Below are 112,342 nucleotides of genomic sequence, written 5' to 3'. Positions count from 1 at the left end.
TCTCTCCGGCCGCGCGCAGCAGCACATGGGCGACCGAGGGATCGACGGCCCATTGGTCGAGCTGTGCGCGCATGGCCCGCACCATGGCGTGGTCGATGGCGTTCAGAGCCTTCGGCCGGTCCAGCGTGATAATGCCGAGGGCCCCGGACTGCTCGAATCGGATGCCGATGGAATGGGTCACGGGCCTTGTCCTCGCCGGGTGGAAATGTCGCTCTGGGATAAGCCGTTGCGTCACAGCGTCAACATGACCCGCCGCGATTTCGTGCGAATACGCATTCGCCCGCTCGGCAACTCGCGCTGTGTGGAATATGACGTTATAAGCATTTCAAACTGCGGTTGAGCGTGAGCATGCCCATGGCCATTCCCTTCGCCCGCCCCCGGCCCGCCTTCCCCGAACCGGGTCGGCCGGACCTGTCGTCGCGGCTCGATCTTGCCCAGCGCCCCCGGCGCAACCGCAAGTCGGAATGGGCGCGCTCGCTCATGCGCGAGAACACGCTGACCGTCGCGGATCTGATCTGGCCGATCTTCGTGATGGAGGGTGCCGGCACCCGCACCCCGGTCGGCTCCATGCCCGGCGTCGAGCGCCTGACCGTCGACGAGGCGGTGCGCGACGCCGAGCGCGCGGCCAAGCTCGGCATTCCCGCGCTGGCGCTGTTTCCCTACACCGACCCCTCTCTGCGCACCGCCGACGGGCGCGAGGCGCTGAACCGCGACAACCTCGTGTGCCAGACCCTGCGCGCCATCAAGGCCGAGGTGCCGCATATCGGCCTCATCACCGATGTCGCGCTCGACCCCTATACCAGCCACGGCCATGACGGCCTGCTGGACGGCGACGGGCGCATCCTCAACGACGAAACCGTCTCGGTGCTGGTGGAGCAGGCGCTGGTGCAGGCCGATGCCGGCGCTGATGTCATCGCCCCGTCCGACATGATGGACGGGCGCGTGGGCGCGATCCGCCGTTCGCTCGATGCCGCCGGCTTCCTCGACGCACAGATCCTCGCCTACAGCGCCAAATATGCCTCGGCCTATTACGGCCCGTTCCGCGACGCGGTCGGCTCCTCCGGCTGCCTCACCGGCGACAAGCGCACCTACCAGATGGACCCGGCCAACGGGATGGAAGCCCTGCGCGAGGCCGCGCTCGACATCGAGGAAGGCGCGGACATGCTGATGGTGAAGCCCGGCCTGCCGTATCTCGACATCGTGTACCGGCTGAAGGACGCCTTCGGCCTGCCGACTTTCGCCTATCAGGTCTCCGGCGAGTACGCGATGATCGAGGCCGCCGCGCGCAATGGCTGGCTCGACGGCGAGAAGGCGATGATGGAGAGCCTGATGGCCTTCAAGCGCGCCGGCGCCGACGGCGTGCTCACCTATTTCGCCCCGCGCGTCGCCGAGAAGCTGGCGCGCGAAGCCTGACCGGGGGCACAGCCGGCGGGCGTGCCGCAGATATGAGGCCGGATGCGCGCTCTCGCCGCCCTGGTGCTGGCCCTCACCGCCTTCTGCCTCGCCGGCTGCGGCTCGGTGGTCGACGCTGACCAGGCGCGCCTCTGCCGCGCCGTCGCGCCGGCCCTGCACGACGAGACCACCGAGCTTCAGGAAACCCTGCTCGCGCCGATTCCCGGCGCTCCCAACGCCCTTAAGCTGAGCTATCGCGCGCGCTCGGCCAGCGGTAGCTCGCGCCCGCACTGGGTGATCTGCTCCTTCGCCGGCCAGACCGGCCAGCCGCGCTTCGACCTGACGGCCGTCGACACCGACCGCGGGCCGCTGAGCGACATCAAGCTGTTCATTCTCAAGCGGTGGTGGCTGGACAGCGAGACGCCGGACCTGGCCGGCGCAGCGCCGCTGCTGAACCTTCCCGCCGGCTCCGCCTATTGGCTGCAGCAGGGGCTCAACGGCGTGGTGCGCGCCGGCATTTACGGCCTCATTGCCACCAGCTTCGCGCTGGTCTTCGGGTTGATCGGGCGTATCAACCTCGCCTTCGGCGAAATGTCGGTGGCCGGCGGCGTCTACATGCTGATCGTCGCCAATGTCGCCGCGCAGTTCTTGCGGCTCGACGGGCTGGTGCTGGTCGCGGCGCTGCTCGCGGGGCTCATCGGGGCCAGCGTGCTGAGCTGGATCACCGGCCGGCTGGTCGTGCTGCCGGTGACGCGCGGCAGCGCCGCCCCGCAGCCCGTTCTGATCGCGACGCTGGCGCTTGCGATCGTGCTGTCCGAAGCGCTGCGCATCACCGCGCCGACGCGGGAGAACTGGCTGCCGCCTCTGCTCAACCGTGCCGTGCTGCTGGCCGATGACGGGCAGTTCCTCGCCACCACCACCCCGGCGCAGATGCTGGCGGCCGGGCTGTGCTTCACCGCCGTCTCCGCCTTGCTCGGCCTCATGGCCTTCACCCGCTTCGGCCGGGCGTGGCGCGCCTATGCGCAGGACCCGCTGATGGCGGCCCTGCTCGGCGTGCGGGTGCCGGCGCTGCGGGCCTTCACCTTCGCGCTCTCCGGCGCCTGCGCCGGGCTTGCGGGAACGGTAATGGTGATCGCCTATGGCACGGCGAATCCCGGCGAAGGGCTGTCGATCACGCTCAAAGCCTTGATTTCGGCGGTGATCGGCGGCATTGGCTCCGTGCCGGGCGCTTTTATAGGCGCGGCCCTCGTCGCCGGCATCGAAGCGCTCTGGTCGGGCGCCTTCGATATCGTGTATCGCGACGTGGTGATCTATTCCCTCCTGGCGGCATTCCTCGTGCTGCGGCCGGGCGGGCTCCTCCAGCGCGCGGCGCCCTCGCCGCGAGAATTCTGAGCATTCCGATGTCCCTGCCCGTTACCCCCGCCGATGTCGCCAAAGCCCGTCATGTGCTGACCGGCGCGGTGCTGCGCACGCCCACGCTGCCGGCGCCGCGCCTTTCGGCGATTACGGGCGCGCACATCTTCGTGAAATACGAGAACCTCCAGGTCACCGCGAGCTTCAAGGAGCGCGGCGCGCTGGTGAAGCTCGCCAGCCTGTCGCCGGAAGAGCGGGCGCGCGGCGTGGTCGCGATGTCCGCCGGCAACCATGCGCAGGCCGTGGCCTATCACGCCGCCCGGCTCGGCATCCGCGCCACCATCGTGATGCCCAAGCACACGCCCATCGTGAAGGTCGCCGCCACCGAGGCGCATGGCGCGCGCGTGGTGCTGTTCGGCGAATCCGTGGGCGACGCCTCGGACGAAGCCGACCGCATCGCCCAGCAAGAGGGCCTCGTCTGGGTTCACCCCTATGACGACGCCCATGTCATCGCCGGCCAGGGCTCGATCGGCTTCGAGATGCTGGAGGATGCGCCGGACCTCGACGTGCTGGTGATCCCGGTCGGCGGCGGCGGCCTCATCTCCGGCATCGCCACCGCGGCCCGCCACATCCGCCCCGATATCGAGATCGTCGGCGTTGAAACCACGCTCTATCCCTCGATGTGGAACGCGCTGCATCAGGAGAACCGTCCCTGCGAGGGCGCGACGCTGGCGGAAGGCATCGCGGTGAAGAATGTCGGCGCGCTGACGCGGGAGATCGTCTCCGCCCTGGTCTCCGATGTCGTGCTGATCGACGAGCCGACGTTCGAGCGCGCGGTTAACCTGTTCCTGACCCAGCAGAAGACGCTGGCGGAGGGCGCGGGCGCCGGCGGGCTTGCCGCCGTGCTGGCCGACCCGGACCGCTATCGCGGCCGCAATGTCGGCCTCGTGGTGTCCGGCGGCAATATCGACCCGCGCATTGTCGCTTCGATCATGCTGCGCGAGCTGGAGCGCGAGGAGCGCATCGTCTCGTTCCGCTTCTCCATGCTCGACCGCCCCGGCGAGCTCGGCATCATCTCCAGCCTGCTGGGCTCGCTCGGCGCCAACATTCTGGAAGTGGAGCACAAGCGCCATTTCCTCGACGTGCACGCCAAGGGCGCGCGGCTCGACGTCACGGTCGAGACCCGCGACCGTGCCCATGCCGATCAGGTCCACAAGGCCCTGATCGAGGACGGCATGGACGTGGTGCGCATCGACTGGAATTCGACCGGCGCCTGAGGCCCTTCAGCGCCACCCTTGCGACAATCGGCTTCCGCCCCCAGATTGGTGCGGGAGCCGAGGAGCCCCTTCACCCATGTCCAATCCCCATCATTTCGACGATCTGGACGGTCCGCGCGTCTACGCGTTCGATCCGGTCGCCGAACCGGAATGTTTCCGCGGCGTGCTGTGGCGGCGCTTCTGTGCCTTCATTGTCGATGCGGTGATCATCTGCGTCCCGGTGGGGCTGGCCGCCTTGTTCATCCTGGTGTTCGGCCTCGTCACCTTCGGCTTCGGCTGGCTGCTGTTCGGCCTGCTGAGCCCGGCCTTCGTGATCTGGGCCGTGGCCTATAGCGGCCTGACGCTCGGCGGCCCGCATTCGGCAACCATCGGCATGCGCATGATGGAGATCGAGATGCGCCAATGGGACGGACCGCCGATGAACGCGCTGCTCGCCGTGCTGAGCGTGGTGCTGTTCTGGGTGTTCATGAGCGTGCTGACGCCGCTGGTGCTGCTGGTCGGTCTGTTCAACGGCCGCAAGCGGCTGCTCCACGACCTGATCATCGGCACCGTGGTCACCAATACCGAGGCCCGCGCCGCGGCGCTGCGGCGCTATCGCTGAACCGCGCCGGCGCGACGGCAGATTTTTGCCGGGGCGGCCGTCAAGAATCTTTGACGCGGAGGCCGGCGCGCGCAATCCTGAGGCCAGTCAACACTCACGGACGGCCGTGACCGAACATCCGCGCGACACACCGCAATTCTACCTGACGGCGCCCTCCCCCTGCCCCTATCTGCCGGGCCGGGAGGAGCGGAAGGTGTTCACCCATCTGGTCGGTGAGCGCGCGACGCAGCTCAACGACGTGCTGACCCATGGCGGCTTCCGCCGCAGCCAGTCCATTGCCTATCGCCCGGCCTGCGAACAGTGCCGCGCCTGCGTTTCGGTGCGCATCTGCGTCAATGATTTCCGCGAGACCCGTGGGTTCCGCCGGGTACGCAAGGCCAATGTCGATCTGATCGGCGACATGCGCGCCGCCGTGCCGACCGCCGAGCAATATTCGCTGTTCCGCGGCTATCTCGACAGCCGCCACAGCGACGGCGGCATGGCCGACATGAGCGTGCTCGACTATGCGATGATGGTGGAAGACAGCCATGTGCGCACGCGGCTGATCGAATACCGCCCGCGCGGCCCCGATACCGGAATCACCGGGCGCGGCCAGGGCGCGCTGCACGCGGTCGCGCTCACCGACATCCTCGCGGACGGGCTGTCCATGGTCTATTCGTTCTACGAGCCCGAAGAGACCGGGCGCTCGCTCGGCACCTTCATGATCCTCGACCACATCGCCAAGGCGCGCCAGCTCGGCCTGCCCTATGTCTATCTCGGCTACTGGGTCGATGGCTCCGACAAGATGGCCTACAAGGCCCGCTTCCTGCCCCAGGAACGCCTCTCCCCGCCCGGATGGGAGCGGGTGGAGGGGTGAGCGTCAGCCGAACCTGTTGTTCCTCGGGAAGCCCTTGGGCGGGAGGCGACCGGCGGTGGCACGCTCGCCGCGCCATTCGGTGAGGTCGTTCACCGTCCAGGTGCGCTTCGAGGTGTCGGTCCAGGTCAGGCCCTCGGCGGCGGTGAAGACCTTTACGTCCGACATCAGGCCGTCCTTGTAGCGCTGGAGCCGCACGCCACGCCCGCGCAGCATTTCCGGCACCTGCACCAGCGGGAACACCAGAAGCTTGCGGTTCTCGCCGATCACCGCCACCGTATCGCCGACCGCCGGCACCACGCGGTAGGCGTCCTGCGCGTCGACGCCGAGCACCTGCTTGCCCTTGCGGGTATTGGCGAGGCACTCGTCTTCCGAGACGAGGAAGCCGCGCCCCTCCTTCGCCGCCACCAGCAGCTTCCGCCCGCCCTGATAAGGCAGCACGTCGACGATATCGGCCTCCTGTTCGAGGTCGATCGACAGGCGCAGCGGCTCGCCATGGCCGCGCCCGCCCGGCAGCTTCGAGGCTTCCAGCGTGTAGAAGCGGCCATTGGTGGCAAACACCAGCAGCTTGGAGGTGGTCTCGGCGAAGAAGCTGAGCTTGAGCTGGTCGTCGCCCTTGAAGGCGAGGTTGGACAGATCCGCGACATGGCCCTTGAGCGCGCGGATCCAGCCCTTCTCGGACATCACCACGGTGATCGGCTCGCGCTCCACAAGAGCCTCGGTCACCGCGAGCGGATCATGGTTGCCGGCCTCGCCGAAGCTGGTGCGGCGCTTGCCGATCGCGGTGTCGGGGCCAAACACCTTGCGCATCTCGGCAAGCTGCCAGCCCACGGTCTTCCACTGCTTCGCCTCTGATCCCAGCAGCGCCTCGATCTCGCTCTTCTCGGCGGAGAGGGCGTCGTGCTCCTTGCGGATCTCGAATTCCTCAAGCCGGCGCAGCGAGCGCAGGCGCATGTTGAGGATCGCCTCGGCCTGCACGTCGGTGAGCTCGAACCGCGCCATCAGCACGGGCTTGGGCTCATCCTCCTCGCGGATGATGCGGATCACCTCGTCGAGGTTGAGATAGGCGATCAGATAGCCGCCCAGCACTTCGAGCCGGTGCTCGATCTGGCCCAGGCGGAAGCGCGAGCGGCGCAGCAACACGTCGCGGCGATGGTTCAGCCATTCGCGCAGCGCCTCGCCAAGGCTCACCACCTTGGGCACCTGCCCGCCGACCAGCACGTTCATGTTGAGCGGAAAGCGGATTTCAAGCTCGGTGAGCTTGAACAGGCTCTCCATCATCAGCTCGGCATCGACGTTCCGCGCGCGCGGTTCGAGGATGAGGCGCACGTCCTCGGCCGACTCGTCGCGGACGTCGCCGAGAAGCGGCAGCTTCTTCTCGTTGAGCAGGTCGGCGATCTTCTCAATCAGCCGCGACTTGGCGACCGTGTAGGGAATCTCCGTCACGACGACGACATAGGTGCCGCGCCCGGTCTCCTCCTTGTGCCAGCGCGCGCGCAGGCGGAAGCCGCCGCGGCCGGTGGCATAGGCGTCGGCCATCGAGGCCGGGCTCTCGATGCACACCCCGCCGGTCGGGAAATCCGGACCCTGCACGAATTTGAGGAGATCGTCGGTGGTGGCCTCGGGATGGTCGATCAGGTGCAGGCTGGCGTCGATCAGCTCGGCCGCGTTGTGCGGGGGGATCGAGGTCGCCATGCCGACGGCGATGCCGGTCGAGCCGTTGGCCAGAAGATTGGGGAAGGCGCCGGGCAGCACGCCGGGCTCCTCGCTCTGCCCGTCATAATTCGGGCGGAACGTCACCGCGTCCTCGTCGATGCCGTCCAGCATCAGCCGGGCGACCTCGGTCATGCGCGCTTCGGTGTAGCGCTCTGCGGCGGCGTTATCGCCGTCGATATTGCCGAAATTGCCCTGCCCGTCGACCAGCGGATAGCGCTGGGAGAAATCCTGCGCGAGGCGCACCATCGCGTCATAGATCGCGGCATTGCCGTGAGGATGGAACGAGCCCATCACGTCGCCGACGATCTTGGCCGACTTGCGGAAGCCGCCACCGGGATCGAGCCGCAGCAGGCGCATGCTGTAGAGGATGCGCCGGTGCACGGGCTTGAGGCCATCGCGCGCGTCGGGGAGCGCGCGGTGCATGATGGTCGACAGCGCATAGGCGAGGTAGCGCTCCTCAAGCGCCGCCTTCAGCTCCACCGGCTCGATCGAACCCTCGTCCATCGGAATCGGTCCTTCCTCCATTCTCCTTCGCTACATGGAAGCCGAGACCGGAACAAGACGCGAACGCAACATCGCCGGCGTCATGCCGATGGCTTTTTAGGCAGGGTCGAACTCCGCATGCGACATTGTGACACATAAAAGGCACACAGGCGCCGAGCGGAGAACGAAACGCCGCAATGACTATTTTCGAAGTATTTTCAATGCAATATCATGGCAGTTTCGTATGGTCGCGTCGCGCGGGTTTCATTTCGGTCGATGTGAAGAAAAATCGAAAGGTCAAGAAACTGTCATTTCTTAACGGATTTTGCCTAAATCCGGGTCAGAAAAACCGTAAAGGAGGTACGCCAATGCGACGCATCGTGATGCTGCCTGCGGCCCTGTCGACATTCGCGCTGGCGGGCACGGCGCTCGCGGCCTCGCCGGAGACGGATGCCGGTGCCGGGATCGACGCGCCGGTCGTCAACGCCACCTGGATGAATGTGTGCCGCGAAAAGAGCGCGCTGCGTCGCGACGCACGCGGCCGGCTGGTCGTGGTGCAGGTGCCCCGCTGCAACATGGTGTGGGTCGGCAAGCGCTATTTCTTCAACGGCAATTATTACGCCGATCCCAACTTCGTGCTGCCGCTCTGACGCAGCGCTTCACCGGGTCTCGCGCAACAGCACGGCGAGCAGTGCGGCGCGGGAATCCGGCAGTGCCAGCCCGCGCGGCTCGAAGATGCGCCGCGCCAGGAAATGTCCGGTCATGTCGAAGGCCGCGCGGATGTCATCGATCCGCGGAGGCTCCGCCACTTCGGCGATCAGGAAGTAAGGCAGGTTCAGCAACTGCCCGCGCCATGGCTCGCCAGCATCACGGCTGACCGCGCGACCGGACTTTGGCGAGACATAAAGCAGATCGTTGCGCCCGCCCGTGGCCGCGCAGCTCTCAAGATCCAGCCCGAAGCCGAGTTCGGACAGCATCATCAGCTCGAACCGCGCCACCACCATGCCGGCAAGGCGCGGCTGGTCGAGCTGATCCACCACCAGCTCCAGCACCTCGTGCAACGCGGGATGCGGGTCGCGCTCGGGCAGCATGCGCAGCAGCGATCCGAGATGGGCGAAGGCGAAGGCGGCGTGGGCCTGCTCCATCAGCCGGCCCGCGCGCGGCGCAGTGACTTCGAGGGTGTAGGCGCCCAGATGCTCGTCGAGCCGCGCCCGCCACAGCGCCTGCACGCCGTTGCCGGGCTGGAGCGTGCTCGCCTGCCGGCGCGAGCCGCCCCCGCGCACAAGCCCGAGATGGCGGCCATGGGCGCGGGTCAGAAGTTCGACGATGGCATTGGCCTCGCCGTGCCGCCGCACGCCGAGGATGATGCCGTCATCGCTCCATTCCATGGTGGGAGGACCCTAGTCCGCGCTGGGAAATTCCAGCCCCATCTCGCGGTAACGCTCGGGATCGTCGGCCCAGTTCTCACGCACCTTCACGAACAGGAACAGGTGCACGGTCTGTTCGAGGATCTCCGCCAGCTCCTTGCGGGCGCTGGAGGAAATCGCCTTGATGGTCTCGCCGCCCTTGCCGAGCACGATCTTCCGCTGGCTCTCGCGCTCGACGAAAATCGTCTGCTCGATGCGCACCGAGCCGTCCTTGCGCTCCTGCCAGCTGTCGGTCTCCACGGTGGAGCGGTAGGGCAGCTCCTCGTGCAGCCGGTGGAACAGCTTCTCGCGGGTGATCTCGGCGGCCAGCATGCGCATCGGCGCATCGGAAATCTGGTCTTCCGGGTAGAGCCAGGGGCCCAGCGGCAGGGTCTGCGCCAGCCACTCGCGCAGCTCGGCGAGGCCGTCGCCCTGCTGCGCCGAAATCATGAACAGCCGGTCGAAGCTGATCTGCTCGGCGACCTGCGCGGCAAGGCCCAGCAGGTTCTCGCGCTTCACCAGATCGATCTTGTTGAGCACCACCGCGCGCGGGCGCTTCACCTCGTTCAGCCCGCGCAGGATCGCCTCGACCTCCTCGGTGAGGCCGGCGCGGGCGTCGATCAGCAGCACCACGGCGTCGGCATCCCCCGCCCCGCCCCATGCCGAGCGCACCATCGCCTTCTCCAGCCGGCGCTTCGGCGCGAAAATGCCGGGCGTGTCCACCAACACGATCTGCGTCGCGCCTTCGAGCGCGATGCCGCGCACCAGCGAGCGGGTGGTCTGCACCTTGTGCGAGACGATCGACACCTTGGTGCCGACCAGCGCATTGGTGAGGGTCGACTTGCCGGCATTGGGAGCGCCGATCAGGGCGACGAAGCCGCAGCGGGTTTCGGAGTGTTCGTCGTTCATGCCTTGACCCGTTCGAGGAAGGCCGCCGCGGCGACCTTCTGTGCGTTCTGCTTGGAGGTGCCGGTGCCTTCCACGCCGTCATGGCCGGGGATTTCGACCAGGATGCGGAATTCGGGATTATGATCCGGTCCGCTGCGGGCCACCAGCTTGTAATGCGGCGGCGGCAGGCCGCGCGCCTGCGCCCATTCCTGAAGCGCGGTCTTGGGGTCGCGCGCGTGCTGGCCGAGGCGCTTCAGCCTCGGCCCCCAGAAACGCTCCACCAACGCCTCAGCGGCCGGGAAGCCGCCGTCGAGATAGACCGCCGCCAGCACCGCCTCCGCGATGTCGGCAAGAATCGCCGGCCGCTCGCGCCCGCCGCTGCGTTCCTCGCCCGCGCCGAGCCGGATGAAGGCGCCGATGCCCATGGCCTGCGCGACCTCGGCGCAGGCAGCTTCGCACACCAGCTCGGCGAGGCCCCGCGACAGGTCGCCCTCCTCGGCATTGGGCAGGGTGCGGAACAGCATGTCCGAGACCACCAGCCCCAGCACATGGTCGCCGAGGAATTCGAGCCGCTGATAGGAGCGGATGCGCGCCTTGGCGCCCTGATAGCCGGTGACGGAGCTGATATGGGTCAGCGCCAGCACTAGATGCGCGCGGTTCGTGAAGACATGGCCGAGCCGCGCCTCCAGCCCGGCCAGCGCCGGGTCGTTGCCGGTCTCCTGCGCCGAAGGGCGCGGGGGGCGGCTCATCGCACGAACGAGAACAGGCGGTCCCAGCGCACGGTCCAGGGCCACTTCCAGAACTGCCACGCCGCATCCCCCTCCTCCACCGAGAAGAAGATGATCTGCGCGCGCCCGATCAGGTTGTCATAGGGCACGTAGCCGACCTGGCTCAGCACGCGGCTGTCGGTGGAGTTGTCGCGGTTGTCGCCCATCATGAAGTAATGGCCGGCGGGGACCTTGTAGACCGGGGTGTTGTCGTAGAAGCCGTTATCGACCAGATCGAGCGTGTTGTAGGAGACGCCGTTCGGCAGGGTCTCGCGCCACACCTTCACCCGCTGGGCGCGGCCGTCCGCCTCCTGGTCCATCCAGTAGCCGGCGTCCTCGCGCTTCACCGGCTGGCCGTTGATGTGCAGCACGCCGTCGATCATCTGGATCTCGTCGCCCGGCAGGCCGATCACGCGCTTGATGTAGTCGGTGGTCTCGTCGCGCGGCAGCTTGAACACCACGACATCGCCGCGCGCCGGCGCGGAGCCGAAGATGCGCCCGTCGAACAGCGGCAGCGAAAACGGGAAGGAGAAGCGGCTGTAGCCGTAGCTGTATTTCGACACGAAGAGATAGTCGCCGACCAGCAGCGTCTCTTTCATCGAGCCGGAGGGAATGTTGAACGGCTGGAACAGGAAGGTGCGGATCAGGATGGCGATAAGGAACGCCTGAAGGATCACCTTGACGGTCTCGCCAAGGCCGCCTTCCTGCTTCTTCGGTTCTGTCGTGGAGCTCATATCGCTTTCCGCTACGCCCTGCCGGCCACGCCTGGCCGCCCATATGGGCTGTGCGGCTCCTATAGCCGCTCGCCGTGCCTGCGGCAACGCGCCGTGGTCACGATTGCCGGAGGCGACGCTGCGTTACGCGCCCGTCGGCTTCGGCACCGCGCTGATGATGACGAAGGCCTGCGCGATCGGTCCGTCATCGGTGATGGTGAGGTCGATCTGCGCCTCGAAGCCGGGCGGCGTGATCGCTTCAAGCCGCGCAAGGGCGCCGCCGGTGAGCTTCATGGTCGGCCGGCCGGACGGCAGGTTGACCACGCCCATGTCGCGCCAGAACACACCCTGCGCCAGCCCGGTGCCGAGCGCCTTGGCGCAGGCCTCCTTGGCGGCGAAGCGCTTGGCATAGCTTTCCGCACGCCGCTTGCGCCGCTCCGACTTGGCGCGCTCGACGGGCGTGAACACACGCTCAAGGAAGCGCTCGCCATGGCGCTCCAGCACCTCGGCGACGCGACGCGCGTCGGTGATGTCGGAGCCGATGCCGATGATCATCGCGCGCTCCTGTTTCCCGTCACGCCGCGCGCAACACGGCGCGGCCGCGCGCCATGGCGTGCCGCATGCGGCGGATCACTGTCTCCAGCCCCTCGAAGATCGCCTCGCCGATCAGGAAATGCCCGATATTAAGCTCGCGGACCTCCGCCAGCGCGGAGATTTCCTGCGCGGTCGCGTAATCGAGGCCGTGGCCGGCATGGACTTCGAGCCCGAGCGCGGCGGCCTGCATCGCGGCCTCGGCGAGGCGCTGGAACTCCTCGCGCGCTTCCGCCACTCGACCCTCCGCCAGATAGTCGCACCACGCGCCGGTGTGCAGCTCGACCACCGCCGCGCCAATGTCGGCGGATCGGGCAAGCTGCTCGGCATCGGGGGCGACGAACAGCGAGACCCGGATGCCGGCCGCCGCCAACGTCTCGACGCGATGCGCCAGCTCGATGCCGCCGCCGATCACGTCCAGCCCGCCCTCGGTGGTGCGCTCCTCGCGCTTTTCCGGCACGAGGCAGCAGGCATGGGGCTTCAGCTCCAGCGCCAACGCCGTCATCTCGCCGGTGGCCGCCATCTCGAAATTGAGAGGCACCGGGATTTCCGCGCGCAGCCGGCGCATGTCGGCGTCGCGGATATGACGGCGATCCTCGCGCAGATGGGCGGTAATGCCGTCCGCGCCGGCGGCGGCAGCGAGCAGGGCCGCGCGCACCGGATCAGGCAGCGCGCCGCCACGGGCGTTGCGCACCGTGGCGACGTGATCGACGTTGATGCCGAGGCGCAGAGGGGGGATCGGGGTAAGGATCGCGTTCATCGCCGTCACGCCTTGGCCTGCGACAGGCTGCGCGAGCCGGGCTTGATCGCCGGCAGGACGGCGAGCTCGGGCGGCAGCGCGTCAGCGGAATAGGTCGGGATGTCGAGCTGCGCCAGCGAGACCAGCTTCACGCCGATATCCGCCTTGCCGCCGGAACGGTCGATCAGGCAGGCGGCGCCGACGACATTGGAGGTGTACTCGGCAATCGCCGCCAGGCATTCGCGCGACGACAGGCCGGTGGTGATGATGTCCTCGACCATCAGCACCTTGGCCTCGGGCGGAATAGTGAAGCCGCGCCGGAGCTGGAAGCGGCCATCCTCACGCTCGACGAACACGGCCATCGCGCCAAGCTGCCGCGCGGTCTCATAGCCCGGCACGATGCCGCCGACCGCCGGCGAGACCACGTAATCGATCTTGCCGAACGCCGCTTCCACCTTCTGCGCCAGCGCCTTGCACAGGCGAGCGGTGCGCACCGGGTCCTGGAACACGAACATCTTCTGCAGGAACACCGGCGAGCGCAGGCCCGACGAGAGGATGAAATGGCCCTCAAGCAGCGCGCCTGCGTCACGGAATTCGGCCAGAACCTCGTCTTGAGTCATGGGAAGCGCACCGATGCGTTTGTTGCGGAACGGCCGTGGTTTAGCCGATCCGCCCCGGCGCGTCACCCTCACGCAACGACGTGTCAGTCGGGCGTGCGGATCTAGGCGGCAACGCGTTCCGCGCCCATCTCGTCGGTCCACACCTCGAAGCCGGCGAGGCCGTGCGGGCCGAAGGTGTTGACGATGGCAACATCCGCCGCATCCCGGCCGCGCGCCATCACCACCCGCCCGATGCGCGGAATGTTGTGGCGGGCGTCGAAGGAATACCAGCGGCCGTCGAGATAGGCCTCGAACCAAGCGCTGAAGTCCATCGGCGCCGGATCGCGCGGCACGCCAATATCGCCGAGATAGCCAGTGCAGTAGCGCGCCGGAATGTTCATCGACCGGCACAGGGTGATGGCGAGATGGGCGAAGTCGCGGCACACGCCGCGCCCCTCGCGCAGCGCGCCGGCGGCGGTGCGGGTGCGGTCGGCGTTCTGGTAGTTGAAGGCGATGTGGTCATGGACGAAATCGCAGATCGCCTGCACCCGCGCCCAGCCTTCCGGCACATGACCGAAGCGCGACCACGCCTCCTGCGCCAGCAGGTCCGTCTCGCAATAGCGGCTGCCCAGCAGGAAGGTCATGGCCTCCTCGGGCAACTGGTCCACGGGCACCTGGCCGGCCGAAAGGTTCACCGCATCCGGCCGCCCACTGTCATGGATGACGCCGTGATGCTCGACCACCGTGCGCCCCGGCGGCAGCACTGCGCGGCGGCGGACATTGCCAAACATATCGGTCGCCATGGTGTGAGAGACATCCTGCGGCCCGCAGCGCATGAACAGCGGCGAGGCGGTCAGGACATCGGCCTGGCGCGAAGTGTGGACGTCGAGCGCGAAACTGGCGACGGTCGGCATTGCGCAATCCAGCGCAATGCGAAAGCCATAGCGGATACGCATGGGCGAGGCCTTTCGGGATGTGACGGGGAGAAGCCTGGCTCAGGCCCGAGGCACGATCCGGGAGCGGACGCTACGCACCCGGGCACAGGCCAGCGAGGCCTGACCGGAAATCTGCTCGACACGGCCACCGGCCATGAGAGCGCCGTCGTTCAACACGCGGCCCGCGACTTCCCGCGCCGCGCCCACGATGATGCGCAGGGCGCCGTCAAGCGTCTCGACCAGCAGAGACCCGATCGCCATAAACCTCTCCATCGCCTTGATTGCACAGGGTTTGTTCTGGCAACTCAACGCAAGATGGAGGGAAAAGGTTCCGCGCCACTCAGCCGTTCACGCGCTGCACACTGGAGACCACGGGCCGGGCGCGCAGATCGGTGATGATGCCGTTGAGGTGGCGTAGATCGTAGACTCCGACATCGATCACCATGCGGGTGAAATCGGCCGAACGCGAGGACATGCGCAGATTGTCGATGTTTCCGTCGCGCTCGCCGATCACCTGCGCGACCTGAGCGAGCGAACCGGGCTCATTGGTGGCCACCACCACGATCTGCACCGGAAAGCGCTGCGGATCGTCGTCGTCGACATCCCAGCGCACATCAAGCCAGCGTTCCGGCTCCTCCTCGAAATCCTGAAGCGCCGGCGACTGGATCGGGTAGATGGTGATCCCCTCGCCCGGCGTGAGAATGCCGACGATGCGGTCGCCCGGCACGGCGCCGCCATTGGGCGCGAAACGCACGGGCAGTTCGCGGTTGATACCGCGGATCGGGATCGCGGTCTTCGGATCGGGATCGGATTCGATACCGGGAATCTTGAACTTGAGGCTCTGGCCCTGCTCCAGCTCGAACCAGCCCTCACCCTTCGGCGCGGCGAGATCGGCGGGACCGGACCATTCGGGGTGGATCGCCTTCACCACGTCGTCGGAACGCATCTCGCCGCGCCCGACGGCGGCGTAGACGTCCTCCAGCGTGCCGCGCGCCAGCCGGTTGAGCGCGCTGGCGAGCTTCTCCTCGGAGAACACCTTGCCCGCGCGCGCCACCGCCCGCTCAACGATCTTGCGGCCGAGCCCGGCATATTGCGCGCGCACCGCCGCGCGGGTCGCCCGGCGGATCGCCGCCCGCGCCTTGCCGGTGACCACGATCGATTCCCAGGCGGCGGGCGGGGTCTGCGCCTCGGCGGTGATGATTTCCACCTCATCGCCGTTCTGCAGCTCGGAGACCAGCGGCGAAATCTTGCCGTTGACCTTGGCGCCGACCGCCCGGTCGCCGACGCCGGTATGGACCGCGTAGGCGAAATCGATCGGGGTCGCCCGGCGCGGCAGGATGATCAGCCGACCCTTGGGGGTGAAGCAGAACACCTGGTCGTGGAACAGCTCCAGCTTGGTGTGTTCGAGGAACTCCTCGGGGCTGGAGCCCTCCGCCAGCAGTTCGATGGTACGCCGCAGCCAGGCATAGGCGTTGGAATCGCGCGTCAGCAGGTCGCCCCGGCCCTCCTTGTCCTTGTAGAGGGCATGGGCGGCGATGCCGTATTCGGCTATCTCGTGCATCTCGCGGGTGCGGATCTGCAGCTCGACGCGCTGGCGACCGGGGCCGACCACCGTGGTGTGCAGCGAGCGGTAGTCGTTCTGCTTGGGCGTCGAGATGTAGTCCTTGAAGCGGCCGGGAACCAGCGGCCACTTGGTGTGCACCACGCCGAGCGCGGCGTAACAGTCCTCCAGCCGCTCGACCAGGATGCGGAAGCCATAGATGTCCGAGAGCTGCTCGAAGGCGACGGACTTCTGCTCCATCTTGCGCCAGATCGAATAGGGCCGCTTCTCGCGTCCCTTGACCTGCGCGACAATGCCCTTCTGGGCGACGGCATCGGAGAGCTCGCGCTCAATCGACGACACCAGCCCACCATTGTGCTCCTTGAGCGCCTGAAGGCGGCCGATGATCGATTCATAGGCCTCGGGCGAGAGTTGGCGGAACGACAGGTCCTCCAGCTCCTCGCGCATGTCGTGCATGCCCATGCGCCCGGCGAGCGGGGCATAGATGTCCAGCGTCTCCTGCGCGACGCGCGAGCGCTTCTCCTCCGGCACCCATTTCAGGGTCCGCATGTTGTGCAGCCGGTCCGCGAGCTTCACCAGCAGCACGCGCACGTCGTCGGCGATGGCGAGCAGCAGCTTGCGCAGGTTTTCGGCCTGCTTGGCCTGCTTGGACACGAGGTCCAGCTTCTTGATCTTGGTGAGCCCCTCGACCAGCGCGCCGATCTGCGGGCTGAACAGCCGGTCGATCTCCTCGCGGGTGGCGTCGGTGTCCTCGATCGTGTCGTGCAGCAGCGCGGCGACGATGGTGGCGTCGTCCAGCTTGAGATCGGTCAGGATCGCCGCGACTTCGAGCGGGTGCGAGAAATAGGGATCGCCAGAGGCGCGCTTCTGCGTGCCATGCGCACGCATCGCATAAACATAGGCGCGATCGAGCAGCGCCTCGTCGGTGTTGGGATTGTACCGGCGGACGCGCTCGACGAGCTCGTACTGCCGCATCATGAGACAGAAACCCGTGAGACCGACCGGCTCATGCCGGCCACTGGTCTAGATATCGTCCGAGCGCACGCGGCGCGCAAGGCGCAAGCGGCTGAAACGCTTCGGAAAAGCAAAAGGCCCGGCGGGGAGCCGGGCCTTGCGATGCCGTCAAGCGGCGGGCCGTGAACGGAAAGCCGTTCAGCCCTCGTCGTCGTCGCTCGGCTCGGGCGGAACCAGGCCCTGCAGGCCGGCCAGCAGTTCTTCCTCGGTCATGCGGTCGAGCATGATGTCCGAATCATCCGCGCCAGCCTCGCCGGTGGCGATCATCGGCACGGTCTCCGGCTCGGGCTCGTCCACCTCGGTGAACTTCTGCAGCGAGTGGATGAGGTCCTCCTTGAGGTCCTCGGGGGAAATCGTCTCGTCGGCGATCTCGCGCAGCGCGACAACGGGATTCTTGTCGTTGTCGCGATCCACGGTGATCGGCGAACCGGACGCGATCATGCGGGCGCGATGACCCGCGAGCAGAACGAGTTCGAAGCGATTGTCGACCTTGTCGATGCAATCCTCGACGGTGACGCGAGCCATGCCTCGGCACTCCTGTCGGTGAAGCTGGAAAGTCGCTGCAATAAACGATCGGCCCCACAAGGGCAAGCCTTGGCCCCATACACGACTTTGGGAGGGTTTCTAAAAATCGTTTCGCTGCGGCAGCAATAAATGCGCTATGTCTATGAACGGGGCAGGAACCGCTTCGTGCCGCGGGACTCGAAGCAAAAACGACACATAAAAGTTTTCGGAAGCCGCCCAAGATGATTAACGGAATGGAAAAGATTGCTCTTTTTATAGATGGCGCCAATCTTTACTCTGCGACCAAGGCGCTTGGATTTGATATCGATTACAAGCGACTTTTGCGCGAATTCGAGTCGCGTGGGTATGTCTTGCGCGCCTTTTATTATACGACTCTGGTGGAGGATACCGAGTATTCCTCCATCCGGCCGCTGCTCGACTGGCTCGGCTATAATGGCTACTCGGTCGTTACCAAACCGGCGCGGGAATTCACCGATTCGCAGGGCCGTCGTCGTCTGCGCGGCAACATGGACATCGAGCTCGCGGTCAACGCGATGGAGGTGGCCGCCCATGTGGACCACATCGTGATCTTCTCCGGCGACGGCGATTTCCGCTCGCTGGTCGAGGCGGTGCAGCGCAAGGGCGTGCGCGTCAGCGTGGTCTCCAGCGTGAACACCCAGCCGCCGATGATCGCGGACGAATTGCGCCGCCAGGCCGATACCTTCATCGATCTGGTGGAGCTGCAAAGCCGGATCGGCCGCGATCCTTCCGAGCGGTCGGGACGGATGCAGGAGACGCCGCGCTTCCTGGAGCGCCGCGCCGCGCCGCCCGCCAGCGAGGATGACGACGAGCTTTCGACCTCCTGAGACGCGCATGACCCAACCTTCCGCCCGCGCGCCGGCCGAGCCGGGACGCGACTGCCCGCTGTGCCCGCGGCTGGTCGCGTTCCGTGAGCTGTGGCGCGCGAACGAGCCCGACTGGCACAACGCTCCCGTCCCCTCCTTCGGGCCGGAGGACGGGCGACTGCTGATCGTCGGGCTGGCACCGGGGCTTCGCGGGGCCAACCGCACCGGGCGCCCGTTCACCGGCGACTATGCCGGCGAGCTTCTCTACAGCACGCTGATCCGTTTCGGGTTTGCCACCGGCCGCTTTGAGGCGCGCCCGGACGACAGCCTGACGCTGGTTGACGCCCGCCTCACCAATGCGGTGCGCTGCGTGCCGCCGGAGAACAAGCCGACCACGGAAGAGATGCGCACCTGCCGGCCGTTCCTCTCCGCCACCATCGACCGGCTGCCGCGGTTAGGGGCTATCGTGGCGCTCGGCAAGATCGCGCATGATCAGGTGCTGGCGGCCCATGGCGAGAAGCTCTCGCACCACAAATTCGGGCATGGCGCGGTGCACCGGCTGAAGGACGTGGTGCTGTTCGACAGCTATCACTGCTCCCGCTACAACACGAACACCGGCGTGCTGACCACCGAGATGTTCCACGCCGTCTTCGCCAAGGTGCGGGCGCATATCGACATGCTGGGGTGATCAGGGCGCGACCGGCGCCCACAGCACGTCCTCGATGCGCCGCGCCCCGCTCGCCAGCAGCACCAGCCGGTCGAGCCCGAGCGCGATGCCGGAGGCTTCCGGCATCACCGCCAGCGCGGCGAGGAAATCCTCGTCCAGCGGGTAGCGCTCGCCATAGATGCGCTCTTTCTCATCCATCCAGGCGATGAAGCGCCGGCGCTGCTCCTCCGCGTCGGTGAGTTCGCCGAAGGCATTGGCGAGCTCCACGCCGCAGACATAGAACTCGAAGCGCTCGGCGAGACGGGAATCGCCGGGCTTGGGCCGCGACAGCGCCGCCTCGGACGCGGGGTATTCATAGAGGATCGTCGCCCGATCCCGGCCGAGATGCGGCTCGACCTTCTCCACCATGACGCGGGTGAAAACATCCGCCCATGTGTCGTCCGGCGCCACGCGGATGCCGGCCGCGCGCGCGGCGTGCCACAGGCGGTCGCGGTCTATGACCCCGCCCTCGCCCAGTGTCGCCATCAGATCGATGCCGGCATGGCGCGCGAAGGCATCACACACGGTGAGCCGCTCCGGTGCAGCGAACGGATCGGCCTCGACGCCGCCAAAGGAGAAGCGCCGGCTCTGCGTCACGTCCGCCGCCAGCGCCAGAAGCGCCGCGCAATCGGCCATCAGCACCTCATAGCTCTCGCCGGTCCGATACCATTCCAGCATGGTGAACTCGGGATGGTGCAGAGCCGTGCGCTCGCCGTTACGGAACACGCGGGCGAAGGTGAACAGCCGTTCCTCGCCCGCCGCCAGCAGCTTCTTGGCGGTGAATTCCGGCGAGGTGTGCAGATAGCGTACCGCGCGCGCGCCATCCGGCGCCTCAAGTTCGGTCGCGAACGCCTTGAGATGGGTCTCGTTGCCCGGAGAGACCTGCAGGATCGGCGTCTCCACCTCGACGAAATCCCGCGCCGCGAAGAAGCCGCGCAGCGCCGCCATCACCCTCTGCCGCGCCATCAGGAACGGGCGCCGGTTGGCATGGCGCTCGCGGGACCACCAGGGCGACACGGCGGGAGAGGATGGCATGGCGGACTCCGGCAGTTAAACGGGACGCAACGGGCGGGGTTGGCGGAAGGCGGGCGCGCTTGTATAGGAACCGCCAACGTGAATCCCGGTGCGCGCGCGGCGTGCACCCAACAGCCAGAGGACCGCATGGTCAAGGTCATCGCCAGCACGCTGCGCAAGGGCAACGTGGTCGACATCGACGGCAGGCTCTACGTCGTGCTCACCGCCGACAACATCCACCCCGGCAAGGGCACGCCGGTGACCCAGCTCGACATGCGCCGCATTTCCGACGGCGTGAAGATCTCCGAGCGCTACCGCACCACCGAGCAGGTGGAGCGCGCCCATGTCGAGGACCGCCCCTACACCTTCCTGTATTCGGACGGCGAGGGCTTCCACTTCATGAACCCCGACAATTACGATCAGGTCGCGGTGCACCCGGACGTGGTGGGCGACCAGGCGCCGTATCTGCAGGAAGGCATGCAGGTCATGCTGAAGATGCACGAGGGCAACGGCATCGCCATCGAACTGCCGCAGCGCGTGACGCTGGAAGTGGTCGAGACCGAGCCGGCGATGAAGGGCCAGACCGCTTCGTCTTCCTACAAGCCGGCTGTGCTGTCGAACGGCGTGCGCTCGGCGGTGCCGCCGCATATCGGCATCGGCACCCGCATCGTGGTGATGACGGCGGACGGCTCCTATGTGGAACGCGCCAAGGACTGAGCACGGCTCATGCCGAAATTGAAAAAGCCCGGCCAAGTGCCGGGCTTTTTTGTTGAATCATCGCTGGATGATCACCCGCGGTCGCGCATCAGGCGCTGCTTGTCGCGGTTCCAGTCCTTCTCCTTCGCCGCCTCGCGCTTGTCATGCGCCTTGCGGCCGCGCGCGATGGCGAGCTCGACCTTGGCGCGGCCCTGCTCGTTGAAATAGATGCGCAGCGGCACCACGGTCATGCCCTCGCGCTCCACCGCCTGCCACAGCTTTGCGATCTCGCGCATGTGCAGCAGCAGCTTGCGCGGGCGTCGCGGCTCGTGGTTGAAGCGGTTAGCCTGGAGGTACTCCGGGATGAAGGAATTATAGAGGATCGCCTCGCCCGACTTGGCGGAGACATAGCTCTCCGCCACCGTCGCCTTGCCGCCACGCAGGCTTTTCACCTCCGTGCCGGACAAGGCAATGCCGGCCTCGAACACCTCGCCGATCTCGTAGTCAAAGCGCGCGCGGCGGTTTTCGGCGACCACCTTGCGCGGAACGGTCTTTTTGTTTTCGGCCATTTCACTCAGCTCCGTGCCGGAGCGTGAGCTCCGCCCGGCCTCAGTTGATCAGTCCGGCGTGCCGCATCGCGGCCTGAACGATGTCCTTGGTCTTCTCGCTCACCGGAACCATGGGAAGGCGCGCCTCGTCCTTGATCTTGCCGAGGACGCTCAGCGCATATTTGGTGGGGCTCGGGTTGGTTTCAACGAACAGCGCCTGGAACAGCGGGAACAGCCGGTCCTGAAGCTCCAGAGCCTTGGCGTAGTCGCCGGCCATGCAGGCGTTCAGGAGGTCCGCGCACAGCTTGGGCGCCACGTTGGAGGCGACCGAGATGCAGCCGTCGCCGCCATGGGCCATGAACGCCAGCGCGGTCGGGTCCTCGCCGGACAGCTGGTTGAAGCCCGGCCCCATCGCCTGGCGCTGCTGGCTCACGCGCACCAGATTGGCGGTCGCGTCCTTCACGCCGGTGATGTTCTTGATCTCGAACAGCCGCGCCATCGTCTCCACCGACATATCCACGACCGAGCGGCCGGGAATGTTGTAGATGATGACGGGAATCGTGATCGCCTCGGCAATGGCCTTGTAGTGCTGATACATGCCCTCCTGGCCGGGCTTGTTGTAATAGGGCGTCACCACGAGCACCGCATCCGCCCCCGCCTTCTCGGCGTGGTGGGCGAGGTCGATGGCCTCGATGGTGTTGTTGGAGCCGGCGCCGGCGATGACCGGCACGCGGCCCCTCGCCTGCTCGATGGTCCACTCGACGACCCGCTTGTGCTCGTTATGGGAGACCGTCGGGCTCTCGCCGGTGGTGCCGACCGGGACCAGGCCGTGAATGCCTTCCTCGATCTGCCACTCCACCAGACCGCGTAGCGCTTTCTCGTCCAGCGCACCGTCGCGGAACGGCGTCACGAGAGCCGTAAACGAACCACGAAAGGGCGTCTGGGGAGGCATGGCGTGCTCCTGGTCTCTTTTTCTCGATGTTATCCGCCACCACGCAGCATTCGCGTGGTCGAAGGGGGCATCAGATATCGCGTCGGCGCCTTGGAAGAAAGGACATTGTTGTGCCCGCCTCATGGCGCGCGCCCGCCAAACTTGGCAAAGCGGACGGGATGCGGCACCCTGCCTCGGTTTCGTCGGCTTCGACGCCTACAACCGCGGCGTAATCGCCACGGCTTTTCGATGCGCGGGGTTGTGGTTAGCAATTCGTCAATAAGATCGCGAGACAACTAGGGCGGACGTAGCCCCCGCCGGGGCGGCCCTCACGGGCCGGAACGTTTCAAACGTCTGTTTGCCGGGAGTGCGTATTGTCATGAGCCACAGCTCCAGCCCGTCGCGTCGCCGCCCGCTCCGAGCGGCGGTTTCGCTCGCCGCCCTGCTGCTCGCCTCCACGGCCGGATTTTCGCCCTCCTTCGCCGAGACCAAGCCCGCGCCGCGCCCGCCGCAGAAGCCGGCCGCCAAGCAGAGCACGGCGACGCCGGTTCCCAAGCCGGCACCGGCCAAGCAGGCCGCCAAGCCGGCGGCCAAGCCGGTGATCCAGCCCGCCGCCAAGCCGGCGCTGGCCGGCGCGGTGGCGCCGATGGCCGCGAGCGGCTTCGCCATGGCGAAGCCCGCCACCGGCAATCTCGGCGACATGCAGCGCGCGGTGAACCTGATCGAGAAGGGCCAGTCGGCCGAGGCGCTGAGCATCGCCGATACGCTGCGCGATCCCGGCCAGCAGGCGCTGGTGCGCTGGCTGGCGCTGCGCGTCACCGCCCGCGACGTCGGTTTCGACCGCGCGGTCGCGATCCTGCGCGCCCATCCCACCCTGCCGACCCCGGTCGTGCTGCGGCGCCGGCTGGAATATCTGCTCTACGCCGAGAACAAGGACCCGGCGACCATCGTCTCCTTCTTCTCCGAGCTGCGGCCCTATTCCGGCGAGGGCAAGATCGCGCTCGCCCGCGCCCTGTTCGCCAGCGGCGACCAGAAGGCCGGGATGGCCTGGCTGAAGGACGCCTGGCGCGAGGACGCGCTGTCCGAGGATGTCGAGGCGACCGTGATGGTCGAGTTCGGCGGCGTGCTCACCCGCGCCGACCACAAGTACCGCGCCGACAAGCAGCTTTATGCCGAGGACGCCGCGCGCGGCCTGCGCGCCGCCCAGCGCGCGGGAGCCGATGTCACCGCGCTGGCCAAGGCCCGTGTTGCGCTGTTCGCCAAGAACGGCGATCCGGCCAAGCTGCTTGCGGCGGTGCCGGCCTCGCTGCGTTCCGATCCGGCCTATCTCTACACCCAAGCCAAGATCGCGCGCCGCGCCGGCGACGACGCGGCCGCCGCCCGTGCGCTGCTCGCCGCGCCGAAGGACCCGGCGTTGCTGATCGACACCGACGAATGGTGGATCGAGCGGCGCCTCGTCGCCCGCGAGATGCTCGACGCCGGCGATCCGCGCACCGCCTACAAGGTCGCCTCCGGCGGAGCACTGGCAGAGAACGAACACTATATTGCCGACCAGCACTTCATGTCGGGCTGGATCGCGCTGCGCTTCCTCAATGATCCGAAGACCGCGCAGCAGCACTTCGTCCGCGTCGCCGAAGGCCAGACCCACCCCGCCACGGTGTCCCGCGGCTTCTACTGGCAGGGCCGGACGTTCGAGGCGCTCGGCAGCACTGCCAATGCCCGCTCGCAATATGAGATCGCGGCCGGCTACAGCACCGCCTATTACGGCCAGCTCGCCCGCGCCCGGCTCGGCAAGGCGGATGTGAAGGTCCGCTCCGCGCCGGTCGCCAACGCCGCCCAGCGCGCGGCCTTCGCCCGCGACGAGGGCGTGCAGATCTTCCGGCTGCTGGAGAAGATCGATCAGGAAAAGCTCGCGCTCGCCCTCGCCTACGATCTCGCGGAACGCCTGCCGGATGCGGCGCAGCTCGGCCTGCTGGTCGAGATCGCCCGGGCCAATGGCGATGCCCGTACCCAGACCACCATCGGCAAGGTCGCGCTGAACCGCGGCATGGCGCTGGAGGCCGAGGCGTTCCCGACTCAGGGCATCCCGAACTTCCGCCCGATCGCCGAGCCGGTCGATCCGGCGCTCATCTATGCCATCACCCGGCAGGAGAGCATGTTCCACTCCTCCGCCGTCTCCAGCGCCGGCGCGGGCGGGCTGATGCAGGTGATGCCGGCCACCGGCCGCACCATCGCCAACCGCACTGGCGTCAAGCTCGACGCGGCGAAGCTGCGCTCCGACCCCGCGACCAATGTCCAGTTCGGCGCGGCCGAGCTGCGCAGCCTGCTGGACAATTACCACGACAATTATGTGCTGACCTTCGCGGGCTACAATGCCGGGCGCGGCAACGTGTCCAAGTGGATTCAGGCCTATGGCGATCCGCGCGATCCCAATGTCGACCCGATCGACTGGGTGGAGCGCATCCCGTTCTCCGAAACTCGTAACTATGTGCAGCGGGTGATGGAGAACGCGCAGGTCTACAAGTCGCGCTTCGGCTCACGTACCACGCTGCAGATCGAGGCGGACCTGCGCGGCGCGCGGATGTAAGCGCGCGGCTGGAGCTATTCCTGCAAAAACGCATCCCTTTCTTGCGAAAGTAATGGCGTAAAATCAAAATCCTGGAGCATTTCCGGCGAACTGAATTTCTCCGCAAATGCTTTAGACCGCCGTCAGGCGCGCCGGTCGAAGGAGCGCCGCGCCCAGCATCCGGCCGCACAGCCGATGATATAGGCCACCATCAGGAGCGCCGCCGTCTCGATGATGAACACGCTCATCGCGCGGCCTCCCGCGCGTCGTCCTTGGCCGGCGCAACACGGGAAGCCGGCTTGCAGCCGCCGAGCCAGCCTGTGACAACCCCAATGGCGAGCGCGCCGATCAGATACGGCCAGAGTTCCAACGCCAGAAACCACATGGCCTACCTCACGATCAGCTGGATGCCGGGCTGGCCGGGCACGCCCTCGGGCCAGGCCTGGACGGCCAGAGTGCCGAGCGTGTCGGTCAGCAGCCGCTCCGCAGGAATACCCGCCTGCCCAAGATAATTGGCCAGCGTCGCGACCCGCGCCTCGGTCAAAGCCGCGCTGACGCCGGGCGTGCGCACCGAGACCGAGACCAGCGCATCCGGGCAATTCGCCGCCGCCGCTGCGACGTGATCGAGCAGCCCCCGGCTCGCCGGATCAAGCTGGGCCGTGGCGCTCTCGAACCCGATGGTCCCGCGCGCCAGCAAATCCGCCACCGCCTTCTCGCAGGAGGCGGTGTCCGTGCTCTCGCGGCGCGGGGCGACATCGAGGCTGATCTCGGCCTCGAAGCCAGGCGGCAACGCGGCCTTGAGATTGGCGCTGATCTGCCCGACGGCGGCGGGATAGAGCGCCGTGCCTGTCAGGCGGAGCCTGGCGTCGTCGAAGCGCGCCTCGCCGGCATCGAGCCGCGCCAGCTCGTACAACGTCGCGAGCACCGCCTGAGCATATCCCTCCGGCGCGCCCTGCGCCACGGCGGACACGTCGTTGACCGAACCGCCGAGAAGCAGCGGCTTGGCGGCGGCGACCAGTTGCTGGTGATCGCCCGATTGCGGGAAGAAGCCAGAGAGCGTCAGCCCCTCGGCATCCTTGCGCATGGCGAAGACATAGGGCGAGACCACGGGCGGGCGCACGTCGCGCGCCAGCGAGAGCCCGCGCGGCTGTGCCTTGTCGAGCGCGGCCTGCACCGCGGCATAGGCGGTCGCATCCTGCGCCTCGCCGGCAATCGACAGCACGCTTCCCCTGCCCTGCACCGCGCCGGTGCGCAGCCGCGCGAGCTGGCCGACGCCGAACACCGTGGCGTTGACCCAATCCTCCGCGCCCGGCCCGCCGGCGGCGATGCGCATTTCGTCGCTCACCTGCTCGCCGGGAAAGCTCGCGCGCATCGCGTCGAGCACCAGCCGCTTGGCATCTTCGGAAGGCGCATAGCCGGTGAGCCGCAGCCCGCCAGTGCCGCGCAGCACGCTCCACACGAAGGGGCTCACCTTTGGCGGTTCGACAGCGAAGCGGGTGACGGTGTAGCCCTCGGGCACGGCGCGGCGGGCGCCGGCCAGCGCGTCATAATCGGCGAAATCGCGGGCGGAGCCCTCGATGGCGATGGTGGTGCCGTTGAGCGTCACCTTGCCGTCCGGCAGCTTGCCGAGCTGGCCCAGTGCGAAGGACACCGCCTTCAGCCAGCCATCGGTCGGCGGCGCGCCATCGGCGAGGCGGAGCTGGTCGGAAATGGCGGAGCCGGGCACCGCGCCGCGCACCGCGTCGAGCAGCGCGCGCCGGGCATCGCCGAGCGGGATGTAGCCGGAGAGCCGCACTCCGTCGCGCTCGCGCTGCGCCGACCAGACGAAGGGATCGGCGATCGGCGGCAGCACGGCGAAGCGCGCCAGCTTGGCATCGGCCGGCAGCTCGCTGCGCACCGTGACCTCAAGCGCGTCATAGGTCGCGAAATCCGGCGCCCGGCCCTCGATCGAGAACGAATCGTCGGAGATGATGATGCGCCCGGCCGGCATCTTGGCCAGCTGGTCGAGCCCAAAGATCACCACTCCGGCGAAATCGCCCGCCGGACCGCCACGCGCGCGCACCAGCTCCCGTTCGCCGGTCACGATCATGCCCGGCGCGACATGGGCGGCAGCCTCGGCGATGCGCTTGCGGGCATAGCGCGAGGGCACATAGCCCTCCAGATGCAGCTTCGAGCCGTCGCGAATGGCGGTAAAGGTGAAGGGCCGGCGCTCCGGCAGCAGCGTCGTGCGGTCTTCCACCTCCCGCACGCCGAACAGCCGGCCGAGCTCGGCGCGCACCTTGACGCGCGCGTCCTCGGACAGCGCCTCGCCCTCCAAAAGGGCGTCGCGGCCGTCGAACCGCGCCCGCGCCCAGGATTCGCCGATGTCCACCAGCAGCGTTTCGGAACGGGCGGCAAGGTCCTGCTCCACCGGTTCACGCGCCAGCAGCACCGCCGCGGCGATCAGCAGCGCGAGCGGAGGAAGCCCCTTCCACCAGGAGCGCCAGCGGCACATCGGCATGTTCTCCCGTTTCACGGCCGTTCCGGGCGCGAAAGCCTGACCGCCGTGACGGTGGGTGAGTTCATCATAGTTCCTCGACATCCGGAAGCCGGTTATGGGGCTGTCGCCTGCCCGCGCCGACGGCTGCCGTCACGCCCATTCGCCAGCCCGCATCACCGGTTCGGCATTGCCGCCCGCGTCGATGCCGTCGACGTCGATCTCGCCCGAGCCGATCATCCAGTCGATGTGGATGAGGCTGGAATTGGCGCCGCGCGCCGCCAGCTGCTCCGGCGTCAGGTTGGCGCCGTCGATGAAGCACTTGGAGTAGGACTGGCCCAGCGCGATGTGGCTGGCGGCGTTCTCGTCATAGAGCGTGTTGTAGAACAGCAGGCCGCTCTTGGAGATCGGCGAGGAATGCGGCACCAGCGCGACCTCGCCGAGCCGGCGCGAGCCCTCGTCGGTGTCCAGCACCTTGTTGAGCACGTCGAGCCCGGTGCGCGCCGAAGCCTCGACGATCGCTCCACCCTCGAAGCGCACCGCGATGTCCTGAATCAACGTGCCCTGATAGGAGAGCGGCTTGGTAGAGGCAACATGGCCGTCCACGCGCAGCCGGTGCGGGGTGGTGAACACTTCCTCGGTGGGAATATTGGCGTTGCAGACGATGCCGTTCTTGGCGACCGACGCGCCGCCCGCCCATTCGTGATCGTCCGCGAGCCCGACGGTGAGGTCGGTGCCCGGTCCGCGGAAGCGCAGCGCCGAATAGCGCTTGGCATTGAGCCGGGAGGTCGAGGCGGAAAGCTGCTCATTGTGCTCCTGCCATGCCGCGACCGGATCGGGCGTGTCGACGCGCGAGGCGGCGAAGATGGCGTGCCACAGCTTGGCGACCGCGATGTCCTCCGGGTCGTCCGGGAACATCGCCTTCGCCCAAGCGGGCGATGCATAGGACACGATGGTCCAGTTGATGTCGAAGCCGGCGATCAGCGACAGCGCCGGCATATAGGCCCGCGAGCGGGCGCGATTGGCGCGGGAGACCTTTTCGGGGTCCTCATTGGCCAGCAGCGAGGGATTCTCGCCGGAGATCGCCAGACGGGCCGCGCCGCTCTTGAAGGCATTGGCCATGCCCTCGTACAGCCAGCCGGTCGCCTGATCGAAGCTGCCATCGGGCGCGTTGCGGAAGCGCATCAGCGTCGCTTCCTCGTCGTTGAACAGCGTGGTGACAAGGCTGGCGCCGGCCTTGTAGGCGTGCTCGGTGATGCGGCGTACCAGCGGCAGCGCATCGAGCGAGGCGGTGATGACCAGCTCCTGGCCGGCGCGCAGGCCAAGACCGACCTCGACGGCGACGCGGCCAAGCCGGTCGAGACGTTCGTCATGGGTCAGGGGCTCGGTGGGGTGGCCGGCGTGCTTGTTCATGCTTGTCTCCGAAAGGTCGCGGTCCACGCCGCGCACTCGGAGCGCATTCAAGGTGCGTCGGCAGCGGGGCGTCAAGGCCAAGATGCCACACGAGAAGGACACGACAAAAAGGGCGAGCCGATGGCCCGCCCTCTGTGTCAATGATCGCGCTGGAAACCCCGCGCTCAGGTTGGCTTGCCGCCGGAAGGCTACTTGCCCTGCCCGCGCTGGTCCTTGATCTGCTGCTTGATGATCGCGGCATCGCCGGGCTGGTACCAAGCGGAGTTGTAGTCGTCGATCGGCCGATGGTTGCGATACATCTGCGATTCGGCCGGGAACGGCACCTCCACCGTCGGCTCGGGGGCGACGTAGTAAGAGCGGCCCTCATAGACCGGCGCGGGCTCATACATCGGCTCGACGCCGTAGGTCGGGGCCACGCTGTAGGCCGGCACAGTGTGGCCGGGGCCAAGCCAGACTTCACCGCGCACATTGGCGGCGCTTTCCTGCTGGGTGCGCACGAAGGCCCGGCGTTCGCTCAGTTCGCGGCCATCGGCATGCGCGTTGGCTACAGCGCCCGCAGCGAGAATACCCAGGGTCGCAGAAGCAAGGATGAGCTTGCGCATATCTTTTCTCCGTCCTGTCCATGTCATGTGGCGGGAAAGACTTCCTCGCCGTTTCGCATGATTAACGAACGGAAAACACGGATGGTTCCCTGAGAAGGGCAACGGGAACCCTGCCCTTATCAGGAAAGGTACGAAGAAACCGACCTCATTGGGTGCGATCTACCAGCCGACCAGACGATTGACCACGAAGCTCGCGCCGAACGCCACGGCGATGGCGATGCCGAAGGCGATGACTACGGAACGCCGGGTCTCACGCTGGAGCTGCCGGTTCAGCGCGCCATGGGACACGCGGCTCCCGGCCTCGGCGATCGCCTCCTCCGCGCTCGCAAAGACATGGGCGCCGTCGGGCACGATCATCAGGTTCTCGGCCTTGCCGAAATCCTCGATCAGGTGCCCATCGGCGTCGCGGTCGGCCTCGCCATGGGCCGGAATGCGCTCGGTCAGTGCGCGCGGATCGGCCGACCACAGATAGACCGGCTTGCCGAGCGCCTGCGCATAGCCGATCTCGAAGGCGGTGCCGGGGTCCATGTGGTGGCCGCGAAAGGGCGAGATGTTCGCGACCATCGCGTCGGCACGGTGGATGAGCGCGATGCAGCCCCGCCTGATGTCGGCGTCGCCGGCATCGAGCGGGTACAGCCCCTCCATTCCCGCCGCCTCGCACAGCGCCTTGAGCCGCGCGCCCTCGTCACGAGCATCGCGGCGGAACACTTCCGGGCCGGCAAGATAGAGCTTGTGGGAAGGCATGCGAGGTCTTTCGGAGGCGGCGCCAGAAGCGGCTGCGCCTCAATACAGCATGGGATCGCCCCAGACACCGAAATCGAACGCGGCCTGCTGGTTCATCATGGCCGTCATTTCCTGCTCGTTCATGATGCGCTGCTCGAACACCATCTGCTGATAGGCGGTGAAGGCGTTCTGGTTGCCATAGAAGACGCAGCCGCAGGCGACGGGATCGGCGTAAAGATAGAGCGGCTGGCCGTTCTGGTTCTTCACCACGAACTGGTTGGCCGGCATCGCCTTCAGCGACGCCACTCGCGCGGGGGTGTCCGCCAGCCGCATGCGGAAGCCGGCGGCCGACAGAAGGTTCTCCTTGGTCTGTTGCGGCTGCTGCGCGTCGGTGACGCAGCCGGCGGCGGCAAGACCGAGGACGGCCACGACGGCAAACGATGACAGTTTCACGCGGGTACACTCCTGCAAGCGACGTATGATCGGCGACGTATCGAGGCGCCAAATTATCAATCGAGGCTGAGGAGTCGACCCGCCCGACTGCATCGAGAAGAATGTCGGAACGAAATAATGGCGACCGCGGCTGGGCTCGAACCAGCGACCTGCCGCTTAGAAGGCGGCTGCTCTATCCAGCTGAGCTACGCGGCCCCGGCCGAGACGGCAGGTCGGGAAACGCTCAGTGCGTCCACTGACCGACGCGGCGGAAGCTGAAATTGTCCGAATAGGCGATCTTGCGCCGGGCCGGCTCGCGCGGCTCCTGAACCTGATAGGCGATGCCGTGGCGCTCGGCATAGGCGACGGCTTCTTCCTTGCTGTCGAAGCGCAGGCGGAGCTGGCTCTTCATGTCGCCGGAGCTGGTATAGCCCATCAGCGGCTCGACCTTGCGCGCCTCTTCGGGCTCGTAGTCGAGGACCCAGAGCTTGGTCTTCGCGGTGCCGGACTGCATGGCGTTCCGGCTCGGCTTGTAAATGCGTGCAACCATGACCCTTACTCCCGCCTGCCCGGCCGGCGGCCCGCACGTCTTCCGATCCTGACGGACGATGCATCGGCGCTGGGCTGGTTGCGTGGTCGGGGCAGCAGGATTCGAACCTGCGACCTGAAGTACCCAAAACTTCCGCGCTACCGGGCTGCGCTATGCCCCGCCATTCATAACCGTTTGCCGTGCAACGACCTTCGGCCCCTCGCGAACATATCGACCGCAAGATGGAATGGCACAGAGCGGCGGATAAAGGCAAGGGGGCCGCGGCAAAGTCGCGGTCGACATCCCCCGGAAGGCCATCGCCCGGCGGAGGCTCGCTGCCGCTCACGCGGGCCTCGGAAGGCGCCGGTCGGCAAAGCTGTTGAAAAGTCGTGACAGGCGCTGCCGGCCCGCGGTCAGCGCCGCGCCCATCGCCGCACCGGGGCACCCCGCGCAGCCAAATGGCCACAAGGCCCCGACGCCGCAAGCCGCCCTATGGACGCCACGATCCGGCATGAAGAATCAGCGGCTAACACACATTTGACTCCCGCAACAAACCAAATATTTTACCAAATAGTGGGATGATGATTATACTTTGTAATTTGAATAAACAAGGCATCGCGAGCACATAACCTCCAACCTATGTGACAAAATGTTTCGTAGAATAAAAGTCGCCCTGGTTATTCGCACACTTCGTGACCAGTCGGATTCCATAGGTTTCGACTGCATGATGCAGTACATGCTGCTCAACAACGACGGTGAGCGGCGATTTGACGTTCGTCTTTTCTGCGAAACAGCGAACAGGAACCTGCCCGATGGGCAGGAAGTGCACAGCATCACGCATCTGGCCAATTGGATTGGCGATACCCCGGATGCCTGCGTCGTCTATCACTGGTGCGATGGCTGGGAGGCCTTCGACGGGGCGTTCACCCGCCTGAAGGCCCGGCGCATCCTGCGCTGGCATAACAATACGCCGCCGTGGTTCCTCGCGCCCTATTCGATCCCGACCGCCTCGGACACGATGCGCGGACTGCTGAGCATCCGCCGGCTCGTCGCCGAGACCGACGTCGCGTTCTGGGTGAATTCCGATTACTCCGCCGATCAGTTGCGGCTTTTCGGCGCGACCGATGATCGCGTCCATGTGGTTCACCCCATGTCAACGCTGCTGATGGCGGGCGATGCCGAGATCGATGTGATCCGCAGCCGCCTCGGACGCGCCACGGCACGTGCGACGGGCGACGCCATCCGCCTGCTGTTCGTCGGCCGCTTCGTGCCGCACAAGGGGCACAAGCACCTCGTCGCCACCGCCGCCCATGTCCGCGCCATTTCGGGCCGCCCGGTCGAGCTGCATGTCGTCGGCCGGCCCGACCATTCGATGCCCGGCTATGGCGAGGAGGTGCGCCGTCTCGCCGACCTGCTCGACGTCAACCTCATCGACCATGACGAAGCTCCGGACGCGCGGCTGCACGAGCTTTACTGCACCAGCGACGTGTTCCTGTGCCTGTCGGAGCATGAAGGCTTCGGGCTGCCGGTGCTGGAGGCCATGCGCTTCGGTCTCCCGGTGGTCGGCTGGCGCTCGACGGCGGTGGCCGAGCCGCTCGCCCGCCACCCGCTGGCCATCGCCCGGCTCGATCACGAAGCGGCGGCGCTGCGCGTGGTCGCCGCGCTCCAGCAGCCGCTGCGGTCCACCACCGTCTGGTGGCAGAAGCAGCAGGTGCTGCCACATTATTCCGACGCAGCGCTCGCCCGCCGCCTGTTCCGCGCCTTGCCCCTTGGCGAGACCAACCGCTCTCCCGGCGCCACGGAATTGCAGATCGTGGCCGATCCGGTGTTGCAGCGCCTGACCGGCGTCGCGCTGGAAGCCCTCGACACTGCCCCGCGCCTTGCCCCCGAGCTTGCGGCGATCACCCGCACGGTCCCGGCCGACGCGCCGGGCCGGCTGGTGACGCTCCATGACCTCGCCTCGTTCGACACGCTGCTGCGTGCCGCCGGCAATGGTAGCGGCGACCTGTACCGGACGACGCTGCAGGTAGGGTTCCCGCAGAAGCGCAGCCTGTTCGGTCGCGTCTTCCGCCAGATTCGCCGCTTCTCATTGAGCCTCAATCTCGGGCTGGTACGCGCCATCGAGCAGCTCGGCCGACACAATGAGCTCCGGCTCAGCCGCCTGAGCGACGATGTGGACAGCCTGAAGCAGCAGAACGCGCTGATCCTCGAACATCTCAAGACGCTCACGGCGGACCGCGCGGCCGACGTCCCGAACGAGGCCAGCCGCGCCGCGGCGCGGGTACTCACGCCGCTGCCGCGCCGTCAGAACATGGCGCTGCATGCCGGCGCCGTTCAGGCTGCCGCGCCGGAATCCCAAAGCTCGCTCAGCGCCTGAGCGCCCTCACTTCTCGGGAAACATCCGGTGGCGCACGCGATCGCCGACCGCAATGCCCCTCGCCTTCGCGGTGCCGCCCGGCAGTTCCAGCACCGCGCGCACCGGGCCGCCGGATTCGATGGTGCGGGTCGATAGCGGCTCGGTATTGGCCGCGATGTTGGCAATGCGGCCGTCTGAGCGGATGAACAGCATGTCGAGCGGAATGTAGGTGTTCTTCATCCACATATAGACCGGCTGGTCATAGTCGAAATCGAACAGCATCCCGGCATCGGGCGCGAGTTCGCTGCGATACATCAGCCCCTTGGCCCGCTCCGCCGCGGTCTGGGCGATCTCCACCTGGAACGTAACCGCCCCGCCCCTGGTATCGATGCTGAGCGGCTCGAAGCTCGCAGCGCGTGCGCCGGTCGCCAAAAGCGGGGTCAGCGCGGCGAGCAGTAGCGCCGTCAGCAGAAGCGCGGTGCGGCGCAGAGAGGTGGCGCGGAGGCCGGTCTGCGGGTAACGGATCTGCATCATCTTGCGTGAGCGCCGGCGGCGCCTTCCCTTTGAACCAAAGCTGCTACTGCCTGAGCCCGCCTGCCGGAACCAAGGCTCGGACCGTGCCGTCCCGCACCCGTTGGAGCACGATCCGGCCCGATGCGTCGATCACCTCTTGCGGAGCGTCAGGATAGCGGACGCCCGACTGTCGAGGCCGATGACGGCGTGATTACGACAGGGCGTGGAGAGTTCAATGCGACGACGGGGTCGCCGAACCTTCGGGGCGCACCTCGGCGGCCATCAGCCCCTTCGGACCCGGCCCGAAGCGCACCAGCACGATCTGGCCGGGCCGCAGCTCGGTGAGGCCGTGACGGCGCAGCGTCTCCATGTGCACGAAGATATCCTCCGTGCCCTCCCCGCGCGACAGGAAGCCGAAGCCGCGCAGCCGGTTGAACCATTTCACGAAGGCCCGCTCGAAGCCGCCGGTGGCCTGTATCTCGACATGGGTGCGCGCCTGCGGCAGCTGGGAATGATGAAGCGCGGTGGTTTCATCCATGGAGAGCACGCGCAGCGCCTGGAAGCCACGCTCGCGCGCCACCACCTCGCACACCACACGCGCGCCTTCCTGCGCGGTGGTGAAGCCGCCGCGCCGCAGGCAGGTGACATGCAGCAGCACGTCGCTGCCGCCATTGTCCGGCACCACGAAGCCATAGCCCTTGGAGACGTCGAACCACTTGATGGTGCCGGCGATATGTACGGGAGCGCCATCCACGCCGGCGGTGGCATCGTCCACGTCGTCGCCCGCCGATCCCAGATCGACACGCCCTGATCGCGGCAGTGAACCGTCGGACACCATCAGCCAGCCACCCCCGACACGCTCCACCCGGGCGCGAGCCGGCGAAGCCGTTTGATTCTGGATCAGCCAAGCATAGCACCCGATCTCGACACGAAAATACCCAAATTGATTCGGGGCGCGGGTTCAGAACCGCTCCAGCCTGATCCTTGAGGATTTTCCGAGACTTCCGGCAGGTCGACGCGAACCCTAACGGGACACCGCGCGCCGAGATGGCGCCCGTGGCGGCGCCGCGGCCAGCGCACGGGCCCTGCGGCTACCTGCCTCGCGCAAGCTCTACCGTGACGCGCTTAACTCCGGAACGTCGTCTCGGCGAGACCGGAGAACCCGGTGTCGACAGCAAAAAGCGCGCCGGAAAGCGGCGCTGCGTCCAACAGCGCGGCGGAGAGGTCGAGCCGCGCGCTGGTCGCGAACAGAACCGACAGGGCCGGCCCGCCAAAGGCAACGCTGGTCACGCGCGGCACCGGCAGCGGGATCACCAGCGTCCGCTCGCCTTCCGGCGAAAAGCGCGTCACCCGCCAGCCATCCCAATGCGCCACCCAGAGGCCGCCCTCGGCATCGACGGTGAGGCCGTCGGGATAGCCTTCGTCGACCGCCATTTCCGCGAACACGCGCCGGTTGCGCAGGCCGGCGGCATCGGGGGCAAGGTCATAGGCCAGCACCCGCCGCCCGACGCTGTCGCTGAGATAGAGCACCGTTCCATCCGGCGAGAAAGCCGGCCCGTTGACCACGGTGAAGCCGGCATCCGCCAGAACCGGAGGGCTCCCGGGCGCCCAGCACCACAGCGCCCCGCGCGGATCGCGCTCAGCGAGATCGCTGGTGCCGATCCACAGCCGGCCCCAGCGGTCGACCTTGGCATCGTTGAAGCCAATCGCCTCCCGCCCCGCCTCGGGGTTAGCGAGCGGCTCCATGCCGTTTGTCGCCCAGTCATAGCGCCACACGCCATCTGACGCGGTGAGGATCAGGCGGCCGGGGGCATCCCCGGCGACGATGGCGCCGAGCGGCGGCGGGCGGTCTAGCGGGCGGGTTTCGACCCGCCCCTCACCATCCATGCGATGGAGGCGCCCGCCCGCCAGATCGAGCCAGTAAAGCAGCCCGTCCACCGGATGCCACAGCGGTGCCTCGCCGAGGGCATCGCCGGTTCGCGCGGCGATGCGGAAGCTCGGGCGCCTTGAGGTCGCTTCGTCGGTCATCCGGGCCCTCCGCTTCGTGTCAGGACGCCACATCCATGGCCGGCACGCCGGCGCCGGGATCGTCCCCCGCCTGCGAGCGGAACAGGATGCGGCCGCCGACGGAGATTTCCACGTCGACCCGGTAGCGATCCAGCGCCGCGAGATCGATCTCCACGCCCAAGCCCGGCGCCTCGGGCGCGGCGATCTCACCATTGCCGTCGCGCTCTATGTGATTGGCCGTCAACGCCACCGCCAGCGGCTGCAGCGCCACCGGGAACTCGCAGAGCGTCGCCTCGGCGATGCCGGCGAAAGGCTGTAGCGAGGCGCTGAGCGCGAGGTTGGAGGTGAAGGTGTGGTTCACATAAGTGACGCCCTTTGCGCGCGCATGATCGGCGACCCGCTTGGCCGGTCCGATGCCGCCGATGCGCCCGCAATCGATCTGCACATAGCCGATACCGCCGTAATCGATGAGGTTGCGCGCCATGTGGAAATTATGCGCGCCCTCGCCGCCCGCCATCTTCACCGTGCTGCGCGCAGCAAGCGCGGCATATTCGCCATAGGCGCTGGCGGCGAACGGCTCTTCCAGCCAGGTCGCCTTCGCGGCCTCCAGCGCGGGAATGCGCTCGGCCGCCCGTTCGACATCCTCGCCGAAGATCTGGCCGACATCGACCAGCAGAATGCCGTCCGGGCCGAGCCCTTCGCGGGCGGCGGCGAAATGGTCGACATCGACGCCAAGAGCACCGCGCCCGATCGGCCCCCAGCCGAACTTCACGGCGCGAAAGCCCTCGGCGCGCGAGCGGCGACCGCGCTCCAGCGTCTCCTGCGGCGTGTCACCGAACAGCTGCGAGGCATAGGGTGTCTTTCGGCAGGAGCGGTCATAGCCGAGCAGCTTCCATACCGGCTCGCCGCGCGCCTTGCCGAGAAGGTCCCACAGCGCCATCTCGATGCCCGACCAGGTATGCGCGGCCTGGAGCAGATCCATGCTGTCATATTCGACCTGCGCGGCCATGCGGGCAATGTCCTGCGGCCCGTCGAGCCGGTGGCCGAGCACCGAGCCCCGGACCGGCTGGCAGGCGCCGTGCGACATCGGGCAGACGAAGGCGGCGATGGAGGGCAGCGGCGCCGCCTCGCATTCACCCCAGCCGACATGCCCGCCGGCCGTCACCCGCACCACCAGCGCATCCTGGCTACCGTCGGCGGCCGTAGTGATCTCGGGCATGGCGAGGTAGAAAAAATCGACGGCTTCGATCTTCATGGTACGCGGCTTCTCTCAACAGGACGGCGAACGGGCGGATGGCGTGTCAGACACGCTCCCCGGCGCGTTGCATCAATCCGATGGCAAAGGTGATGACGGCGGTGAACAGGAAGATCAGCGTCGCGAGGGCGTTGATCTCCGGCACGAAACCAACCCGCATCATCGCCCACAGGCGGATCGGCAACGTGGTTTCGGAGCCGGCGACGAACAGCGTGATCAGTGTTTCGTCGAAGGAGATGGCGAAGGCGAGCAGCACGCCGGAAATCAGCGCCGGGCGCATCTGCGGCAGGATCACGTAGGCCAGCGTCTGCGCCCGCGAGGCGCCGAGGTCGAGCGAGGCTTCGGTCAGGCTCCCGCCCAGCAATTGCAGCCGCACCAGCACCGTGCGGTACACCACCGGCACGATGAACACGACATGGGCGACGATGATGGTCGCCAGCCCGCGTCCGAGGTCGATTTCGCGGAACGCGATCAACAGCGACAGGCCGGTGATGATCGGCGGAAGCAGGAACGGCAGGAACACCATGATCTGCATAGCATGGCCGAGCCCGCGCCGCGCCGAGACGAAATAGAAGGCGAACATCAGCGCCAGCACCAGCGCCAGAACGCTGGACAGGGTCGCCACCACCAGCGACGTCCCGAGCGCCGCGAGGATTTCGCCATTGGCCAGCAGCGCGACATAGGGATCGAGCGAGAACGGCGCAAAGCCGAGCTGTCCGCGCACCCGCACGATCTGGAAGAAGGAGAGCGCGGCCGTCGCCAGCAGCGGCGCGTAGAGCGCGACGAGGCCGACCCCGGCGACGATGCCGAGCAGCGTGTCGAGGAGCGGAGCCTTCTGCTTCATCGCACATGCTCCCGCCTGAGCCCGAGACCGGCGAGCGCCACCGCGAGCAGCGTGGTGACGAGCAGGATGACGGCGAGCGCGGAGCCGAGCGGCCAGTTAAGCGCGAGGCCGAACTGACTGAACACGATGCGCCCGAAGGTGAAGCCCTGGGTGCCGCCCACCATTTGCGGCGTGACGAAATCGCCGAAGGTCAGGATGAAGGTGAACACGGCCCCCGCCGCGATGCCCGGCCGTCCGAGCGGCAGCACGACATCGCGCAGCGTCTGCATCGGGCTGGCGCCGAGGTCGGCACAGGCGGCGAGATAGTTCGCCGGGATGCGGTCCAGCGCCAGATAGATCGGCAGGATCGCATAGGGCAGATACAGCACCGCCAGCGCGATGAAGATGGCGGTGCGCGAGAACAGCAACGCCTCGATCGGCTGGTCGATCAGCCCGATCGCCAGCAGCGCCTCGTTGAGCAGCCCGCGCTGCCCCAGAATGGAACGGATCGAATAGACCTTGATGATGTAGCTCATGAACAGCGGGAGCATGAAGCTCATCAGGATCAGGAAGCGCAGGCGCGGCGTGCGCCGGAAGATGAAGAGCGCGATGGCGGTCGACAGCGCGACGTTCACCAGCGTGACCTGAAGCGAGAGCGCGACCGTCTGGAGATAGACCGTGAAGTAACTGCCCTCGGTGAAGAAGGCGCGGTAGTTGGCGAGCGTCGGAATGCGCAGGATCTGCCCGTCCTGAAGCGTCCAGAAGCTGACCACCACGAAGGACAGGATCGGGATCACCACGAAGAGGAACGGCAGGCCGAGATTGAGCGTGTGGGAGAGGCATGCGCGAGCCATGTCGCCGCGTCGGTGGGATGTGGATTGCCGCATCGCGCCCTCCCTCACTTGGCCGCCGGCAGTAGGGCGGCATCGTCGGCCGCCCAGCCCAGCCGGACCGGCGCTTTCGGCGCGAGACCGGCGGTCGAGCCGTCGGCAAGGCGCCGCACCTTGACCACAGCGCCCGGCAGAGCGGGGGTGAGCAACTCGACCATGACGTTGGCGCCGAGAAAGCGCACATCCGCCACCTCGGCAGGTAGCCCCACGGTGGCGGCGGGATCGGCGTCGAGGCGGACATGCTCGGGTCGCACTGCCACCAGCACCGCGCTTCCCAGCGCCGGTGCAGGCCCGTCGACGGTGGCGGCGACACGCCCGGCGGCGGTATCGACCGCGCAGAGCCGTCCGTCGATGGACGCCAGCGTTCCGGGGATCAGGTTGTTGTCACCGAGGAACGAGGCGGTGAAGGTCGTGCGGGGGCGGCGATAGAGCTCCTCCGGCGCGCCTTCCTGCTCGATGCGGCCGCGATTGACCACGATGATGCGGTCCGAGAGCGCGATCGCTTCCTCCTGGTCGTGAGTGATGAACACGAAGGCGATGCCGAGGCGGCGCTGCAGCGATTTGAGGAAGCGCTGCATCTGCGCGCGCAGCTCGACATCCAGCGCCGACAGAGGTTCGTCGAGAAGGATGAGCCGCGGCTCGCAGATGATGGCGCGGGCGAGCGCCACGCGCTGGCGCTGGCCGCCGGAAAGCTGTGCGGGATAACGCCCGCCCAGCGCGCCGAGCCCGACGGTTTCCAGCACCTCGGCGACCCGCGCGGCGATCTCCGCCTTCGGGCGGCCGCGTACCTTCAGGCCGTAGCCGACATTCTCGGCCACCGTCATGTGATGGAACAGCGCGTAGTCCTGAAACACCGTGTTGAAGGGCCGGCGATTGATCGGGACCGTGGAGAGGTCGCGGCCCTCAAACATCAGGCTGCCGCCGTCGATGCCCTCGAACCCGCCGATGATGCGCAGGATGGTGGTCTTGCCGGAGCCGGAGGGCCCGAGAATGGTCAGAAACTCGTTGTCGGCGACGGTGATGTCGATGCCGTCCAGCACGCGCACCGCACCGTAGCGCTTCGAGATGTTCTGGAGATGGAGAAGAGGCTGCACTCGTATCGTCCCGCAATCCGGCCATGGAGAGCGGCACCCGATGCCGCCCGAGGTCGCGCGGCCGGCCCGACGGGGCCGGCCCGGTCCAACCCGCGGCTATTCGGCCGCCTTGACCTCGTTCCAGATTGCCTGACGGCGGGTGTAGTCCTCGGGATTGTCGGCCCAGATCAGGCGGCTGGCATAGTCCATGCCCTCGGGCGCGTCCGTGGTGGCGCCGTAGCCGAACTTCTTGGCCATGTCGGCGCCAATTTTCTTCTGCAGCACGAAGTTCACCCACGCATAGGCGGCGTCCGGGTTCGGCGTGCCGGCGCTGACCGCGAGATTGTCGAGCCAGCCGACGGCGCCCTCCTTGGGGATGGTGTAGCCGACGTCGAAGCCCTTCTTCTGCAGGTTAATCGCCGCGAGCTCGCCCATGGAGAACATCAGCACCACGTCGTTCTCGCTCCAGATGGTGGTGCCTTCGTCGAAGCCGGCGAAATAGGTGAGCAGGTTGCGCTTCAGGGCGATGAGCTTGTCCTTCACCTGAGCGAACTGGGCGTCGGTCAGGTGGAACGGGTCCTTGATGCCGAGCACGATGGCGCCGAAATTGATGGCGTTGTTGGCGTCGTCGAGCGAGATGACCTTGCCCTTGTATTTCGGGTCCCACAGCACCTCCCAGCTTTCCGGCGCGGTGGGGAAGGTCTTCTTGTCATAGACCATGCCGAGCGAGCCCCACGCCCACGGCACGCCATAGGTGGCGCCGTCGAAGGTGGCGTTCGACATGGACTTGAATTCCGGAAGCAGGTTGCCGGCGCTGGTGAGCTTGGTCTTGTCGATGGGCGAGATCAGCTTCTGGTCGGCATAGGCCTTCAGGCTGGCTGTATCGATGGTGACGACGTCGTAATCCTTGCCGTTCGACGCCTTCATCTTCGCGATCTGCTCGTCGACGCCGCCGACATAGGTCACCTTGACGGTGATGCCGGTCTCCTTCTGGAACTCCTCGACCCAGGCCGGATCGGCATAGCCTTCATAGGCAAGGAGCCTCACCTCGCCCTTGGGCTGGGCAATGGCGGCCGCCGAGGCGAGCAGCGTGAACGTGGCAAGCGATGCGGCGACTGTCCTCGACATCCAATTCATCGTCTGATCTCCATCTGGCGCCCTTTGGCTTGAGATAAAAAATCATATTTATTTTTCTCGGTCAATTCGACACGTGTGGAAACCGCCTGAAATTTGCCTTTACAATGCCCCCGCGCTCACATGGCCGCGGGCGCCGATCGATTGACGCCCTAAAATATCATATTTTATAATCCCCTTCCCTACCCGTCATGTCTGGAACCGCCATGCCCCCTGATGCCCCGCCTTCCCCGCACGCCGCCCGCCGTCTGGAAGGGCGGGTCGCCGTTGTCACAGGCGGCGCGCGCGGCATTGGCCTGTCGATCGCCGAGCGCTTCGCGCGCGAGGGCGCTCACGTGGTGGTGGCCGATATCGACGAGGCCGAGGCGCACCACGCCGCCGCCGCGCTCGGCCCGCAAGCCCTTGGACAGCGCGTCGACATCGCCGCCGCCGCCTCGGTCGCAGCGCTGGCGCGGGCCGTGGACGAACGCCATGGCCGCTGCGACATACTGGTGAACAACGCGGCCATTCTCGACGCCGCCGGCATCGACGCCATGAGCTTCGAGCACTACCGCGCGGTGCTGGACATCAACCAGGATGGCGCAATCCGGGTCACGCTCGCCCTGCTGCCGCTGATCCGCAAGGGCGGCGAAGCCCGGCGCATCCTCAACATCGTGTCGATCCAGGGCGTTCGCGGCACCCGCGACTCGCTCGCCTATGCCACCGCCAAGGGCGCGCTGGTCAATTTCACCCGCGCCCTCGCCTGCGATCTCGGCGCGGAAGGCATTGTCGTCAACGCGCTCGCGCCCGGCTTCATCGATACCCGCATGGCGCAACTGCCGGACGGCAGCGGCCACGAGCACGAGACCGATTGGTTCCGCGACATCTATATTCGCCACGGCCGCATCCCGCTGCGCCGGCCGGGCACGCCGGCCGACATCGCCGGGCCGGCCTTCTTCCTGTGCTCGGACGATGCGCGCTACGTGACCGGCCAGATCTTGCTGGTCGATGGCGGCGTCTCGTCGACCTTCTAGAACAGCGGACGCAGCGGCCGCGCCGCGAGGCTGTAGCGGATGACGGTCGCCCGCTCCGGCGTCGCTGCCAGCGCGGTCGGAGTGCCGGCGGCCGCGATCGGATTGTCCTCCAGCGACACCGCCTCGGCGAAATCGAAGCAGGAGGCGATCGGCTCGATGCCGAGCCCCCGGAACCGCCGACCCCACGGCGCGCCGGGCAGCGCGCGGTCGCTGATCCAGAGAAGGCAGGAGGGCAAGAGCTCCCGGTCCCAGTCGAGACTCAGCACGGCCCCGCGCTCCGGGAACACCGCCTCCACAGCGCCCTCGACGTCGCAAAGCTGGAGCACATCCTCCATAGGCGCGGCTTTCGGCAGCTGCGCCAGATCGATGATGCCGCCGTCGCGCGCCGGCACGGCGGAAAGCGAGGCGAAATCACGCCCGACCGCCGCGCGCATCGCCCCGCCGGGCACGGAGGCCGGATAGGTGAGGCCACGGCGAAACCGCGCCTCGATGCGCAGGCTTTCGGACGGCAGGTCCAGCGAGAGGATCGGATGGAGACCGAGGGAAAACCGGGTCGGGCGCCGTACCTCGATGGCCAGCTCAAGGTCGAGAGCCGGCGCGCCCGGCTGTGGCGTGAGCGTGCGCGTCAGCCGGCGCACCGCATGGCTCGCGGGATAGTCGAGCGTCAGGCGGAGCCGATCGGCGCCGTGCTCTTCCACCTGCCACGGCGCATTGGCGGCAAGGCCGTGCGGAAGATCATTGCAGCGATCAAGACCGAACCCACTCCAGCCTGGCGCGACGTCGTCCACCGGCCCGCCGACGCCGAAGGGCAGGCAGACGAACTCCGCGCCGAGATGGCGCAGATGGGCCGGCAGGTCGGCGAGCACGGGATCGTCCGGCGACCAGTGCGGCCGGGAGAACGGAGCGAACGGGCCGTCCGGCAGATGGAACACCAGCTCGGCGAGCATGGCGCCCACCGGCGACACGCGCAACGCGCCGTGGCGCCAGTCGAGCGTAAGTTCAGGCCCGCGCGCGTCGTTCACTTCAGCGCCGCGAGCAGCGAATCCTTGCCGTCAAGGATCACATCGCGCATCGCCCGCGCCGCGCCCTCGCCGTCGCCGCCAATGATCGCCTCGAACACTCCGCGATGCTGACCGATGTCATCCTCGACACTCTTGTCCGCCTTCAGCGCCTGCTGCTGGATGGAAAAGCTCAGATGCAGGAAGTCGGCGACCAGATGGGCGAAGCTGCCGAGCAGCGTATTATGGCTGGCGGCGAACACCGCCATGTGAAACGCCACATCGGCATGGGCGTAGCTGATGAGATCGCCGCTCGATGCCTCCATGGCGTGGAGTGCCGAGCGGATGCGGCGCAGGTCCTCGATGGTCGCGCGGCCGGTGGCGAGCTGCGCGGCGGCGGGCTCGATCATCAGGCGCAGCTCGATCAGATCGCGCATCATGGTGTCGCGCAGCTCGGGCGAGCCGTTGCCGTCGCCGAAATGCCAGGCGATCACGTCGCTGTCGAAGGTGTTCCACAGGTCGCGCGGGCGCACCCGCGTGCCGACCTTCTGGCGCATCTCGATCAGGCCCTTGGCAGCCAGCACCTTCAGCGCCTCGCGCAGCGAAGGCCGGCTCGCCGAGAACTCGGCCATAAGCTCCGGCTCGCGCGGCAGCAACTCGCCGGGCGCGAAACGGCCCGAGACGATGGCGCGGCCAAGCTCGCTTATGACATGGCCCTGAACGCCGCTGATACGATAGCCCGACGGGCGCGCGGGACGCGGCGGGTGCGCGTCGCTGGCCTCGGCTGTCTCAGGGCGCCTGCGCGGCGTCGATGGGCGCTCCGTCACGGCGCTCTCCGTCTTGCGTCTTGACTGAAAGGGCGGCGCGGGCCGGCTCGAAAACCGGCGCCCGCTACACTCCTGCGCTAGGCGATATCCCGCACCCGCACAAGGGCCGATGGCCCGCCGACGCAGGATCGCAGCCATAAAATGCATTTAAATCATATTTTTATGCCGAACAAGAGCGAGCTGTTGAAAAGCATCTGGACATTCTCCGCTCATTAAATAATATTTTTTAAGTCGGCATCGGCCGGCCCGTCCAGATCAGGAGAACGGCATGCTCAAGACCATGTTGGCGGCCCTGCTTGCGGCCGTCGTCAGCGTTAGCGCGAGCGCACAGGAGTTCCAGTTCGAGGCCCCGCCGCTGTTCGATAATTGCGGCGATGCGTCCCTGGCCCGCGCCAAGACCGAAGGCGTCACCCTCGGCTTCTCGCCTTCCCCGCCCTATTCCTCGCTCGACCCCGCCACCAAGAAGGCCGCCGGGCTCGATGTTGAACTGGTGGAGGCGGCGCTCAAATGGGCCGGCGTCACCAAATTCAAATATGAGGTGATGCCGTTCGGCCAGCTCATCCCCGCGCTGCTGGCCAAGCGCATCGACATCGTGACCGCCAATATTCACGTCACGCCGGACCGCCTCAAGGCGGTCTCTTTCTCCGGCCCTGCCTGGTGGTATGGTCCCGCCATCGTGGTCGCGAAGGGCAATCCGGCGGGCATCACCTCCTTCGACAGCCTCAAGGGCAAGAAGGTGGGCGCCATCGCCGGCTCGGCTGCCGACGAATATCTGCGCAAGATCGGTGTCGCAGTGACCGCGTTCCAGACCGATGCCGAGGAGTTCGCCGCCATCTCCACCGGCCGCGTCGATGCCATCCTCGACGATGACGTGAAGATCATCGAGTTCATGAAGGCCAATGGCTCGGCCCCGATCGAGATCGTCGCCAATGTCACGATCCCGGACGAACTGATTTTCAAATATGGCTACGGCTATGCCCGCTACGCGCTGCGCAAGGAAGACTGCTCGCTGCGCGCCGCCTTCACCCAGGGCCTCGCCGAAGTGCGTGGCAATGGTCAGGCCACGGCAATTCTCAAGAGCTACGGGCTGACCAACCGCAACCTGTTCTTCTTCCCGCTTTGACGGTCCTTCGCACCCGTCAGCCCGGCGCGCGGGGCTTCGGCCCCGCCTGCCCTTTCCCGCGTAAGCGGCGGATCGCTTCATGAACCTGTTCGATTTCTCCGTCGTGGATGAATACGGCTCTGTCTTCCTGCAGGGCCTCGCCGTGACGACCTTTCTCACCGTCGTCGTGATCCTGCTGGCCGGGGTGCTCGCCATCCCGCTGGCGCTCGCCCGGATGTCGCCCACGCGGTGGATCCGCTGGCCGGCGGATTTCTATGTGGAGTTCATCCGCGCCACGCCGCTGATCCTGCAGCTCATCTACATCTATTACGTGCTGCCCAGCGCCGGCATCCGCCTGGAGCCGGTCACGGCCGCGATCATCGGCCTGACGGTGAACTATTCCGCCTTCATGAGCGAGGTCTACCGCTCCGGCATTCAGGCGGTGCCGAAGAGCCAGTACGAGGCGGCACAGAGCCTCGGCATCGGGCGCACCGTCACCTTCATCAAGATCATCTTCCCGCAGGCATTCCGCACGGTTCTGCCTGCCCTTGGCAACTATCTCATCGCGCTGTTCAAGGATACCGCGCTGGCCTCCTTAGTCACGGTGCAGGAGCTGATGTTCTCTGGTCAGATCATCGCCGCGCGCAACTACCAGTATTTCACCGTCTACACCGTCACCGCTTTTCTCTATTTCTCGGTCGGCTTTCCCGCCGCCCTTCTCGTACGCCGGCTGGAGCGCTGGTCGCAGCGCGGCTGGTCGACGCCAGACCGAAAGTCCTGAGTACGCATCATGCCCGACATCGCCCTGCCGAAAGCCACCATCCGCTCCATCGTCGTCGCGCCGCTGTTCGGCGAGAGCCCGAAGGGCGGCTGGTCGGCCGAGATCAAACCGGAAGATTCGGTCCACGCGCTCATCGCCGTGCACACCGAGGAAGGCCTCACCGGCCATGGCAGCGTGTTCACCGACGGGCGGCTGGTTCAGGCCGCCGTCGACGTACTGGAGCCGCTCTGGCGGGGCGAGAACGCGCTGGAACCCGAGCGGGTCAGCGAAAAGCTCCACCAAAACACCTTCTGGATGGGGCGCGGCGGCAGCCTCACCCACGCCATCAGCGGTATCGACATCGCGCTGTGGGACATTCTCGGCAAGGCGCTCGGCCAGCCGGTCGGGCGGCTGCTGGGCGGCACCTATCGCGACCGGGTGACGCCCTATTGCTCGCTGCTGATGGACGAGCCCGAGCGCATGGCCGACGTTATCGGGCCGCATCGCGCGCGCGGCTTCACGGCCTACAAGATCGGCTGGGGCCCGTTCGGACGGCGCGACAGCACGAAGCTGGACGAGGCGATCGTGCGCGCCGCGCGCGAGGCGACCGGCCCCCATGCCAAGCTTTTCGTCGACGCCGGCGCCTGCGACGCCTATTGGCCGCAGGGGCTGAAATGGGCGCTCAACACCGCGCAGATGCTGCGCGACTATGATGTCGGCTGGTTCGAGGAGCCGCTGCGGCCGGACGCGCTGGAGGATTTCCGCACGCTGCGCCGGGCGAGCCCGGTGCCGATCGCCGGCGGCGAGGTGCTCACGCGCCGGCAGAGCTTCGTTCCCTGGCTGTCATCGGGCGCCCTCGACATCGTGCAGCCGGACGTGACCAAGGTCGGCGGCTTGAGCGAACAGCGGCGCATCGCCTGGCTCGCCGACGATTTCGGGCTCCGCTATGTCGGCCATGGCTGGAACACCGCGCTCGGCCTCGCCGCCGATCTACAGCTGGCGGCCGCCCTGCCCCAGTGCGATCTGGTCGAGTTCATCGGCGGCAGCGCCTATGTCGACGGCATCGTCGCCGATCCCTTCGTGCTCGACGCGGACGGCAAGCTCCGCATTCCCGACCGGCCGGGCCTCGGCGTCGCGCTCGCCCACGATGCGCTGGCGCGGTTCACCCAGAACCCGGCCTCGCTGTTCGCACCGACCTGAAGGCCGCCTTAACGGCCCGCAACGCCCCTCAAGGAGAAACGCCCATGAAGCTCGTCCGCTACGGCGAACCGGGCGCGGAACGCCCCGCCATCCTCGATGCGCAGGGCGTGCTGCGCGATCTCGCCGGCATCGTGCCCGATATCGCCGGCGCGACATTGCTGCCCGAAAGCCTCGCCCGCCTCGCCGCGCTCGATGTCTCAGCCCTGCCAGGGGTGGAAGGCGATCCGCGCATCGGTGCCTGCGTCGGGCAGGTGGGTAAGTTCGTCTGTATCGGCCTGAACTACACCGACCACGCCGCCGAATCCGGCATGCCGATCCCCGACGAGCCGGTGGTGTTCATGAAGACCACCAGCTGCATCGTCGGCCCCTATGACGACGTGGAAATCCCGCGCGGCGCGGAAAAGACCGATTGGGAGGTCGAGCTCGGCATCGTCATCGGCAAGCCCGCCAAATATGTCTCCGTCGACGAGGCTTACGCCCATGTCGCCGGCTATTGCGTCGTCAACGACATCTCGGAGCGCCATTTCCAGCTTGAGCGCGGCGGCCAATGGGACAAGGGCAAGGGCTGCGACACGTTCGGGCCTATCGGACCGTGGCTGGTGACCACCGACGAGATCGCCGACCCGCACGCGCTGGACATGTGGCTGGAAGTCGACGGCAGGCGCTACCAGAACGGCTCAACGCGCACGATGATCTTCGACGTGCCGACCATCGTCTCCTATTGCAGCCAGTTCATGAGCCTTCAACCGGGCGACATCATCTCCACCGGCACCCCGCCCGGCGTCGGCCTCGGCCAGAAGCCGCCGGTCTATCTCAAGGCCGGCCAGACCATGCGCCTCGCCATATCCGGCCTCGGCGAGCAGATGCAGACCACCGTTCCGGCGGCGTGAAGGAGTTTCCCGAGATGAACAAGCTCGACCTGAATGGCCGCGTGGCCATCATCACCGGCGGCGCCCGTGGCATCGGCTACGCCGCGGCTGAACGCATGCTCGCTTCCGGCGCGGCCGTCGCGTTGTGGGACATCGACGCCGCCCGCCTCGCCGAGGCCGCCGCCGGGCTGAGCCAGCTCGGCACCGTGTCGACCCATGCCGTCGAACTGACCGACGAGGCCAGCGTCGCCGCCGCGACGAAGGACACGGCAAGCGCTCACGGCAAGATCGACATTCTCGTCAACAATGCCGGCATCACCGGCGGCAATGGCAGGCTGTGGGAGCTCGACACCGAGGTCTGGCGCCGGGTGATCGACGTCAACCTCGTCGGGCCGTTCCTTACCTGCAAGGCGGTGGTGCCGCACCTGCTGAAGAATGGCTGGGGGCGCATCGTCAACGTCGCCTCCATCGCCGGCAAGGAGGGCAACCCGAATGCCTCGCATTATTCGGCGTCGAAGGCGGGCCTGATCGGGCTGACCAAGTCGCTCGGCAAGGAACTCGCCACCTCGAACATCCTGGTCAACGCCATCACCCCGGCGGCGGCGAAGACGGAACTCTTCAGCCAGATGAAGCAGGAGCATATCGACTTCATGCTGTCGAAGATCCCGATGAATCGGTTCCTCGCGGTGGACGAGGCGGCGGCGCTGATCGCGTGGCTGTGCTCGGAGGACTGCGCCTTCTCGACCGGCGCCGTGTTCGACATCTCCGGCGGGCGCGCCGTCTACTGAAAGAGGCACGCGCTACAGCCCAAGTGAATGACGGCTCCCTCACATCGAGCTGCGTGAATGGTGGGAGGAGCCGCAACGAGGCTGGGCGGCGACAGTCTGGGAAGGCCCGGCGGTGCTCGCGCGCACCGGACAGGCACCGCCCTGTGACGCGCCGCCCCCGTGGCTCAGGCGATGGTAAAGCCATGGTCGACGAAGAGGTGGGTCCCGTTTACGAAGTTCGCCTCTTCACTGGCGAGGAACAGGGCGGCGCGTACCGCCTCTTCGGGCTCGCCGATGCGCCCCTGCTGCATCGCCAGCGAGGCCTCGGAAACAGCAACCCCGAGGCGGGAGAGTTCGTCGACCTCGCGCAGGCCGTGCGGCGTGCGGATGGAGCCCAGACAAACCGCATTGCAGCGGATCACCCGATCGCGGAACTCAACCGCGATAGCGCGGGCGAACGGGTGGCAGGCGCCCTTCGTGGTGTCGTACAGCACCTCCATTGGCGTTGCCGCCACGGCCGAGATGGAAGGGGCGCGGACGATGGACCCACCACCGGCCGCGATCATCTGCGGCAGTACCGCACGAATCTAAGCACCGCTTCTCGCGAATGTCGCATCTGGGCCGCGGCCAGTACCAGATGATGACCGAGATCGGGGCGCGAAGCCAATCTGCCAGGGAGTGTTCGGAAGAGCACGGGGAGAAAGCGGGCGCGGGATTGACGGTTGGTCGCCGCCGCGACGCAGCTTCTCGCGTTTCACTCGCTGAGCAACCGAAATGCTGCCTGAACGCCCGCGCGAAGTGGTCGCTGCGGTGAGCTGCCCTCTATCTGCGCGCTCATCGACGCCGGCACAGGCGCCGATCTCTCCAGCGAGGCCTATTGGCATGAAGCCCGTGGAGGTTTTTATTCCCCGATCTTCTGAGCCAGCTCTGCGAGCTTTTTCGAAAAATGTTGCGTCACCGCGTCGAAGCGCGCGCTGTCGCGATGAACGATGGTGAGCGTCTGCGCTCCCACATCGGCGTCGCGAAGCGGGATGAAGGCGAGAGTGCCGCGCAGCCTTTCGAGTTCGACGTCCGCACGCGTGAGAACGGTGATGGTATCGGTCAGCATCACGTTGCGCTTCAAGAGGTCGATCGAGTTGGTTTCCATAAGCGGTTCGATGGAGAGACGCGCCTTGCGGGCTATGCGATCAAAAAGCGGCCGGAGCGTCACGTCCTCGGTCGGCAGAACGAACGGATAGTCGAGACATTCGCTCAGCCGCAGACTGGCCCGGCCCGCAAGCGGGTGCGTCGGGCGCACGACAATTCCGACGCGGCAAGAGACTTGAGCGTGGATGGTCAGCCCCGTCTCGGTCGGAAAATCGAAGCCGAGCCCGAAATCGGCATCGCCGCCCGCGACCGCCGCCACGATGCTGTCCGCCGGCATCGCGCGTACGATGATCTTGGTGAGCGGGTACGTCTGCTGGAAGTCGCTGACCACATGAGCGAGCACGTCCGCGGTGAGAGCCTCAAGTGTGGCGATGCTTATCCGCGTACGGCGCAGCGTCTTCACGTCGGCGATGCGCAGCATTGCACGGCCATGATCCTTCATCGTGTTGCGGATATGCTCGACCAGGATCTCGCCGGTCGTGGTCAGCCGCACGCCACGCGGCAGGCGCTCGAACAGCGGCAGGCCAAGCTCTTCCTCGAAGGCGATAATCTGACGGTTGATCGCAGTGGACGCGACATTGAGCCGTTCAGCCGCCTGCCGGATCGAACCGGCGCGTGCCACCTCGTCGATGTAGCGAATAAGGCGGGAGTGCAGCATGGGTCGGCCCCTCCGAGAGCAGTGCCGAAAACGCACCACTATGCTTCCAAATCTGTGCTTCTCAAGCCGCACTATAATGCAAGAACGTGGTCCGTGCAGATGAACGGGACGGGCGCCCGACACGGATTGGCCGCCGCCTTCTGGAACGGTGAAACTGAGGAGTTGACGATGAGCCTGTTCGGCCTGATCGGTCGCGCGACCTGTGTAACGTTGTTCGTGGCGGCGCTGGGTGCGAGCCAGGCAGCCGCGCTTGAAAAGGTGACCGTTGCCACGGAAGCCGACTTCCCGCCCTTCAACAAGACGGAAGCCGATGGCAGCTTCAGCGGGTTCGAGATCGATCTGGGAAAAGCGATCTGCCAGCGCGCCCAGCTCGACTGCACCTGGGTGAAGCAGGACTTCTCCGGCATGATCCCGGCGCTTCAGGCGAAGAAGTACGACTTCATATTCTCCTACATGTCGATCAACGATGAACGTTCGAAGGTCGGCCTGTTCTCGATCCCCTACATCACCGATCAATTCCGCTTCTACGGCCCCAAGGGCACGGCGGTTACGCTTCCCGGCGGCCTTGATGGCAAGAATGTCGGCGTGCTCGCCGGCTCCACCGGAGAGCGCTTCGTCAAGGAAAAGTGGGGCAACAAGGTCGAGATTCGCAGCTATGAAAATCTCGATCAGGTGAATGCCGATCTCGAAGCCGGCCGCATCGATTTCGGCTTCAACGCACAGCTTCCCGTCAGTGTCTTCCTGGCCTCGCCGGCCGGGGCGGGTTTTGACTGGGTCGGCCCGGCCTACAGCGATCCGATCCTCGGGCGCGGCGCGGGCGCCATGTTCCGCAAGGACGAGACCGCGCTGCGCGATAAGGTGGATGCCGCCATCCGCAGCGTCTATGCCGATGGCACGTTCAAGACGATTGCCGCCCGCTATTTCAAGCCGGGCGTGGATGTGAGTGCCGAGCCGCTCTGGAAGTGAGCTGCTAAAGGCCCGGCCGGGGAGAGACCATGGACTTGTCCATTCTGGCCTTCGGGTCCGGTTGGGGAAATGCGCTGGCGCGGGGGTTATTCGTGACCCTCGCACTGGCCGCGGCGTCGGTCGTTCTCGGCACAGGGCTGGGCCTCGCGGGTGCTCTGGTGGCGACCTCGCGCTTTCGCATCGCTGCCGTCATCGTCGGCGGCTATGAAGTGGTGATGCGAAGCGTGCCCGAACTGCTGGTGATCTTCGCGGTCTATTACGGCTTCTCCTTCGCCATCCAAGCCCTGTTGCAGGTGATCGGCATCGAGGGCTTCGTTGCCATCAATGCCTTCTGGTCGGGCGTGCTCGCGATCGGCATGGTGCACGGCGCCTATTGTTCGGAAGTGTTCCGCGGGGCGTTCCAGGCGGTTCCCGCCGGTCCGCTGGAGGCAGCGCGCGCGCTCGGGCTGCGGCCCTTTCCAGCCTTTCTCGCCGTCAAGCTGCCGCTCGCCCTGCGCTTTGCCCTGCCGGGGCTCATCAATCTCGTGGTGGTGACGCTGAAGGCGACGCCGCTGGTCGCCGCCGTCGGCCTTCAGGACCTGCTGCGCGTGGCGGGCGATGCCGGCAAGAACACCAAGCAATATCTCACCTTCTACCTCGTGGCGCTGGTGATCTATCTGGTCCTCGCAGCCCTCATCTGGGTGGTGGAAAGCCGCGTCGAGCGGCGGGCCTCCCGGTTTCTTGGGGCCTGACCCATGATCGAGGCCTTCGCTTCCCTGGGTCCCTATGTGCCGCTGCTCATGGAGGGCGCGAGTACGACGCTGCTGCTGTTCGTGCTGACCCTGCCGATCGGCCTGCTCATCGCGCTGCCCTTTGCCTTCGCGCGCAATGCGCGCCTGCCCGTGCTGCGCGGCGTGGGGCACGGCTTCGTTCTTCTGTTCCGGGGCGCGCCGCTGCTGGTGATCCTGTTTCTGGTCTATTACGGCCTGCCGCAGGTGCCTGGCATTCGCCAGAGCGCGATCTGGTTTCTGCTGCGCGATCCGTTTCCGGTCGCGCTCGTCGCACTGTCGCTGAATTCGGCGGGCTTCCAGACGCACATCATCGCCGGGGCGCTGCGCAATGTTCCCGCCAATGAGATCGAGGCGGCGCGCGCGGCGGGGTTCTCGCGGATGCAGCTCTTGCGGTTCATCATTGTGCCCCATGCCATTCGGCTCGGCATACGCAGCTTCGGCAATGAAGCGGTGTTCGTGCTGAAGGGAACGGCCGTCGTGAGCTTCATCACGGTGCGCGACCTGATGAGCGCGGCGAACCAGGTCTATTTCCGCACCTTCGAGCCAGTGCCGCCGCTGCTGGTCGCCGCGCTGGTCTATCTCGTGATCGTCCTCGCGGTGTCGCGCATCGTCCGCAGGGTGGAGGTGCGGCTGACGCCCGAACTCAGGATGGCGCGCTCGCGCTGAGAAATGCCGCAAGCCGCGCGCTGACGGGATTGGCGATCATCGCCCTCGGCGCACCCTGCTCGACAATCTGGCCCTCGCACAGGAAGACAAGACGGTCGGCGTGCTCGCGGGCAAAGCCGATCTCGTGCGTCACCGTCACTGTGGTGATGCCTTTGGCCGTCGCCTCAACGATCGCCGCCATGACGCTGCGGACGAGTTCGGGATCGAGCGCGGATGTCGGCTCGTCGAGCAGCAGGATGTCCGGCCCCTTGGCGAGCGCCCGGGCGAGCGCGACGCGCTGTTGCTGCCCCCCGGATAGCTCGAACGGATAACGCGCCGCGAAGCGGTCCATCTCCAGGGCGGCAAGGTGCTCCAACGCCTTCTGACGCGCCGTCGCGGCTGGAAGCTTGAGAACGTGACGCAGCGCCAGCATCACATTCTCCAGTACGGTCATCTGGGAATAGAGATTGAATGACTGAAAGATCATATCGGTGCGCTGGCGGCATTCGGCGAGGCCGGCAGCGCTGGAAATGTCCTCGCCGAGCACGACGATGCGGCCGTGCTGCGGGCGGGCGAGGCCGTTCATGCAGCGTATCAGGCTCGATTTTCCGGAGCCCGACGGCCCGATGATCGCGACGCGCTCGCCGCAATGGATGGTCAGGTCAATGCCGCGCAGAATGTCGGTCGAACCGAAGCCAAGCCGCACCCCGCTCATCTCGATCACCGGCATTCCCGGGCTGAAGCCCTTCATCCCTCAATCCCGCGCGCGGACAGCTCGGCCCGTTCGATGAGGAACTGGACCAGCAGCCGCGTGCCGCTGGCGGTCGGCCCTTTCGGCACATGCGGATGCTCCGCCTCGTTCCAGGCCGTGTTGTAGATATCGAGATGGACCCATGGCTCGGTGCCGATGAAGGCGTGCAGAAAGCTGGCGGCGGTCATCATGCTGCCTTGCTGCACCGTGGTCGAGATGTTGCGCAGATCCGCGACATGGCTGCGCAGCAGATCGCGATATTCCGGCCACAGCGGCAGCCGCCACACCCGCTCGCCCGCCGTCGCCTCGGCCCGGCCGAACGCATCGGCAAGAGCGGTGTCGGTGGCGAACATGCCGATCCCGACGGGGCCGAACACGATGGAGCTCGCGCCGGTGAGGGTCGCGAGATCAATGATCGCGCACGGGTTGAGCGAACGCGCATAACTCAGCGCATCGGCAAGGATCAGGCGGCCCTCGGCATCGGTGTTGAGGATTTCAACCGTCTGGCCGGAGCGGGTGCTGACCACATCGCCCGGCCGGGTGGCGCCGCCGCCGGGCATGTTCTCGACAATCGGAAACAGCGCCGTGACCGCAAGCGGCAGATCGAGCGCCAGCAGCGCGGTGAGCGCACCGAACACCGCCGCGCCGCCGCCCATGTCGGCCTTCTGACGTTCCATGTCGAGCGGGGGCTTCAGCGAGATGCCGCCGGTATCAAAGGTCACGGACTTGCCGACAAGAACCAGCGGCGAGCCGACCTTCGCCACCCCGGCGGGACGATAATCGGCGCGTACGAAGCGCGGCTCGGCGTGGGAGCCCTGCGCCACGGCGAGCAGCGCCCCCATGCCTTCCGCGGCGATGGCCGCACGATCGAGAGTGGTGACGGTCAGGCGCGGATCAGATGCCAGCGCCTCGACCCGCGCGGCGAAATCAATCGGCTTCAGGCGATTGGGCGGCTCGTTGCACAGGTCGCGCGCCGCGTTCACCGCCTGCGCCACAGCCCTGCCCCGCCGGGCGGCCGTCGTCGCGACCGCCGAAAGCCCTGGCGGAGCGACAAGGCGGAGATGAGCCAGCGGCGTGTGGCGCGCCCGCCGCGTCCGGTAGCGGTCGAAATCGTAGTCAGCGGAAAGGGCGCCCTCGACGAGCGCCTGGACCTGGGCCGCCAGCGTGTCGTCCGTCACGCTTGAAAGCCCGGACGCATCGACGACGAAACGGCGAACCTGCCGCTCCCGCACCGCCTTTACCGCAGCACCTGCCAAGCGCCGGCAGGTTTCGGCATCGACCGGCCCATCGCCAAGGCCGGCGAGAACCAGCCAGCGCGCCGCCACGAGGCCATGACCGGCAAGCAGCGTGACCGCCTCCCGGCGCCCCGCGTCTTCAGCCAGGATCGAGGTTCGCGACAACAGGTCAGGAATTTGCCGAGAGCCCACCAGCAGCAGGAGCGCGTCGCCCTCCTGCGCGGTAGCGGCCCCTTCGACCACGTCCAGCTCGATCATGCCGGCTGGCCCGTGAGGAAAACACCGTCACGCCCGGCACCGATCACGGCGATGGCCTCGATCTCGACAAGCAGGCCATATTGCCCGAGCGGCGCTCCGACCACGGTACGCGCGGGGTAGTGCCCGGCGAAGCAGGCGGCGTAGGCGGCATCGAAGTCGTCAAACAACCGCATGTCGGAAAGCGTGATGGTGGTGCGCACGACATCCGCAAGGCTCGCCCCGAGCGCCTCAAGCGACATGCGTACATTCTCCATCGTCTGCACGGTCTGCGCGGCGACATCGCCGGGGCCGACCAGCCGATCCTGCGCATCATAGGGGCACTCACCGGCGATGAAGACCATCTCTCCGACCCGTGCGCCGTGGGAATGGGGCCCTTTGCACGGCCCAAGCTCCGGCAGATAGACGGTGTCTTCCCGGGGCTGGAAGCCGGTGCGCCCGACGCCGCTCTGGGTCGAATCCACAAACCGATAAGGCCCGCCGCGCGCCGCGACCGCCTCCACCTCGATGAGCGCAAGCGGGTGCTCCAGCATGCCGCCCACCGAACAGCGGGCCGCGTTAGCGCCGGTCAGGCGCTCATTATAGACGGCGTTGTAGAGCGCGTAATTATGCCAGCAGGCGGCGGTGTTGTTGATCTTCAGCACATCCGCCGGGCCGGCGCCATAAGGGGCCAGCGCCGCGAGAATATCGTCCAGCACATGCTGCGCCTGCGCGGTGAGATCGCCCGCGCCGGCAAGGTCGCCGCCCCGGCCTGGGCGCGCACCGTCCGCGAACAGAAGGTCGCCAATGATCGTCACGCCAATGCCGCCGCCGCCCGCCTGGCGAACCGGCTCCACTCCCGCGCTGGCAATCACCTCGATCAGAGATTCCACTCCATCCGGCAGCATGGCGCCGACCATGGAGGTCGCCGCCGGCCCGTCCGGCAACTGCCGGCGCAGCGACGGGGCGCGGCGGATGTCCGACAGATATGCCTTGAGCTTTGCCGCCAGCGGGAGGCCGGTTCCCAGCGCGTCGAGCACCGCCTCAATCGGCGCGAGGGGGCGCTCACCCGGGCTGAGCGCGAGGCCGCTGGTGAAGACCAGGCCGCCGGCTTCCACCGCAAGGCTCGCCGATCCACGGATCGGGAGCGGAAGATGACGTATCTCAGCCACGATCCGGCTCCCTCAAACCTGTTCGGGCGTGAATATCTCGACCCGCAGCGGCGTCAGCTTGTAGCCATTGCAAGGCCCCTGATCGGACGGGCAGTTCGAGATGCCGACGATGAGGTCCATATCGGCGCGCAGCTCGACGAAATCACCGGCCTTGGAGGTGGGCGTCGTCGTCTTGATCGAGCCGTCCGCCTGCAGATCGACATTCATGAACACGTTGAAACTGTAGGGGATTTCTCTCAGCGGCAAGTCGTAGGGGCGCAGGGCGGCTTCCAGATTGCAGCGGCAGTTCGGCGTGTGGCGCAGGCCGTAGCGCTTGAAGTTGGCGCCCTCATTGCACGAGCCGGCGAGCAAGTCATGGACGCCGCACGTATCCTCGATCAGCGTCATGAGGCTGTTGCAGTCGTTGGACAGCAGGCTCTTGCCCTTCTTCATGTAGATGGAGCCCTGATCCATCATCGTCACGTGTACCGAGAGCTTTTCCGATGTCTTGTCACGGTTGAAGCAAACGAGATCGGCAACTTGTTGCCCCTCAAGGTCGGTGATACGAAGCACCTCGCCAGCGCTCATCTCGAAGCCGACATAGGCCCGCGGCGCCAATATCTGGTCGAGCCTTGCCATTCCGCGCACAGAAGCGTTTGCCGGTGCATCCATGACCGCTGACTCCCCACTCTCTATTTGACGCCGTTGTGCGCCGCCGAGCGCAGACTGAGAAGCATCATTTTCGTTCAGATGCGGTGCCTGAAGGGCACCGCTCCTCCGCAAACGGCTGGTGAATTCTGGTGGATCAGGTGCGGCTCAGTCCCCGATCTGCTGGATGACATTTGCAGCGGAGTAGCGCCAGAATCCCGCGAATTGCGGCAGGGCGCATCCACGGTCGCGACGAGGCTGTCTTGCACCTCCCGGCGGCCCAACACATGAATGCCTTCCCAGCGCCGCTCGAAAAGCCTGAACCGCCGAGCTCATCAAGACGATCAAGGATCAGAAGGCCGAGCCGTCTAAGCAGGCGGCCGCGCTCCAGAGCCGCCATGGAGGTCCACATGGCTTCGAAGGCATGGCGGGCGGCCGTCACCGCGCGATCGATATCGGGGCGGCGCCGGCGGCGATCCGGCCGATGACCTCGCCCGTGCTGGGGTTGACCACCGGCAGAAACGTCCCCGACGCTGCCTCATAGACGTCAAGATAGCGAAATGGGCTGGTACAAACGCATAAACGCAGGCTGAATTCGCGCGCCCCCTACCCCCCATAAAGCCCCTTATACTGTTCGCGCAGCAGGTTCTTCTGCACCTTGCCCATGGTGTTGCGCGGCAGATCGTCGAGGAAGATGACACGCTTTGGCAGCTTGTAGCGCGCCAGCCGCCCTTCCAGCGCCTCCACCACCACCTGCTCGTCCAGGGCGGCGTCGGGGCTGGCGATGACCACCGCCGTCACCCCCTCGCCGAAATCGGGATGGGGAATGCCAATCACCGCGCTCTCGATTACGCCGGGCAGTGCGTCGATTTCGGTCTCGACTTCCTTGGGGTAGACATTGTAGCCGCCCGAAATGACGAGGTCCTTGCCGCGCCCCACGATCTGCACATAGCCGTCCGGCCCGACAAGGCCGAGATCGCCGGTGACGAACCAGCCATCATGGAACTCCGCCGCTGTCTTCTCCGGCATGCGCCAATAGCCCTTGAACACGTTGGGGCCGCGCAGTTCGATCATGCCGATCTCGCCGGTGCCGAGCACTTCCCCGCTCTCCGGCGCCACCACGCGCAGTTCCACGCCCGGCAGGGGGAAACCGACCGTGCCGGCGATGCGCTCGCCCTCAAAGGGGTTGGAGGTGTTCATGCCGGTCTCGGTCATGCCGTAGCGTTCAAGAATGGCGTGGGAGGTGCGAGCGCGCCATTCGCGGTGCGTCTCCGCCAGCAGCGGCGCCGAGCCGGAGATGAACAGCCGCATGCCCGCCGCCGCCTCGGGCGTGAGTTCGGGGGATTTCAGCAGCCGGACATAGAAGGTCGGCACGCCCATCAGCACGCTCGCCCGGCTCATCAGCGTGAGGATGCGCGCCGGGTCAAACTTCGGCAGGAAGATCATCGACGCGCCCGCCGCCAGCGTCACATTGATGGCGACGAACAGGCCGTGGGTGTGAAAGATCGGCAAGGCATGGATCAGCACGTCGTCGGACGTGAAGTGCCAGGTCTCGGCCAGCGCCTGCGCGTTGGAGGCGAGGTTCTCATGGGTAAGCATCGCCCCCTTGGAGCGGCCGGTCGTGCCCGAGGTGTAGAGCAGCGCGGCGAGGTCGTCCGGCCCGCGCGCCACGTCGTCGAAGGTGCTGCGGCAGGCCTCGACCGCCTCGCGCAGCGTGCCCTGCCCGTTCCCATCCATTGTGACCACCTGCGCCACGCCACGGGCGCGGGCGATGGGGGCCAGCACCGCCTCCTCCGCGGGGTCGCAGATGAAGATCGCTGGTTCGGCATCGCCGAGGAAATAATCGATCTCGGGCGGCGTATAGGCGGTGTTGAGCGGCAGGAACACGCCGCCGGCCCGCACCGTGGCGAGATAGACGAATACCGCCTCCAGGCTCTTTTCCGCCTGCAGCGCCACCCGGTCGCCCGGCGCGAGACCCATGGCCACTAGCGCATTCGCATATTGCGCGGTGCGCCGCTCAAGCTCGGCATAGGAGAGGACGGCCCCGTCCGCCGTCTCGGCGAAGACGCGGGAGGGGGCGGTTCCACCCGCGCGCAGGCGGTCGATGAGATGATTGGTCATGGGTCGCAACATCCGGAAGGCAGGCGGGCAGATTACTGGCGTCCTACCGAGCCGACCATCAGCTTCTATCTGCGCCATTGGTTGTCGTGATGCACAAATGCTCCATGCCCGCGGGCACCGTGTGATGCCCGACTTATGGTTCACCGGGGCGACATCGGCGCCGCCCTACTCACTGGTGCATCTTATGCACACGACGCGGGCGAAATAGCTGATTGTCCACCCCTCGGCATTTGATGAAGGTTAGGCTTCAAGCGCCGCGCGAAGCGCAGCGCGCGGCAGTAGTTCGAGGAGTCCTACCTTCATGAGCGCAGACGCCACGTCTCCCGCAGACAAAGGGGCGTCCGGTCCCCTGTCCGGCATTCGCGTGATCGATGCCACGCACATGCTGGCGGGCCCCTATTGCACATGGCTGCTGGGCGCTCTCGGCGCGGACGTGGTCAAGATCGAGCGGCGGGGCGCGGGCGACTTCACGCGCATCATCGCCCCCTTCAAGGACGAAAAGAGCATCTATTTCATGAGCGTGAACCGCAACAAGCGCAGTCTCACGCTCGACCTCAAGCATCCCCGTGGCAAGGCGGTGATGACGCGTCTGCTCACCGGCGCCGATGTGTTCGTCGAGAACAACCGTGCCGGCGTCATGGATCGGCTTGGCTTTGGCTATGAGACGGTGGCGGCGTTCAACCCACGCCTGGTCTATGCGTCGATCTCCGGTTTCGGCCAAACCGGTCCGTATCGCCACAAGCCTTCCTTCGACGCCATCGCGCAGGCCCTATCCGGCATGATGAGCATCACCGGCGAAGAGGCGGGCCCGCCGGCCCGGGTAGGCGCCTCCATCGGCGACATCGGCTCCAGCCTTTTCGCCACGATCGGCGTGCTCTCCGCCCTGCAGCAGCGCGAGCGCACCGGGCGCGGCACCTTCGTCGATGTCGCCATGCTCGACTGCCAGTTGGCGCTGATGGAGAATGCGATCGCCCGCTTCCTGAATGCCGGCGAAACGCCCCGGCGACTGGGAAGCCGTCATCCCCTCATTGCTCCGTTCCAGGCCTTTGCGACGGCCGACGAACCGATCGCGGTCTGCGTCGACACCGCCGAGCAGTGGGAGCGGCTTTGCGGCGCGCTGGAGCGGCCGGACCTTCTGGCCGATCCGCGCTTCCCCACCGGTTCGGTGCGCGCCGACCGGCATGCCGAGCTTGAGCCGATCCTTGCCGAACTGTTCCGCGCACGCGGCCGCGGCGAATGGCTGGCGATTCTCGACAAGGCCGACGTGCCGGCCAGCGCCATTAATTCCGTGCCCGAGGCGCTGCAGGACCCTCAGGTAGTCTCGCGCAACATGGTCAAGGAAGTCCCCGCCGGCTCGGGCCTGCGCTTCGTCTCGATGCCGATCCAGATGCCGCACACGCCGCTTCCCGACGAGAAGGCGCCTCCGGCGCTGGGCGAGCACAGCGCGGAAGTCCTCGCCGATTTCGGTTTCTCGCCGGAAGAGATTGACGCTCTCCGTGGCGAAGCGGTGATCTGAGCGATGCGGGATGCGCCCGCCATCCGGCTTGGAAACCGCCGCAACCGAGCGGCCAAGTGGTAGGCCGCTGCGCCCTCAGCGGCCCTGCCAGATCGGGGGCCGCTTACCCAGAAAGGCGGCGATCGCCTCCTGCATGTCCTGCGAGCCGTAGCAGGCGGCCAGCAGATCGTCGTCGGCATCGGCGGGCACGCCGTGGTCGCGCAGGCGCAGCAGCGCCTGCCGCGTCGCCCAGAGCGTGAGCGGGGCGAGCTGGGTCAGCGCCTCCGCAACCTCTTGCGCCTTTGCGTCGATCTCGTCATCGCCCACCACCATGCGGATCGCGCGAACCGCAAGCAGGTCCTCGGCACCAAGCAGTTTGGCGCTGAAGATCATCTCGCGGGTCATGGCGGTGCTGGTCATGGCGATGAGGCGCGCATAATTGGTAAGGCTGAGGCAGTTGCCAACGGTGCGTGCGATGGGGAAGCCGAAGCGCAGCGACGATGAGGCGATCCGCACATCACAGGCGGAGGCGAGGAGCGCGCCCTGGCCGACGCAGGCGCCGGCCATCGCAGCGACGGTGGGAACCCGCAACTGCTCGATGGCGACGATCAGGCGCTCCGCCTCGCGCTCCAGTGCGACGGCAGCCACGGGATCCGCCGCCTCACTCAGCGCGCCCATGTCCGCGCCGGCCATGAAGGCCGGCTTTTCGCCGCGCATGCCGGTGAACACCACGGCCCGGACCGTGTCGTCCTCGGCGATCTCGGCAAGTGCGGCAACGAGTTCATTCTCCATGCGCGCCGACATTGCGTTGCGTACGCGCGGACGGTTGAAGACGAGCCATTCGACGGCTCCTTCGCGCCGACGGGCGAGGTGGGGCGTATCCATGTCGTGAGAGGTCATCGGGACGTCCTAAAGGGGTCTAGTTCGCCGGTGCGTCGTCGGGTGCCGCGAAGATCTGGCAGTGCTCCGAGGGCAGATGCACAAGGACGCGCTCCCCAGGCTGAGGGCGAAGATGCGGACTGACAAAGGCCCGCAGCGTCGTGTTCGGCGCGATCTCGACCAGCACATCGCGATAATCGCCGAGATAGGCCGAGCGACGCACCACGCCGTTCAGATTGTTGGTAGCCCCTCCGGCCTCGCCCAGCCTGACACGCGAGGGACGGATGCACAGCACCGCCTTCGTGCCGGGGCTGGACAGTCCACTGCGATCCTGCGCGTGAAGCAGCGTGTCCGCGACCCTCAGCTGGCCCGGAGCTTCGCGTCGCCCCGGGATCTCGTTGTTGCTGCCGATGAACGAGGCGACAAAGGCATTGCTCGGCCGTTCGAAAATGTCCTCGGGCGAGCCCAGCTGCTGCACGATGCCGCCCTTCATCACCGCCACCTCGTCGGCCGTGACCAGAGCCTCGCCCTGGTCATGGGTGACGTAGACCGTTGTGATGCCGAGTTCGTCGTGCACGCGTCGGATTTCGAAGCGCATTTCTTCGCGCAAATGAGCGTCGAGGTTGGACAAGGGCTCGTCGAGCAGCAGGATTCGCGGCTCCACGGCCAGCGCCCGTGCCAGCGCGACGCGCTGTTGCTGTCCGCCGGAAAGCTCGAAGGGATAGCGATCGCGCAGCGGCGTCAGACGCACGGCTTCCAGCGCCCGGGAGAGCCGCGCCTCAAGCTCCGCACGGGCCAGCTTTCGCAGTTGCAGCCCGAAGGCGACATTCTCCGCGACGGTCTTGTGCGGCCAGACGGCGTAGTTCTGAAAAACCAGCGAGATGCCCCGCCGCTCAGGGGGAACAACGCGCTGCGGGCTGGAAATGAGATCCCCGCCGGCGCGGATCTCGCCGCCGCTGGGCGTGTCGAAGCCGGCCAGCAGTTGCAGCGTCGTCGACTTGCCGCATCCTGACGGACCGAGCAGCGCCAGCAGGGCGCCGTCGGGAATATGCAGGTCAATGGACTTGAGGGCCTGGTAGGCGCCGTACGATTTGGAAAGTTGGCGAATGTCGATATCGCTCATGGGGCAGCTCCGAGGCTGGCCGCGTTGCGGCGGCGATAGGCGGCGCCCTCGGTGACGAAACGCGCGAGAAGGACGACGATGAGCGTGGCGAACAGGAGCAGGGCGCTGGCGGCGCAGACCGCCTCGTAATTGCCCCCGTCCTTATAGTTGTAGATCAAGGTCGTCATGACATTGGTTCGAGGCGAGACGAGGAAGATCGCCACCGACAATTCCCGCATGATCGGGATGAAGACCAGCAGCCAGCCCGCGACGAGCCCGCCACGCATCAGCGGTGCGGTGATGGAGGCGAAGGTGCGGGCCTCCGTTGCGCCGACGCTGCGCGCGGCGCGTTCGAGATCGGGGCTGATGCCCTTGAGGATCGACCCGGCCTGCGAATAGGCGATCGGCAGGAACGTCGCCACGAAGGCCGCGATGATGATGGTGGCCGTGCCGTAGAGGTTCAGCGGCTGCCGCGTATAGGCGGAGAAGAAACCGACCGACAGCACGATGCCGGGAATGATGATCGGGATGGTGACGAGCGCGGCGATCAGGCCAGCGCCGCGGAGGAGCTTCCGCTCGACGATGTAGGCGACCAGAATGCCGATGATCATGCAGAAGCTGGCCGCGATCCCGGCATAGAGCAGGCTGTTGACGATGGCGCGCTGGGTTTCGGCATTCTCGAAGATCGCCCAACGATACCAATGCAGCGTGAGATTGGAGGGGATGGGCCCGAGCCCCCATGCCCGACTCAGTGACACCAGCACGATGGCGACATAGGGCAGCACGACCGCTGTGACCGGGACGATCAGGGCAAAAGTGAGCGCTGGTAGGCGCCACGCTTTCAGCCGGATCTTCCGCCCGGCTCGCCCCTTGCCGCCCACGGTGGTGAACTGCCGCCGGCCGAGAATGCGGCGCCTGGCGTAGAACAGCATGCCGGTGATCGCGATCAGCGGCATGCAATAGGCGGCAGACATGTAGAGCGCGGGCGGAAAGAGCTGGTAGAACTCGGCCAGCTTGGTGGTGACCACCAGTGTGCCGCTTGGCGTCAGCAGGAAGGCCGGCACGCCGAACAGGGTCATGCCCTGGATGAAGGAAAGGATAAAGCCGACCAGCACGGCCGGCATGACCAGCGGAATGGTGACCGAAAACATGGTCTTTACGACGCCGGAACCCAGGGTCGTGGCCGCGTCTTCCAGTTCGACGGGCATTTCCTCCAGCGCGCTGGAGACCAGTGTGAAGGTGTAGGGCACGGTATAGATCGAGCAGACGAAAATGGTGCCGATCATCGAATAGATGTTCAAAAGCGGCCACTCGGCACCGCTCAGCGCCCGCCAGCCGACATTAAGCCAGCCCGAATTGGGTGCGGCGAGGAGAATCCAGCCCAGGGCGCCGATGAAGGAGGGGGTGACAAAGGCCGCCATGGTCAAAAGGCGGATGAATCCGCGCATGGGCATATCGGTGCGGGCGACCAGCCATGCCAATGGTACGCCCAGCAGCGTCGAGATGACGGCGACCGCCGTTGCCAGCACAAGCGAATTGAACAGCGGGGTCCAAAGCGATGTGGAGGCGAAGATCTGCACATAGTTGCGCAGGGTCCATTGGCCTGTGACATCATCATGGAAACTGTTGAACACGATCCAGCCGAGCGGCTGGACAATCAGCAGCGCCAGCACCGCAAGCAGGATGACAAGCACGATCAACCGGAACGCATGGTGGCGCCGATAGCCGACCGAGGCGGAACGCGCCGCGCTCACCGAGGGTGATGAGGCCATGGATACATTTCCGGTTTCATCAAATGGCAGCCTACCGACTTAACGTGAGCCAATCCGAGGTGGATACCGGTCCGGCGACATGAAGGACGCCGGACCGGAGCGACCGGCTGGATGTCAGCCGACGATTTCCTTCCACTTGGCAATGCCTTCCGCCACTTCGGCGGCCAGATTGTCCACCGGGTTGCGGTACCACTTGATCGATTCGAGCGTACGTCCCTCGGCCCACGGAACATCGGTGCGCAGCGTCGGCCAGAAATTCTTGGCGAGGATGTTCGACACTTCCACCGAATACAGGAAGTCGGTGAAGAGCTTGCCGGCATTGGGGTGCGGCGCCTTGGTGGGAACCGCAGTCAGGCCAAGATTGAGGATCGCGTCATCAGAAGGAACGGTGACGCCGATCGGGTTGCCCGCCGCCTGCTGGGTCAGCGAGTAGCTGAACGGCGCGGCGGAGCCCACCTTGCGCTCGCCCGAGAGAATGTCGGTCACCGTATCGACGTTGGATTGCCCCACCTTCGGCTTCTGCTTGGCGAAGGCCCGGAGGAAGTCGTCGCCGTACTTCTTGCGGATGGCGACGACCCAGCTCGCTACATCGCCGGAGAAGGCCGGGCTGCCCGTGGTGATCTGGTTCGCCCATGGCGCGTCGAGCAGCGCCGTCCAGGAGGCCGGCGGCGCGGTGACCGAGGTGGACTGGTTGATCGTGGTCAGGCTGATGGCGCCGACATGATAGGTGTTCTCAGGGTCAATGTTGCGGAACGCCTCCGGCACCATGTCGATATTGGTGGGCTTGAACGGCTGGATGGCGCCGAGCTTCTGCAGGTCCTTGTAATGCAGCAGGTTCGTCGTACCGATCGAGTCGCACTGCACGGCGTCATTCTGAATTTCGAGGCGCAGGCGCGTGAAGATCGTCTGCGACGCCTGGCGCAGCAGGCTTACCTCAATGCCGGGGTACTTCGCCTTGAAGGCATCGCGGATCTCTTCGATGGTCTTCTGCTCGTAGGAGCCCCAGTACAGATTGAGGGCGCCCTCCTTCTTCGCGGCCGCGTACAGCGCATCGTCCGCGGCGCTCGCGGGAGATATCCGCAGTGCAGAGGCGGCCAAGGCGGCGGCGCCACCCATCAACACGTGTCGTCTGCTAAAAGCTGCCATCAGTCGGTTCCCCTCATTGTTATGAACCAAGCGTCTTTGGAAGGCGGTCAGTAGTCTCCCGTGGTCGCGCCGCCATCGACGACGATCACCTGCCCGGTGACGTAGCTGGCGTCATCGGAGGCGAGAAAGGCCGCGACGGAGGCAATCTCGGAAGGTTGCGCGGTCCGGCCCAGCGGCATCTTCGCGGTCCAGCTGTCGCGCAAATCCTGCGGTACATCCTTGAGGATCGCGGTTTCCACGATGCCCGGGGCGATGGCGTTGGCGAGGATGCCGCGCCGCGCGCCTTCCAGCGCCACGGTCCGGGTCAGGCCAACAATGCCGGCCTTGGCGGCGGCATAATTTGATTGGCCGAACGCACCGAAGATGGCGGTCGAGGCGGTGTTGATGATGCGGCCCCAGCCCCTCTTGCCGACAAGCGAGAAAGCGGCCTGGCAGCCGAGCCAGGTGCCGCGCAGGCTGATGTCGATGACCTGGGTCCATTCCTCGTCGGTCATTTTCGGCAGTGAGCGATCACGCACGATGCCGGCGACGTTCGCCACGATATCGACGCCGGCGAATTTCGGCGGCAGCGCCGCTACAGCGCTGTCCCAGTTCGCGCGGCTGGCAACGTCCAGCGCGAGCGCGCAGGCCTCATGCCCTTGAGCCGTCAGGTGCTCGGCGCGGGCGACAGCCTGATCGAGCACGAGATCTGCCACGACGACCCGCGCGCCCTCAGCGGCGAAGCGTTCGCAGATCGCGCTGCCGATACCCCCGGCGCCGCCGGTCACCAGCGCGACATGTCCTTCAAGGCGCGGTGATGTCACGATGCTTTCTCCTGCTCGCCGGGCCCGATGAGGAAGACGTCTTCGCCTTCCTGAAGCGGTTCGCCGTTCTGGTTCTTGAGCGTCAGGGCGACGCGAACGATTCCGGCGCCCGGTCGCGATCGGCTGGCGCGCGTCTCCAGCACATTCGCCTCGTAGTGCAGCGTATCGCCGGCGAATATGGGGGCCACAAAGCGCCGCCGGGTTTCCAGGAATGCCTCGATCGCCCAATCGTCGATGGGCGAGCGCAGGCCCGTGCTCAACGCATGGCCGAGCATGCCGTGGGCGACGCGCTTGCCGAAGCCGTGCGCCGCGGCGAATTCAGCGTCCATGTGCAGCGGGTTGAAATCACCGGTCAGCCCGGCGAACTGAACGATATGCGCCTCGGTAATCGTCACGCGGGCCGATTTCAGCTGCTGGCCGACCTCGATGGCGGAGAAGGCAACGCTCATGTACGTTCCCCCTTGATGCGGAACAGCGGCAGATCCGGCGTTCCCGCGACGGTGCCGAAAAAGACCTCGACCGGCATTCCCACCCGGATATCGGCATCCGGCTCCGTCTCCAGTCGCGAGAGGACAAGCACTCCCTCGTCGAGCATCACCAGAACGCAGGTATAGGGCGTCTCGAACGCACTCATGCCGCGCCGGATGGTGGTGAACGAAAAGATGGTGCCCTGCCCGCTCGCCTCGACCCATTCCGGCGAAGCGCCGGGGGCATGGACCGAATGGGCGCGCGGATACCATTGATGTTTACCGGTGACCGGGCAGACCTGGATCATCAGTCGTCCCGCGCGTGCCCCCTCCCAGAAGGGATCGGACGTCACGTCGGTCACAGGAGGCATGCCCTTCGTCATCGCTGCGGCCTCAAAGCGTGAGAATGGCGGTAGCGGCGGCGCAGAATGTGCCCCCCAACCCATGGACCAGAGCCACTTCGGCATCGGGAACCTGCAAGCCCGGTCCTTCGCCGCGCAACTGCCGTACCCCTTCGATAAGCGTGAAGATGCCGCGCTTGCCGGGATGGTTCGAGGACAGCCCGCCACCGTCGGTATTGGTCGGAAGGCGCCCGCCCAGCGTCAGATGCCCGTCATCGACAAAGCCGCCGCTTTCCCCGCGCCCGCAGAAACCCAGATCTTCCAGCGCGAGCATCGGCGTGATCGTGAACGCGTCATAGATCTGCGCGACGTCGATATCGTCGTGCCCGATACCGGCCATGGCGAAGGCGCGGGGGCCGGAGATCGCCGCCGGCGTCGAAAGATCGAGCGCGATCTGGCTGAGCTGAGTACGGGCCGCCGCGCTTCCAAAGCCGGAAAGATGAACCGGACGGCGGCGGCAATCCTTTGCGCGCTCCGCGCTGGTCATCACGATGGCGCCGCCGCCATCGGTGACGACGCAGCAATCGAGCTTGCGCAAGGGCGACGCGATTGGCGTGGAGGCCAGCACATCGTCGATGGTGATCGGAGCGGTGAAGCGGGCATGGGGATTATTGGCCGCATGGTGGCGGAAGGTGACGGCGACCTTGGCGAGTTGCTCGGATGTCGTACCGTAGAGCGCCATGTGGCGCTGGGCGAACATCGCATAGGTCGAGATCAGGGTCGGGCCGTATGGCAGCTCGAACTGGCCCGGGCCCGCCGGCAGCACGAAGGGATCGAAGGACGGCGTGTCCAGCGGCCACCAGCGCGGACAGGCGGCATAGCTGATGACCACCACATCCGCGAGGCCTGTCGCGATTGCCGCCGCCGCGTGGCCGGCATGGACGATGTAGGAACAGCCGCCGACATCGGTGCTGTCGAAAAAGGTCGGCGTGATGCCCGCATATTCGGCGAATTCGGTGAGGCTGCTGACGCCGCCGCCTTCCGCCCAGTCGCTGGCGGCCACGCAGAGCCCGTCCACCTCGGAGAGCGCGATGCCGGCGTCGTCCAGCGCCCCGGCGATGCATTCCATCTGAAGCGCAAAGGGGTGAAGGCGCGGCGCCTGCCGGCGTGGCGACTCATATGCACCGACGATTGACGCTTTGCCCGAGATGCTGGCCACGCGAGATTTCCCATCTGTCCGGTCATCGAGCCTAGGTCGTTTCCCACCTCCGACAAGCAGTTTGAAACCTGCCCATTGGTGCATCGCGTGCATCTGTCGCCCGCTTGACGAGAGCCGGGCGACGCGCGTCATCTAAGGCGCGACGAAAGGGCGAACGCCATGGTTCATCGTTGCAGGAGTTACTGCCCATGCCTGAGACCTTCCATCGCCGCCTGCCGCCCCTTCTCGCGTTACGTGCATTTGAGACATTCGGCCGGAACGGAACGGTGAGAGGCGCCGCAGACGAACTCGCCGTCTCTCACACGGTGGTTTCGCGTCATATCCAGAACCTTGAAGCGGCGATCGGGGTGAAGCTTGTTCAGAAATCCGGGCGCGGCCTCAGCCTCACCCGAGAGGGCAAGCGCTATTCGGGGCAACTCAGCCGCGCGCTGGACCTGATTGCCAGCGCTACGGGCGAGCTGTGGGGAGGCAGCAGCGATGCACTCCATATCTGTTGCATGGCAGGGCTTGCCTCGCGACGGCTGCTGGCGCGACTGCCGGAAATCGAGCGTTTTCTCGGCGGCCGCGAGATCATTCTCCAGCCGATTTCCGCACGACCTGACTTCAGTCAGGGGGAGGTCGATGCCGAGATAAACTACCTCGAATATCCCAATTTTCCGCCGGACCTTCGCGGGGAAGTCGCCTACCGGCCCCGCATCCTTGCAGTTGCGAGCCAGGCGTTCAACGAGGCCCACCGGCACATCCGCACCGCGAACGATCTGGTGAAGCTGCCGCTCCTCCACGAGCGTTCGACGCGGCAATGGGAAAACTGGCTGGAGCATGCCGGGGTCGTCAGCGTTCCCCCACTGAAGGGGCCAAAGCTGTGGCACGGGCATCTCGCCGTGGAGGCGGCAAGACTGGGGCAAGGCGTGGCTCTGGTGAGCGATCTCATGGCCGGGGAATTGCTCACGACTGGCGAGCTGGTCGAGATATGCCCGGCCGATGTCCGGTTGGGAGCGTACTATTTCATCGCACCAGCCCGCCGATGGAATGACCCGGCCATCTCGGCACTACGCGACTGGCTTCACGGCTTTGTCCGGCAGTGCATGGTTGAACCTGCCGCTTCGCCCTCAGCTTAAAAAGTACCATAATCTGAAATTCTAAATGTTCAGGAATATGAATACTATAGCTGACCTGAGACCGTGATTCTCCTCCAGAGCCGATGCCGAGGTTCAGGCGCGGATCGATGAACTATCTCGCGAAAGAACGACGGCGGAAGACAAGCTGCGGCGGCTCTACCAGCTTGTCGCCCACGGCATCGCTGAGCCGGACGACATGCTCAAGGAGCAGATTGCGAAGCTCAAAGCCGACCGGGAGCGAGCGCATTCAGCGCTGGAGCGGACCGAGAATCAGGGTGCCGCCGCAAGCCAACTTGATCCGGACAAGCTCGCCCGCATCGGGCAGCTCACGCGGTCAACCATCACCGAGGGCGAGATGCCGTCCCGCAAAGCCTATATTCGCTCGCTAATCGACGCTGTCGAGGTCGACCAGCACGTGGTGCGCATCCACGGATCAAGGACGGTGCTCGAAAGCCCTACTCGCCGACCAAGCCACCCAGCCGGATGTTCGCGGTTTTGTACGGAAGTGGCGCGCCGACGTCGATGAAACTGAGAACTAAGTCTTCGCTGCGACGCGCTAGGATGCGCTCAGTGGGCCAAGTGTTTAGTCCCACAGCATGGTGGCCTATCGTTAGACAAAATCGCACTGCCTCCGGCACGAATCGATGAACTGCATTTGGGTCGCGGAGCCCAGCGGCTCGGCATGGCACAGCTCACGTTGTCGATTCGGGAAGCTAGCGCTCGGCATCCCTTCCGAACAGCAGCCAGAATGAGATGCCAATCAGTACCAGGCTGGCAAGTAGGACCAGCGTCGCCAACGCGAAGATGAGCGGCACGTTGGACGAGTGCGAGGTCGCCTGCGCCCATTCGAACAGCGGTAGCGTCGTCACGGTGCCGCGTAAGAGAATGGTGCGCGCCAGCTCATTGAACGACAGCAGGAAGCCGAAAAGCGCCGCGGACACCACGCCCGGCATGATCAGCGGAAACTCGATGTCCCGGAAGCGCCGCCACGGTCCGGCGCCCAGATCCGCCGCCGCATCGTTCAACCGGATGTCGAAGCGGGTGGTGGTCACCAGGAGGGCCAGAAGCGCGAAGGGATAGGCCCAGGCGAAATGCGCGAGAAACACCGACCACAGGCCGAGCCTGAGCCCCAGAAACACCCGCAAATACAGGAACAGGCCGGCGCCGAGCAGCACACCCGGGATGAACAGTGGCGCCAGGAAGGCGAGCAGCAGTGCGCCGCGCGCCCGCAGCTGCGGCAGCGAACGCGCCACCAGCAGCCCAGACGCCGCGCAGGCCAACCCCACCATCGCCCCGAAGCCCAGGCTGGCCAGCAGCGGGCCAAGCCAGCGCCGGTCGGTGAACAGCCTGTCGTACCACTCCAGCGTGAAGGGTCCGGGCACCCCGCCGAGCGGGTCGGCGCTGACAGACATGACGCCGAGCCAGAGCATCGGTGCGTAGGTCAGCGCGATCATGCCGAAGCCGCCGAGCGCGGCGACCAGGCCGAGGCGGCGCTCCAACCGGCCGGCGCGGACGTGGACGGGGTGGACATCGACGGGACGCCCCCCGGACGGCGTATCGGTCGCCAAACGCGTCGTTGTGCCAGCTGCGCTCATCGCTTCATCCCCTCGAACACAGCGCTGATCGAGCCGCCGCCGATCAGCCGCAGGGCGACGAACAGCGCTGCAAGGATGCCCAGCACCAGCGTCGAGAGCGCCGCCGCGACCGGATAGTTCAACACCTGCAGCAGGCTGCCGATGGAGGAACCGAGCATGGCAACCCGGCCGCCGCCCAGCAGCTGCGGCACCACCGTTTCGCCAAGCAAGGGCACGAAGGTGAAGATGATGCCGGCGATGATCCCGGGCAGTGCCAGCGGCAGGATCACGTCGGCGAGCAGCCGGGCCGGCGGGGCGCCGAGATCGCGCGCGGCCTCGATCAACTCGTCGTCGATCAGTGAGATGGAGAGAAAGATCGGCAGCACCATGGTCGGGAAGGAGGGTGCTAGCAGGCCGAGATGAACCGAGAACTCGGAGAACAGCAGCCAGTCCAGCGGCTGGTCGATGATGCCGAGATGCAGGAGGGCCGTGTTCACGAGGCCTGAGCGCGACAGCACCGAGCGCCAAACGATCGTACGCGAGGCGAGACTGATGAAGAAGGGAACCGTCAGCAGCGCCAGCACCATCGCCTTGAGCATGGACGATCGCACGCCCTTGGCCAGCCAGAGCGCGAAGGGCAGCGCCAGGCCGAGCTCAATGGCGGTAACGACGCCGGCGATGCGCAGAGTGCGCAGCGTGACCTCGTAGCGGCCGGAATCGAACACCGCGGCATAGGCGGCCGTGCTCAGGTTGGAGGAGAAGCTGTAGTCCTTCATTTCAAGGAAGGACCACAGCACCAGCAGCGCCACGGGCACCACGACGAATACCGCCCAGAGGGCGATGAAGAGGATCAGGGTGGTTCGCAGCATCGGCCCATGGGTCGCGTAAGTGAAGCGATTGGAAAAACGCGGGCGGGGGGGAAGCCCCCTGCCCGCGCACCGGCCTGGGCTCACGCCTGGCGGAAGCGCTCCCACTCGGCCTCGATGGCCTGGATATTGGTCGGCGCGGCATTCTGCCAGAAAAGCGGTGCGGCGAACTTCTTCTCGATCTTGGCGATGTTGGCCCTGATCGACTCGATGTTCTCCGCCGACATCTTCTGCGCCTCGGCATAGGCGAGGCCCGCCTTGGCGTTGGCGGTCGCGTAGCCGCGCAGCACAGCGATCTGCGCGGCATAGGCACCGCCGAGGAAACCGGAAAGCGCCTTGGCGACAACCTCGGCGCGCGCGCCTGTGGCCGCTTCCTTGGGCACATAGGCGCAGATCATCCACTTGTTGTAGCCTTCCTTGGTGAAGGCGTAGCGCACATCCTTGCCCTGCTTGCGCAGTTCCTTGACGGCCGGCTCCCAGCAGTTGATCGCAACCACTTCCTTGCGGGCCATCAGGTCAATGGATTCCTCGAAGGTCGACCACAGGGCGCGGAACTGGCCCGCCTTCTTGCGCGCGATGAGGAAGTCGACCACGGCCTTGGCCTCGGCCGGCGTCATGTTGGAGGGATCGCCGATCTCCTGCTTGCCCGCCACCTTCAGATAGGTCGCTGCCATCGGCAGCGAGGTCAGCCAGGTGTTCTCCAGCGAGACCTTGCCGAGCGTCTTCTCGCTTTCGAACAGCAGCGCGTAGGAGAGCGGCTCCTCCTCACTGATCGCCTCGGGATAATAGGCGAAGGAGTCGGCATTCATCACCACCGGCATGCCGAACTGTTTGCCCTCCGGCCCCTGAGCCAGCGGCGAGTTCATCACCGAAGCGGGGGCGGCAGCCCAGCCCCTGACCTTGGCCGGGTCGATGGGGGCGAAGAAGCCCTTGGCGCCGAGTTCGTCCTCGATGCCGCCATCCATCAGGAAAAGGTCGATTCGTTCGCCAGCGGCGTTCGCGACCACCTCCTGGCGGAAGATACCCGGGTCGGAATTGATGCCGGTGAATTCGACGGTGAGGCCGGTTTCCTTTTCGAAGGCCGACCAATCATCGAGCGCGGCGGTCTCGACGCCCATGATACGCACCACGGAAGCCGCGGCGTGGGAGCGGCCGATCAAAGCGGGCGCCCCGAGCAGGGCGGCCCCGGCGACCGTGGCTTTGAGGATGGCACGGCGACTGAGGCCCGGCTGGCCCTGAGGCCGCGTGAGGTCACGCTCGTTCATCTGACTGTTCTCCTTGTTCTGGAAGGTTTTATGGTCGTCATCCCTCTGCGGGGACGCATCTTGCATCGCCGGCGGACCAGCCGATCAGCACGGCGTCGGAGGTAAGGTCGTCCTCGGTCCAGGCTCGGGCGTGGATCGTGCCGAACCGGGTCTCGACGGCGACGTCGACGTATTTGCCCTTGTAGATCCGGGCGATGATCCGCCCTTCGATGCTGTCGCTGGTGGGCGTCGCAGCCTCGCCGACCGGCTGAAGGCGCAGCTTCTCGGCGCGCAGCAGCAGGGCCGCCTTCTGGCCCGGACGCGGCACCTCGGCGCCGGTCCAGAGGCCGTGGAAGACGCCGCCCGGCGCGGTGATCTCGGCGACATTGCCGGCAACACCCGAGATCGTGCCGTCGATGATGTTCTCCACGCCCATGAAGGAGCCGGCGAAGCGCGAGCAGGGGCGCTCGAACAGGTCGCGGGGCGTACCTTCCTGCGCGATGCGCCCGCCCCGCATCAGGATGATGCGGTCGCTCATGGTGAGCGCCTCTTCCTGGCTGTGGGTGATGAACACGAAGGTCATGCCGAGCCGGCGCTGCAACTCCACCAGCTCGATCTGCATGTCGAGCCGCAGCCGCTCGTCGAGCGCGCCCAGAGGCTCGTCCAGCAGCAGCACGTCGGGCTCGGTGAGAATGGAGCGGGCCAGCGCGACGCGCTGGCGCTCGCCGCCGGAGAGCTGGTGAATGCGACGGTCGTATTTGTCGGGCAGCCGGACGGTGGCGAGCGCGGCCTCGGCGCGGCTGCGCCGCTCGGCGGCGCCGACTCCGCGCAGCTTCAGGCCATACTCCACATTCTGGCCCACGCTCATGTGCGGAAACAGGCCGTAATGCTGGAAGACGGTGGTCACGTTACGCTTGTGCGGGGGCAGGCCGAGCACATCGCGGCCGCCGATACGCAACGCGCCCACGGAGGTGGGGTGGTCGAGACCGGCGATGATGCGCAACAGCGTGGTCTTCCCCGAGCCACTCTGGCCGAGAATCGTGAGAAACTCGCCACGCGCCGCGGTGACCGTGACATCGTCCAGCCCCTTGACGGTGCCGAAGTCGCGGGAGGCGCGGATGACTTCCAGCGCGGGCGCGTCGACCTTATCGGACGGGTTGGGCATGCGTGCTTCCGGACAAGAACGGGACCTCACAGTTGCGACGATCGGGCACCGGCGTGGCGGAATGACGGGCGGTCGATCTGCGCTTGAGCCGCCGCATCACTTCGCTTAGCATGACCCCATTCTGTGATCACTGATCGCAAAAAGCAACACGAGGGATCTGCATGGCCACGAGAAATGCGCGCGGCGACGGCGTGCCCGGGGAGACGGTCACCGCCATCGAGCCCTTCCTGCTCTCGGTGCTCTCGTCGCGGCTCTCCGCCATCGTGCGGGAAATGAACGCGACGCTGATGAAGTCCAGCCGCTCGGCGGTCATCAAGAACGCGCGCGACTTCTCCTGCGGACTGCTGACCTACGACCATCGCCTGCTGTCGGTGGAGGACTGCATCCCCATCCACATCACGGCGCTCGATCTCACCACCAAGCCGATCACCGAGTTCTTCGACGACATTCGCGAAGGTGACGCCTTCATCAACAACTGCCCCTACACCGGCAACACCCACCACGCCGACATGACGCTGTGCGTGCCGGTGTTCTGCGATGGCGAGCCGCTGTTCTGGACGCTTGCGCGCGCCCACCACGCCGATATCGGAGCGCCGATCCCCACCACCTATCTGCCGGAAGCCAAGACCATCTATGAGGAGGGCCTGCATCTTCCCTGCGTACGCATCCAGGAAGGCTTCAAGGACAAGGCGGACATCATCCGCATGTGCCGGATGAAGATCCGGGTCTCCGATCTCTGGTACGGCGACTACCAGGCGCAGGTCGGCGCCTGCCGGGTCGGCGAGCGCCGGCTCAAGGAGCTCTGCGACCGCTACGGCCGCGCCACGGTGAAGGCCTTCATCGAGGAATGGATGGCCTATGGAGAGCGACGCATGATCGCCGAGGTGCGCACGCTGCCCAAGGGCACCTGGCGTTTCGAGACCCGCCACGACCCGGTGCCGAATGTGGCCGAGGACGGCATTCCCGTGCGCGTCACGCTCAGCATCGACCCGGACGAGGCAATGATCACGGTCGATGCCACCGACAATGTCGACTGCGTGCCGGGCGGGCTCAATCTCACCGAGGCCACCGCTCTCGCTGCGTGCCGCATCGGCGTGTTCTACAATCTCGATCCCGACCTACCGCACAACGAGGGTAGCGCCTCGCGTATCCGCATCCTGCTGAAGGACGGGTCCGCGCTCGGCCGACCGGCCTATCCAGTCGGCACCTCGGTCGCCACCACCAACCTGACGAGCCGCCTCATCACCGCGGTAGCGAGCTGTTTCTCGCAGATCGGCGAGCCGCATGGCATGGGCGAGTTCGCCTATTCGCAGGCGCTGGGCGAGGCGGTGATCTCCGGCACCGACCCGACGCAGGGCGACATCGCGCGCGGCGGGCAGCCTTATGTGAACCAGATCTTCCTCGGCTATGGCGGAAGCGCCGGCTTGTCCGGCTACGATGGCTGGCTGCTGTCGGGAGCGGGTTGCGACGGCGGGCAGATGTCGGTCGATTCGGTCGAGATCAACGAAGCGATGTACCCGATGCTGGTCGAGGAACGCCGGGTGGCGGTCGATTCCGGCGGCCCGGGCGAATTCGACGGGGCACCGGGCATCGCCGGAACCTATCGTCCGCTGGCGGGCGAGATGACGGTCTACTGGGGCAGCGACGGCGACATCACCCCCGCGCGCGGCGTGCGCGGCGGAGGAGATGCCGCGACGTCCGGCAACTGGCACCGCCTGTCCGATGGAACGGTGAAACAGCTCGTGACCTTCGGCGATGTCACCATCGGCCCTGACGAGGCGGTGATGTTCCGCGCCTGCGGCGGCGGCGGCTATGGCTTTCCCCATGCCCGGGCGCCGGAAAAGGTGCTCCGTTCGGTGCGGCGCGGCTGGATTTCGCCCGAACGCGCCCGCGACGCGTATGGCGTCGTCGTCCGCCGGGCCCCCAGCCTCGGCGGCTGGGAAATCGACGAAGCCGCGACCGCCGGACGGCGCGCCAGCCTCACCCCTTCCTCCTGACCATTGCGGCGGGTCTTCCAATGAGCTTTTCCATCGCCATCGACATTGGCGGCACCTTCACCGACTGCATCGTCGAGGACAGAAGGGGCGAACTCCATATCTTCAAGGCTTCGTCGACGCCGCCGGACTTCGAGACCGGCTTCATGAACGCGCTAAAGCTGGCAGCCGAGAGCTTCGGGCTCGGCCTTGCCGACTTCCTCGGCCAGACCGGCCGCATCGTGCACGGCTCCACCGTCTCGACCAACGCGCTGGTCGAGCGCAAGGCGGCGCGGACCGGCTTTCTCTGCAATGCCGGCCATCCGGACATCCTCACCCTGCGTGAGGCGGTGCGCAAACCCGTCTTCAACTGGCGGCTCGACTTTCCCGACCCCTATGTGCTGCCAGCCGACACGGCGGAGATTCGCGGCCGCATCAGCGCGCGTGGCACCATCATCGAACCGCTCAACGAAGAGGATGTCCGCGCCGCCGGGCGTCGCCTCATGACGCAGGGCGTCGAGGCCATCGGCATCTGCTTCCTGTGGTCGATCGTCGATGGCGCCCATGAGCGGCGCGCCCGCGAGATCATCCACGAGGTGTGGCCCGGCGTGCCGGTCACTCTCAGCCATGAGCTCAACCCGATCGGGCGGGAATATCGCCGCGCCATCTCCACCGTGATCGACGCCTCGCTGCTTCCCATCGTCAGTGACTATGTAACGAAGCTCACCGGCGCGCTGGAGGCCGCCGGCTTCCGCGACGAGCTGCTGCTGGCCAACTGCGTTGGCGGCATGATGCCGCCGGGCGACCTGATCGCGCGGCCGATCTTCTCGGTGATGTCGGGCCCGACACTGGCCCCGGTCGCCGCCCAGCAGCTCACGACGGAGCCGAATGTCATCGTCGTCGACATGGGCGGCACCACTTTTGACGTTTCGGCGATCCGCGACGGGCACTTCATCGTCTCACAGGAGGCGATGATCGGTGACGACATGCTGGGGATACCGAAGATCGACGTGCGCTCGGTGGGCGCGGGCGGCGGGTCAATCGCCACCATCGACGCCGGCGGCATGCTGCATGTGGGCCCACACAGTTCCGGCGCGCGCCCCGGTCCGGCCTGCTACGGGCGCGGCGGGGAGCTGCCCACCGTCACCGACGCCAATGTGGTGCTCGGCATTCTCGACCCCAATTATTTCCTCGGCGGGCGGATGAAGCTGGACCGCGGCGCGGCGGAACGGGCGGTCTCCGGTATCGCCTCCGGCCTCGGCGTCTCGCTGGAGGATGCGGCCTACGCCATCTACACCACCGGCAACAACGTCATGGTGGGCGCCATCGAAGACATGACGGTAAAGGAGGGCATCGACCCGCGCGACAGTTTCATGGTGGTCGGCGGCGGCGCCACGGCGGCCCATATCTGCGAAATCGCGCAGGAGCTCGGCATCGCCCGCATGATGGTGCCCCGCTTCGCAGCCGGGCTGTCCGCCTATGGCGGTCTGATCTCCGACATACGCTGGGAAGAGCAGGCCACGGCGCTGACCTCCTCCGCCGCTTTCGATCCCGCACGTATCAACGCCGCCGTGGAGCGCTTGATCGAACGCGGGCGGGCCTTCCTCACGGAAGCCGGAGTGCCGGGGGAGCGCCAGCGTTTTGCGACCGTTTATCTCGGCCGCTACCAGTACCAGTCCTGGGAGATCGAAGTCCCCTTCGAGGTGCCCGAGGGCGGCGTCGGCGCCGGCGACCTCGAACGCCTGGTCGCCGCGTTTCACGCCATGCACGAGCGCATCTATTCGGTGAAGGCCGAGACCGACGTGGTCGAGTTCACCACCTGGAAGGTACGGGCCATCGGCCTCGCTCCCGAGCGACCCGCGCGCGTCATCCGCCCGGCGCAGCAGGGCGCCCCGGTGCCGAAGTCGCACCGCAAGGTGTATGTGCGCGAAGCCGGGGGCGTCATCGACTGCCCCATCTACGGAGGCTCCGATCTCGGCGCCGGGGCACGCGTCGAGGGACCGGCGGTGATCGAGGAGCCGACCACCACCATCATGCTGCTTCCGCGCTGGAGCGCGGTGGCGGACAGCGACGGCAACTACCTGCTCGAACTGCACTGATCCCGCCACGGCTGGCGTAACGCGTCGCCCTCCGGCAGCCGGCAAAAGAAAGGCCCCGGACATCGCATCCGGGGCCTTTTGCGTGGAAGGGACGGGCAAGATACCGAGAAGAACCGGGCGCTCGTCAGTGCTTGCGGGTGAGCGCACCCTCACGGACCAGCTCGGCAGCGACGGCGTTCACCGCCGTGCCGAGGCCGGTGACCATCTCGTCGATATTGGCGCTGGAAAGGGTGAGAGGGGGCGACATGGCGATCATGTTGCCCAGCGGCCGGACGATCACGCCCTGGTCATAGGCCTTGGAGACGATGCGCGCGCCGACCTTCAGCGCGAGGTCGAAGGGCTGCTTGGTGGCGCGGTCGGCGACCGTTTCCACCGCCAGCATCAGGCCGACGCCCCGAATATCGCCGACGATGGGGTTGTCGCCGAGGCGGTGACGCAGCGCCTCCTTCAGCTCGGCCCCAGCCCTGGCGGCATTACCGACGAGGTCCTCGCGCTCGACAATGTCGAGATTGGCAAGGGCGGCGGCCGCCGCGATCGGGTGCGCCGAATAGGTGAAGCCGTGGGCGAAGGAAGCCACCTCGCCAGACGTCTCCTTCAGCACGTCCCAGATCCGGTCCGAGATCACGCTGGCCGAAATGGGCTGGTAACCGGAGGACAGGCCCTTGGCCATGGTCATGATGTCCGGCCGGATGCCGAAATACGTTGTGCCGAAGGGCGAGCCGAGCCGCCCGAAGCCGCAGATCACCTCGTCGGCAATCATCAGGATGTCGTAGCGGTCGAGCACCTCCTGCATGGCCGGGAAGTAGCCTTCCGGCGGCACCAGCACGCCGCCCGTGCCCATCACCGGCTCGGCGATGAAGGCGGCGACCGTCTCCGGACCTTCCTTCAGGATCAGCGTCTCCAGTTCGCGGGCGAGATAGGCGGTGAATTCCGCCTCGCTCATGCCCTCCGGCTTCTCGCGGTACTGGTCGACCGAGTGGGTGCGCACGATCTGCGGCAGCGGCAGGTCGAAGAACTGGTGGCAATTGGTCAGCCCGGTCAGGCTTCCCGCGCCGATGGTGACGCCGTGATAGGCGCGGTTACGGGCGATGATCTTCTTCTTCGCCGGCTTTCCGCGCAGGTTGTTATAGTACCAGACCAGCTTGATGTTGGTGTCGTTGGCGTCCGAGCCAGAATTACCGAAGAACACCTTGCTCATATGATCGGGTGCCCAGCGCAGCACGCGGTCGGCGAGGCGGATCGAGGGTTCGTTGGCGATCGAGGTGAAGGAGTGGAAGAACGGCAGCGCCTGCGCCTGCCGGGTCATCGCGTCGACGATCTCCTGCCGGCCATAGCCGACGTTCACGCACCACAACCCCGCCGCGCCGTCGAGATAGCGGCGGCCCTTGCTGTCGGTGACATGCACACCGGTCGCCGAAGCCATGATGCGCGGGCCGTTGGCAAGGTGGTCGCCGATACTGGTGAAGGGGTGGAACAGGCTGCGCTTGTCCATCTCCTCAAGTGACATGTTGTGGTGCGGTTCGAGGCTCATGCGCAGGCTCTCCAGAGAGGCGTGTTGAAGCAGTCTGCGTCGCACTATAAAGTGTGATCACTGATCTCGCAATTGAGAGGGTCTCAACGTGCAGCGCAATTTCATCGCCGGCAACTGGGTCGAAGGAGCCGGCACCGTGCGGAACGTGAATCCGTCCGACATTTCCGACGTGATCGACGAGTTCGCCCTCGCCACGCCGGCCCAGGTGGGCGAAGCGGTGGCGAGTGCGCGGGGGGCGCTTCCGGTATGGGGCGCCCTGACGCTGCAGGCCCGCAGCGAGACGCTGGATGCGATCGGCACCGCGATACTCGGCCGTCGCGAATCGCTCGGCCGCCTCTTGTCGCGTGAGGAAGGAAAGCCGCTCGCCGACGGCATCGGCGAGGTGACGCGCGCCGGCCAACTCTTCAACTTCTATGCGGGCGAGGTACTGCGCCTCGCCGGCGAACGCCTGCCTTCGATCCGCGCCGGTGTCGAGGTGGAGGTGATGTCCGAGCCGGTCGGTGTGGTCGGCCTGATCACACCGTGGAACTATCCGTCATCGGTTCCCGCCAACAAGATCGCGCCGGCTATCGCCTACGGCAACGCGGTCGTGCTGAAGCCCTCCGAACTGGTGCCGGCGAGCGCGGTGGCGCTGTTCGAGATCATGGAGCAAGCGGGCCTGCCGGCAGGGCTGGTCAATCTCGTCATGGGCGGCGCGGACGTCGGCGAGGCCCTGGCGTCATCGGCTGACATCAACGCCATCAGCTTCACCGGCTCGACCGCCACCGGCCGCAAGGTCGCCGCCCATGCAGTGGTGAACGGCGCGAAGGTGCAGCTTGAACTGGGCGGCAAGAACCCGCTGGTCGTGCTCGACGACGCGCCGTTCGACATCGCGGTCGAATGCGCGGTGAACGGGGCCTTCTACCAGACCGGCCAGCGCTGCACGGCATCGAGCCGGTTCATCGTCACCGAAGGCGTGCACGACCGCTTCGTCGCGGCTGTAGCCGAGCGCGCGCGCGCCCTCAAGGTCGGCCATGCGCTGGAGGCCGGCACGCAGCTCGGCCCGGTGATCGACGAGCGCCAGCTTGCCAAGGACATGTCCTATATCGACATCGCGCGCGGGGAAGGTGCGCGGCTGGTGACCGGGGGCGAGCGGCTCAACCGGGACACCGAGGGCTTCTATCTCTCGCCCGCCCTCTTCGCCGACACCCATCGCGACATGCGCATCAACCGCGAGGAAGTGTTCGGTCCGGTCGCCTCGGTGATCCGGGTGAAGGATTACGAGGAGGCGCTCGACGTCGCCAACGACACGATCTACGGCCTCTCCGCCGGCATCTGCACGACGACGATGAAATACGCCCACCATTTCCGCCGCAACGTGAAGGCGGGCATGACCATGCTGAACCTGCCCACCGCCGGCGTCGACTACCATGTACCGTTCGGCGGCACGAAAGCTTCCGGCTACGGGCCGAAGGAACAGGGGCGCGTGGCGCGCGACTTCTTCACCCAGACCAAGACGTCGTATCTGCTTGAAGGCTGACCGGCACGCGCGACGCCGGCCGGCTCATTTGTCGGTCGGCGTTTCGGCGGCCTCCTCGGCGAAGACCGCCGTCCGCTGGAGAAACTCGGCGCCTCCCGCGACGTCGGCCTCCATCGCCGCGCGGGCGGTGCGCCCATCGCCGCGGCGCAGCGCGTCGATCACCGCGTCGTACTGGTCAGTGTCGAGCTGGCCGCGAATGTCGGCCGCGTAATGGCGCATGAACGGACCGATCTGCAGCCACAGCCGCTCGATTAGGTCTTCCAGCACCGGCGCGCGTGCCGCCTTGAAAACTGCGAACTTGAACTGCTGGTTCAGCTGCAGATAGCCATCAGCATCGTTTGCCTGCGCCGCCTCATGCAATCCACCGGCGATCAGCTGAAGCGAGCTTATCTCGTCAGGCATAATGAGCCGCGCCGCCTTCTCCGTGGCGATACCTTCCAGCAGCATGCGCAACTCCATCAATTCGTTGAACTGCTCGCGCGTCAGCACAGGGATGGAGATGGTGCCATTGGCGAGAGGCGTGACCGCCTTCTCCGCAGCAAGGCGCGCGAAAGCGGCGCGCACCGGCATGGTGCTGACGCCGAAGGCGGCCGAGATGGAGCGCACGGTCAGCTTCTGACCCGGCTCGAAGCGCGCGGCGATGATGGCGGAACGCAACTCGCGATGCACCCGCTCATGCAGCGGATCTCTCTCCAGCTTCTCAAAAACTACCTGTTCGGTCATGCCATTCGATCGGCGCGCGGCGCCTCTTTGCCAGACTCATGAGGAGGGATAAGCGATTTTGTGATCACTAATCTAACCACTTTCTCAAGTCTGCGCCACGTGTGACGTCGCATTGCCGAATGAGCGCATGGCCAGCTGCCGGTTCTGCGGACGCTCAGTTGAGCTACTCCAACCCTCTGTTGCGCTCCTGCCACGCTGTCAGGACCGTCTTGCGCGCCTCGCGCTTGAAGTCCTCGGTGAAATTCGCTTTGCCCATCGGGGCCTCCTTGCCTCAAAATTTAGGGAAGAAGGCGTCCAGGAATCTAGGGGCGGTTCAATCAGAGCCCGGGCCGGGAAGGCAATGCCCGGGCGCCGACCGATTGACGCGGCGCCCGGGCATAAGGTGACTAGTTCGACAGTGCCCAGCTGGTGAAGCCGGGCACATAGGTCACCAGAGCCAGCACCGCCAGCATGATGCCGATGAAGGGCAGCATGGCCTTGGACAGTTTCATCACCGGAACGCCGGAGATACTGCTGGCAAGGTAGAGCGCGGTGCCCACCGGTGGCGTCAGCAGGCCGATGGTGAGGTTGATCACCATGATCAGGCCGAACTGCACGGGATGCACGCCCAGATGTGCCGCAACCGGGCCCAGGATCGGGGTCATGAGAAGGATCGCCGGACCGCTATCGAGAAACATGCCGACGACCAGCAGCATGAGGTTGATCAGCAGCAGCAGCAGGATCTTGTTCTCCGTCAGGCTGAGAATGGCGCTCGCGATGGTTTGCGGCAGACGTGCATTGGTCAGCAACCAACCAAAAAGAGAGGTCGCTGCGATGATGGAGGCGATCACCGCCGTGGCGATCGCCGCCTCCATGCAGATCTTCGGAATACTGGCGAGCGTGATTTCCTTATAGACGAAGACGCCAACCAGGAAGGCGTAGACCGCGACCACGGCGCCGCCCTCGGTGGGCGTGAAAATGCCCATGCGGATGCCGCCGATGATGATGACCGGCATCATCAGCGCCCAACTCGCCTCCTTGAAGCGCTGCCACTTCTCCGCACCGCTGACGCTGCCCTCGGTCGGATAGCCGTGCTTGAGAGCGAAGAGGTACGAGTAGATCGCGAAGCCGAGGCCGATCAGCACGCCGGGCGCGATGGCGGCGAGGAACAGGTCGCCGATCGATGCCTGGTTTGAGACGCCATAGATGATGATGGCGATGCTGGGCGGAATGATCAGCGCAAGGCTGCCCGACGAGGCCACGAGCGCGGCGGAGAAGCTGGCATCGTAATTGCGCTTCTTCATCTCGGGGATCATCACCGAGCCAAGGGCCGCGACATCCGCCACGCCCGAGCCGGAGATGCCGCCCATGATCACGCCGCTGGAGGCCACGACATGAGCGAGGCTACCGCGGATGTTGCCGACCAGCGCCAGCGCGAGGTTGATGATACGCCGCGTGATACCGCCGTGACCCATCAGGGATCCGGCCAGCATGAACAGCGGGATCGCCATCAGCGGGAAGGAGTCGACCGAGGTGAACAGCCTCTGGCCGAACAGCGCCAGAGGATAGCCCTGATAGACGATCGCGCTCAGCGAGGCGAGCGCGATGCCAAAGGCGACGGGAACGCCCAGAACGAGGAAGAGTGCGAAGCCTCCAAGAAGCAGAAGTGCGATCATAGCGCGCCCTTTTCGTCGAAGGTCATCTGCCTGCCGGAGATGATTTGCTTCCAGCTCGCGCGCAGCGCGAAGTAAAACAGCATGGCGCCGCTGAACGGGATCACCACGTAAACATAGTACATCGGGATGCCGAGCGCTGCGCTGCGCTGGTTCATGCCGAACTTCATCAGCGATATGCCGCCGACAACCAGCGCAAGACCGACAACAGCGACCAGTAGCGTGTTGAGTATGGACAGTGCATGCGACGGCTTCGACGGCAGCAGCGACACCAGGAAGTCCAGCGCGATGTGGGCCTTGGACTGGAAGGCGGCGGCCATGCCGAGGAAGGTGATCCAGACGAATATGTATCTGCCGAGCTCTTCGGACCAGCTCAGCGAATTTGCCAGGGCATAGCGCGCGATCACCTGCGTGAAGGTGACACCCATCATTGCGAAGATCAGCGCACCGATGGCCCAGAGAAGGATTATGTGTATCAGGCGATCGAGCTTGTCCAAGCCGGGTTCTCCCTCAGGCGGCATGCCGCGACACTATTGCGCTCACACTTGTCGCCCGGGTCGGTGGAGCGTGCGCTCCTTCCGTCCCGGGCGTGTAGCCGGCTGTGCCGAATGTTTGGGCGCTGTTACCGGCCCAGCTCTTTGTTGATGCGATTGTAGAGATCGACGTTTACCTTCTCGGCAAACGCCTTGTGGGCCGACACCGCTGCCGCCGCGATCGGTGCGGTGTCTGGATTGGTGACCTGAAGCCCCGCATCCTGCATCGTCTTCAGCATCTCGCCGGTCTTGCTGCGGACGGCCTCGTTCTCGGCCTTGGTCGCGGCATTCGCGGCCTCAACGATGATCTTCTGCTGCTCGGGGGTAAGCTGGCTCCAGCGCAGTTCGCTCATGGCCAGCGTCACGTACTCATATTTGTGGTTGGTGAAGGCCAGATACTTCTGAACTTCGTTGATACGGCCGCCGAAGATGAACGGGATCGGGTTTTCCTGCGCCTCGATTACGTTCTGCTCGAGGCCGGTATAGACCTCGCTCCAGGCCATCGGCGTCGGGTTCGCGCCGATCGCGCGCCAGGTCGTGACCATGGCCGGAATTTCCGGAACGCGTATCTTCAGGCCTTTTAGATCGGCGATGCCGTTGATCGGCTTGTTCGACGTAACCTGGCGCGAGCCACGCTCCCACCAGTCGAGAATGCGGACATTGGCGCTCTTGAGCACGCCGGCGGTGATTTCCGCGCCGAGCGGGCCCTTCACGACCTTGTCGAACTCTTCCTGCGACTTGAACAGGTAGGGCAGTTCAAGCAGCTGGATCGAGGGATCGAAATTGCCCAGAACGCCGGCGATCAGGCCGAAGTCCACCGTGCCCATCTGCATGCCCTCGACTAGGTCGCGGTCACCGCCCAGCGTCGAGTTTGGATAGATGGTCAGTGTGATCTTGCCGTTAGAGCGCTTTTCCAGCTCTTCCTTGAACGTCTGAGCGCCGAACTGCCACAAATCCTGCTCGGACTGGATGTGTCCGAGCTTGAGGTTCAACACTTCCTGGGCAACGCCCAGGGTCGGCGCCGACGCGATGGCCAGAGCCGCCACCGCCGAGACAAACGCCGGCTTGAGTGTTTTCGTGAATAAATTCAACATGTTGTATCCTCCTTAAGTCTTCTGTTTTGTGCTCTACGGCAGCAATTAGCGCCATCCGCAGACGTCGAGTTCAGATGCCGCGCAGAATGGCGTCGGCTTCCGCGAAGAAGTTCGGGCCCCCGAAATTTCCGGATTTCAGCGCCAGGGCGAGCGGGCGGCCGCCCGGCGGGGTGCTGCGCAGCGCCGGGGCACCGGGTGCGATTTCCGGCCCGATCTCCAGCGAGGTCAGGCTGAGGCCCTCGACCACGGCGCCGGAGGTTTCCCCCCCGGCCACGACGAGGCGCCCGACGCCGCCAGCGACGACAGCCCGGGCGATGCCGGCGAAGAGCTGCTCGATGGCCGCCGCGACCCTCTCGCGGCCATAGGTGTCCTGCGCCACCCGAACGCTCTCCGGATCTGCGGAGGAGAACACCAGCGGCCGATCGGTTTGCGCCATGGCCCAGTCGGCGATCTCCTGCGCGTCAAGCCGGTTGGCGACGGCATCGTCCGCCGTGATCTCGCGCATCGGCAGGCCGGAGGCACGATGCGTCGCGACCTGGCCTCGGGTCGCGCTTGAGCACGAGCCCGAGAGCACGATGCATTTGCCGTCGACGCCCTGCCAGCTGCTGCCTTCGCCCGACAGTAGACCCTGACGGCGGAAATTGGCGGGCAGTCCCATCGCGATGCCCGAACCGCCGGTCAGCAGGGGAAGGCCGTCCAGTGCCGTGCCGATGGCCATCAGGTCGTCGTCGGAAAGCGCGTCCACCACGATCAGCCGGGCGCCTTCGGCATCGGCGCGCGTCAGCGCCTCCGTGATCGCGGCGGTGCCCCTGCGGACGGCACTGAAGCCGACATGCCCGACCGCCATGTCGGTCTGCAGCGCCAGCCAGCGGCGGATGTCGGCATCGGTCATCGGGTTGAGCGGGTGGTGCTCCATGCCGCTCTCGTTCAGCAGCCGGTCATGGACGAACAGATGGCCCTGATAGATGGTGCGACCCGCTCCCGGAAATGCCGGGCAGACCACGACCTTGCGGGCGCCCAGCGCTTCGGCGAGCGCCGCTGCCACCGGGCCGATATTGCCCTCGGCCGTGCTGTCGAAGGTCGAGCAGTATTTGAACAGAAACTGCGTGCAGCCCTGCGCCTTCAGCCATTCCAGTGCCTGCAACGACTGGGCGATTGCATCCTTCGCCGGAATGCTGCGCGACTTCAACGCCACCACACCGGCTTCGACCGAGGAATCGGCGTTGGTCGTCGGCACGCCGGAGAATTGCGTGACCCGCATGCCCTGCTTCGACAGGGTGTTGGCCAGATCGCTGGAGCCGGTGAAGTCGTCACCAATGCAGCCGAGAAGCATCGTCGTAACCTTTACAGAATAGGCGGGTGCTGGAGACGGCAAATCAGGGCGAGGACGAGGCTTGCTCGCGAATGCCCCAATAGGTGTGGATCACCGTCTCGAGATGATCGCGCATGGCGGCCTCCGCGCGATCGGCATCGTGATCGCGGATAGCCTCGAAGATACGGCGATGCGCCGCCTGGGCTTTGCCCAGCGATTCGGGATGACTGAGCGACGTCCGGCGCTGCTCTTCGAGCAACTCCAGAACGACGTGATAAAGCGCATCAAGCAATGGATCCTCGGCGATGAGGGCAATGCGATGGTGGAAGGCATCGTCGGTCGCGGAGAACGCCGGGATATCGTCGGCGCAGCTCTCGTTGCGCAGCAGCACAGCTTCCAGATCGGCGATATCATCGTCCGTTGCCAGCCGCGCGGCCTCCCGGGCGAGGGCGACCTCGACGAAAATGCGGGTCTTCTGGAACTGGCGGATGCCTTCGGCGCGGGCAACCAGCATCTTTGCCGCGCCGGACAGAAGCTGCAGCATGTCCCGCGGGTCGGGCTCGGTGACGCGCGTGCGGTCGCCGTTCGACACCGACAGCATGCCGGTCTTGTTCAACCAGAGCAGGGCCTCGCGCACGGCGGGTCGTCCGACACCGTAATGCGCCATCAGATCGCGTTCCGAAGGCAGCCGATCGCCGACCGTCAGTTCGCCTGACAGCACCCGGTCCTGGATGTCCTTCGCGATCTTGTCCGACAAGCGGTCGCGGCGCAGATGGGCGGGCGTCCCGAAGCCACTCATGCGCCGAACTTCCCGGTGATGTCGCGCTTGGCCGCGACGATGGCCGCGAGGAAGCCGTCACGCCATTTGCGCCGGGCGGGCAGGTCCTCGGACGGCACCTTGGCGCGCATCTTCGCTTCGATGGCCGAGACCAGATCGGGCGTCCACTCGCGCGGGTCAGCCTGTTCCTTGGCGAGCCCGTAATACATCGGGCCGAGGTTGGCGCAATATTCCGCGACGCCGTTGGCGGCATTCAGGTCGATGGTGGCGAAGGGCCCCATGAAGCACCAGCGCAGGCCCAGACCGTCGGCTACGGCCGCGTCGACATCGGCCGGTGTGCAGATGCCGTCCTCGACCAGCCGGAAGGCTTCGCCCAGAAGCGCGCTTTGTAGACGGTTGACCACGAAGCCGTTGATTTCGCGGGTCAGGGTGATGGGGCTTTGGCCAAGGCTGCGCATGAGATCGCGGGTGAAGTCCAGCGTCTCGGTCGCGGTCCAGGGCGCCGGGATCAACTCCACCAGCGGGATGAGATGCGGCGGGTTGATCGGATGGGCGACGAGGCAGCGGGCGCTGTTCTTCAGTCCCTCGGTGAAGGCGGAGGCGGGGAAGCCGGAGGTCGAGCTGGCAACGATCGTGGTCGGCGACAGCAGCGCGTCCATCTCCTGATACAGCGCCAGCTTGATCGGCAGCCGCTCCGGAGCGCTTTCCTGCACATAGTCGGCGGCCTCCAGCGCATCGGCGAGGCTCGATGCAATGCGACAGCGCTTGGAGAGCGCAGGGTCAGCATTGGCAACGAACGCCACAGCTGCCTCAGCCGCTGCAGGCGTGCGATCGTAAATGACCAGATCGTGCCCTGCGCGAGCAAAGACCAGCGACCAAGACGACCCCACCACACCGCAACCGACGATCGCAATCTTCATTCTCTTAGCCCTCTCGCCATCCCAGGTGATCACGGCAACCAATCCCTGATGCGCGCCCCAAATGGGGTCCGTCGCGAACTTTGTTGCCGCCGCATTGTCATCTGTACTGGTATGACAGGTTGATAGCCTGATCGTCAACCTATCCTGCGAGCCTTGTTGCTCGGTCCGAATTCCTAGCTTTTTGGCGCGCGTGTTTGGTCCTTGGCCTTCCGAAGGGGACCGACGCACAGAAGGGGAAGGTGTCTGCCGAATTTATGGAGGCGGCGATGCACCCGCTGAGAGCGCTGGTTGGCAGTCGAGAGAGCTGCGTCAAGACCTCGGCGACGATCCTATGAGCGTCATGATGCGCCGGATCATGACGCTGTTCGACGAGTATCAGTCCAAGGAGAATGCTCAGCTCACCCTGCGGGCGATGAAGGAAAATGCCGGTCAGGGCTGTTGGAACGGCTCACGCCCACCGATTGGCTGCCGCATCGTGATCGCCGGTCCGCGCGGCTCGACCGAGCTGTCATCGATCATCTGGAGCGACGCATTCTCGATGCCGAGCGCCTTTCCGTACTTCTTGAAAAGCTTGTCGAGCGGCGGCGCAGCCACATCACCGAGCTCAACAAGCGTGCGACGGAGGCCGAGGCCAAGCTGAGAGCCTGAAGCACTTCTCCGAGGTCGCCCGCGCCAAGCTGCGTACCGAGACCGGCGAGTATCACCGCGATCACCCTCGGGCGCTCGCTCATCGCGTTGAGGTGGTGAGCAAGTCGGAGATTTGGTTGATGGGGAACAAGTCGGACCTTCTGCGCACGCTGGCTGCCGCATCAAGCGTAGGCTCGGCGGCGAACGGCGTTCGCAGTTTTGTACCGAAGTGGCGCACCCGGCACGATTCGAACGTGCGACCTCTGCCTTCGGAGGGCAGCGCTCTATCCAGCTGAGCTACGGGTGCAGCGGCATCTGCCTAGCCCGATTGGGCCGCGGGGGTCAATGGCCCTCATGCGGTTTTGGCCAAACCTTCGAACTGAGCTCCGGACGACCCGGATTCTCGACGCATGCCCCCGCCCTTGCCCACACGTCGTTCTCAGGAAAATTCATCGCTTAAACAAACACATACCTTGAGCAAACATGGCCGATACAGCCACGCCACCGTCAGCTTGCCGCAGACCACCCATAACCCCAAACCATATTGCCGTGTGTCAGATAGGCGGCGGACGGAAGGCGGCGAGGCCTTCGCCTTCCAGCGTCTCGGCCAGATCGAGCAGGCGGGCATCGGCGAAGGGGCGGCCGATGAGCTGCACGCCGATCGGCAGGCCGTCGCGAGAGAGGCCGACCGGCACCGAGACCGCGCACAGGTCCAGCATGTTGACGTAGCGCCCGAAAATGCTCAGAGCCATGTTGGCCTGGTCAATCTCGGCGAGGCGCGGCGGCAGGATCGGCATGCCCGGCATCACCAGCACGAAAGGCGCGAAGGCCTCGGCGAAGCGCGCCCTCCATACCCGCTTCAGCTCATGAAGCCCGGCGATCTCGCTGTCCGTCACCTCGCGGCCGAGATTGATCCGCGCGCGGATTTCCGGGGCGATATCCGTGGCCGGATCCTCAGTCACCTCATGAAGCGTCGCGTAGCTTTCCGCCGACATCAGGCGGCCCGCCTTCTCGCACAACGTCTCCATCGGCGCTGGTGGCGCAATCCGCGCGACCTCGCCGAAGCGCTTGCCCAATTGCGCCAGCGTCGCCTCGAAGGCGGTGCGCACCTCTCCGTCTAGCCTGGCGAAGGCGGGGTCTTCGAAGGTCGCGAGCCGGAACGCGCCCGGGGCGCTTGTCGCCGCGAACAGGTCGGCGGGCGCGTCGTGGCTGGCCTCATCGTCGGGCTCCGGCCCAGCGAGCAGCGTGATTGCCATGCGCAGGTCGCGCACGCTGCGGGCCAGCGCGCCGATGCTGTCATGCGAGCGCGAGAGGAAGCGCATGCCGCCGCGCCCGATCAGGCCCGGCGTCGACTTGTGGCCGAACAGGCCGCAAAAGGCGGCCGGAATGCGCACCGAACCGCCGGTGTCGGTCGCCAGCGCCAGCGGCACCATGCCGCTCGCCACCGCCACGGCCGAGCCGCTGCTGGAACCGCCGGGCGCGCGGTGCACGGCGGGGTCGAACGGATTACGCGGCGCGCCGAGCACCGGATTGGTGCCCCAGCCGCCAAAGGCAAACTCCACCGTATGGGTCTTGCCGACGACGACGGCGCCCGCCGCTTCCAGCCGGCGCACGGCGGTCGCGGTCATCCGCGCGACGTGATCGGGAAAGCAGCGCGAGCCGGAGCCCGTGCGATAGCCCTCGATATCGAACAGGTCCTTCACCGCCACCGGCACGCCGTGGAGGGGCCCGCGGCGCCGGCCGGCGGCGCTTTCGGCGTCGCGATCGGCGGCCATGGCGAGGGCGCGCGCGTCGAGCCGCAGCACGAAGGCGTGCAGCGTCGGATCGAGGCGATCGATGCGCGCGAGGTTGGCGCGCACCGCCTCGACGCTGGACAGCGCCCCGGATCGGATCAGCGCGGCTGTTGCCACGGCGTCGAGGCCGCCCGTGTCAGTTGCCATACTGTCCATGCACCTCGCCCTCCCGCCGGAATCCCACGCTCGCCGCCATTAGCGCCCGCGTATAGTCGGTGTCGATCCGCCCGGCGACCAGCGCGTCGGCCGAAAGCTGTTCGACGATGCGCCCGCCGCGCATCACCGCGAGCCTGCCGCACATATGGATGATGACGCCGAGATCGTGGCTCACCAGCAGATAGGTCAGGCCCCGCTCCGCCCTCACCTGCTCCAGCAGGTTCAGCACTTCCGCCTGCACCGAGGCGTCGAGCGCCGAGGTCGGTTCGTCCAGCAGCAGGATCGCGGGTTCGAGGATGAGAGCGCGGGCGATGGCGACACGCTGGCGCTGGCCGCCGGAAAGCTGGTGCGGGTAGCGGAAGCGGAAGCCGGCGCCGAGCCCCACCTCGTCCAGCGCGCGCAGGATGCGCGGGCCGGTGGCATCGACACCGTGGATCGCGAGCGGTTCCAGCAATTGCCGGTCGACCGTCTGGCGCGGATGCAGAGAGCCATAAGGGTCCTGGAACACCATCTGCACGCGGGCATGGAACGCCCTGCCCCGCCGACGGCCGGTCAGCGTCTCGCCCTCGACCCGCAGCGTGCCGGCGGAGACGGGCGCGAGGCCGGCGATGGCGCGCAGCAGGGTCGACTTGCCGGAACCGGATTCCCCGACCAGCCCGAACGCCTCGCCGGCGGCGACGTTCAGGCTGACATCCGCCAGCGCGCGATAGCCGTCATAGGCAACGTTCACCCCGGCAAGCGAGAGAGCCGGCACGGCGTCGGTCATAGCCGCCACTCCGGCCGGCGGTCGAGCACCGGCAGCGGATGCCGGTCATGGCCGGGCACCGGCACGCAGGCCAGTAACCCGCGCGTATAGGGGTGACGTGCATGGGCAAGTTCGGCGGCGGCGATCTCCTCGACCACACGCCCGGCATACATCACCAGCACCCGGTCGCAGAACGAGGAGACGAGGCGCAGATCGTGCGAGATAAAGATCAGCCCCATGCCGCGATCGGTCACCAGCCGGTCGAGAATGCCCAACACCTCAAGCTGCACCGTGACGTCGAGCGCCGAGGTCGGCTCGTCGGCGATCATTAGCTCGGGATTGGCGATCAGCATCATGGCGATCATGGCCCGCTGGCCCATGCCGCCGGACACCTCATGCGGATAAAGGTCGAACACCCGGGCCGGGTTCTCGATCTGCACCGCCGCCAGCATGTCGAGCGCCCGCTCCCGCGCCTCGCGGCGGGACACCCGCTCATGGGTCCTCAGCGTCTCGACGATCTGCCGGCCGAGGCTCATCACCGGATCGAGCGAATATTTCGGGTCCTGGAGCACCATGGAGAGCCGCGCACCGCGCAACGCACGGCGCTGTGCCGGCGGCGCGGTCAGCAGGTCGATGCCGTCGAAGGCCAGCCGCCGGGCGGTCACGTCCGCGCTTGGCGGCGTCAGCCCCATGATGGCGCGCCCGGTCAGCGACTTGCCCGAGCCGCTCTCGCCGACGATGCCGAGCCGCTCGCGCCCGAGCGTGAACGAGACGCCGCGCACCGCCTCGACACGGCCGGTGCGGGTGGCGAAGGAGATGGCGAGATCCTCGACCGTCAGCATCGGGGTCATCGCTCGGCCTCGCGCGGGTCGAGCGCGTCGCGCAGGCCATCGCCGACCAGGTTGAAACCGAGGCTCACGGTCAGGATCGCCATGCCCGGCATGGTCGCCACCCACCATTGATCCAGGATGAAGCGCCGCCCCGAGGCGATCATCGCGCCCCATTCCGGCGCCGGCGGCTGGGCGCCGAGACCCAGAAAGCCGAGGCCGGCCGCAATCAGGATGATACCGGCCATGTCGAGCGTCACCCGCACGATCAGCGAGGACAGGCACATCGGCATGACATGGCGCAGCACGATGCGCAGCGGCGAGGCGCCCATCAGCCGGATCGCGTCGATATAGTCGGCATGGCGCACCGCCAGCGTCTCGGCCCGCGCCATGCGGGCATAAGGCGGCCAGGAGGTGATGGCGATGGCGATCACCGCGTTCTCAATGCCCGGCCCGAGCGCGGCGACCAGCGCCAGCGCCAGCACCAGCTTGGGAAAGGCCAGGAAGATGTCGGTAACGCGCATCAGCACCGTATCGATGATGCCGCCGGCATAGCCCGCGACCGTGCCGACCAGCAGGCCGACCGGAGCGGTGAGCACGGCGACCATGAGCACCACGGCAAGCGTCAGCCGGGAGCCGTGAATAAGCCGGGAGAGAATGTCGCGACCCTGATCGTCAGTGCCGAGCAGATGGCCGGGCGAGAGTGGCGGCAGCAGCCGCGCGCCGGCAAGATCGCCGGCATAGGGCGAATGTGGCGCAAGGACCCCGGCAAACGTCGCCACCAGAACCAGAGCGATCAGGATCGCGAGCCCCACCACCGCCAGCCGGTTGACGGCGAAGCGCAGCCAGGTCGCATAGGCCCGCCCCAGCCGCGCCCGCATCCGCGAGGCCGGATATTCCGAGAGCAGCCATGCGCGGGTCCCCTGCCCGCTTCCGATTCCGGCCTCGCTCATCGTGCGTGCGTCCTCGGGTCGAGCAGCCGGTACAGCAGGTCGGACAACAGGTTGATGCCGATGAAGGTCGCGCCGATCACCAGCGTCCCGCCCAGCACCGCGTTCATGTCGGCGTTCTGGAGCGAGTTGGTGATGTAAAGCCCGAGGCCGGGCCAGGAGAACACGGTCTCCGTCAGCACCGAGCCTTCCAGCAGATTGGCGTAGGACAAGGCGATCACCGTCACCAGCGGCACCGCCGCGTTGCGCAGGGCGTGGCACCAGATGATGCGCGCCTCCGACAGGCCCTTGGCGCGGGCGGCGACGATGTATTCCTGCCCCAGCTCGTTGAGCATGAAACTGCGGGTCATGCGGCTGATATAGGCCAGCGAGAAATAGCCGAGCAGCGAAGCCGGCAGGATGATGTGGCGGAACACGTCCCACGCCACTTCCCACTCGCCCTGCCACAGCGCATCCAGCAGATAAAGCCCGGTGGTCGAGGTGAAGCTGTACTCGAAGGCGACGCCGATCCGCCCGGGATAGGCCACCCATCCGAGCCGGGCGTAGAAGATCAGCAGCGACAGCAGCGCCAGCCAGAAGATCGGCACCGAATAGCCGACAAGCCCGATGACGCGCACGATCTGGTCGGTGAGACTGCCGCGCTTCACCGCCGCCAGCACGCCGAGCGGGACGCCGAGCCCGGTGCCGATCAGCGTGCCGAGCGTCGCGAGCTCGATGGTGGCGGGGAACACCCGGCGGATGTCGTCCATCACCGCGTTGGTGGTCAGCACCGAGGTGCCGAAATCACCGGAAAACGCCTGCCGCACATACAGCACGAATTGCTGCCAGAGCGGCAGATTGAGGCCCATCTCCTCGCGCACCCGCTCCATGGCCGAGGCCGGCGCCCGGTCGCCCAGCACCGCCAGCACCGGATCGACCGGGATCACCCGGCCGATGAAGAAGGTGACCGCCAGCAGGCCGAGGAAGGTGGTGGCGACCACGGCGGCAAAGCGGATCAGACCGAGCAGCGGCCGCCACAGCCGAGCGGCCGGGCGGGAGCCGGTTCGTGAGGCGGCGGCGACCGTCGTGCTCATCGAACCGGCTCCCGCTCACTTCTTGGATACGGGGCCGACATAATTGGTGTCGAAGGTCGGGCCGAGCCGAAGCCCCTCGACATTGCCGCCAATGCCCGCGACTTCGGTCTGCTGGAAGATCAGCGCATAGGGGCCGGTCTCCAGCACATCCTTCTGCAGCTCGCGATAGAGCTGCGCCCGATTCTCGGCATCCTTCTCCAGCAGGGCGGCGCGGGTGCGGGCGGTGAGTTCCGGCACATCCCACGCATTGCGCCACGCCAGCGTCTTGATCTTGCCGGCGTCGGAATTGTCCGGGTTGGCGGTGAAGGTCTCGGCGTTGGAGTTGGGATCCCAGTAATCCGAGCCCCACTGGCCGATATACATGTCGTGGTTGCGGGCGCGGTACTTGGTCAGCGTCTGCTTGCCGTCACCGGGAATGATCTCGACCTTCACCCCCGCCTTGGCCGCGCTCTGCTGGAACGCTTCGGCGATGCCGGTCACGGGCTGGGTGTTGCGCACGTCGATGGTGACGGTAAAGCCGTCCTTGAGGCCGGCGCTCGCCAGCAGTTCCTTGGCCTTCTCGACGTCGAGCTTGTACGGTTTGGCATCGAGTGCGCCGAGCACGCCTTCCGGCAGGAAGGTCTGGTGCACCTCGCCAATGCCCTTGATCAGCGTGGCGCCGATCGCGTCGTAGTCGATGAGATATTTGAGCGCCTCGCGCACCTCGGGCTTGGCGAGGTTCGGGTTCTTCTGGTTGAAGCTGATGTAATAGACCGTGCCCTTGGGCTTGGTGACCACGGCAAGCTTCGGGTTGGCGAGCACCGCGGTGAGGTCGCCCGGCTCCAGATTGCGCGCGACGTCGATGTCCCCGGCCTCAAGCGCGAGGCGCTGGCCGGCGCTCTCCTTCATGTGGCGATAGACCACGCGGGCGAGCTTGGCCTGCGGGCCGAAATATTTGTCGTTGCGGTCCAGCACCACGGCCTCGTTGGCCCGCCACTGCCGCAGCTTGAACGGACCGGAGCCGGCGGAATTGGTCTTCAGCCAGCCATTGCCGAAATCGCTGCCATATTTGTTGGTGTCGCTGACCGGCGCCGTCTTGATATTCGGCTCCACCAGCTTGCGATCGACCGCCGAAATCGGGCTCGCCGCCATCACGTTGAGCACGAAGCTCGGCGCATAGGGCTGGTCGACGGTGATCGCCAGCGTCGAGGGGTCGAGCGCCTTCACCTTCTGCGTCACGTTCTCGCCGGTGAGGCCGAACTGATTGAGCAGGAAGGCCGGGCTCTTGTCGAGCTTCACCATGCGCTCGAACGACCAGGCGAGATCGTCGGCGGTGAGCGGATTGCCGGAGGCGAAGACGAGGCCGGGCTTCAGCTTGAAGGTGAAGGTCAGCCCGTCATCGGAGACGGTCCAGCTTTCTGCCAGCTCGCCCACCACCTTCGAGGTGTCGTCGAGGTCGAGCCGCACCAGCGAGGAATAGACATTGCCCAGCACCTCGCCGGCGGTCAGCTCGAAGGATTCCGCCGGGTCCATGGAGATGATGTCGTCGATGGCAAAGCCCTCGACCAGCGTGTCCGCTGGCGTCTTGGCCAGCGCTGGCGTGCCGTAACTGAGAGCGAGGCACAGGGCGGCGCCCAGCGCATGGAGGCCGAAACGCGGAAGTCGCTGCACGATCATGACCCGTCTCCCTGCAATGTTGGTGGCGTTCAGTTCTCATGCCAGGCGCGGGCGAGAACCCGCAACCAGTTGTCCCGGCACAGCTTGGCGAGTTCCTCCTCAGAGAAGCCATCGGTAGCCAACGCGCCGACCAGCGCCTGCTGGCCGGCTGCGTCGCCGATCGCCGCCGGAATGGTGGCGCCGTCATAATCCGAGCCGAGCGCCACGCAGTCGATGCCCATGCGCTCAACCATGTAGCGGATGTGCGCAACCATGAGAGTAAGCGCCGTGTCGGCATTCTCCGCGCCATCGGGGCGCAGCATGGTGGTGGCGTAGTTGAGCCCGACCACCCCCGCGCTCTCGCGCACCGCGTCCATTTGCCGGTCGGTGAGGTTGCGCGCCACCGGGGTCAGCGCATGGGCGTTGGAATGGCTGACGATCAGCGGCTTGTCGCTGGTGCGCGCGACATCCCAGAACCCCTGCTCGGTGATATGGGCGAGATCAATGGCGATGCCGAGCCTGTCGCAGGCGCGTACGAGATCGAAGCCGGCCTCGGTCAGGCCGGGGCCGGTATCCGGGCTCATCGGATAGGCGAAAGGCACGCCGTGGCCGAAAATATTGTGCCGGCTCCATACCGGGCCGAGCGAGCGCAGGCCGGCGGCATGGAAGGTCTCCAGCGCGGCCAGATCGCGGTCGATCGCCTCGCAGCCTTCCATATGCAGCACGGCGGCGAAAGTGCCGGCCACCATGGCCTCGCGGATATCCGCCGTGGAGCGGCACAGCCGCCAGAGCCCGGCACGATCCAGCCGCAGCGCGATCGCCGCCATGTCGAGCGCGATGTCGAGCGAGGGCGCGCGCTCCAGCGGCGCGGCCATCGGTGTCACATAATGGCCGTTGGCGTCCGGCGCCTTGAGCACGAGGTCGCCGGAGGGAATGTAGATCGCGCACAGCCCACCGCCGAGCCCGCCGGCCTGGGCGCGCGGCGCGTCGATGTGGCCGGACGTCGTGCCCTCGCCGAATTCGCGCAGCGGATCGATGCCGGCCGCCGCGTGTTTCCACAGCCGCAGGAGAACGTCGTTGTGACCGTCGAAAACAAGCTGCATCGAAACCGACCCGGCAGGTTGAAAGGTGGGCGAGTCGCCCGGCACCATCCTGTTGCACTTTCCGCCATGCCCGCAAGGCGACGACCGGACTACGCGGCTGGAACTACCGGCCGTCCGGGAGCTTCGTGGCCGCGCCGCGTGGGGTCGGGCAGCGGCACGGCGGCCATCAGTTCGCGCGTATAGGCATCGGCCGGCGCTTCGAATACCGCCCGCCGGCTGCCGGCCTCGACGATGGCGCCGCCGCGCATCACCGCCACGTCGTGGCACATGCGCTCGATCACCGCCATGTCGTGGGAGATGAACAGATAGGCGAGGCCCATCGTCTCCTGAAGTTCCAGCATCAGGTCGAGCACGCGCGCCCGCACCGAGACGTCGAGCGCCGCCACGCTTTCATCCGCGACGATGAGTTTCGGCTCCAGGGCAAGCGCACGGGCGATGCAGATACGCTGGCGCTGGCCACCGGAGAATTCGTGCGGGTAGCGGCTCGCATGGTCCGGCGACAGGCCGACGCGGCGCAGCAACTCGACCGTGCGCTCGGCGCGCTCGGCGCGGGTGCCGATGCCGTGAATGGCGAGCGGCTCCGCGATGGCCGCCCCCACCGACATGCGTGGATCGAGCGAGGCATAGGGGTCTTGGAAGATCATCTGCGCCTTGCGGCGCACCGGCTTCATCTCGCGCGGCGACAGGCCGGCGATCGGTACGCCGTCGAGCACCACCTCGCCGGAGAACGGAATGAGGCCAAGCACCGCCTTGCCGGTGGTCGACTTGCCCGAGCCGCTCTCGCCGACGAGGCCGAGCGTGCGCCCGCGCCTGAGCTCGAACGACACGCCGCCCACGGCCGGAGCCGGCGCCGCACCACCGAACCATGTGCCGCGCCGGCCATAGGTGACGCTAAGATCGCGCACGAACAGCAACGGACTTTCCGCCGGCTGCGGCTCGGGCGGCGCCGCGGCGGTGACACGTGGCGGTCCGTCCGTGCCGGCGCGGGCGCCGAGCCGGGGCACGGCGGCGAGCAGGTCGCGCGTATAGTCCTCGCGCGGCGCGGTGAACAGCGGCACCGCCTCTGCCGCCTCCACGATGCGCCCGGCCTGCATGATCGCGACGCGATCCGCCATCTGCGCGACCACGCCCATGTCGTGGGTGATCAGCAGGATCGAGGTGCCAAACTCGCCTTTCAGCTCGCGCATCAAAGTGAGAATCTGAGCCTGAACCGTGACGTCGAGCGCGGTGGTCGGCTCGTCGGCAATCAGCACTTTGGGCCGGCAGGACAGCGCCATGGCGATCATCACGCGCTGGCGCATGCCGCCGGATAATTCGTGCGGATATTGCGCGAGCCGACGCGCCGGATCGGTGATGCGCACCGCGTCCAGCATGTCGCGGGCGCGGGCCTGCGCGTTCTCGGCGCCCTGGTGGATGCGGATCGCCTCGGTAAGCTGCGCGCCGATGCTGATCACCGGGTTGAGCGAGGTCATCGGCTCCTGAAAGATCATGGCGACGTCCCCGCCGCGCACGCGCCGCATGGCACGCTCCGGCAGGGCGAGCAGGTCGCGCCCCTCCAGCCGGATCGCCCCCGAGGCGACGCGCAACGCGCCTTTGGCGAGCAGCCGCATGATGGCGAGCGAGGTCACCGATTTGCCGGAGCCGCTCTCGCCGGCAAGGCACAGCGTCTCCCCCGCCGCGAGCGCGAAACTGACCTCGTGCAGCACGCGCCGCGCGCCCTGCGGCGTGCGGGCATCGACGCACAGCCCGTCGACGGCGAGGACCGGCACGCTCACGAAAACACGATCCGTGGGAAGTAGAATGACACCACCCAGTTCGGCATGTCGACGATCTCGCTGATGCGCAGGTCGCCGCAAACCGAGCACAGCATATAGGCGTCGACCGGGTTCATCCCGTGTTCGGCGGCCAGAAGGTCGATCATCCGCTTCAGCGCCTCCTTGGCCCCGGTCATCAGGTCCGGGCCGATGCCGGTCGTGACCTCGTAGCCGGCGGCGTCGAGATGGCGCGTCACCGGGCCCGGCGTGGTGAAGCGCGGGGACACCAGCCGGGCGTCCTTCACCAGTTCGATCGTCGCCTCGACATCCATCCGGCTCTCGATCGCGGTGCCGCACACCTCGCCATCGCCCTGCGCGGCATGGGTGTCGCCGATGGAGAACAGCGCACCCTCGACCTCGACAGGCAGATAGAGCGTCACGCCCTCGGTGATGTCGCGAATGTCCAGATTGCCGCCGACACGGCGCGGCGGCACCACCGAATGCAGGCCCGGCTCGGCGGGTGCGACGCCGATCGTGCCGGCAAAGGGCTTCAGCGGCACGCGCCCGCCGGGTCCGAACAGTGCCGGCGCGAGCGACAGAGCGTCATATTTCCAGACATGGATCGCTGGATCAGGAAAATCCTCGGCGAGCAGGCCGAAGCCGGGGATGTTCGCGGTCCAGCCAATGCCGGACGGCACGAATTTGCGGATCGTCACCTTGAGCGCGTCGCCGGGTGCCGCGCCCTCGATGAAGACGGGGCCGGTCACCGGGTTGACCTTGCCGAAATCCAGCGTGCGCACGCTCTCCACCGTCGAGCCCTCGCCGAGCTGTCCGGCGGAGGAATCGATGCATTCGAAATGGATCGTCTCGCCGGACTGCGCCGTCAGCACGGGTGTGAAGTCCCGGTTCCAGCCGAAATGGTGGTTGGCACGATGGATCGTGTGATTGCAGGCCACGCACATGGTCGTTCTCTTTGGTTGCAGCCGGGAGCCCCCGCCGCGGCGATGGCGCCGCGGCGGGAAAGCTCAGTCCGTCACGGCTTCACGAAGATCGCGTCGTAATTGATGACGCGGGTCGGATCGACATAGATGTTCGGCTCGCCGCCCATCCGCTTCGACTTCGCCACCACGCGGCGCTCGTTGAAGATCGGGATCCACGGCGCGTCGGCCATCACGTCGACGAAGATCTTCTTCCATGCCTCGATGCGCTCCGCCGACTTGGCCGGATCGGACATGGAATCGGCGGCAACGGAGCGCTTCTGCAGGTCCTCGTTGCAGTACCACGCCCAGTTCCAACCGCCCTGAACCGCGCCGGCGCAGCCAAGGATCGGGCCGTAGAAATTGGACGGATCCGGGAAGTCCGCGATCCAGGCCATACCGCCCGACCAGATCATCGGGGCCTCGCCCTCGGTGCCGCCGGCGGCGATCACGTTGGACTGCGCCAGCGCCTTGATCTCCGCCTTGACGCCGATGGCCGCGAGGTCCTGCTGGATCGCCTGCGCGATGCGGGGCTGCGGGTCGGTGTTGGTAGAATAGAGCACGGTCGAGAAGCCGTCAGCGTAGCCGGCCTCCTTCAGCAGCGCCTTGGCCTTGGCTACGTCATAGGCATAGCCCTTATATGCCGTGTCATAGCCCGGCATGGCCGGAGGCAGCGGCTGGTTCGCCGGGGTCGCGCGGCCATTGACGATGCGGACGATGCGCTCCTTGTTAATCGCCATGTTCAGCGCCTGACGCACCTTCACGTCGTCGAGCGGCTTGATCTTGGTGTTGAGCGTCACATAGCCGGTGTGGAGTTGCTCGCCGTCGACGATCAGGTCCTTGGCCTCGGGCGACTTGGAAATCTCGATGAACTTGGCCGGCGGAATGCCGTCGCCGGCGATGTCGACCTCGCCCTTCTGCAGGCGCAGCAGCGCCACCAGCGGCTCCTGGCCGATCTCGATGGTGAAGCTGTCGATATGCGGCACGCCCTTGACGAAATAGTCGGGGTTGCGCGCGAAGACGAGCTTCTGGCCGATCACCCAGTCCTTCATCACGAAGGTGCCCGAGCCCACCGGCTTCTTGCCGAAATCACCGGCGGCGGCCTCTACCGCCTCCTTAGGCACGACCGAGGCGAAGTTGATCGCCAGCACATGCAGGAAGGTCGCGTCCGGGCGCGAGAGCTTGAAGACGACGGTCGAATCATCCGGGGTCTCGATGCCGGCGAGCCCGTCCGCCTTGCCGGCGGTGAAGTCGTCGAAGCCGGCAATGGCGCCGAAGAAGCCGCCGCCGGGGCCTTCCGTCTTGGGATCGACCGCGCGCTCGATGGAGTACTTCACATCGGCCGGCACCACCTCGCGGCCATTGGAGAACTTCACGCCCTTGCGCAGCTTGAAGGTGTAGGTGAGCCCGTCGGGAGACACCTCAAAGCTCTCGGCCAGCGAGGGCACGAGGTCGGGCGTGCCGGGCGTGTAGTCCATCAGGCGCGAATACAGGCTCTTGATGATCGACCAGTTCTGCCAGTCATAGCCGATGGCGGGATCGAGCGTGGCGATGTCGTCCTTGTAGGTGACGACGATGTCGCCGCCCTGCGCCTGCGCAAGGGCGGGGGCGATGGTGCCGAGCGTAAGCACGGCGGCCGGCGCGAAGGCGATCGCGGCAGCTAATGCCGTCGATCGCATCAAGGTCTTCAGCATGGCGTGGAACCCTCTGGTTGTTGGTTGAACGCGTGTTGTCGGGACATCAGGCCGCGCGGATACGCGGATCGATGAGGGGGGCAATGAGGTCGGCGAGGAGGTTGCCGAGAACGATGGCGAGCGCAGAGACCAGCGTGACGCCCATGATGATCGGGATGTCGACCTGCTGGATCGCCTGCCAGGCGAGCTGGCCGATGCCGGGCCAGCCGAACACCGCCTCGACCACCACGGTTCCGCCCATGAACTGGCCGATATCGATGCCGATCATCGCGATCACCGGCAGCAGCGCATTAGGCAGAGCGTGGCGCAGCACCACGCGCGCGGCCGGGACACCCTTGGCGTGGGCGGTGCGCACATAGTCCTGCCCGAGCACATCGATCATCGCCGAGCGCACAATGCGCGCATACCAGCCGGCACCGAGAATGCCGAGCGTGACCGCCGGCAGCACCAGATGGGCCGGCGTGCCGTAGCCCGACATCGGGAACCAGCCGAGCGTGGCGGCGAACACATAAAGCAGCAGCAGCGCCACCAGGAATTGCGGGGTGGAGACACCGACGAAGGAAAGCGTCATCACCAGCCGGTCCACCGGCCCATCGCGGCGCACCGCCGCGATCACGCCGAGCGTCAGCCCGACCAGCACCTCGATGGCGATGCCGGCCGCCATCAGCGTCAGCGTCGCCGGCAGCCGGGCGAGGATGAGGGGGGCAACGGCGGTCTTCTGGTTGAAGGAACGGCCGAGGTCGCCCTGCAGCAGATTGGTGAGGTAATGCCAGAACTGCACCGGGAGCGGCAGGTCGAGGCCAAGCTGGTGGCGGATGCTGGCGACGATCTGCGGCGTGGCGTTTCGCCCCGCCAGCAGCACCGCGGGATCCGCCGGCAGCGCATAGAGCAGCACGAAGGTGATGGCGGCCACCCCGAGCAGGATGAGCGCGGCCTGAAGCAGGCGGCGGATGAGCAGCAGTGCCATCAGTCCCTCCCCCTCAGGGTCGGGTCGATGAAGTCGCGCAGCGCGTCGCCCACCAGATTGAACGACAGCGCGGTCATCAGGATCGCGATGCCGGGGAAGAAGACGAGCCACGGCGCCGACTGGAAATAGCTCTGGCTCTCGAAGACGATATTACCCCAGGAGGGCTCCGGCGGCTGTACGCCGATACCAAGGAAGGAGAGCGTCGCCTCCAGCAGCACCGTCGTCGCGATGCCGAGCGTGCCCCATACAATGGCGGTCGGCACCAGATGCGGCACGATGTGGCGGAACAATATGCGCAGGTGCCCTGCCCCCATCGCCCGCTCGGCGAGGATGAAGTCGCGCTCGGCCAGAGAGCGCGCCTCCGTGTAGCCGATGCGCGCCACCTGCACCCAGTTCACCATGGCGATGACCAGCGCCACGATCCACAGGCTCGGCTTGAGCAGCGCCGCCAGCACGATGGCCAGCAGCAGCGCCGGAAAGGCGGTCATCAGATCGGTGAAGCGCATCAGCACGCCGCCGATGAGCCCCGAGAAATAGCCGGCCAGCACGCCCACCGTGAGCCCGATGAGCACCGCCGTGCCGTTGGCGACGAGCCCGATCAGCAGCGAGGTCCGCGCGCCATAGATGAGACGCGAGAGCAGGTCGCGGCCGAGCGTGTCGGTGCCGAGCAGAAACTGCGCGGAGGGTGGCAGCGGCGCCCCCTCCAGCGACAGACCGTCGAAGATCTGATCGTCCGGCGCATAGGGCGCGAGCAGCGGCGCCAGCAGAGCGCAGGCGACCACCAGCGCGATGATGACAAGCGCCAGCGTCAGCATCGGCCGGCGCAGCATCGCTCGGAATGAAGCGACCGCCATCAGCCGACCTCGGGCAGCATATGGCGGCGCGCCAGCACGGCCGCGGCGGCCTGTTCGAGAGACAGGCGCCGGTTCATCGCTATATCGCGGAGCTGGCCATAGGCCGCCTCCTCGTCGATCCCCTGCCGCAGTGCGATTGCCTCGACCGCGCGCGCCACCACGGCGCGCATCCGTAGCCGCTCGTTGAGCCGGTCGATCTTGCGCTCGGTCTCCAGCCGCGCCGCGAAGGCGTGCAGCGCGAGGACCAGCGCCGGATAGACCGCCGCCGCCGCGACCGGCTTGGCGATGATCGCGCCCGCGCCCTGATCGATGGCCCAGGCGACGCGCCCCGGCGCTTCCGAACCCAGCAGCGCGACCACCGGCAGCGCCGCCGCCGAGCCCGGCGCCCACGGTAGAAGCCCGTTCCAGCCCTGATCGGCATCGACCAGCACGATATCCAGCGTCTCGCCCGCCGGCATCGGCGCCCAGCGCTGCTCGACATCAAGGCCGATCAGCCGGAGCTGGCGCTCCAGCCGGGCGATCGCCTCGTCGGGACGGTGGAGCACCAGAGCGCGGCGGCCGACCAAATTTGGTGTGATCATGACACCACCCTCAGATGGCTCGCGTGGGCGCCGCGCGCGCCGGTGAGATAGGGATCGGCGGCGATCGGCGGGCGCGAGGCGATGACGTCGAACCCGCCCTCTCCGTTGATGCGCCCGAGATGGAACGGCAATGCGGCATGATTGGTGCGCGGGTCGACGCGGATCGGGCCCTGCACCGTCTGGTGCACCTTGCCGCAGACCGCGCGGCGCACCTCGGCCGGCTCGTCGGTGCCGGCGGCGACGATGGCCTCGGCGCAAAGCCGCACCGCCGCATAGGCACCCGAGAAAAACGAGGAAAAGCGCCGGCCCATCCCATAGCGCGCGCTCGCCATCGCCTTGAAGGCGCGGTTTTCCGGCGTGTCGAGGCTGTCGAAATAGCAGGCGGCGGCGAGCTGGCCGACGGCGACTCCGGGCGCGAACTCGCCAAGCTCGCATTCGGTGAGGTCGCAGCTCACCACCGGGCAGACCTCCGGACGGAACGCGGAGTCCTCGCGCGCAAGCTCGCTCATGGCGGCGAGGAAGGCGTAGCTCGACGGACCGATCAGGTTGTTGAGAATGAAGGACGGCCGCTGCGCCCGGATTTCGGCGATGAGGCGGCCGATCTCGGTCTCCTCGATCGGCAGGAAACGCTCGCCGACCACCTCGCCGCCGCCGGCGAGCAGGAGTTCGCGGGCGAGGCGGTTCATCTCCCAGCCCCAGACATAATTCGCACCGAGCAGAAACACCCGTCCGCCATGGCGCGGGATCAGGTGGTCGAACAGCGGCAGCAGATGCTGGTTGGGACAGGCGCCGGTATAGATGATGTTCTCATTGGCCTCGAAGCCCTCATAAGGGCAGATGTACCAGAGCAGGGCGTCGTGCTTCTCGACCAGAGGCGCGACATCCTTGCGCGCGGCGGAAAGCGCGGTGCCGACGATGTGTCGGCAGCCCTTCTCACGAAGCAGCTCACGCGCCAGCGTCACATAGCGGCCGGCCTCGCCCTGCGGATCCGCGATCACCAGCTCAACCGGCACGCCCTCGCGCGCCAGCCGCTCGGCGGCGAATTCGGCGCCATCCCGGCACTCGCGCCCGAAGGCGCCATAGGCGCCGCTGGTCGAATAGAGGATGCCGATGCGAAGGGGCGCGCCCATCTCAACTCCCGAAATCCGTCGAACCCCGGACCAAACGCAAAACGCCCCACGAAACCGCTTCCGCCGGTCGGGCGGGGATTTCGCGGGGCGCTGTTGCCCTGGGCCTCTGCAGCCAATGTGATGCTTATCGATGCATGCCTATCGGATAAGCAAGCCAACAATATGGGCTGGTTCGGTGATGTCAATGCCGTACCGGATTTTTGCACCGCGCCATGGAGCCCCGTTTCCCTTAGGTTGCCCGACGCCGGCGGAAGCTCCATGGTGCGCGCCACCTGCCCCCCACATCCGAGAGTGCCGTCATGGATGCACGCGCGCGACGCCTGGCCCTCGTCAGCGGCCGCTGGGACCCCATGCTGACGGTCGTGGATATCGACGCCGCACTCGATCCTGCCAATAACGATACCGACCGCGCCGTGATCACCCGCGCGCGGGTCACACCGGACATCGCGTTGCCCTCGGGTGCCCGGGCTCCGGCTGTCGGGCTGCCGGTCAGCGTGGCGGTAGTGCCGGAGCTCGACCGGCTGGTCGTCGTCAACCATGCTGGCGCCGCGAGCCCGCAGGCGCTTGACGCCCACCCCCACGGGCACGCCGGGGCGGTTGCGATGTTCGACCTGCGGGCGACGCTGGCCGGCGCCGCCACCCGCCCGACCCTGCTCCTGCCGACGGCGACGTTCGGCCCGGTTGGTTGCGTGGTCGCGCCGGATGGCCGCCATCTCCTCGTCGCGGCCGGCGAAGGTCCCGGCCTTGAGGATGGCGGCTACCAGATCAGCGTGATCGATCTCCTCACCCTCACGCTCCGGCACAATTTCCCGCTGCCGCATGAGGGGGAACCCACCCGTGCGGGGTCGCCTGATCCAGGCTTCGGCCGCTATCCCAACCCGGCCGGCATCGCCATCGCGCGCGGCACGCCCGATCTTGTGCTCACCGCCGATGGCGGCAGCTCGACCGTCACCGCCTTCGCGCTCACCGACGTGCTGTCGGGCGAGCCGCATACTCCGCTGGCGCGGCTGGATTTGCCGACCGGCCCGTTCGGCATCGCAGCGAGCCCCGACGGCACGCTGGCGGTGGTCGCTAGCCGCGAATGCCCGCGCACCGGCGCGGAGGGCAACGCCGTCACCTTTCTCGATCTCGCGGCGCTGAGGCGCGGCGACGGCTGGGCTGCACGCCACGTCGCGGTCGGCAGCGATGACGGCCGGCCGAGCCGCCCGATGGGCGTCGCCTTTTCGCCTGACGGCCTGAGCGTCTTCGCCACCTGCTTTCGGACCGGCACCGTCTCGCGAATCGAGCGCACCGCGCAGGGCGACTGGAAGGAGAGCGGGCGTGCCGCCCTGTCTGATCCGCTCGGCTCGCCGCCCTGCCCGCGCGGGATCGGGGTAACGGGGGACGGCGCTCTGGTCGTGGTGGCCGGCGGGGCACGAGGCGCGCCCGGCAGCAGCCAGCTCTGGCTGCTCGACGCCCGCACGCTGCGAATGCTTGCGCGGGTAAGTGGTGTCGGAAACGAGACCTATTTCATTGAAGTAATTGAGATTTCCTATACCGCATCGCAATAGAGAATTCAGTTGCATTCCTCAGAGGAAATGTCAGACTGAATTCATAATTCAAAAAATACAACGCGACGCCAATCTAAAAAAACATATCCCTGGGAGGGGACCATGAATATTTCACGCCGAGATTTCGTACTCGGGGCTTCGGCCTCGGCTTGCCTGATTTCCTCCGGTTCCGGCATGCTTGGCAGCGCCTTCGCCCAGAGCGCGTGGGCGCCGACCCGTGATGTCGAACTGGTGATTCCGTTCGCGGCCGGCGGCGGTTCCGATCTGCTCGCCCGCGTGGTCGGCAAGATCATCGTCGAGGAGAAGCTCATCCCGCAGCCGCTGGTGCTCAACAACCGGCCGGGCGGCGGCGGTGCCGTCGGCCTCGGCTATGTGGCGGCGAGCCGGCGCAAGGATCCCAACACCATCGTCCTGATCAACGGCACGACCCAGATCACGCCGATACTGAACCCGTCCGCGCGCACGCTCACGGAAATCCAGCCGATCATGAACTTCATGCTCGACGACTTCCTGCTCTTCGTGCGGGGGGATTCCAAGTACAAGACCGCGCAGGAGATGGTCGAAGACATCAAGTCGAAGCCGACCAAGACGTTCAACTTCTCGACCGGCGGCACCACCGATGTCATGGCGATCACCGTGTTGTCGCGCGCCCTCGGCAAGGACATCAACCCGGTCAACTTCAACTCGGGCGGTGAATCGCTGACCGCGCTGCTCGGCGGCCATGTCGACGGCACGATCGGCAACCCGCTGGAGTTCATGGGCCAGCTCGCCTCCGGCAAGGTCCGCGCGCTGGGCGTGTTCCGTGACACGCGCTTCTCCGCCATGCCGGACGTCCCGACCATGAAGGAAATCGGCCTCTCCGTGCCGAACTTCCAGATGTGGCGCGGCATCGCCGTGCCCAAGGATGTCGACCCGGCCGCCCAGGCCTATTGGGAAGGCATCATGCAGAAGGTCGCCGCCTCCCCCACCATGAAGAAATACATCGCGGACAACGTGGCGACGGAAGCGCCGATCGTCGGGGCGGATTTCGTGGCGTTCCTCGCCGCGCAGGAAAAGCTCTATCGCGAACTCCTGGCCAAGCCGGCCTGAGGAGAGGCCCAATGAAACAGAAGATCTTGACCGGCGACATGGCCTTCGCCGGCGGCTGGACTCTGCTCGGCCTGTACTGGGTCGTGGGTTCGCTCGACTTTCCCCTGTGGTCCGGCTTCGCGCCGGACTCAGGTTTTCTTCCCCTGGTCTACGGCGCGCTGCTCCTGCTGCTCTCCGGCGGGGTGATGGTGTCGCTGCTTCTGGCGGACCCCGATGAGGAGGAGCGCGAGCCGCTCACCAAATCCATGCTCGTGCTCGGCGCGCTGGTGGTCGTGGTGGCGAGCCTCGGCTTCATCGGGTTCCTGCTGCCGGTCTTCGCGATGATGATGTTCATCTATCTCTATGTGGAGCGGCTCCCGCTGCTGCGTTCCACCATCATTTCCGCATTGGTCACCGGCTGCCTGGCGCTGATCTTCGTGCACTGGCTCGCCGTGCCTCTTCCACTCACGCCGTGGGACTTCTGACATGGAATCGCTGATCGATCTCGGCGGCGGTTTCGCAACCGCTCTTACGCCTGCCAATCTGCTGATGTGCTTTGTCGGCGTGTTCCTCGGGCAATTGGTGGGCGTGCTGCCCGGCATCGGTCCTTCGGCAGCGATCGCGCTGCTGCTGCCGCTCACCTTCGGCGGCGACCCGACCGGCTCGCTCATCATGTTCGCCGGCATCTATTACGGCGCGCAATATGGCGGCACCATCACCTCGGTGCTCATCAGCGTGCCCGGGGAATCCTCGACGGTCATGACCAGCATCGATGGCTACCAGATGGCCATCAAGGGCCGTGCCGGCCCTGCCCTCGGGATCGCCGCCATCGGCTCGTTCATTGCCGGCACCATCGCCACGCTCGGCCTGACATTGGTCGCGCCGGCGCTGGCGGAAGCCGCGCTCGCCTTCGGGCCACCGGAATATTTCGCACTGGTGGTGCTCGGCCTCGTCGCCCTCGCCGCTGTAAGCGGCCGCTCGGTGCTGCGCGGCGTGGCGGCGGGCGTGGCGGGGCTTCTGCTCGCCACGATCGGCGTCGACCCGCAAAGCGGCGTGTCCCGTTTCGATTTCGGCATGATCTGGCTGCTGGACGGCATCGAGTTCATCGTGCTCACCGTCGCCCTGTTCGGTGTCGGCGAGGTGCTGGCGAGTTGTTCCTCCGCGACGGCGCGGCCGGTGGCCGAGGTGAAGAGCGCCCTGCCGACGCGCGAGGACTGGCGGCGCAGCCGGATGCCGATCCTGCGCGGTTCGTTCGTCGGCTTCCTGGTGGGTGTCCTGCCGGGCACGGGCGCGACCATTGCCAGCTTCATCGCCTACATCATGGAGAAGAAGCTCTCCCGCCACCCGGAGGAATTCGGCAAGGGTGCCATTGAGGGCGTCGCCGGGCCGGAAGCCTCCAACAACGCCGCCGCCGCCGGCGCGCTGGTCCCGATGTTCGCACTCGGCGTGCCCGGCTCGGGCACCACGGCGATCATCCTCGGCGCCCTGATCATGTTCGGTCTGCGCCCCGGCCCCGAGCTGTTCACCCAGAACTCGACGCTGGTCTGGGCGGTCATCGCCAGCATGTATATCGGCAATGTGCTGCTGCTGATCATGAACCTGCCGCTCGCCGGCCTGTTCGCCCGCCTGCTCAAGGTGCCCTACAAGTGGCTGTATCCGCCCATCCTCGCGATCTGTCTGGTCGGTGTGTTCTCGCAGGCCAACAGCCTTGAGGATTGCTGGCTGGTGGTGGGCTTCGGCGCGCTGGGTTGGGGCATGAAGCGGTTCGACTGGCCGGCGGCGCCCATGGTGCTCGGCCTCGTGCTCGGGCCGATCTTCGAAAGCTCGCTGCGCCAGTCGCTCACCATGTCGCATGGCACCGCCATCATCTTCTTCGACCGTCCGATCGCGGCGGCGCTGATGGTCGCGGCGGCGCTGTTCCTCGCCGTTCCGCTGATCGCCGGCATGCTGGCATCGCGGGCGCGCCACGCCAGCATGGGAGAACTGCCGTGAGAAACGATTTCCGCTCCCGCATCGGGATCGACCTCAACCGACGGATCGGGCTGGAGCCCGGTCTCGACTGGGCGATCGCGAACGGGGTCCATTATCTCGACATCTGCCTCGATCCGGACCCGGCGTTGCTGGACCCCTCCAATCCCCGGCTCGCCCGTGCCCGGGAGAAAATCGAGGCGGCCGGCATCACGCTCGGCCTGCACACGCTGTCGGCGGTCAATGTCGCCGAAAGCTCGCCGTTCCTGAGTGAGGCGACCGATGCCTATCTCACCGCCTATCTGCGCGCCGCCAAGGCGCTCGGCGCCGGCTGGGTGATCATGCATGGCGGCTATCATTTCACGGCCGACAAGCGTGAGCGCATGGAGATCGCCGTCGCCCGCCTCGCCCGCATGAGCGCGATCGCCGAGGACGAGGGCATGACCATCCTCTTGGAGAACATGAATCCCGAACCCGCGGGCGCCGAGGTGAAATATCTGGTGCACGACCCCGAGGAGGCGGCGTTCTATTTCGAGCGGCTGACCTCGCCGGCCCTGCGCTGGGCCTTCACGACCAATCATGCCCATATGTTGGACTGCGGCATTCGCGGCTTTCTCGACGTGCTCGATTTCAGCCGCTGCGGCGAGGTCCGGCTGGCCGACAATCGCGGCGAGATCGAGGAACACCTGTATCCGGGAACCGGAAACATGGACTTCGCCGATATCTTCCGCGAATTGGAGCGGCGCGGCTATCGCGGCCACTACATGCAGGATTATCTCGGCATCGAGGACATGCTGAAGGGGCGCGATATCCTCGCCGACATTGCCGAGAAGGTCGTCACGCCGCAATCGGCCTGAAGGCGGGCGGACTTCGGCGGGTGAGTTACCGTATTGGTACGACGGGCTCCCCGCCTGCTCGCCGCGAGCCTGTCGATACGATATCCCCCTCGCCGGGACGAATCCTAAGCCAGCCGCCGGCGGCGTAACGGACAAGCGCGAGGCCGCGAAAAATGCCGTGCGTGAACTTGCCAGAGGGCGACGCCGGACACGGAAAACGCCGCGACCAGCGGCACCACCAGCCCGTTCCGCCGGACAGCGGCGCGAGTGCGGCAGGCCAGGCTTCGCGCGCGTGACTGTCATTGCGCATCTGAGCCAGCGTCCTCGGCACAGCCTCGTCGTCAGACGGCGCGAGTTCCGCGAGCACGATCCGGTTCGGCTGGAGGCTGACTATGGGGATATCTCGACGGCGGTCATGGGAGAGCACCCTTTCGCCGGCAATGCGCCCGACATAGCTAGTGGCTGAACAGAATGCGTTTGAGTGATGTTTAGACTGGAGCCGGAAGACCTCGTATGGCGCGGCCTGCATAGGGCGCGCGCGTCGGCGCGCGACGGGGGCTGAATCGACGTGCCCAGTTTGGGACTGAAATGGCGGAGACGGAGGGATTCGAACCCTCGAGGCCCTTTTGGGGGCCTGCTCATTTAGCAAACGAGTGCCTTCAGCCTCTCGGCCACGTCTCCAGCCCGCCCGCCGGACGCCGCGAGGCGGCGCTAGGATGGGGCGGCGCCCTGTCTAGGTTTTGAGCGCCCAACGGTCAAGGGCCATCGTGAAATGATGCACCGTCGTCGCCGTGCGTGCCGGGCTCAGTTGCGGGCACGCTGGCCGAACAGGACCTTCTGCGCATCCTTGTCGGTGGCGAGATCGGTGCGGTTGCGGTCCTCGGCGTTCACGGCGAGGCCGCGCTTCACCGCCGGGCGCGCGAGCATGCGCTCCAGCCAGCGCGCCATATGGGGAAACTCGGCGATATCCTGCCCCTGCCGCTCCCAGAGCTTGGCCCAGCCCAGGATCGCCATGTCGGCGATGGAATAGCTGCCGGCGACGAAATCGCGATCCGCCAGCCGCTTGTTGAGCACGCCGTAGAGCCGGTGCGTCTCGTTGGTGTAGCGGTCAATGGCGTAGGCGATCTTCTCGGGCGCGTAGATGCGGAAATGATGGGTCTGCCCGGCCATCGGCCCGAGCCCCGCCATCTGCCAGAACAGCCACTGGTCGACCTCGACCCGGCCGCGCTCGTCGGCGGGGTAGAACAGCCCGGTCTTGCGCCCGAGATATTGCAGGATCGCGCCCGACTCGAACACCGAGATCGGCTCGCCGCCCGGCCCGTCGGGGTCGATGATCGCGGGAATCTTGTTGTTAGGTGAGAGTGCCAGGAATTCCGGGCGGAACTGCTCGCCCTTGGCGATGTTCACCGGGATCACCTCATAGGGCAGCCCGCACTCCTCCAGCATGATGCTGATCTTCCAGCCATTGGGGGTCGGCCAGTAATAGAGCTGGATCGGTCGCGTCTGAAGCTGGGCCATGTCGGGTGTACCCCTCCGCCGTTTTGCCGCTTTTGGGCCATCGTGCCACCAGAACTAGGACTCTCCGGCGGCGCTGGCAAGCGGAACCGGAAGCCGCCCGCCTCGGCACGAAATCTTGCAGATTCAAGCATTTTAGCACCCCCTCACCCATGGTTACTTTTCGATAGGGAAACCTTTGGAATATTGGTTTGTGCTCATCAAAATGATTTCTTTCGTCCGACAAATTTAAAACACCAAGCGGGAGCGAACTACTGCCTGTCCGCAGATAAACGCGGATATCAAGCGAGGATCAGACATGATCAAGCGTACTCTTGCCACCCTCACCACCGCTGCGTTTGTGCTCTCCTCGGCGGCGGCCTTCGCCGCGAGCGCGCCCACTTCCGCGCCCCCCGCCGCCGCCACGCCCGCCAAGGTGCAGACCACGGC

106 protein-coding genes, 4 tRNA genes and 1 pseudogene (1 of these 111 cut by a window edge) are annotated in these 112,342 nt (G+C 66.5%); 32 read left to right on the top strand and 79 right to left on the bottom strand.

All coding sequences use genetic code 11. The annotated features are described in order from the left end of the window. Positions 1-181 carry the start of an enoyl-CoA hydratase/isomerase family protein gene (locus VRZ77_RS02895; RefSeq protein ID WP_414591211.1) on the bottom strand. The gene continues 881 nt to the left of window position 1, outside the view, so only the first 181 of its 1,062 coding nucleotides appear in the window; its start codon is at positions 179-181; the stop codon falls past the left edge of the window. 173 nt (positions 182-354) lie between these two features. On the opposite strand from VRZ77_RS02895, the gene hemB reads away from it, so the two are divergent. From hemB to VRZ77_RS02870, 5 genes are all read left to right on the top strand, one after another. Further along, positions 355-1,413 carry a porphobilinogen synthase gene (hemB, locus tag VRZ77_RS02890; protein ID WP_414591210.1) on the top strand — a complete coding sequence of 353 codons (1,059 nt, stop codon included), beginning with the start codon at positions 355-357 and terminating at the stop codon, positions 1,411-1,413. A gap of 42 nt (positions 1,414-1,455) precedes the next feature. Next, positions 1,456-2,784 carry a branched-chain amino acid ABC transporter permease gene (locus VRZ77_RS02885; RefSeq protein ID WP_414591209.1) on the top strand — a complete coding sequence of 443 codons (1,329 nt, stop codon included), beginning with the start codon at positions 1,456-1,458 and terminating at the stop codon, positions 2,782-2,784. Between the two features lie 8 nt (positions 2,785-2,792). Beyond that, positions 2,793-4,022: a threonine ammonia-lyase gene (locus VRZ77_RS02880; protein ID WP_414591208.1), complete on the top strand. Its 1,230-nt coding sequence runs from the start codon at positions 2,793-2,795 to the stop codon at positions 4,020-4,022. A gap of 76 nt (positions 4,023-4,098) precedes the next feature. Next, positions 4,099-4,623, top strand: a complete 525-nt coding sequence (locus tag VRZ77_RS02875; protein WP_414591207.1) for an RDD family protein — start codon at positions 4,099-4,101, stop codon at positions 4,621-4,623. Positions 4,624-4,729: 106 nt separating this feature from the next. Then, positions 4,730-5,479 (top strand): arginyltransferase, encoded by a 750-nt coding sequence (locus VRZ77_RS02870; protein WP_414591206.1) that lies wholly within the window; start codon positions 4,730-4,732, stop codon positions 5,477-5,479. A 3-nt stretch (positions 5,480-5,482) separates the two neighbouring features. Here the strand turns inward: VRZ77_RS02870 and parC are convergent, their stop codons facing one another. Beyond that, entirely contained in the window at positions 5,483-7,717 is a 2,235-nt protein-coding gene (gene parC, locus VRZ77_RS02865; RefSeq protein ID WP_414591205.1) for a DNA topoisomerase IV subunit A, read from the bottom strand. Between the two features lie 155 nt (positions 7,718-7,872). Between parC and VRZ77_RS02860 the strand changes: the two genes are divergently transcribed. Next, a complete protein-coding gene (locus VRZ77_RS02860; RefSeq protein WP_414591204.1) occupies positions 7,873-8,325 on the top strand; it encodes a hypothetical protein in 453 nt (150 codons plus the stop codon). A 9-nt stretch (positions 8,326-8,334) separates the two neighbouring features. Here VRZ77_RS02860 and recO read toward each other — a convergent pair whose 3' ends face one another. The 11 genes from recO to rpoZ form a co-directional block, all read right to left on the bottom strand. Next, positions 8,335-9,063 carry a DNA repair protein RecO gene (gene recO / locus VRZ77_RS02855; protein WP_414591203.1) on the bottom strand — a complete coding sequence of 243 codons (729 nt, stop codon included), beginning with the start codon at positions 9,061-9,063 and terminating at the stop codon, positions 8,335-8,337. A 12-nt stretch (positions 9,064-9,075) separates the two neighbouring features. Next, complete coding sequence (gene era, locus VRZ77_RS02850; RefSeq protein WP_414591202.1) at positions 9,076-9,990, bottom strand: GTPase Era; 915 nt, start codon at positions 9,988-9,990, stop codon at positions 9,076-9,078. Beyond that, positions 9,987-10,718 carry a ribonuclease III gene (gene rnc / locus VRZ77_RS02845; protein WP_414591201.1) on the bottom strand — a complete coding sequence of 244 codons (732 nt, stop codon included), beginning with the start codon at positions 10,716-10,718 and terminating at the stop codon, positions 9,987-9,989. The genes era and rnc overlap by 4 nt, the downstream gene beginning before the upstream one ends. Beyond that, complete coding sequence (lepB, locus tag VRZ77_RS02840) at positions 10,715-11,470, bottom strand: signal peptidase I (RefSeq protein WP_414591200.1); 756 nt, start codon at positions 11,468-11,470, stop codon at positions 10,715-10,717. The genes rnc and lepB overlap by 4 nt, the downstream gene beginning before the upstream one ends. A 123-nt stretch (positions 11,471-11,593) precedes the next feature. Continuing rightward, positions 11,594-12,004 carry a holo-ACP synthase gene (gene acpS, locus VRZ77_RS02835; protein WP_414591199.1) on the bottom strand — a complete coding sequence of 137 codons (411 nt, stop codon included), beginning with the start codon at positions 12,002-12,004 and terminating at the stop codon, positions 11,594-11,596. Between the two features lie 19 nt (positions 12,005-12,023). Then, positions 12,024-12,800: a pyridoxine 5'-phosphate synthase gene (locus VRZ77_RS02830; protein ID WP_414591198.1), complete on the bottom strand. Its 777-nt coding sequence runs from the start codon at positions 12,798-12,800 to the stop codon at positions 12,024-12,026. 5 nt (positions 12,801-12,805) lie between these two features. Next, a complete protein-coding gene (gene pyrE / locus VRZ77_RS02825) occupies positions 12,806-13,399 on the bottom strand; it encodes an orotate phosphoribosyltransferase (protein ID WP_414591197.1) in 594 nt (197 codons plus the stop codon). 101 nt (positions 13,400-13,500) lie between these two features. Next, the gene (locus VRZ77_RS02820) at positions 13,501-14,334 is read right to left on the bottom strand and encodes a transglutaminase-like domain-containing protein (RefSeq protein ID WP_414591196.1); all 834 of its coding nucleotides are present in this window, start codon (positions 14,332-14,334) and stop codon (positions 13,501-13,503) included. A 39-nt stretch (positions 14,335-14,373) separates the two neighbouring features. Beyond that, positions 14,374-14,574, bottom strand: coding sequence for a CsbD family protein (locus tag VRZ77_RS02815; protein ID WP_414591195.1), 201 nt, complete (start codon positions 14,572-14,574; stop codon positions 14,374-14,376). Between the two features lie 79 nt (positions 14,575-14,653). Then, the gene (locus tag VRZ77_RS02810) at positions 14,654-16,852 is read right to left on the bottom strand and encodes a RelA/SpoT family protein (protein WP_414591194.1); all 2,199 of its coding nucleotides are present in this window, start codon (positions 16,850-16,852) and stop codon (positions 14,654-14,656) included. Between the two features lie 174 nt (positions 16,853-17,026). Continuing rightward, positions 17,027-17,413, bottom strand: coding sequence for a DNA-directed RNA polymerase subunit omega (gene rpoZ, locus VRZ77_RS02805; protein WP_414591193.1), 387 nt, complete (start codon positions 17,411-17,413; stop codon positions 17,027-17,029). Positions 17,414-17,634: 221 nt separating this feature from the next. Here rpoZ and VRZ77_RS02800 point away from each other — a divergent pair, with 221 nt between their 5' ends. Together VRZ77_RS02800 and VRZ77_RS02795 are read left to right on the top strand one after the other, a co-directional pair. After that, positions 17,635-18,258: an NYN domain-containing protein gene (locus VRZ77_RS02800; protein WP_414591192.1), complete on the top strand. Its 624-nt coding sequence runs from the start codon at positions 17,635-17,637 to the stop codon at positions 18,256-18,258. A gap of 7 nt (positions 18,259-18,265) precedes the next feature. Continuing rightward, a complete protein-coding gene (locus tag VRZ77_RS02795; protein WP_414591191.1) occupies positions 18,266-18,925 on the top strand; it encodes a uracil-DNA glycosylase in 660 nt (219 codons plus the stop codon). Here VRZ77_RS02795 and epmA read toward each other — a convergent pair whose 3' ends face one another. Beyond that, positions 18,926-19,978, bottom strand: a complete 1,053-nt coding sequence (epmA, locus tag VRZ77_RS02790) for an EF-P lysine aminoacylase EpmA (protein WP_414591190.1) — start codon at positions 19,976-19,978, stop codon at positions 18,926-18,928. Between the two features lie 126 nt (positions 19,979-20,104). On the opposite strand from epmA, the gene efp reads away from it, so the two are divergent. After that, positions 20,105-20,674, top strand: a complete 570-nt coding sequence (efp, locus tag VRZ77_RS02785) for an elongation factor P (RefSeq protein ID WP_414591189.1) — start codon at positions 20,105-20,107, stop codon at positions 20,672-20,674. A 71-nt stretch (positions 20,675-20,745) separates the two neighbouring features. Here the strand turns inward: efp and smpB are convergent, their stop codons facing one another. Both smpB and dapA read right to left on the bottom strand, forming a co-directional pair. Next, a complete protein-coding gene (smpB, locus tag VRZ77_RS02780) occupies positions 20,746-21,222 on the bottom strand; it encodes an SsrA-binding protein SmpB (protein WP_414591188.1) in 477 nt (158 codons plus the stop codon). 40 nt (positions 21,223-21,262) lie between these two features. Beyond that, positions 21,263-22,153: a 4-hydroxy-tetrahydrodipicolinate synthase gene (gene dapA, locus VRZ77_RS02775; RefSeq protein WP_414591187.1), complete on the bottom strand. Its 891-nt coding sequence runs from the start codon at positions 22,151-22,153 to the stop codon at positions 21,263-21,265. A 358-nt stretch (positions 22,154-22,511) separates the two neighbouring features. On the opposite strand from dapA, the gene VRZ77_RS02770 reads away from it, so the two are divergent. Continuing rightward, positions 22,512-24,719, top strand: a complete 2,208-nt coding sequence (locus tag VRZ77_RS02770) for a transglycosylase SLT domain-containing protein (protein ID WP_414591186.1) — start codon at positions 22,512-22,514, stop codon at positions 24,717-24,719. A 223-nt stretch (positions 24,720-24,942) separates the two neighbouring features. On the opposite strand, the gene VRZ77_RS02765 is transcribed toward VRZ77_RS02770, so the two are convergent. The 9 genes from VRZ77_RS02765 to VRZ77_RS02725 all read right to left on the bottom strand — a co-directional run bounded on the left by VRZ77_RS02765 (position 24,943) and on the right by VRZ77_RS02725 (position 31,054). Further along, positions 24,943-25,083, bottom strand: a complete 141-nt coding sequence (locus VRZ77_RS02765; protein ID WP_414591185.1) for a hypothetical protein — start codon at positions 25,081-25,083, stop codon at positions 24,943-24,945. Positions 25,084-25,086: 3 nt separating this feature from the next. Further along, positions 25,087-27,213, bottom strand: a complete 2,127-nt coding sequence (locus VRZ77_RS02760) for a flagellar motor protein MotB (RefSeq protein WP_414591184.1) — start codon at positions 27,211-27,213, stop codon at positions 25,087-25,089. 114 nt (positions 27,214-27,327) lie between these two features. After that, positions 27,328-28,587 carry an aminopeptidase gene (locus VRZ77_RS02755; RefSeq protein ID WP_414591183.1) on the bottom strand — a complete coding sequence of 420 codons (1,260 nt, stop codon included), beginning with the start codon at positions 28,585-28,587 and terminating at the stop codon, positions 27,328-27,330. A 188-nt stretch (positions 28,588-28,775) separates the two neighbouring features. Next, positions 28,776-29,189 carry a hypothetical protein gene (locus tag VRZ77_RS02750; protein WP_414591182.1) on the bottom strand — a complete coding sequence of 138 codons (414 nt, stop codon included), beginning with the start codon at positions 29,187-29,189 and terminating at the stop codon, positions 28,776-28,778. Between the two features lie 159 nt (positions 29,190-29,348). Next, positions 29,349-29,933, bottom strand: coding sequence for a nucleoside 2-deoxyribosyltransferase (locus VRZ77_RS02745; protein ID WP_414591181.1), 585 nt, complete (start codon positions 29,931-29,933; stop codon positions 29,349-29,351). A 39-nt stretch (positions 29,934-29,972) separates the two neighbouring features. Beyond that, complete coding sequence (locus VRZ77_RS02740; protein ID WP_414591180.1) at positions 29,973-30,365, bottom strand: hypothetical protein; 393 nt, start codon at positions 30,363-30,365, stop codon at positions 29,973-29,975. 118 nt (positions 30,366-30,483) lie between these two features. After that, positions 30,484-30,560 (bottom strand) — tRNA-Arg (locus VRZ77_RS02735). 28 nt (positions 30,561-30,588) lie between these two features. Next, positions 30,589-30,894, bottom strand: a complete 306-nt coding sequence (locus VRZ77_RS02730; RefSeq protein WP_414591179.1) for an ETC complex I subunit — start codon at positions 30,892-30,894, stop codon at positions 30,589-30,591. 83 nt (positions 30,895-30,977) lie between these two features. Beyond that, positions 30,978-31,054: transfer RNA gene (locus tag VRZ77_RS02725), tRNA-Pro, on the bottom strand. 642 nt (positions 31,055-31,696) lie between these two features. On the opposite strand from VRZ77_RS02725, the gene VRZ77_RS02720 reads away from it, so the two are divergent. Continuing rightward, the gene (locus VRZ77_RS02720) at positions 31,697-33,250 is read left to right on the top strand and encodes a glycosyltransferase family 4 protein (RefSeq protein WP_414591178.1); all 1,554 of its coding nucleotides are present in this window, start codon (positions 31,697-31,699) and stop codon (positions 33,248-33,250) included. A 6-nt stretch (positions 33,251-33,256) separates the two neighbouring features. Here the strand turns inward: VRZ77_RS02720 and VRZ77_RS02715 are convergent, their stop codons facing one another. The 8 genes from VRZ77_RS02715 to VRZ77_RS02680 form a co-directional block, all read right to left on the bottom strand. Next, entirely contained in the window at positions 33,257-33,760 is a 504-nt protein-coding gene (locus tag VRZ77_RS02715; RefSeq protein WP_414591278.1) for a DUF192 domain-containing protein, read from the bottom strand. 214 nt (positions 33,761-33,974) lie between these two features. Continuing rightward, positions 33,975-34,580 (bottom strand): cold-shock protein, encoded by a 606-nt coding sequence (locus VRZ77_RS02710; protein WP_414591177.1) that lies wholly within the window; start codon positions 34,578-34,580, stop codon positions 33,975-33,977. Between the two features lie 287 nt (positions 34,581-34,867). Continuing rightward, positions 34,868-35,770 (bottom strand): SMP-30/gluconolactonase/LRE family protein, encoded by a 903-nt coding sequence (locus tag VRZ77_RS02705; RefSeq protein WP_414591176.1) that lies wholly within the window; start codon positions 35,768-35,770, stop codon positions 34,868-34,870. 19 nt (positions 35,771-35,789) lie between these two features. Beyond that, complete coding sequence (locus tag VRZ77_RS02700; protein ID WP_414591175.1) at positions 35,790-37,004, bottom strand: mandelate racemase/muconate lactonizing enzyme family protein; 1,215 nt, start codon at positions 37,002-37,004, stop codon at positions 35,790-35,792. A 46-nt stretch (positions 37,005-37,050) separates the two neighbouring features. Next, entirely contained in the window at positions 37,051-37,848 is a 798-nt protein-coding gene (locus VRZ77_RS02695) for an ABC transporter permease (protein WP_414591174.1), read from the bottom strand. Then, positions 37,845-38,681 carry an ABC transporter permease gene (locus VRZ77_RS02690; protein ID WP_414591173.1) on the bottom strand — a complete coding sequence of 279 codons (837 nt, stop codon included), beginning with the start codon at positions 38,679-38,681 and terminating at the stop codon, positions 37,845-37,847. The genes VRZ77_RS02695 and VRZ77_RS02690 overlap by 4 nt, the downstream gene beginning before the upstream one ends. A gap of 44 nt (positions 38,682-38,725) precedes the next feature. Next, positions 38,726-39,811 (bottom strand): ABC transporter ATP-binding protein, encoded by a 1,086-nt coding sequence (locus VRZ77_RS02685; protein WP_414591172.1) that lies wholly within the window; start codon positions 39,809-39,811, stop codon positions 38,726-38,728. Positions 39,812-39,907: 96 nt separating this feature from the next. Beyond that, positions 39,908-40,927 (bottom strand): ABC transporter substrate-binding protein, encoded by a 1,020-nt coding sequence (locus VRZ77_RS02680; protein ID WP_414591171.1) that lies wholly within the window; start codon positions 40,925-40,927, stop codon positions 39,908-39,910. Positions 40,928-41,130: 203 nt separating this feature from the next. Here VRZ77_RS02680 and VRZ77_RS02675 point away from each other — a divergent pair, with 203 nt between their 5' ends. Beyond that, entirely contained in the window at positions 41,131-41,937 is an 807-nt protein-coding gene (locus tag VRZ77_RS02675) for an SDR family NAD(P)-dependent oxidoreductase (protein WP_414591170.1), read from the top strand. Here the strand turns inward: VRZ77_RS02675 and VRZ77_RS02670 are convergent. Next, entirely contained in the window at positions 41,934-42,959 is a 1,026-nt protein-coding gene (locus VRZ77_RS02670; protein WP_414591169.1) for a hypothetical protein, read from the bottom strand. The two genes, VRZ77_RS02675 and VRZ77_RS02670, sit on opposite strands and share 4 nt — an antisense overlap. After that, entirely contained in the window at positions 42,956-43,762 is an 807-nt protein-coding gene (locus tag VRZ77_RS02665; RefSeq protein ID WP_414591168.1) for a FadR/GntR family transcriptional regulator, read from the bottom strand. Before VRZ77_RS02665 ends, VRZ77_RS02670 begins: the two co-directional genes overlap by 4 nt. A 268-nt stretch (positions 43,763-44,030) precedes the next feature. Here VRZ77_RS02665 and VRZ77_RS02660 point away from each other — a divergent pair, with 268 nt between their 5' ends. The 5 genes from VRZ77_RS02660 (at position 44,031) to VRZ77_RS02640 (ending at position 48,481) form a co-directional block, all read left to right on the top strand. Next, positions 44,031-44,885 carry a substrate-binding periplasmic protein gene (locus tag VRZ77_RS02660; RefSeq protein ID WP_414591167.1) on the top strand — a complete coding sequence of 285 codons (855 nt, stop codon included), beginning with the start codon at positions 44,031-44,033 and terminating at the stop codon, positions 44,883-44,885. Positions 44,886-44,964: 79 nt separating this feature from the next. After that, positions 44,965-45,645, top strand: coding sequence for an amino acid ABC transporter permease (locus VRZ77_RS02655; RefSeq protein WP_414591166.1), 681 nt, complete (start codon positions 44,965-44,967; stop codon positions 45,643-45,645). A 9-nt stretch (positions 45,646-45,654) separates the two neighbouring features. Next, positions 45,655-46,824 (top strand): mandelate racemase/muconate lactonizing enzyme family protein, encoded by a 1,170-nt coding sequence (locus tag VRZ77_RS02650; protein WP_414591165.1) that lies wholly within the window; start codon positions 45,655-45,657, stop codon positions 46,822-46,824. Between the two features lie 44 nt (positions 46,825-46,868). After that, positions 46,869-47,714, top strand: a complete 846-nt coding sequence (locus VRZ77_RS02645; RefSeq protein WP_414591164.1) for a fumarylacetoacetate hydrolase family protein — start codon at positions 46,869-46,871, stop codon at positions 47,712-47,714. 14 nt (positions 47,715-47,728) lie between these two features. Continuing rightward, a complete protein-coding gene (locus VRZ77_RS02640; RefSeq protein WP_414591163.1) occupies positions 47,729-48,481 on the top strand; it encodes an SDR family NAD(P)-dependent oxidoreductase in 753 nt (250 codons plus the stop codon). Positions 48,482-48,645: 164 nt separating this feature from the next. Here the strand turns inward: VRZ77_RS02640 and VRZ77_RS02635 are convergent. Together VRZ77_RS02635 and VRZ77_RS02630 are read right to left on the bottom strand one after the other, a co-directional pair. Continuing rightward, a pseudogene (locus tag VRZ77_RS02635) lies at positions 48,646-49,044 on the bottom strand (SDR family NAD(P)-dependent oxidoreductase); the annotation flags it as partial. A gap of 317 nt (positions 49,045-49,361) precedes the next feature. After that, complete coding sequence (locus VRZ77_RS02630; RefSeq protein WP_414591162.1) at positions 49,362-50,264, bottom strand: LysR family transcriptional regulator; 903 nt, start codon at positions 50,262-50,264, stop codon at positions 49,362-49,364. Between the two features lie 168 nt (positions 50,265-50,432). Between VRZ77_RS02630 and VRZ77_RS02625 the strand changes: the two genes are divergently transcribed. The 3 genes from VRZ77_RS02625 to VRZ77_RS02615 are packed head-to-tail and all read left to right on the top strand — an operon-like array spanning position 50,433 to position 52,666. Next, positions 50,433-51,230, top strand: a complete 798-nt coding sequence (locus VRZ77_RS02625; RefSeq protein ID WP_414591161.1) for a transporter substrate-binding domain-containing protein — start codon at positions 50,433-50,435, stop codon at positions 51,228-51,230. Between the two features lie 29 nt (positions 51,231-51,259). Further along, positions 51,260-51,961 (top strand): ABC transporter permease, encoded by a 702-nt coding sequence (locus tag VRZ77_RS02620; protein ID WP_414591160.1) that lies wholly within the window; start codon positions 51,260-51,262, stop codon positions 51,959-51,961. Positions 51,962-51,964: 3 nt separating this feature from the next. Then, a complete protein-coding gene (locus VRZ77_RS02615; RefSeq protein WP_414591159.1) occupies positions 51,965-52,666 on the top strand; it encodes an ABC transporter permease in 702 nt (233 codons plus the stop codon). Here the strand turns inward: VRZ77_RS02615 and VRZ77_RS02610 are convergent. The 5 genes from VRZ77_RS02610 to VRZ77_RS02590 all read right to left on the bottom strand — a co-directional run bounded on the left by VRZ77_RS02610 (position 52,644) and on the right by VRZ77_RS02590 (position 58,785). Next, positions 52,644-53,360 carry an amino acid ABC transporter ATP-binding protein gene (locus VRZ77_RS02610; protein ID WP_414591277.1) on the bottom strand — a complete coding sequence of 239 codons (717 nt, stop codon included), beginning with the start codon at positions 53,358-53,360 and terminating at the stop codon, positions 52,644-52,646. The genes VRZ77_RS02615 and VRZ77_RS02610 overlap by 23 nt on opposite strands. 32 nt (positions 53,361-53,392) lie before the next feature. Then, the gene (locus tag VRZ77_RS02605; protein ID WP_414591158.1) at positions 53,393-54,889 is read right to left on the bottom strand and encodes a leucyl aminopeptidase family protein; all 1,497 of its coding nucleotides are present in this window, start codon (positions 54,887-54,889) and stop codon (positions 53,393-53,395) included. Beyond that, a complete protein-coding gene (locus VRZ77_RS02600; protein ID WP_414591157.1) occupies positions 54,886-56,037 on the bottom strand; it encodes a Rid family hydrolase in 1,152 nt (383 codons plus the stop codon). Before VRZ77_RS02600 ends, VRZ77_RS02605 begins: the two co-directional genes overlap by 4 nt. A gap of 12 nt (positions 56,038-56,049) precedes the next feature. Then, positions 56,050-56,688, bottom strand: coding sequence for a DUF1989 domain-containing protein (locus tag VRZ77_RS02595; RefSeq protein ID WP_414591156.1), 639 nt, complete (start codon positions 56,686-56,688; stop codon positions 56,050-56,052). Between the two features lie 582 nt (positions 56,689-57,270). Then, positions 57,271-58,785 carry a malonate--CoA ligase gene (locus VRZ77_RS02590; protein WP_414591155.1) on the bottom strand — a complete coding sequence of 505 codons (1,515 nt, stop codon included), beginning with the start codon at positions 58,783-58,785 and terminating at the stop codon, positions 57,271-57,273. 301 nt (positions 58,786-59,086) lie between these two features. Here VRZ77_RS02590 and VRZ77_RS02585 point away from each other — a divergent pair, with 301 nt between their 5' ends. Then, complete coding sequence (locus tag VRZ77_RS02585; protein ID WP_414591154.1) at positions 59,087-60,301, top strand: CaiB/BaiF CoA transferase family protein; 1,215 nt, start codon at positions 59,087-59,089, stop codon at positions 60,299-60,301. A gap of 75 nt (positions 60,302-60,376) precedes the next feature. On the opposite strand, the gene VRZ77_RS02580 is transcribed toward VRZ77_RS02585, so the two are convergent. The 8 genes from VRZ77_RS02580 to VRZ77_RS02545 form a co-directional block, all read right to left on the bottom strand. Then, the gene (locus VRZ77_RS02580) at positions 60,377-61,180 is read right to left on the bottom strand and encodes an enoyl-CoA hydratase (RefSeq protein ID WP_414591153.1); all 804 of its coding nucleotides are present in this window, start codon (positions 61,178-61,180) and stop codon (positions 60,377-60,379) included. Between the two features lie 19 nt (positions 61,181-61,199). Further along, complete coding sequence (locus VRZ77_RS02575) at positions 61,200-62,282, bottom strand: ABC transporter ATP-binding protein (protein ID WP_414591152.1); 1,083 nt, start codon at positions 62,280-62,282, stop codon at positions 61,200-61,202. Next, positions 62,279-64,033 (bottom strand): ABC transporter permease, encoded by a 1,755-nt coding sequence (locus VRZ77_RS02570; protein ID WP_414591151.1) that lies wholly within the window; start codon positions 64,031-64,033, stop codon positions 62,279-62,281. The genes VRZ77_RS02575 and VRZ77_RS02570 overlap by 4 nt, the downstream gene beginning before the upstream one ends. Positions 64,034-64,147: 114 nt before the next feature. Next, positions 64,148-65,131: an ABC transporter substrate-binding protein gene (locus VRZ77_RS02565; protein WP_414591150.1), complete on the bottom strand. Its 984-nt coding sequence runs from the start codon at positions 65,129-65,131 to the stop codon at positions 64,148-64,150. A gap of 95 nt (positions 65,132-65,226) precedes the next feature. Further along, complete coding sequence (locus VRZ77_RS02560) at positions 65,227-65,982, bottom strand: SDR family oxidoreductase (RefSeq protein ID WP_414591149.1); 756 nt, start codon at positions 65,980-65,982, stop codon at positions 65,227-65,229. Beyond that, positions 65,979-66,431, bottom strand: a complete 453-nt coding sequence (locus tag VRZ77_RS02555) for a MaoC/PaaZ C-terminal domain-containing protein (RefSeq protein WP_414591148.1) — start codon at positions 66,429-66,431, stop codon at positions 65,979-65,981. Before VRZ77_RS02555 ends, VRZ77_RS02560 begins: the two co-directional genes overlap by 4 nt. Further along, positions 66,428-66,832, bottom strand: coding sequence for a Zn-ribbon domain-containing OB-fold protein (locus tag VRZ77_RS02550; protein ID WP_414591147.1), 405 nt, complete (start codon positions 66,830-66,832; stop codon positions 66,428-66,430). Before VRZ77_RS02550 ends, VRZ77_RS02555 begins: the two co-directional genes overlap by 4 nt. A gap of 10 nt (positions 66,833-66,842) precedes the next feature. Next, positions 66,843-68,009 carry a thiolase C-terminal domain-containing protein gene (locus VRZ77_RS02545; protein ID WP_414591146.1) on the bottom strand — a complete coding sequence of 389 codons (1,167 nt, stop codon included), beginning with the start codon at positions 68,007-68,009 and terminating at the stop codon, positions 66,843-66,845. A gap of 188 nt (positions 68,010-68,197) precedes the next feature. Here VRZ77_RS02545 and VRZ77_RS02540 point away from each other — a divergent pair, with 188 nt between their 5' ends. Together VRZ77_RS02540 and VRZ77_RS02535 are read left to right on the top strand one after the other, a co-directional pair. Then, the gene (locus VRZ77_RS02540; RefSeq protein WP_414591145.1) at positions 68,198-69,127 is read left to right on the top strand and encodes a LysR substrate-binding domain-containing protein; all 930 of its coding nucleotides are present in this window, start codon (positions 68,198-68,200) and stop codon (positions 69,125-69,127) included. Between the two features lie 196 nt (positions 69,128-69,323). Then, complete coding sequence (locus VRZ77_RS02535; protein ID WP_414591144.1) at positions 69,324-69,653, top strand: hypothetical protein; 330 nt, start codon at positions 69,324-69,326, stop codon at positions 69,651-69,653. A gap of 187 nt (positions 69,654-69,840) precedes the next feature. On the opposite strand, the gene VRZ77_RS02530 is transcribed toward VRZ77_RS02535, so the two are convergent. From VRZ77_RS02530 to VRZ77_RS02515, 4 genes are all read right to left on the bottom strand, one after another. After that, positions 69,841-70,722 carry an ABC transporter permease gene (locus VRZ77_RS02530; RefSeq protein WP_414591143.1) on the bottom strand — a complete coding sequence of 294 codons (882 nt, stop codon included), beginning with the start codon at positions 70,720-70,722 and terminating at the stop codon, positions 69,841-69,843. Further along, positions 70,719-71,570, bottom strand: coding sequence for an ABC transporter permease (locus VRZ77_RS02525; RefSeq protein WP_414591142.1), 852 nt, complete (start codon positions 71,568-71,570; stop codon positions 70,719-70,721). Before VRZ77_RS02525 ends, VRZ77_RS02530 begins: the two co-directional genes overlap by 4 nt. 80 nt (positions 71,571-71,650) lie before the next feature. Beyond that, positions 71,651-72,832, bottom strand: a complete 1,182-nt coding sequence (locus VRZ77_RS02520) for an ABC transporter substrate-binding protein (RefSeq protein WP_414591141.1) — start codon at positions 72,830-72,832, stop codon at positions 71,651-71,653. Positions 72,833-72,869: 37 nt separating this feature from the next. Then, positions 72,870-73,976: an ABC transporter ATP-binding protein gene (locus VRZ77_RS02515; protein WP_414591140.1), complete on the bottom strand. Its 1,107-nt coding sequence runs from the start codon at positions 73,974-73,976 to the stop codon at positions 72,870-72,872. 161 nt (positions 73,977-74,137) lie between these two features. Here VRZ77_RS02515 and VRZ77_RS02510 point away from each other — a divergent pair, with 161 nt between their 5' ends. Next, the gene (locus tag VRZ77_RS02510; RefSeq protein ID WP_414591139.1) at positions 74,138-75,973 is read left to right on the top strand and encodes a hydantoinase B/oxoprolinase family protein; all 1,836 of its coding nucleotides are present in this window, start codon (positions 74,138-74,140) and stop codon (positions 75,971-75,973) included. A 20-nt stretch (positions 75,974-75,993) separates the two neighbouring features. After that, complete coding sequence (locus tag VRZ77_RS02505; protein WP_414591138.1) at positions 75,994-78,048, top strand: hydantoinase/oxoprolinase family protein; 2,055 nt, start codon at positions 75,994-75,996, stop codon at positions 78,046-78,048. 124 nt (positions 78,049-78,172) lie between these two features. Here VRZ77_RS02505 and VRZ77_RS02500 read toward each other — a convergent pair whose 3' ends face one another. Then, positions 78,173-79,579 (bottom strand): aminotransferase, encoded by a 1,407-nt coding sequence (locus VRZ77_RS02500; RefSeq protein WP_414591137.1) that lies wholly within the window; start codon positions 79,577-79,579, stop codon positions 78,173-78,175. A gap of 88 nt (positions 79,580-79,667) precedes the next feature. Here VRZ77_RS02500 and VRZ77_RS02495 point away from each other — a divergent pair, with 88 nt between their 5' ends. Then, on the top strand, positions 79,668-81,098 hold the full coding sequence (locus tag VRZ77_RS02495; RefSeq protein WP_414591136.1) for an aldehyde dehydrogenase family protein: 1,431 nt from the start codon (positions 79,668-79,670) through the stop codon (positions 81,096-81,098). A gap of 24 nt (positions 81,099-81,122) precedes the next feature. Here the strand turns inward: VRZ77_RS02495 and VRZ77_RS02490 are convergent, their stop codons facing one another. The 7 genes from VRZ77_RS02490 to VRZ77_RS02460 form a co-directional block, all read right to left on the bottom strand. Next, positions 81,123-81,821, bottom strand: a complete 699-nt coding sequence (locus VRZ77_RS02490) for a GntR family transcriptional regulator (protein WP_414591135.1) — start codon at positions 81,819-81,821, stop codon at positions 81,123-81,125. 386 nt (positions 81,822-82,207) lie between these two features. Then, a complete protein-coding gene (locus VRZ77_RS02485; RefSeq protein WP_414591134.1) occupies positions 82,208-83,476 on the bottom strand; it encodes a TRAP transporter large permease in 1,269 nt (422 codons plus the stop codon). Continuing rightward, positions 83,473-83,970, bottom strand: a complete 498-nt coding sequence (locus VRZ77_RS02480) for a TRAP transporter small permease (RefSeq protein ID WP_414591133.1) — start codon at positions 83,968-83,970, stop codon at positions 83,473-83,475. The genes VRZ77_RS02485 and VRZ77_RS02480 overlap by 4 nt, the downstream gene beginning before the upstream one ends. Positions 83,971-84,095: 125 nt before the next feature. Then, entirely contained in the window at positions 84,096-85,052 is a 957-nt protein-coding gene (locus VRZ77_RS02475) for a TRAP transporter substrate-binding protein (protein WP_414591132.1), read from the bottom strand. 118 nt (positions 85,053-85,170) lie between these two features. Further along, complete coding sequence (gene otnK, locus VRZ77_RS02470) at positions 85,171-86,433, bottom strand: 3-oxo-tetronate kinase (RefSeq protein WP_414591131.1); 1,263 nt, start codon at positions 86,431-86,433, stop codon at positions 85,171-85,173. A 43-nt stretch (positions 86,434-86,476) separates the two neighbouring features. After that, the gene (locus tag VRZ77_RS02465; RefSeq protein WP_414591130.1) at positions 86,477-87,211 is read right to left on the bottom strand and encodes an FCD domain-containing protein; all 735 of its coding nucleotides are present in this window, start codon (positions 87,209-87,211) and stop codon (positions 86,477-86,479) included. Continuing rightward, positions 87,208-88,248 carry a 3-hydroxyacyl-CoA dehydrogenase gene (locus VRZ77_RS02460; protein WP_414591129.1) on the bottom strand — a complete coding sequence of 347 codons (1,041 nt, stop codon included), beginning with the start codon at positions 88,246-88,248 and terminating at the stop codon, positions 87,208-87,210. Before VRZ77_RS02460 ends, VRZ77_RS02465 begins: the two co-directional genes overlap by 4 nt. Positions 88,249-88,441: 193 nt before the next feature. On the opposite strand from VRZ77_RS02460, the gene VRZ77_RS02455 reads away from it, so the two are divergent. Next, positions 88,442-88,750 carry a hypothetical protein gene (locus tag VRZ77_RS02455; RefSeq protein WP_414591128.1) on the top strand — a complete coding sequence of 103 codons (309 nt, stop codon included), beginning with the start codon at positions 88,442-88,444 and terminating at the stop codon, positions 88,748-88,750. 217 nt (positions 88,751-88,967) lie between these two features. Here the strand turns inward: VRZ77_RS02455 and VRZ77_RS02450 are convergent. The 15 genes from VRZ77_RS02450 to VRZ77_RS02380 form a co-directional block, all read right to left on the bottom strand. Then, positions 88,968-89,044: transfer RNA gene (locus VRZ77_RS02450), tRNA-Arg, on the bottom strand. A gap of 247 nt (positions 89,045-89,291) precedes the next feature. Further along, complete coding sequence (locus VRZ77_RS02445; RefSeq protein ID WP_414591127.1) at positions 89,292-90,677, bottom strand: amidase; 1,386 nt, start codon at positions 90,675-90,677, stop codon at positions 89,292-89,294. Next, positions 90,667-91,452, bottom strand: coding sequence for an ABC transporter ATP-binding protein (locus VRZ77_RS02440; protein WP_414591126.1), 786 nt, complete (start codon positions 91,450-91,452; stop codon positions 90,667-90,669). The genes VRZ77_RS02445 and VRZ77_RS02440 overlap by 11 nt, the downstream gene beginning before the upstream one ends. Next, positions 91,449-92,282, bottom strand: coding sequence for an ABC transporter ATP-binding protein (locus VRZ77_RS02435; RefSeq protein ID WP_414591125.1), 834 nt, complete (start codon positions 92,280-92,282; stop codon positions 91,449-91,451). Before VRZ77_RS02435 ends, VRZ77_RS02440 begins: the two co-directional genes overlap by 4 nt. Continuing rightward, positions 92,279-93,211: an ABC transporter permease gene (locus VRZ77_RS02430; protein WP_414591124.1), complete on the bottom strand. Its 933-nt coding sequence runs from the start codon at positions 93,209-93,211 to the stop codon at positions 92,279-92,281. Before VRZ77_RS02430 ends, VRZ77_RS02435 begins: the two co-directional genes overlap by 4 nt. After that, positions 93,208-94,281: an ABC transporter permease gene (locus VRZ77_RS02425; RefSeq protein WP_414591123.1), complete on the bottom strand. Its 1,074-nt coding sequence runs from the start codon at positions 94,279-94,281 to the stop codon at positions 93,208-93,210. Before VRZ77_RS02425 ends, VRZ77_RS02430 begins: the two co-directional genes overlap by 4 nt. A 15-nt stretch (positions 94,282-94,296) precedes the next feature. After that, entirely contained in the window at positions 94,297-95,937 is a 1,641-nt protein-coding gene (locus VRZ77_RS02420; protein ID WP_414591122.1) for an ABC transporter substrate-binding protein, read from the bottom strand. Positions 95,938-95,966: 29 nt separating this feature from the next. Next, complete coding sequence (locus tag VRZ77_RS02415) at positions 95,967-97,019, bottom strand: dipeptidase (protein WP_414591121.1); 1,053 nt, start codon at positions 97,017-97,019, stop codon at positions 95,967-95,969. A gap of 89 nt (positions 97,020-97,108) precedes the next feature. Continuing rightward, positions 97,109-98,794, bottom strand: a complete 1,686-nt coding sequence (locus VRZ77_RS02410) for an ABC transporter ATP-binding protein (RefSeq protein WP_414591120.1) — start codon at positions 98,792-98,794, stop codon at positions 97,109-97,111. Further along, positions 98,791-99,735 (bottom strand): acetamidase/formamidase family protein, encoded by a 945-nt coding sequence (locus tag VRZ77_RS02405; protein WP_414591119.1) that lies wholly within the window; start codon positions 99,733-99,735, stop codon positions 98,791-98,793. The genes VRZ77_RS02410 and VRZ77_RS02405 overlap by 4 nt, the downstream gene beginning before the upstream one ends. Positions 99,736-99,806: 71 nt before the next feature. Then, positions 99,807-101,444 (bottom strand): ABC transporter substrate-binding protein, encoded by a 1,638-nt coding sequence (locus VRZ77_RS02400; protein WP_414591118.1) that lies wholly within the window; start codon positions 101,442-101,444, stop codon positions 99,807-99,809. Positions 101,445-101,490: 46 nt separating this feature from the next. Further along, positions 101,491-102,411: an ABC transporter permease gene (locus VRZ77_RS02395; protein WP_414591117.1), complete on the bottom strand. Its 921-nt coding sequence runs from the start codon at positions 102,409-102,411 to the stop codon at positions 101,491-101,493. Beyond that, entirely contained in the window at positions 102,411-103,241 is an 831-nt protein-coding gene (locus VRZ77_RS02390; protein ID WP_414591276.1) for an ABC transporter permease, read from the bottom strand. Before VRZ77_RS02390 ends, VRZ77_RS02395 begins: the two co-directional genes overlap by 1 nt. 23 nt (positions 103,242-103,264) lie before the next feature. Further along, entirely contained in the window at positions 103,265-103,846 is a 582-nt protein-coding gene (locus VRZ77_RS02385) for an ANTAR domain-containing response regulator (protein WP_414591116.1), read from the bottom strand. Further along, entirely contained in the window at positions 103,843-104,976 is a 1,134-nt protein-coding gene (locus VRZ77_RS02380) for a transporter substrate-binding domain-containing protein (protein ID WP_414591115.1), read from the bottom strand. The genes VRZ77_RS02385 and VRZ77_RS02380 overlap by 4 nt, the downstream gene beginning before the upstream one ends. 299 nt (positions 104,977-105,275) lie before the next feature. Here VRZ77_RS02380 and VRZ77_RS02375 point away from each other — a divergent pair, with 299 nt between their 5' ends. The 5 genes from VRZ77_RS02375 (at position 105,276) to VRZ77_RS02355 (ending at position 110,419) form a co-directional block, all read left to right on the top strand. After that, positions 105,276-106,526, top strand: coding sequence for a YncE family protein (locus VRZ77_RS02375; protein WP_414591114.1), 1,251 nt, complete (start codon positions 105,276-105,278; stop codon positions 106,524-106,526). Between the two features lie 102 nt (positions 106,527-106,628). Beyond that, positions 106,629-107,615 carry a Bug family tripartite tricarboxylate transporter substrate binding protein gene (locus VRZ77_RS02370; protein ID WP_414591113.1) on the top strand — a complete coding sequence of 329 codons (987 nt, stop codon included), beginning with the start codon at positions 106,629-106,631 and terminating at the stop codon, positions 107,613-107,615. A gap of 11 nt (positions 107,616-107,626) precedes the next feature. Further along, positions 107,627-108,079: a tripartite tricarboxylate transporter TctB family protein gene (locus tag VRZ77_RS02365; protein ID WP_414591112.1), complete on the top strand. Its 453-nt coding sequence runs from the start codon at positions 107,627-107,629 to the stop codon at positions 108,077-108,079. A 1-nt stretch (position 108,080) separates the two neighbouring features. After that, positions 108,081-109,586, top strand: a complete 1,506-nt coding sequence (locus VRZ77_RS02360; RefSeq protein WP_241616369.1) for a tripartite tricarboxylate transporter permease — start codon at positions 108,081-108,083, stop codon at positions 109,584-109,586. Further along, positions 109,583-110,419: a sugar phosphate isomerase/epimerase family protein gene (locus VRZ77_RS02355; RefSeq protein ID WP_414591111.1), complete on the top strand. Its 837-nt coding sequence runs from the start codon at positions 109,583-109,585 to the stop codon at positions 110,417-110,419. Before VRZ77_RS02360 ends, VRZ77_RS02355 begins: the two co-directional genes overlap by 4 nt. A 568-nt stretch (positions 110,420-110,987) precedes the next feature. Here the strand turns inward: VRZ77_RS02355 and VRZ77_RS02350 are convergent. After that, positions 110,988-111,079, bottom strand: a tRNA-Ser gene (locus VRZ77_RS02350). Between the two features lie 123 nt (positions 111,080-111,202). Further along, the gene (locus tag VRZ77_RS02345) at positions 111,203-111,916 is read right to left on the bottom strand and encodes a glutathione S-transferase N-terminal domain-containing protein (RefSeq protein WP_414591110.1); all 714 of its coding nucleotides are present in this window, start codon (positions 111,914-111,916) and stop codon (positions 111,203-111,205) included. Positions 111,917-112,342 lie beyond the last annotated feature (426 nt).

Source organism: Ancylobacter sp. G4_0304 (genome assembly GCF_047501495.1).
In the GTDB taxonomy this organism is placed as follows: Bacteria; Pseudomonadota; Alphaproteobacteria; order Rhizobiales; family Xanthobacteraceae; genus Ancylobacter.
The sequence above is the reverse complement of the archived record's forward strand: the minus strand, read 5'-3'. Positions and strand labels throughout refer to the sequence as shown.

Bases quoted from the DNA above. Each gene is read 5' to 3' on its own strand.
- VRZ77_RS02880 (WP_414591208.1), top strand. From the start codon at position 2,793: ATGTCCCTGCCCGTTACCCCCGCCGATGTCGCCAAAGCCCGTCATGTG.
- dapA (WP_414591187.1), bottom strand. From the start codon at position 22,153: ATGCCTCCCCAGACGCCCTTTCGTGGTTCGTTTACGGCTCTCGTGACG.
- VRZ77_RS02370 (WP_414591113.1), top strand. From the start codon at position 106,629: ATGAATATTTCACGCCGAGATTTCGTACTCGGGGCTTCGGCCTCGGCT.
- VRZ77_RS02415 (WP_414591121.1), bottom strand. From the start codon at position 97,019: ATGCAGCTTGTTTTCGACGGTCACAACGACGTTCTCCTGCGGCTGTGG.
- VRZ77_RS02540 (WP_414591145.1), top strand. From the start codon at position 68,198: ATGCCTGAGACCTTCCATCGCCGCCTGCCGCCCCTTCTCGCGTTACGT.
- VRZ77_RS02765 (WP_414591185.1), bottom strand. From the start codon at position 25,083: ATGTGGTTTCTGGCGTTGGAACTCTGGCCGTATCTGATCGGCGCGCTC.
- epmA (WP_414591190.1), bottom strand. From the start codon at position 19,978: ATGCCATCCTCTCCCGCCGTGTCGCCCTGGTGGTCCCGCGAGCGCCAT.
- lepB (WP_414591200.1), bottom strand. From the start codon at position 11,470: ATGAGCTCCACGACAGAACCGAAGAAGCAGGAAGGCGGCCTTGGCGAG.
- era (WP_414591202.1), bottom strand. From the start codon at position 9,990: ATGAACGACGAACACTCCGAAACCCGCTGCGGCTTCGTCGCCCTGATC.
- VRZ77_RS02700 (WP_414591175.1), bottom strand. From the start codon at position 37,004: ATGAAGATCGAAGCCGTCGATTTTTTCTACCTCGCCATGCCCGAGATC.
- hemB (WP_414591210.1), top strand. From the start codon at position 355: ATGGCCATTCCCTTCGCCCGCCCCCGGCCCGCCTTCCCCGAACCGGGT.
- VRZ77_RS02675 (WP_414591170.1), top strand. From the start codon at position 41,131: ATGCCCCCTGATGCCCCGCCTTCCCCGCACGCCGCCCGCCGTCTGGAA.
- VRZ77_RS02680 (WP_414591171.1), bottom strand. From the start codon at position 40,927: ATGAATTGGATGTCGAGGACAGTCGCCGCATCGCTTGCCACGTTCACG.
- VRZ77_RS02800 (WP_414591192.1), top strand. From the start codon at position 17,635: ATGATTAACGGAATGGAAAAGATTGCTCTTTTTATAGATGGCGCCAAT.
- VRZ77_RS02435 (WP_414591125.1), bottom strand. From the start codon at position 92,282: ATGACCCCGATGCTGACGGTCGAGGATCTCGCCATCTCCTTCGCCACC.
- VRZ77_RS02455 (WP_414591128.1), top strand. From the start codon at position 88,442: ATGAGCGTCATGATGCGCCGGATCATGACGCTGTTCGACGAGTATCAG.
- VRZ77_RS02770 (WP_414591186.1), top strand. From the start codon at position 22,512: ATGAGCCACAGCTCCAGCCCGTCGCGTCGCCGCCCGCTCCGAGCGGCG.
- VRZ77_RS02535 (WP_414591144.1), top strand. From the start codon at position 69,324: ATGCTCAAGGAGCAGATTGCGAAGCTCAAAGCCGACCGGGAGCGAGCG.
- VRZ77_RS02690 (WP_414591173.1), bottom strand. From the start codon at position 38,681: ATGGCTCGCGCATGCCTCTCCCACACGCTCAATCTCGGCCTGCCGTTC.
- VRZ77_RS02820 (WP_414591196.1), bottom strand. From the start codon at position 14,334: ATGCGTATCCGCTATGGCTTTCGCATTGCGCTGGATTGCGCAATGCCG.
- VRZ77_RS02570 (WP_414591151.1), bottom strand. From the start codon at position 64,033: ATGGCCTCATCACCCTCGGTGAGCGCGGCGCGTTCCGCCTCGGTCGGC.
- VRZ77_RS02620 (WP_414591160.1), top strand. From the start codon at position 51,260: ATGGACTTGTCCATTCTGGCCTTCGGGTCCGGTTGGGGAAATGCGCTG.
- VRZ77_RS02430 (WP_414591124.1), bottom strand. From the start codon at position 93,211: ATGAGCGAGGCCGGAATCGGAAGCGGGCAGGGGACCCGCGCATGGCTG.
- VRZ77_RS02640 (WP_414591163.1), top strand. From the start codon at position 47,729: ATGAACAAGCTCGACCTGAATGGCCGCGTGGCCATCATCACCGGCGGC.
- VRZ77_RS02745 (WP_414591181.1), bottom strand. From the start codon at position 29,933: ATGCCTTCCCACAAGCTCTATCTTGCCGGCCCGGAAGTGTTCCGCCGC.
- VRZ77_RS02510 (WP_414591139.1), top strand. From the start codon at position 74,138: ATGGCCACGAGAAATGCGCGCGGCGACGGCGTGCCCGGGGAGACGGTC.
- VRZ77_RS02875 (WP_414591207.1), top strand. From the start codon at position 4,099: ATGTCCAATCCCCATCATTTCGACGATCTGGACGGTCCGCGCGTCTAC.
- VRZ77_RS02465 (WP_414591130.1), bottom strand. From the start codon at position 87,211: ATGAGTGGCTTCGGGACGCCCGCCCATCTGCGCCGCGACCGCTTGTCG.
- VRZ77_RS02615 (WP_414591159.1), top strand. From the start codon at position 51,965: ATGATCGAGGCCTTCGCTTCCCTGGGTCCCTATGTGCCGCTGCTCATG.
- VRZ77_RS02505 (WP_414591138.1), top strand. From the start codon at position 75,994: ATGAGCTTTTCCATCGCCATCGACATTGGCGGCACCTTCACCGACTGC.
- VRZ77_RS02400 (WP_414591118.1), bottom strand. From the start codon at position 101,444: ATGCTGAAGACCTTGATGCGATCGACGGCATTAGCTGCCGCGATCGCC.
- VRZ77_RS02395 (WP_414591117.1), bottom strand. From the start codon at position 102,411: ATGGCACTGCTGCTCATCCGCCGCCTGCTTCAGGCCGCGCTCATCCTG.
- VRZ77_RS02830 (WP_414591198.1), bottom strand. From the start codon at position 12,800: ATGAACGCGATCCTTACCCCGATCCCCCCTCTGCGCCTCGGCATCAAC.
- otnK (WP_414591131.1), bottom strand. From the start codon at position 86,433: ATGCTTCTCGGCTGCATTGGTGACGACTTCACCGGCTCCAGCGATCTG.
- VRZ77_RS02500 (WP_414591137.1), bottom strand. From the start codon at position 79,579: ATGAGCCTCGAACCGCACCACAACATGTCACTTGAGGAGATGGACAAG.
- VRZ77_RS02425 (WP_414591123.1), bottom strand. From the start codon at position 94,281: ATGAGCACGACGGTCGCCGCCGCCTCACGAACCGGCTCCCGCCCGGCC.
- VRZ77_RS02575 (WP_414591152.1), bottom strand. From the start codon at position 62,282: ATGAGCGATATCGACATTCGCCAACTTTCCAAATCGTACGGCGCCTAC.
- VRZ77_RS02405 (WP_414591119.1), bottom strand. From the start codon at position 99,735: ATGTGCGTGGCCTGCAATCACACGATCCATCGTGCCAACCACCATTTC.
- VRZ77_RS02625 (WP_414591161.1), top strand. From the start codon at position 50,433: ATGAGCCTGTTCGGCCTGATCGGTCGCGCGACCTGTGTAACGTTGTTC.
- VRZ77_RS02605 (WP_414591158.1), bottom strand. From the start codon at position 54,889: ATGATCGAGCTGGACGTGGTCGAAGGGGCCGCTACCGCGCAGGAGGGC.
- VRZ77_RS02490 (WP_414591135.1), bottom strand. From the start codon at position 81,821: ATGACCGAACAGGTAGTTTTTGAGAAGCTGGAGAGAGATCCGCTGCAT.
- efp (WP_414591189.1), top strand. From the start codon at position 20,105: ATGGTCAAGGTCATCGCCAGCACGCTGCGCAAGGGCAACGTGGTCGAC.
- VRZ77_RS02795 (WP_414591191.1), top strand. From the start codon at position 18,266: ATGACCCAACCTTCCGCCCGCGCGCCGGCCGAGCCGGGACGCGACTGC.
- VRZ77_RS02580 (WP_414591153.1), bottom strand. From the start codon at position 61,180: ATGACCTCTCACGACATGGATACGCCCCACCTCGCCCGTCGGCGCGAA.
- VRZ77_RS02715 (WP_414591278.1), bottom strand. From the start codon at position 33,760: ATGCAGATCCGTTACCCGCAGACCGGCCTCCGCGCCACCTCTCTGCGC.
- VRZ77_RS02660 (WP_414591167.1), top strand. From the start codon at position 44,031: ATGCTCAAGACCATGTTGGCGGCCCTGCTTGCGGCCGTCGTCAGCGTT.
- VRZ77_RS02885 (WP_414591209.1), top strand. From the start codon at position 1,456: ATGCGCGCTCTCGCCGCCCTGGTGCTGGCCCTCACCGCCTTCTGCCTC.
- VRZ77_RS02525 (WP_414591142.1), bottom strand. From the start codon at position 71,570: ATGCTGCGAACCACCCTGATCCTCTTCATCGCCCTCTGGGCGGTATTC.
- VRZ77_RS02750 (WP_414591182.1), bottom strand. From the start codon at position 29,189: ATGCGCAAGCTCATCCTTGCTTCTGCGACCCTGGGTATTCTCGCTGCG.
- parC (WP_414591205.1), bottom strand. From the start codon at position 7,717: ATGGAGGAAGGACCGATTCCGATGGACGAGGGTTCGATCGAGCCGGTG.
- VRZ77_RS02485 (WP_414591134.1), bottom strand. From the start codon at position 83,476: ATGATCGCACTTCTGCTTCTTGGAGGCTTCGCACTCTTCCTCGTTCTG.
- VRZ77_RS02385 (WP_414591116.1), bottom strand. From the start codon at position 103,846: ATGATCACACCAAATTTGGTCGGCCGCCGCGCTCTGGTGCTCCACCGT.
- VRZ77_RS02515 (WP_414591140.1), bottom strand. From the start codon at position 73,976: ATGCCCAACCCGTCCGATAAGGTCGACGCGCCCGCGCTGGAAGTCATC.
- VRZ77_RS02705 (WP_414591176.1), bottom strand. From the start codon at position 35,770: ATGACCGACGAAGCGACCTCAAGGCGCCCGAGCTTCCGCATCGCCGCG.
- VRZ77_RS02645 (WP_414591164.1), top strand. From the start codon at position 46,869: ATGAAGCTCGTCCGCTACGGCGAACCGGGCGCGGAACGCCCCGCCATC.
- VRZ77_RS02595 (WP_414591156.1), bottom strand. From the start codon at position 56,688: ATGGATGCACCGGCAAACGCTTCTGTGCGCGGAATGGCAAGGCTCGAC.
- VRZ77_RS02730 (WP_414591179.1), bottom strand. From the start codon at position 30,894: ATGGTTGCACGCATTTACAAGCCGAGCCGGAACGCCATGCAGTCCGGC.
- VRZ77_RS02755 (WP_414591183.1), bottom strand. From the start codon at position 28,587: ATGAACAAGCACGCCGGCCACCCCACCGAGCCCCTGACCCATGACGAA.
- recO (WP_414591203.1), bottom strand. From the start codon at position 9,063: ATGGAATGGAGCGATGACGGCATCATCCTCGGCGTGCGGCGGCACGGC.
- VRZ77_RS02655 (WP_414591166.1), top strand. From the start codon at position 44,965: ATGAACCTGTTCGATTTCTCCGTCGTGGATGAATACGGCTCTGTCTTC.
- pyrE (WP_414591197.1), bottom strand. From the start codon at position 13,399: ATGACTCAAGACGAGGTTCTGGCCGAATTCCGTGACGCAGGCGCGCTG.
- VRZ77_RS02710 (WP_414591177.1), bottom strand. From the start codon at position 34,580: ATGGTGTCCGACGGTTCACTGCCGCGATCAGGGCGTGTCGATCTGGGA.
- VRZ77_RS02345 (WP_414591110.1), bottom strand. From the start codon at position 111,916: ATGGCCCAGCTTCAGACGCGACCGATCCAGCTCTATTACTGGCCGACC.
- rnc (WP_414591201.1), bottom strand. From the start codon at position 10,718: ATGAGCCGCCCCCCGCGCCCTTCGGCGCAGGAGACCGGCAACGACCCG.
- VRZ77_RS02630 (WP_414591162.1), bottom strand. From the start codon at position 50,264: ATGCTGCACTCCCGCCTTATTCGCTACATCGACGAGGTGGCACGCGCC.
- VRZ77_RS02650 (WP_414591165.1), top strand. From the start codon at position 45,655: ATGCCCGACATCGCCCTGCCGAAAGCCACCATCCGCTCCATCGTCGTC.
- VRZ77_RS02440 (WP_414591126.1), bottom strand. From the start codon at position 91,452: ATGACCGACGCCGTGCCGGCTCTCTCGCTTGCCGGGGTGAACGTTGCC.
- VRZ77_RS02375 (WP_414591114.1), top strand. From the start codon at position 105,276: ATGGATGCACGCGCGCGACGCCTGGCCCTCGTCAGCGGCCGCTGGGAC.
- smpB (WP_414591188.1), bottom strand. From the start codon at position 21,222: ATGGCCGAAAACAAAAAGACCGTTCCGCGCAAGGTGGTCGCCGAAAAC.
- VRZ77_RS02520 (WP_414591141.1), bottom strand. From the start codon at position 72,832: ATGAACGAGCGTGACCTCACGCGGCCTCAGGGCCAGCCGGGCCTCAGT.
- VRZ77_RS02610 (WP_414591277.1), bottom strand. From the start codon at position 53,360: ATGAGCGGGGTGCGGCTTGGCTTCGGTTCGACCGACATTCTGCGCGGC.
- VRZ77_RS02585 (WP_414591154.1), top strand. From the start codon at position 59,087: ATGAGCGCAGACGCCACGTCTCCCGCAGACAAAGGGGCGTCCGGTCCC.
- acpS (WP_414591199.1), bottom strand. From the start codon at position 12,004: ATGATCATCGGCATCGGCTCCGACATCACCGACGCGCGTCGCGTCGCC.
- VRZ77_RS02550 (WP_414591147.1), bottom strand. From the start codon at position 66,832: ATGACGAAGGGCATGCCTCCTGTGACCGACGTGACGTCCGATCCCTTC.
- VRZ77_RS02810 (WP_414591194.1), bottom strand. From the start codon at position 16,852: ATGATGCGGCAGTACGAGCTCGTCGAGCGCGTCCGCCGGTACAATCCC.
- VRZ77_RS02390 (WP_414591276.1), bottom strand. From the start codon at position 103,241: ATGCTGCGCCGGCCGATGCTGACGCTGGCGCTTGTCATCATCGCGCTG.
- VRZ77_RS02360 (WP_241616369.1), top strand. From the start codon at position 108,081: ATGGAATCGCTGATCGATCTCGGCGGCGGTTTCGCAACCGCTCTTACG.
- VRZ77_RS02860 (WP_414591204.1), top strand. From the start codon at position 7,873: ATGACTATTTTCGAAGTATTTTCAATGCAATATCATGGCAGTTTCGTA.
- VRZ77_RS02380 (WP_414591115.1), bottom strand. From the start codon at position 104,976: ATGGGCGCGCCCCTTCGCATCGGCATCCTCTATTCGACCAGCGGCGCC.
- VRZ77_RS02420 (WP_414591122.1), bottom strand. From the start codon at position 95,937: ATGATCGTGCAGCGACTTCCGCGTTTCGGCCTCCATGCGCTGGGCGCC.
- VRZ77_RS02445 (WP_414591127.1), bottom strand. From the start codon at position 90,677: ATGGCAACTGACACGGGCGGCCTCGACGCCGTGGCAACAGCCGCGCTG.
- VRZ77_RS02530 (WP_414591143.1), bottom strand. From the start codon at position 70,722: ATGAGCGCAGCTGGCACAACGACGCGTTTGGCGACCGATACGCCGTCC.
- VRZ77_RS02695 (WP_414591174.1), bottom strand. From the start codon at position 37,848: ATGAAGCAGAAGGCTCCGCTCCTCGACACGCTGCTCGGCATCGTCGCC.
- rpoZ (WP_414591193.1), bottom strand. From the start codon at position 17,413: ATGGCTCGCGTCACCGTCGAGGATTGCATCGACAAGGTCGACAATCGC.
- VRZ77_RS02590 (WP_414591155.1), bottom strand. From the start codon at position 58,785: ATGACCAATCATCTCATCGACCGCCTGCGCGCGGGTGGAACCGCCCCC.
- VRZ77_RS02555 (WP_414591148.1), bottom strand. From the start codon at position 66,431: ATGAGCGTTGCCTTCTCCGCCATCGAGGTCGGCCAGCAGCTGAAATCG.
- VRZ77_RS02365 (WP_414591112.1), top strand. From the start codon at position 107,627: ATGAAACAGAAGATCTTGACCGGCGACATGGCCTTCGCCGGCGGCTGG.
- VRZ77_RS02815 (WP_414591195.1), bottom strand. From the start codon at position 14,574: ATGGCGATCGGGTCTCTGCTGGTCGAGACGCTTGACGGCGCCCTGCGC.